Here is a 115,343-nt window from a genome sequence, read left to right as displayed (position 1 = left end):
ACCGTTCCTAAAGACCTCAGACTTAACCGTTAATCGCCTAAGCAATCATTAATCGGTCCAGGGGTCAGTTCGGGCCGCTGCTTGTCATCGCTCATTATCGTCCGAAAAAATGCCGCGCCGGAACGAGCACGACGCCCGGCGTCGACCCAGTCCCGCACGCACGTTCACCACCGTCTGCGGTTCGCGACGTGTAATAACTGACTGTATTCCCGCCCTGCTCAGTAAAGGTCAGCGGATCACGACGCGGTAGCCGGGATCGAGCGCGAGCGCTCGGCGCGCGTCGGCGCGCGCGCCGTTACCGTCACCGTTGCGCTCGCGTACCAAGCTGCGGTGATAGTAGGCGCGCGCCGACTTTGGCGAGAGCCGAACCGCCTTATTGAGATCGGCGAGCGCCCCGCGCATATCGCCACTGCGCTCGCGCGCGAGGCCACGATTAAGGTAAGCGAGAGAAGACTTACCGCTGATGTTCACCGCGCGGTCAAATGCGGCAGCCGCACCGCGCGCATCTCCTGCCCACGCCTGGATCAGCCCATCGGCGATCTGCGCGTCCGCCCTTCCCTTGTTTCCGGGCGCCGCAGGATCGACTGTCAGACGGCAGGCTGTGAGGCTGCGCGCAGGGTCTTCGATCGTACACGCATTCCAGTCGCCACGCTTTGTCCCAGCCCGCGCTTTCAGCACGGGCTCCGGGGGCGGCGGCACCCGACGGGATGCTTCCCGTGTCCGCGCGCCGGTGACGATGATCCCTTCGCTATCAGGGAGGGCGCCGATATCCTCGGCGGCGACAGCGTCCGCACTCGCTCGCGGGGCACTCTGCGCGGACTGCGCAGGCGCGGGGGGTGGCGGGGGCGGGGGGGGAGCGTAGGCCGCTGGCGGCGGCGATGGTGCAGCTGCCTCGGTCGCGCGCGGCGCGACCGGCGTGGCGGCAACCTGTGGGACGCGCTCGAGCGTCGGCTCGGCGGTCGGCGCGGTCGGTACCGCTGCGGGTTTCGCCGGGGCGAACTCGCGCAGCGCTGGAGGGGGCGTATTTACGGATGCTGTCTGCTCTGCTTCTTCTGCCTGCTGGGATGCAGGGCTGCGCGGCAAAGGTGCCTCGCGATAGTCGCCCGAGTTCAACAAGGACACGGTCACCGCCCCGACCAGCGCCGCGGTGGTGAGTGCCGTGAGCTGCGGCCAGCGCCACCCGGATGGGCCCCGCGATGCCTTCGCGCGTGCGGGCGTCGGCGCCTCGGTCCCGTCGAACCGCGCCATCGCCTTCTCGATGGCAGCCCGCCGCTGCGCCGGCCGCGGCGGGGGCGCGTCGGGCAGCGCCCGCGACAGATCGTCATGCTCGCTCACGGGCCTGCCCCTGATACGGAGCTGCCGGGCAAGCACTCAAAGAGAGGGCGTAGCGAACGATGCATCTTCCAAAACCTATAGCCGCAATCGCAGCCAGCGCGAATGCGGCAAAGCGGCAAAAGCAAGTGCGGCGGCATCGCGCCGCCGCACCCCTCACCTCGTCAGCGCCTCATGCTTGCCATCGAAGCTGCCGTCTTCGCCTGGCGGACCATCTGGACGAACTCGGCGCGATAGCCGAAGGGGTCTTGCCCGCGCGCACCAGCAGCAATCCGCAGCACGTCATCATAGCTGGCGGCGCCGCTATATTTGCCGCCCCGCAGCAGTTCGGCGAACGCCGCCACGCCCACTGCAAAGCGCGCTTCCTGCGGCGCATCCTCAAGCCGCGCGAACTCGGCCGTGCGCCCGATCGGCGTGCTGATCAGGCGGCTCTTCGCCTCCTTGGGTAGTTTGTAGCGAATCTTGACGAAGCCATATTCCTGGGCACGCGCAGGAGTCTGCGGCGCAGGCCGGGCATAGCGCAGGTCACCATTGGCGCGCGGCCCGCCGACCGGCACGATCTCGTAGAGGGCGGTCACCGTCTGCCCCGACCCGACTTCCCCGGCATCGACGCGATCATTGTCGAAATCCTCGCGTGCCAACATCCGGGTCTCATACCCGATCAGGCGATATTCGGCGACGGCGGCAGGATTGAACTCGACCTGGATCTTGACGTCCTTGGCGATCGGAAACAGCGTCGAGCTCGCCTCGTCGACCAGCGTTTTTCGAGCCTCGGCGACGGTGTCGATATAGGCGGCCGCGCCGTTGCCGTTCTGCGCCAGCGTCTGCATCAGCGCGTCGTTGTAATTGCCCATTCCGAAACCGAGTACCGACAGGAACACTCCCTTCTCCCGCTCGCGCTCGACAAAACCCTTCAGCTCGTTCGGATTTGTGATGCCGACATTGAAGTCCCCGTCGGTCGCCAGGATCACGCGGTTGACGCCGCGCGGGTCGAGGTTCTGCTGCGCGAGCGCATAGGCCTGGCGAATGCCCTCGGCGCCCGCCGTGCCGCCCCGCGCGCCAAGGCGATCGAGCGCCGCGAGGATCCGGTCCTTCTGGCTGGCAGGCGTCGGCTCCAGCGCGGTGCCGGCGCTTCCGGCATAGGTGACGATCGCGACGCGATCCTTCCCATCGAGCTGCTCGAGCAGCATCGCCAGTGACTGTTTGACCAGCGGCAGCTTGTTGGGAGCGTTCATCGATCCGGAGGTGTCGATCAGGAAGACAAGGTTCGCGCGCGGTCGCGTGGCGGGCGCGACGTCATAACCGCGGATGCCGATCCGCACGACCTTGCGACCGGCGGTCCAGGGGCTCGGCATCACCGCGACATTGGTGCTGAACGGCTGGTCTGCCGAGCGGGGGGCGGCATAGTTGTAGGGGAAATAGTTGATCATCTCCTCGACCCGCACCGCAGCAGGCTGCGGCAGCACGTTCCGGGTCAACGAGGCGCGGACGAACGAATAGGACGCGGTATCGACATCGATCGAGAAGGTCGAGACCGGCTCCTCGCGCACGACCTTGAACGGATTCTGGGCGACCGCAGTGAACGTGTCGCGCCCGAAGTCCTGATACTGCGGAACCTGCCGCGGGTCGGGCGCATAGGCGAGGCCGGGCGCACGCGTCAGCGCCTGTACGGCAAGTGCCGGTGGCGGAGTCGGCGCGGCAACGCGTGCGCCCGGAAGGGTGCCGATATCCTCAGCCACGATGCTGTCAGCGCGCTCGCGGATGCGGGTACCGGTAACGACCATCTCCGCGGCGGCTGCCGGCGCGGCGGTCGCGGCGGGCTCCTCGACCGCCGGTCCGGCGCACGATGCCAGCAGTGCCGCGCCGACCGTGGCGGTGATGATTGGACGGGTACGGGACATGAACTTTCCCCTTGGATCAGCGCGGCAGAATTGCCCGCATGTTCCTTCGACGCGGCTCGCGCGCAAATCCTTGGATAGTTCGAGAAATAATCTTCAGCTCGCCGGTTCAGCCGCCAGCATGCGCCGCACTTCATGCATCCGCCACGATATGGTTGCCTCCGCGACGCCCAGTATGTCGGCCGCCTCGGCGTGGCTGAGCTGCTGCCCCACCACCAGCACGACGGCGTCGCGATAGGCGGGCTTCAGCCGGCTGACCGCGCTGCGCACCCACATCGCATCGTGCAGGTCGCGTCCGTCGGGCGCCTTGGCCAGCCCGGCCACCACTGCGAATCGCTCGGTTAGCCCGCGAAAACTACGCCGCCGCCGGTGCAGATCACGCACGGCATTGACGACGATGCCACAGAGCCAGGTGGTGAACTTCGCCTCGCCCCGAAAGCTGCTGATCTTCTCAACCAGCGCACAGCACACGTCCTGCGCAACATCCTCGGCGTCGGTGCGCGATCCGGTGAGCTGCCAGGCAAGGCCATGGATGCGATCATAATGGCGGTGCACCAATGCGGCGAACGCGTCGCGGTCCCCGGCTACTGCGGCAACCACCAGGAGCTCGTCAGGATCGTTCGTCAACCACGCCCCCGCGCACTCCCGGCAAAGCGTCGTTGCTGTAGCAGCATTGTGCGGCAGGCGTGATGGAATTCGCAGCTGTTGCTCGATGCCCGAAGTGTCCCGCGATCTCGGGTATGCGTCTTGCGGGGGCATCGTGGAGCCGCGCCGTGGCCGATACGGTTCGCGCAGTGGCCAACGGATCTGCAAATGGGTGGCTCAGCCGGATTGCGCCCCACAGGGGGGGACACATCAGCGAGACGGACTGCCTGGTCCGGCGCATTCTGTCGGCGCTTCGTCGGCGCTCGAGCCAAGATCGAGGCTCGGCGCCGGGACTATAATGAGAGGCGGCCTCACACATCGCTTGGCTGGCTGACACCGGTCGAACATGCTGCTGCCCCGGCCACGCAGGCCGCCGAATGGCCGCCCCACCCTTCGCCCGGATGATACACCGGGGGGCCTTCACAGCCTTACGCCCCGCAACCTACGTCCTTAGAGGGAATGGCAACGGGGCTGCGTTGGCCGTGAGCGCCTCACAAAAACGCTGCGGCGTCCGTGTAGGTCACGAGCTTCCATACTTGCTTGGCTTTAGCGGCGACCCTGCCGCATCATGATCGTCCGACCTCAGCGAAAAGATCTGGCCGCCAATAGCGTGCGTTGCAACACGGTCACGATGCAAAGGATCGCGAACCCTGTCGCGATCGCCGGGAATGCCCATGGCAGGATGCACATCGCAATGAATGCTGCGATCGTTTCGCCTCCTTCGGCGATGCCCGTTGAATAGAAAAAGCTCTTCTGGCCATGCGCGCTAGTCTGTTCGCCCCGCTCCTTGGCGATAACTGCAAAGGCAAGGAAGCTAACGCCCGTCACGACGAAGGTCGCGACCAAGACCAAGGCGTAGGGCAAATTCTCGCTTGCCGCGAAACCGAATCCGACCGGGACCGAGACGTAGAAGGCGAAATCCGCGACGATGTCGAGATAGCCGCCGAAATCGGTCGGCTTCCGGGCGCGCGCGACTGCGCCGTCCAGGCCATCGAACAGGCGGTTGAGGAGGATCAGCGCCAAGCCCCATCCGAACGCCCCCATTCCGATGACGACTGCCGCCGCCAGACCGATGCATAGCCCGATCAAGGTCAGCAGATTGGCCGACACCCCCAAAGCCGCCAACTCACGCCCCGCGCGGTTCAGTGGCGGATCAATGATCGGGCGGAGACGGGCGTCGAACATCGCGTGCCTCAGCCCAACGTGACCAGGCCGATGACGGCGCCTGTCATAGCCGTCGCGCAATTGCCGGCGACCCAGCTCTTCATCCCCAGCGCGGCAACTTCGGCGCGACGCGACGGGGCAAGCGTGCCGATGGTCGAGACGAGCAGGCCGATGCTGGCCAGATTGGCAAAGCCGCATAGCGCGTAGGTGACGATCAACTGACTGCGCGGATCGAAATTGTTCGACGGCAACGCTGCAAGTTCGAGATAGGCGACATATTCGTTGAAGATCGTCTTGGTCCCCATCAGCGCGCCGGCTTGGGGCGCCTGATCCCAGGGCACGCCCAGCGTCCACATCAGCGGGGCGAACATCCAGCCGAATACGCGCCCCACGGTGACCGGAGTACCATCGATCAACGGCAGGACGACGAGCATCTGGTCGACCAGCGCCACCAATGCGAAGATGACGATGATGATGCCGAGCACCGCTAGAAATAACTGCACCCCGTCCATCGTTCCGCGCACGATCGCGTCGATGCTGCTGTCATATTTCAGCGCGGGTTCGATGTCGTCGTCATCGGTGCCTGTATCGCTGTTGCCGGGCACCATCAGACGCGCGATTAGCAGGGCTGCGGGAAGCGAGATGATCGAGGCGGAGATCAGATGCCCCGTCGCATCGGGGACGGATTGCGACAGCGTCGCGGCATAGAGCACGAGCACCGCGCCTGATACTGTCGCCATCGATAGCACCATGATCGCGAACAATTCGCTGCGGCTCATGCGTGCGAAATAGGCGCGCACCACCAGCGGGCTTTCGACCACGCCTAGAAAGATATTGGCCCCGCCGCCCAGCCCGACCACACCGCTGACACCAAGGCTGCGCTGCAACAGCCAGGACAAGCCGCGCACGATGCGCGGAAGAATGCCCCAGTGCCACAGCAGTGCCGACAGTGCGGAAAACACGATGATCAGCGGAAGGATTTGAAACGCGATGACGACCGGAGCGGCCTGTCCGGGGGCAAGCGCAAAGGGTAACGGCGCGCCGCCGACATAGCCGAACATATAGCTCGACCCGACCAACGTTGCTTTTTCGATGGCGCTGACCGCTCCATTGGCCAAGGTGATGACACTCCAGACAAACGGTACCCGCACCAGTAGCAGCGCAAGGCCGATCTGGAGCAATAACGCCGCCCCGATCCAGCGCCACGAAGGTCGCCCGGCGCGGTCCTCCGACAAGCCCCAGGCGACCAGCAACAGCAATGCGATGCCGATCAAACCTTGAAATTGCTGGATGATCGCCAATCCGACTCCTTTCGATCAGAATTTGAACGCCGCGCCGAACTGGAACTGCCGGGGCGGTCCGGCATTGCGCTGAACAAAGGGCGCGCCCCCCCCGAACTGGACCTGGTTCGAGGTCGTCGCCGCGTTGGCGAAACCCGACTCGTTATTGGTGTTGAGGACATTGAAGACATCGGCGGAAAGCTCAACCCGCCCGAAAGCGATCGGCAGACCATAGCGCACTCCCAGATCGATGCTTGTCGACCAGGGCAGTCGCCCCGAATTGCGCGACGCGCCGGGGAAGCGATCCGAATTGCCGACGAAGTTTTCGCCGAACGACTGGCCATCGCCGTTCAGATCCTGTGTGCCGAAGATACTTGCGTCAGGGACCAAATTGATCGGCTGGCCCGACTGGAACAGCCCGGCGGCGGTTACGGTGAACCCGTCGAACGGATAGAGATAGCCGACCGCCGAGATCACATGCCGCCGGTCGTTCGCCGATGGGCTGTAATCGGCTGCGAAATTATTGGCGTCTGACGCGCGAAAGTTGATGTCGTCGGTATCGTTGGTCAGCTTGCCAAGCGTATAGACCAGAGTGAAGGCATAATCGTCGGCCCCGCGCGCCTTGTCCGCACGGAAATTGAGTGCGCGGTATAGGGACCGGCCTTCGGTTTCCGAAACCGTGATCTGACGCCCGCCGCCAGGCACCAGCCCGACCGGACGGGTGGCGTCGGCAGTTGCCTGGCCGCGGACCAGCCCCAGACTTTCCGCAAGCGCAAATCGCGCCGCATTGTCGGGCTGTGCGCGGAGCAATGCCAAGTTCGCATCGGTCAGCGCGGCGGCATTGGGGGTGAACGGCGCAGGCGCGTTCAGATCGCGCAGCCGAACCAAGTTGCGCGACCGGCTATAGATCGCATCGACGCCCAGCGTGATGGAATCGCTCAGCTGATATTGATAGCCCGCGCTCAATTGCAGGCTGTACGGATTGTCATAGCCATCGGGGTTCAGGATGCGGACTTCGTTGATTGTCGCGGTGTCGCGCAGCCCTTGCACCGCCTCTGGCGACGGACAGGCGCTGGCGGTGACACAGGGTACCGATACCGCGAGATTGCCGTCAAAGGTGAGCGGCGCGAGCGGCACCCCGGCGGGGATGATCCCCAACGATTGCAACTGGCCGAGCTGGCCTAAAAGGGCGGGTGCGGTGGTACTGCGCTGCAAGGCGTCGGAAATTACCGAATAGAGCAGCTTGCCGTGGAAAATTCCCGCTCCGAAGCGGATTGAGGATCGCGCATCGGGACGGAAATTGACGGCCAGCCGCGGCGCGACATTGTCGTAGTCGCCGCCCCCGCCCCCCAGCGCGGTCAGCGAATCATAGTCCCATCGCAGGCCCAGCGTCGCCGTCAGCGTCGGCGACAGCCGCCATTCGTCCTCGACATGGAAGGCCAGCTGGTTCTGGTCTCGCCCAAAGGTGGCGGGGCGCAGTTCGACGGCATAGTCAATGACCTGCGGGTTCAGTCCCAGCACGTCGCCTGTCGTGAGATCGAGGCCATGTCCAGCTTCGTTGAGGGTGGCAAGCTGTGCCGGGGTCAGCGCGACGACGTAATTACCGTCCGGGTTGCCCCCGCCCGCCAGCGCGAATCGCGAATGGATCAGGTCGGCACCGATGCTGATCCGGTGATCGCCGAACCGGCGCTGAACGCGTTGAACCGTCTGCCAGCTTTCCTCCAGATCGTCGAAGACGAAGCCCGAATGCCCGACCACGCCAATTGTCAGGCCGCTCTGGTCGCGGATCGCTACCTGTGGTCCTGGCCCGCCGCGCGCCTCGCCATAATCCCAGCGGAACCGGCTGAACTGGACGCTGCCGTCATAGCTCCACTCGGGGCCCGCATAACTGATTGAACCGGCGACGAGCGTGGAGAAGCGATCCTGAGTCGAGCCCGCCGAGGGAAAGGTGACGTTGCCGCCGCCCAACCCGCCGCCGGGCCGATCGATCGTCACCCGGCCCACATTGGCGCGCAACGTCGCAGTCCAGTCGTCCGAAAGCCGGTGGTCGAGGCGCAGCGAGCCGAGAATGAACTGATTGTTGCCGGTCACATTCTCAATCACGCCCAGCGCGGGTGCGTCGACGATCTGGATGTTGCGGTCACGCGTATATTCGAGGTTGGCGTAGAAGAAGGTACGGTCGCGCACGATCGGTCCACCGATCGCACCACCAGCCTGATAACGCTCGAAACTCTCACCCACCGGATTGCCGCTGAAATCGCGGCGGGGAAAGGCCGATGCTGCGTCAAGCGGGCGACCTGGGCGGACCAGCGTATACGCCTCTCCCTGCCATTCGTTGGAGCCCGATGGGGTGGTATAATTGACCAAGCCGTTCGGCGTGCGCCCATACAATACCGAGTAGCTATTTGCGATTACCGTGACTTCGCGTGTGAACCCCAGCGGCACCGGAAACTTGGGGCCACCCAGGAAATTTTCGTTATTGTCGAGGCCGTCGATCAGATAATTGGTCTCCAGCCCGTTGGCCCCGTTGATCGAAATGACAGGGGATTCGGGGAAAAAGCCTGTCGATGGCACGACATTTGGCAGCCGCACCAGCGCCCCGATCACGTCGCGCCCCTCGATCGGCAGGTCGCGTAGTTCGCGCTCGGTGAGCGATCCCGAAATCTCGGCATTGACGGTGTTGATGCCGGTCACCGTCCGGCTGGCGGTCACGACGATTGCGGCGGTGTCGGCGGGGGCCAATCGCAGTGTGATCGAACGGGTGTGGTTGGAACGCAAAGCGACCGGTGCGGACTGCGCGGGGGCAAAGGCGTCCGATCCGGCAAACGCGACGATATAGCCCCCTCCGGTCGGGAGGGGTTCGAGGCGAACCTGGCCGCGCGCATCCGTGCGCGCGCGCCGCAGGATCGAGCGGTCATCATCACGGATCGTCAAATCGGCATCGGTCACCGGCGCGCCGGTATCGGCATCCACGACCGCCACTTGGAGACCCGCCTGTTGAGCGAGTGCAGGCGCGCCGATCGTGATCGCCAGCACCGACGCGGCGGCGCACATTGCCCCACGATAGATCATCATCGCATCATCCTGTTCAAAAGGCACAAGGCTCGTCGCGTGCCACGAAATGCAGATCGGCAAAGGCTCCACGCGCTGTCGATCCGGTATTGTCGGTGTCCACTGCGACCGCAATTTGGATCGGTTTGCCCGGCACCTTTGGGAATGCCTTTGCAAAATCGGCGGCGACATTCGCACGCTCCGCCACCCAGCGACCGGCCCGGTTCGAGCCGGTTTCGGCCACGATCAGATGCGCGCGATCGGTATAGGCACTGCGCGCGCGCGTGCCGACCGGATTGCGATTGTCCCAGACATAATTGATCGCCGCATCGGGCACATCCGATCCGAACAATCGACGCGCAATACCGAGTTTGAACTTCGTGGCGCCGCTCATCGCCTCATCGGGAATGTCGAACGCAATATATACGCGAGCGGCGTAATCATCGCCCTTCTTGGTGCGCAGATCGGCGGCTGCGACCGGCGTCTCGATTCGCCAGCGCCAGCACAGGATCGGGGTCGCGTCGGGATTGACGGCAAGCGGGCGGGCGAGCAGCGCCATGCTCTTCTCGGCGACGCCTTCTATCGCGGTGACACCGTCGATCCGGACGATGCGGTAACGGGTCGGCGGCACCTTGTTACCGATGCGGACGATGCGCCACGGCGCAGGCGGCGTTCCTTCGGTCTGAAACTGGCCGACCCAGGCCTGGGTGGCGATGAACAGCGCCAAGATCATGTTCGCATCCAGTCATGATAGCGTTCGATCAGGCGCAAAACGCGTTCGGGCTTGCGCGCTTTCTTCCACTCGCCCGCGGCGTATTTGTTGGCCTCCGCCATCGTCGGATACGCCTTGATCGTACCGAGTATCTTGTTGAGGCCGATGCCATGCTTCATCGCCAGCACGAACTCCGCGATCATTTCACCGGCGTTGTGCGCGACGATGGTGGCCCCAAGGATGCGGTCCTTGCCGGGTTGGACCAGCAGTTTCACGAAACCCGCATTGGTGCCTTCGGCAACCGCCCGGTCGAGATGACTCAGGTCGTAGCGGACGACTTCATAAGCGATCCCCCCCTCTAGCGCCGACTGTTCATTGTGACCGACATGCGCGACTTCCGGGTCGGTGAAGGTCACCCAGGGCAGCACCGAATAATCCGCGCGAAAGGTGCGAAACCGGCCGAACAGCGCGTTGACCGCCGCAAACCACGCTTGGTGCGCGGCGAAATGGGTGAACTGATACGGCCCCGCGACATCCCCGACCGCGAATATATTGGGAAACCGGGTGCGCAAAAAATCGTCGACCTGAAGCGTCTTGCCGGTTTCGATGCCCAGCGTTTCAAGTCCGTATCCCTCGATCCGCGCCGTGCGCCCGACGGCCACGATCAGTTCGTCAAAAGGGACGGTGGTGTCATTGCCAAGCATCAGCGCCTTGCCCTCGATACGCTGCGCTTGTTCGCCCAGCCGCAGATCGACGCCGTCGGCGCGAAGCGCGTCGGCGATAAAGGCGGAAACTTCGGCATCCTCGCGCGGCAGGATGCGGGCGCCGCCCTCAACCTGCACGACATTGCTGCCAAGCCGCGCGAATGCGTGCGCCAGTTCACAACCGATCGGTCCGCCGCCGATCACCACCAGCCGATCAGGCACCGCCTCCCGTTCGTCCAGCGCATCCCATAATGTATCACTGGTCAGATACCCGCTCTCCTTGATGCCCGGAATATCCGGCACCTGCGGTTCTCCACCCGCCGCGATAACGATTGCACGCGCGGTCAGTCGTTCGCCGCCATCGATCGCCACTGTCCACGGATCGACGAGGGTGCCATGGCCTTGGCGCACGTCGACGCCCAATTCGGTATAGCGTTCGATGCTGTCGGCGGGTTCGATGATCCGGATCGCCTTACGTACGCGCGCCATCACACTGGCAAAGCGAACCGGCGTGTCGGCCGCGGTCAAACCATATGCATCGGCGTTGCGCATTTCGTGCGCCAGCCTCGCGGAACGGATCAGCGCCTTGGACGGGACACAGCCGGTGTTCAGACAATCGCCACCCATTCTGGCCTTTTCGATCAGCGTCACCTTGGCCTTCACCGTCGCGGCGATGTAGGCGGTGACGAGTCCGCCGGCGCCTGCGCCGATCACGATCAGATTTCGGTCGAAATGTTTGGGTTTGGTCCAACCGGCATAGACGTTGCGCCGTTTCCAGGCATCGATCGCCCATTTGGCAACCAGTGGAAACATACCGAGCAGGGCGAACGATCCGATCAGTGCGGGCGACAGGATGTCACCCGTCGATTCGATCGCGGCGAGTTGGGTGCCCGCATTCACGAAGACGATGGTGCCGGCCAGCATCCCGATCTGGCTGACGACGAAATAGGGAACGAGCCGCATCGACGTCAGCCCCATTGCGAGATTGACCAGGAAAAACGGAAAGATCGGGATCAGCCGCAACGTCAGTAGATAGAAATTGCCGTCCTTCGCCACGCCCGCGTCCACCGATCGTACCGCGCTCGGAAAGCGGGCCTTTACCCAGTCGCGCAACAGGTATCGGGCCGACAGGAACGCCAGTGCGGCACCGATTGCCGAGGCGAAGGAGACGATGACGGTGCCCATCATCAACCCGAAAACCGCCCCCGACGCCAGCGTCATGATCGCCGCCCCCGGCAGCGACAGCGCCGTCACGGCGACATAAGCAACGAAGAACCCGCCGATCACCAGCACCGGTTCGCGCGCCAGCAGGCCCGCGAGCGCACCTTGCTGTTCGCGCAGATAACCGATCGTCAGGAATCGGCCCAAATCGAAGAGGAAGAAAGCGACGATAGCGGCGACAATCAGCAGCAGCAGCGCGAACTTTCCGCCCGCGCCCTTCATCGCGCGGCACCACTGCGGCCAATGCCCCGGTCGAGCGACCAGCGATCGTCTTCACGAAACGCGATCAGCACGATCGCCGCCGCTGCTACAGCGATCGATGGAAAGAACAGGATCTGGCTATCTTCTCGCGACATCAGCCAGAGACCCATCGGGTCGAGCAGATAGCGCCAGATAATGAGGGCACCCGGCACGAGGATCAACGCCTGGAGCAAATAGGTAATGCGGCGGAACAGACCCAGCACGACCAGAAGACCGAGCAGGACTTCGGCCGCACCAAAGGCGACCTGGAACGTCTGAATGTTCAAAATGCCGGAATAATATTTGTCCGCAAGTCCTGGTCCGGTTGCAGGCGCGACCAGGCGCAATGCGCCCCACAACACCAGCAATGATCCGGTCCCGCTGCGTAGCGCCAGCAAGGAGCCGGCTTTGAGCGCGCCGCTATCATTCATCTCGAAATCCCCCTTGATGCAATGGCTGGGTCAACAACCGACCACCACTCACGTCTGATCGTGTGATGTGAGAATTGGCGAGCGGAACCCCGTAACGAAGGCACGCGAGCCAATCGGAAGCAGATCGAGCGCGTCTTCTCTTCGCAACCTAGTTCGCCTCCGAGCCGTAAAAGGTTACACTACAGATACCGGGACGGCCCTCCTGATTACGCCGAGCACCATTATCGTCGGCAATCCTGTAACCTTACGGCCGGTAGCAGCGAATTGGGTTCGACAGGGCAGTCCCCCCAACCGTTGCGCAGGGCGATGACATTTCTTCCAAAGGATCCTAATTCGATGCGCACCCCGACTGTAATTCTCGCCGTGGTCGGCATTGCGGCCTGTTCTGCTGCGACCCCCGATCAGGCACCGGCCCAGACACCGCAAAATCGCCAGGCGAACATGGTGATTGCGACGGGCTGTTTCTGGTGCACCGAATCCGATTTCGACAAGGTGCCCGGCGTGCTCGCCACGACGTCGGGCTATATCGGCGGCAACACGGCGAACCCGACCTACGAACAGGTGTCGGCAGGCGGCACGGGACATATCGAGGCGGTGCGCGTCATCTATGACCCGTCGCGGGTAAGCTATGCGACGCTTGCCCGGCACGCGCTGCGCACTTCCGATCCGACCGATGGCGGTGGCCAGTTCTGCGACCGCGGCGACCAGTATCGTCCGGCGATTTTTTTCGGCGACGCGTCCGAACGCAAGACTGCAGTGGCGGCCACCGCCGAAGCCGCAAAGGCGCTAGGCAAACCTATCGCAACCGACATCCTGCCGCGCACGCGCTTTTTTTCGGCGGAAGGCTATCACCAGAATTATTACACTAAGAATCCGCTTCGTTATCGCTATTACCGCCTGTCTTGCGGTCGGGATGCCCGCATCAAAGAACTTTGGGGCTGATTCCGATCATTGAAATCGGCGGACGAATGAACGGTCCAGGTGCCGCTTCAGGCGCAACATGGCGCGTCCTTGCCAAGCCAATGGGCCCCAGGTTGCATAACCGGTGCCGTCGCCCAGATCCATGATCGCCAGCCAGCGGCGCTGCGGCCGAAAAGGCCGAAGCGGTAGTCCGACAGCGACCGCAGCCAGATTATCGATGAGCACCGGTGCCTGACGAACTCCGAACACGCCTTGCCGCTGTATGGCACGCGGCTGAAAATCGGCGCAATCGCCCGCAGCGAATATTGCCGGATCGATCGTCGATTGCAGCGTCGCGGCAACCGCGGCCCCGCGACCGGCGTGCGTTGCGAGTTTTGCTGCGTCGATCAGGGTCGGAGCGCGTAACCCCGTTGCGGCAATCATCACGTCATGACCCGGCAACGCTGTGCCAAGGCAATGCAGCCTCAATCCCCGCCGGGAAAGCCGGACCAGGAGCGTTTGCCACGCCCGCATATCGTCCGCGCTCCGCGCTACCAGCGTCACACGCGGGACCGCGCCAATCCGTTCCGCAAGCCCCAGCAGCGCCGCTGCCACCTCGATACCGCTCGGACCAGCGCCGACAATCAAGACGCGCGGAAATTCGCGTCCCGATTCGATCCTGGCGCGTAATGCTGTTAGTCCGGAGAGCGGTTTGACCGGGCAAACATCCCCTCCGGTTACAGCGGCTCCGACCACGCTGCCGATGTTGAGCGAGAGAAGGTCGAACCGATGGCGGCTACCACTCGCCAGCGTCACGACACGATCGGTACGGTCGATTGCCGTCGCCATGCCCTCGACAAAGGCCAGCCCGCGCCGACGTGCCAGACTGGCGACATCGATCCTGTTCGCATCTGACGGCAACGCCCCCGAAAGTACCCCCGTGGCCAACCCGGAATAATCAAACCATCGCGGTGCGATCAGAACCGGATCGATCCCGGCCTCGCGCAACGTCTCCAGCCGTTCGGTCAGGAGCAGATGCGCGTGACCAGCGCCGAGAAGGATCAACCGCTTGTCCGCCATTCCATACTCATGCCGTTATCGCGCGCAGCCTATAGACCCATCTCACGAACTCAGTCTCTTTTTGACGCGACGCATATTCCCTCGGGACGGCCGGCTTAGAGCGTGTTCTGTTGAAAACGGGCGCCGGCGTTGTTTGGGACACCCCGCACTGCCCCGGCGACCGCACGAGAGATGCCAAGGGTAAGGGGATAGCGCATCATTACGGGCCCCGCACTCGAGCGATCGAACGCATTCTCAAGCCCATCTACGTCGCAGGCCGCAGTCCGCGCTCGAAATGAGACATTCGGAACTCAACTGCCCGGCAGCTTCTGCGCGCACCACGGATCCGGCAGTCTCATTGATGTAACCGACAAGCGTCCCCGGGCGAATACAGAGCCATGACCACATTTCTGATCTATCTGGGTGCTGCGTTCCCCAAAAGCTGTTTTTGGATCGCTCGCCGCGATAAACCTGACATTGGCTCGAGCGAGGACTTTTCATGATTTGCCGTGTGCGTGTTCACCTGAAAAATTGGCTGTTTAGCGTGGCGGCAGTTGCCACCTTATTAGCCAGCTTCACACCGGCGGCGTGGGCCGCTCAACAGGCGTCTTCCAATTCGACCACGACCTATCACAAGGTGCAAATCGACGGCGTCGGGGTTTTCTATCGCGAGGCCGGACCGAAAGGTGCGCCGACAATCGTCCTGCTGCATGGTTTTCCGACCTCGTCTCGCCAGTACGAAGCGCTGATCCCGCTACTGGCCACGCGATACCACGTCATCGCGCCGGATTATCCGGGCTTCGGACAAAGCGACGCACCTGACCCGTCCGCCTTTCCCTACACGTTCGATCGTTTGGCTGAGGTGATGAGTGACCTGTTGGAGCGCCTCAAGATCAACCGGTACAGCCTGTACATTCATGATTACGGCGCTCCGGTGGGTTTCCGGATGATGCTGGCGCATCCGGAGCGATTGGAAGCGCTAATAGCGCAGAACGGCAATGCTTATGAAGAAGGCTTGGGCAAGAAATGGCCCGGCATTGCTGAATTCTGGGATGATCCGAAAGGTCATCCGGAGATTCTTGAAGCCTTCTTGTCTTTCGAAACCACGATGCAACGTCATACAGCGGGCACATCGCATCCAGAGCGCTACAATCCGGAGGCCTGGAGCAACGAGTTTGCGCACCTTGCAAAACCCGGCCAACGCGCGATCCAGTCGGCGTTGCTCTACGATTATCGGACCAATGTCGCGGCCTACCCGCAGTGGCAGGCTTGGCTACGCGAAAATCAGCCGCCGACGCTGGTCGTATGGGGAGCCAATGACCCTTCCTTCATCGCTGCGGGCGGCACGGCATTCAAGCAAGACGTGCCTGACGCGGAAATACACTTGCTCGACGCGGGCCACTTTGCGCTCGACGAGAAAACCGATGAAATCGCGCGCCTAATCCTCGATTTTATGGCCAGGCATTCTGATTGAGCTTCGACAAGAAGGCCATTTGCTTATGTTGGCGCATTCCACGAAAGCATTTGCGGCAGAAATAATTTCGCCCCCCATAGCCGCCAACCCGGCGTTTACTGAAACATGGTTATTTGCTCACCGCCAAGCGAGCGGCAGCTTTCAAGCTGGCCACGAGCACACGGCGGTCATTGGGGCGCATTGCTGCGTCGCAGGTTTTGGGCGGTTTGTGAGGGTCAGCTTGTGGAAAACGGTATACGCAAAGCTGACACTCACGATTCAATCGCGCGACCGCGCTCTAGCGTTTCAATCACGCGCCGCTTGGGCTAAGTGGCGCCGATGCGACATCGGCTCCGCATTCTTGCCGCTTTTTTTCTGCTTGCCAGTCTGGTCAGTGGTGCGGTCGTGCATGCGGCCGAAACGGCGGGTGGGCGCGAAGTTAGCGGAGCCACCCAATGGCTCCATAGCGATGGTGATCATGATCAGGTGCCAGCTGATCGTGACGCCGGCTATCCGCATCACCACACGATCTGCCACGGCCACGACCTGGCGGCGCCGATGCACCTTGCTGCTGCACAGATGCATTCAGACGAAGCGGGAATGCTGCGCCTAGTCGCCGCTGCCGCGCCAAATCGCGGCCCGCCCGCTTCGCTGCTACGCCCTCCCATCGCCTGACGACGACTCTCCGCGCCCACCCGGCGCATTCGGTCATCTCAGGAGTTTCAAACCATGTTCCGTTTTCCCGCGGCGCTTTGCGTCGCGTCGCTTGTCGTCGGCTGTGGTTCGCCCGCACCCGAGACAGCACCCAATTCGCAGTCCGCCGAAACCCATGCCGATGGTGATGTCGCGCTGACGGCAGAACAGATCGCCGCTGCCCAAATTGCGCTTGTCCGACCGATAGGCGGCAGGTCCACGGAAGCCATCGAAGTATCGGCGATCATCGAGAGTGATCCCGATCGAACGCGTATCGTCGCTACCCCGGTCGCGGGTCGAATCGTTTCGCTGACCCGCAATCTGGGCGATGCCGTTGCGCGGGGACAGACGCTCGCCGTGATCGAAAGCCGCGAGGCCGCGTCGCTGCATGCCGAAATCGAGCGTACGCGCAGCCGCGCCGAGCTCGCCCGTGCCACGCTGAATCGCGATGAGGCGCTATACGCGCGCGGCTTCCGTCCGTTGCGCGAGGTGGAGATATCGCGTGCGGCCGCTCGCGAAGCGGATGTGGCGGTGCGGCTCGCCCGGCAGCAGGCGAGCGCGTCAGGCGTTCGCGGCGGCAGTCTCAATCGCATCGTCATTGCCGCACCGATCGCCGGCCATGTGATCGCACGCACGGCGATATTGGGGCAAAGCTTCACCGCCGATTCGGCGGAGACCGAGTTGTTTCGGATCGCTTCGCTGGACAAGCTGAGCGTCAATCTGATGCTACCTCCGGCCGAGGCAGCGCGGGTTCGCCGCGGTGGCAAGTTGGAGGTCGCCAGTGCCGGACGCCGTCAGCAAGCGACAGTACGCTTCGTTGCGCCCGCGCTCGACCCCGAAACGCGGCTGGTGCGGGTCATCGCGGACCTCGACAACCGATCGGGCCATTGGCGCGTCGGCGAACAGGTGCAGGCGCGGATCAGCGTCGGTGGCAACAGCGTGGACGCAGCCGGCAGCGCGATCTTGATGATCCCGGCGGCTGCCGTGCAGACCGTCGAGAATCGTTCGGTCGTGTTCGTGCGAACCGCTGACGGATTTCGAACAGCACCCGTCATGCTCGGTCGCCGTGATGGACAGATGGTCGCAGTGACGAAGGGCCTGACCGGCAACGAGACGATCGCCAGCGCCAACAGCTTCACCCTCAAGGCCGAACTCGGCAAGGGCGAAGCCGAACATGGCGGGCATTGAGCCATGATCGGACGAATCGTAACGCTCTCCGTCGAGCGGCGCTGGCTGGTGCTGCTCCTGACCGTCATCGTCGTCATCATCGGCGCCTTCGCCCTGGCGCGGCTGCCGATCGACGCGGTGCCCGACATCACCAATAACCAGGTGCAGATCAATGTCCGCGCGCCCGGCCTGTCGCCCGACCTGGTCGAAAAGCAGATCGCGTTCCCGATCGAAACCGCACTGGCCGGGACGCCGGGGCTTGAGGATACACGCTCGCTCAGTCGCAATGGCTTTGTCCAGGTGACGGCGGTGTTCACCGACGCGACCGATATCTATTTCGCGCGGCAACAGGTCTCCGAACGATTGCGCGCTGTCGAGGGCGACTTGCCAGACGGCGCAACCCCCGAGCTGGGACCGATCGCGACCGGGCTTGGCGAAGTCTATATGTGGACGGTCCGCATGGCGCATCGACCGGGGGACGATCATCCCGTCGGCCAGCCGGGCCTCCAGCCCGATCGCAGCTATATCACGCCAGAGGGCGAGCATCTGGTCAGCGATGCCGACAAGGCGACCTATCTGCGTACCGTGCAGGACTGGATCGTCGTACCCCTGCTCAAGCCGGTAGCGGGACTGGCGGGGGTCGATTCGATCGGCGGCTATGCAAAGCAATATCTTGTCGTCCCCGACCTCGAGAAGATGGCGACGATGCAGCTTACGATCGACGATCTGGCGCAGGCGATCCGCGAGAATAACCGCGGCATCGGCGCGGGAACGGTCGACCGCAATGGCGAAGGGCTGAGTGTTCGCTCCGATGCGCGGCTTTCGGGCATCGCCGATCTCGCCCGCATTCCCGTCGTCACGCGCGACGGCGTGCCCGTGCTGCTCGACCAGGTCGCCAGCGTGCGTCTTGGCCAGCAATTGCGGATGGGATCGGCGTCGGAGAATGGCGAGGAAGTCGTTGTCGGCACTGCGATCATGCGGATCGGCGAGAACAGCCGCGACGTCGCCTCCTCGGTTGCCGGTCAGCTTGCGGTGGTCAACGCATCGCTCCCTACCGACATCGTCATAGAGCCGGTGCTCGACCGCACCAAGCTGGTCAATGCGACGATCAGCACGGTTACGCGCAACCTGACCGAAGGCGCATTGCTGGTGATCGTCGTGTTATTCGCGTTGCTCGGCAATTTCCGCGCGGCGCTGATCGCGGCGCTGGTGATCCCGGTGACAATGCTGCTCACCGGCTTCGGTATGCTTCAGGCGGGCGTGTCGGCCAATTTGATGAGTCTTGGCGCACTCGATTTCGGACTGATCGTCGATGGCGCCGTCATCATCGTCGAAAACGCACTGCGCCGGATCGGGGAACGCCAGCATACCCAAAGCCGGACACTGACGCGCGACGAGCGGCTGGAAACCGTGGCAAGCGCCGCGCGTGAGATGATCCGCCCATCGGTGTTCGGTCAGGCGATCATCATCCTGGTGTATGTACCGCTGCTGATGCTGTCGGGGATCGAGGGCAAGACCTTCACCCCGATGGCGCTCACGGTGATCATCGCGCTGGCCGTCGCATTTCTGCTGTCGATCAGTTTTGTGCCCGCGGCCATCGCCATCTGGCTCAGCAAACCGGTTAACGAGAAAGAAGGCCGGATCATCAGCGCGCTAAAGCGCAGATACGCGCCGCTTCTCGACCGCGCGATGGGCGCACCGCGCGTTACCATCGGCGTCGCGCTGAGCGCGATGGCAACGGGCGCGCTGCTGTTTACGACGCTGGGGCAGGAATTTCTGCCGCAGCTCGACGAAGGCGATCTGACTGTGCAGGTGCTGCGCGTGCCGGGCACATCGATCGAACAGAGCCAGAAGATGCAGTCGCAACTCGAACGCGCTTTGGCGAAACTGCCCCAAATTCGCTTTGTATTCTCCAAGACAGGCACGGCGGAAGTCGCCTCCGATCCGATGCAACCCAATATCTCCGATACCTTCCTGATCCTGAAACCGCGCGAGGAATGGCCCGATCCGGGGCTCGCCAAGGCCGTGTTGATCGCGCAGGTGGAGGCCGAACTCGAACAACTGCCGGGGCAAGCCTATGAGATCAGCCAGCCGATCCAGATGCGGTTCAACGAACTGATCGCCGGTGTGCGCGGCGACGTCGCGGTCAAGATATTTGGCGACGAGCCTGTAGCGATGGCGGAAACCGCAGAGCGTGTCGCCGATATCCTTCGCACCACCACGGGCGCGGTCGATGTGCGGGTCGAGCAGACCGAAGGACTGCCGATGCTCGACATACGGCCCCGCCGAGACGCGATTGCACAGCTCGGCCTGTCGGCGGGGGCGGTGCAGGATGTCGTCGCCGCGGCCATTGGCGGGCGCGATACCGGCCTCATTTTCGAAGGCGACCGTCGTTTCCCGGTCACGATCCGGCTCGACGACAGCACGCGCAGCGATCCCGATATGCTCGCACGTGTGCCGGTGCCCCTGCCCTCGGGCGGCTTCGTTCCCCTGGCGAGCGTCGCCGATATCGGCGTGACTGAGGGCGCCAATCAGATCAGCCGCGAGAATGGCAAGCGGCGCATCGTCGTGCAGGCGAATGTGCGCGGACGCAATGTGGCGGGCGTGGTCTCCGATGCACAGGCACAGATCGCGGCCGACGTCAGGCTACCTGCCGGCATCTATCGCGAATGGGGCGGTCAGTTCGAGAACCTGGCCTCCGCGCGGGAGCGGCTGATGCTGGTGGTGCCCTTGTGCCTCGGCATGATCCTCCTCCTGCTTTACGGCGCGCTCGGCAATGTCCGCGATGTCGGCATCGTCTTTACCGGCGTGCCGCTCGCGCTGGTCGGTGGCGTTGTGGCACTGTGGTTGCGCGGCATGCCCTTTTCGATCTCCGCAGCGGCAGGATTCATCGCGCTGTCCGGCGTGGCAGTGCTCAATGGTCTGGTGATGTTGTCCTCGATCCAGGCGCTGGTGCGCGACGGCGCCGATCGCGCCACGGCAGGGCGAGAGGGTGCGCTGCTTCGTTTTCGCCCGGTCGCCATGACCGCGCTCGTCGCTTCGCTTGGCTTTGGTCCCATGGCGCTCGGCCATGGCGCTGGGGCGGAAGTACAGCAGCCGCTGGCAACCGTAGTAATTGGCGGCCTGATCTCGGCGACGCTGCTCACACTGGTTCTGCTACCCACCCTGTATACAAGGTTCGGACATGATGCTGGGGGGACTGGTGAGCATCGCAAATCGCAACGTTCGCCATACTTTGGCGTACAGTAAAACGGCGCGGCTTGGGCCGCCTCCTGACCGGCAGCTTTGCGGTGGCTCGGACCTTGATCCAGACATTCGGGCCAGCTTGCGTCGTCCTAAAAGCGGCGGCGGTTCATGCACTTCGTGGGGCACCGATATTCCCGGAAACCGCCTGAGGGCCCTGCCGCGAACCTATGCAGTGACGTTCAAATCACTGGCCGCCCGATTAGCCACGAGTTTCTCGACCGTGGTGATATGTTCTGTGCCCCACGCACACAGCGGCACGAGCGCATCGGCCAGCGTCTTGCCGAATGGCGTCAGCGAATAATCGACCTTGGGCGGCACTTGCTGGTAGTCGCGCCGATCGACCACACCATCTGCATGCAGTTCCTTGAGCTGCTGGATCAGCATCTTGTCGCTCACGCCGCCGACCGCGCGCTTGAGCTCTCCGTAGCGCCGCGTGTCGTGCGCCAGATGGAACAGGATCAGAGGCTTCCACTTTCCGCCGATCACCGCCAGCGCGACATCAAGGCCGCAGCTGAAAACCTTCCTCTGCATCGGCAGCTCCGGGCACTTACCAAAAGGTGCATACTAGTAATAAGAAATGTGCGTGTCTAGCTCCGCATCATTCAATGCTCGGAGGAAACACATGAACAGACTTCAAGGAAAGACGGCCCTCATCACCGGCGGCACCAGTGGCATTGGCCTCGCGACCGCAAAGAAATTTGTCGCTGAGGGAGCGCACGTCTTCATCACCGGGCGCCGCCAGGCCGAACTGGACAAGGCCGTCGACGAGGTCGGCGGCGCCGTCATTGGCATTCGCAGCGACGTTGCCAGCCTCGACGATCTCGATCGTCTGTTCGACCTAGTGCGCGAGAAGCGTGGTGGATTGGATATCGTGTTCGCCAATGCCGGGGGTGGCGATTTGGCGCCGCTTGGCATGATTACGGAGGAGCAGTTCGACCGCACCTTCGACACCAACGTTCGTGGCACGCTGTTTACGGTGCAAAAGGCGCTGCCTCTGATGCAATCGGGTGGGGCTATCATTCTCACTGGCTCAACCACCGGTTCGAAAGGCACGCCGGCATTCAGTGTCTACAGCGCGAGTAAGGCCGCGGTCCGCAATTTCGCGCGAAGCTGGGCGCTCGATCTCAAGGACAGCGGCATTCGCGTCAACGTACTTTCGCCTGGAGCGACCTTGACGCCCGGCCTCCAAGGCCTCGCAAGCTCGCCCGAAGAGGAAAAGGCGCTCGTCGCCGGGCTGACTGCACAGACACCGCTAGGTCGGATTGGCCAGCCCGAAGAGACGGCGGCGGTCGCGCTCTTCCTGGCCAGCGAAGACAGCAGCTTCATGACCGGTGCCGAGGTGTTCGTCGACGGAGGTTTGGCGCAGGTCTGAGCCGGCGCACGAGGACCGCGCGTATCGCGAAAGCCCGGGACGAGGACGTAAGAACTGATCTGCTGCCCATGGAGGTGCGCGACGATGTCACGCCGCCGCCCAAGCATCAGAGCTTTTGCCAGGACGTCCCGCAAAATGTGCTTATCCGGGCTGGGATCAGCGACCAGCTGCTTGAGCTTGCGGTTCTCCTCAAGCCGCTTCACCCGCCGCAGCTCGCCAAAGCCGAGCCCGCCATAAACCTTCTTCCAACGGTAGAAGGTCTGCTCCGACACGCCCATGCGACGAATGACTTCAGCCAACGGCGTCCCCGTCTCCGCCTGGTTCAACGCGAACGCGATCTGCTTTTCCGTGTACCTCGACTTCTTCATCTCCAGCTCCTTCCTCGTAATCTTCACAAGGCCGGAAAACTCTCACTCAATCTGGAGGAAAAACAGAGGGGACATCACCATCCCAAAGCGATTGGCCGCCTTTTGAGTTTCCCTCCGAAGAATGCCTAGCGAAAGCACGGCTTCTCAAGGACGACAGACAATTTCAATCGATCGCGTCCGTCGTGCCCCTCAATGCTCGCGGATGACGCAGCGGAAGCCGATATGGCTGGTGGCGCTGTCGATCGCCTGGGGGTGACGGGCCGCTGGTCGGTAGCGCTGGCAATAGTTCACGGCGCACAAATGCGAACCTCCCTTCAGCACCTTGCGCCCGATCTTCACCTGTGGTGTGGAGGGATCGATGCTGTCGCGCAGCCTAGCGCCGCGCGGGTTGGCGGCGACGCAGCAGCTTCCCTTGGTTTTGGCCAGCGCGCCCGTCCCGTACCAGTCGCGCGTCCATTCCCAGACATTGCCGATCATGTCCGACAGGCCGTAGTCGTTGATCGGGAAGCTGCCAACCGGGGTCGTGCGAAAACTGCCGCCCCCTTTGGTTGAGGCAAAGGGAAACAGTCCCTGCCAATAATTTGCGAGCACCGCACCGTCTGGCGCGAGTTCGTCACCCCAGGCAAACTCCCGACCTTCATGCCCGCCACGGGCCGCAAACTCCCACTCCGCTTCAGTGGGGAGCGCCTTGCCTGCCCATTTGGCATAGGCTTCGGCGTCCTCGAATGCGATATGCACCACCGGGTGGTCGTCCATGCCCGCGACCGAGCTCTCCGGCCCGGTCGGATGGCGCCAGTCCGCGCCGGCAACGAAGTCCCACCAATTGCCATGATCGTCGAGCGGAACCGGGGCGGGCGGCTTGATGAACACCAGCGAGCCCGGCATCGCAAATGCCGGATCGAGGCCCGGATAGAGCTTGGGGTCGGGCGGCAGTTCGGCAAAGGTGCGATAGCCGGTCGCCTCGACGAATGCGGCGAATTGCGCGTTGGTCACCGGCGTCTCGTCGATCCAGAACGGGTCGATCTTGACCCGCTTTAGCGGTCGCTCTTCCTCGTAAAACTGCTCCGAGCCCATAGTGAAGGTGCCGCCCGGGATATGGCGCATCGCTTCGGGGGCGGTGGCGGGCAGGGCGGCGGCTTGCTTCATCATCACTCTCGAATATGGGGCCTTGCGCTTGCCGGTAAAACCCCGGTGCGATCAGGTGCGGATGGCCGCAACGAACACGGCGGCACGCTCAGCCACCTCAATTGCGGTAAGGCCGGGCTTGTAGAGCGCCGACCCGAGTCCGAAGCCGGCCGCCCCGGCATCGCGCCACGGCTGCATCGTGTCCGGCGCGATCCCGCCGACGGGGAGCACGCGCATGTCCCTTGGCAGCACTGCACGCATCGCCTTGAGCACGGTGGGCGACGCCGCTTCGGCCGGGAACAGCTTGAGCGCGGTCGCGCCTGCGTCCACCGCCGCAAAGGCTTCGGTCGGCGTGGCGATGCCGGGCAGCGAGATCAGGCCGCGCCCGGCGGCCGCCGCGATCACGGCCGGATTGGCGTTGGGTGAGATGATCAGTGTACCCCCGGCATCGGCAACGGCGGCGACATCGGCTTCGCGCAGCACCGTGCCCGCGCCGACCATCGCCCGGTCCGACAGCCGCCGTGCCAGTCGCGCGATGCTGTCGAGCGGATCGGGGGAGTTCAGCGGCACTTCGATCAGGGTGAAGCCGGCATCGACCAGCGCATCGCCGATCGTCTCCACCTCATCCGGCCGGACGCCGCGCAGGATCGCGATCAGCGGGCATTGGGCAAAGGCGGCGTCGAAGCTGGCAAGATGTGTCATGGGAGTGCGGTTCCGATTGCGATGATGCCGGCGGCAAAGGCGGCGTGGCTGTCGACGATATGGGCGGCGCGGCCATTGGCCTCGATCGCGGCGGCATAGAGCGCGCCGAGCTCGGGGCCGGCGAGAATATGGATATGGTCGTGCGTCGTGCTCTCGATCCGCGCGACCACGTCGCTGCCGATCAGCAGGCCGCTGGCGAATGCCGCAGCGTCGGCGTCCTCACGCGTGCCCAGCATCTTCGCCGCACGAATGCCGAACAGCGAGGCGGTGAGATCGCGGCGCTTCGCTTCCTCGACGCCGTCCAGATAGGCGGCGTTCGCGCTCACCGCGCCCTGAAGCTGGGCGGCGAGCAAGCCGTGCTGGCGCAGCAGCCCGAACAGCTCCCCGGTCATCGCGGTGGTGAAGCCGGCGATGCGCCCGCCCGCCATCTCGGCCCATTTGCAATGCGTGCCCGGCTGGGCCAGCAGCGAATCGCCCGGCACCAGTTCGGCCGCGACCGCGCCGAGCAGTTGCACCTCTTCCCCGCGCATCACATCGGGTCGCCCGCCTGCCAGCGTCGAGACGCCCGGAACGATCGCGGTGCGGTCGTCGACGCGGTGCAGCTTTGCGGCCAGGTCAGCCACGCCCGCAGGCGCAGCGACATAGGGTGCGACCTGCCAGCCGATATTCGATCCCACCATGCCGGCGAGCAGCATCGGCAGGTCGCCGAACCGGTCACGGATCGCCGCTGCCTCCGCAGCGAAAGCCGCGACGGCGGTGACGCCGCGGTCGTCGCGTTCGGTCGCCGCGACCGCGCCGTGTTCGATCCGATAGACCCGGCGGTTGGTGGTGCCCCAATCGACCGCCAGGAACGGTTCGCCCCGCCTCACCACCATGTGACGTAAAGCGCGATCAGGATCAGGACGATGATGACCGAAGCGATGTTGAAGCTGGTGGTCGTACCGAACGACACGCCCTGCATCGTGATGCGGTTGCTGTCCGCGCGGGCAGGTCGCGCTAGCGAGACGACCACCGCGAGCGCGAGGCTGGCGAAGAACACGATCATCATCCGGTTCATGAACGGCACTGCGTTGAGCGCGGCGACGCCGCCCCAATCGGCGGGGAACCAGAAGATGAAGCTGAGCACCACGGAAGCCACTGCACCGACCAGCGCCCCGAGCTCCGTCGCGCGCGGCCAGAACAGGCCGAGCAGGAAGATGACGGTGATGCCCGGCGTCACGAAGCCGGAGAATTCCTGAATATACTGGAAGGCCTGATCGAGGCTGCCGAGCAGCGGGCGCGCAGTCAGGATCGCGGCGATGGTCGCTACGACCGCCGCGATCCGCCCGACCAGCACCAGCTGCTTTTCATGCCCTGCGGTCAGCGTGGCGTCGCCGCCGGCGTCCAGCGCACGGCTCTCCACGCCCTTCATCTTGGCATAGAGATCGAGGGTGAAGATCGTTGCGATCGAATTGATCTTCGACGCCATCGACGCGATGATCGCCGCGACCAGCGCCGCGAAGACCAGGCCGAGCAGGCCGACCGGCAACAGGCTCATCATCGTCGGATAGGCCTGGTCGGGGCGGGCGAGATCGGGAGCCAGAAGCACCGCAGCGATGCCCGGCAGCACGATGATGACCGGCATCAGCAATTTAAGGAATGCGGCGAACACCACGCCCTTTTGCGCTTCGGACAGGTTCTTCGCCGCCAGTGCGCGCTGGATGATATATTGGTTGAACCCCCAATAGCTGAGGTTCGCGATCCACATGCCGCCGATCAGCACCGACAGGCCCGGAAGATCCTTGTAGAAGGGATTGTCCTGCGAGAGGATCATGTCGAACTTCTCGGGCAGCTCGGTGGTCAGGCGCGTAAAGCCGCCGAGCACGCCGGCGTCGCCGCCGATCTGGCTGAGCGTCAGGTAGGAGATGACGAGACCGCCAAAGATCAGCAGCGTGACCTGAACGATATCGGTCAGCGCCACCGCCTTGAGCCCGCCGCGCAGCTGATAGACGAGCGCGAAGACGCCGAGGCCGACCAGCGCGACGTCCTGGTTGACGCCCGCGACCTGCGTCACCGCGATCGAACCGAGCCAGAGGATCGAGGTCAGGTTCACGAAGATGTAGAGTGCGAGCCAGAACACCGCCATCACGGTCCGGATCGTCGGACCGAACCGCTGTTCCAGGAACTGCGGCATGGTGTAGATTTCGTTCTTGAGGAAGATCGGCAGGAACCATTTGCCGACGATCAGCAGCGTTACCGCGGCCATCCATTCATAGGATGCGATGGCAAGACCGATCGCATAGCCCGATCCGGACATGCCGACGATCTGTTCGGCGGAGATATTCGCGGCGATCAACGAGGCGCCGATCGCCCACCAGGGGAGCGCTTTCGACGCCAGGAAATAGTCGGAGCTGTCCTTGACGTGACCTGCCTTTTCACGACTAACCCATTGGGCCAGGCCGAAAATGCCGATGGCATAAACGATCACAACAATCAGATCGATTTGCGACAGACTCGTCATCGCTGTGGTCCCCTCCAAGGATGCGCGACGTGGTTCCAGCCGCGGGGCGTACATTTATCTGATTAATTGGTCTTGTCTAGCGCCTCATTCCGCTTATCAATGATTGCGCCGGCCAATAAGGGACGGGAGCGGGAGGCGGTTCAGTTGACCATGGAGTTATCAACGCTGGTTCGGGGTGAGGGGCGGCCGGAGCTTGGGCGCAACCTGACCTATGGCCTGCTGGACAATCTTGGTCGCGCGATCGTGACCGGCCGATTTGAACGCGAGGCATTCCCGACCGAGGCCGAACTGGCAAAGCAGCATGGTGTCAGCCGTTCGGTGACACGCGAGGCGGTGAAGATGCTGACCGCCAAGGGGCTGCTCAGTGCGCGCCCGCGTCAGGGAACGGTGGTTCAGCCGACCACGTCGTGGAACCTGTTCGATACCGATGTGCTGCGCTGGCTGCTCGAACGGCAATTTTCGGTCGAGCTGCTCAAGCAGTTCAACCAGTTGCGCGTCGCGATCGAGCCCGAGGCCGCCGCACTTGCCGCGCGGTTCGCCGACGCGGACGATTTCCAGCGAATCAATGACGGGCTAGACCGCATGAAGGCGGCGGAGCAGGGGCATGACGATACGCTTGAGGCGGACATCGCATTTCACATCGCGATTCTGCGCGGCTCGGGAAACCCGTTCTACGCGCAGTTCCGGGAGGTGGTGACGACTGCGCTGCGCACGTCGATCCGCTTCACCAACCGGATCAAGGGACGCAGCGCCAGCGTCGCCGATCACGCGGCAGTGCGCGATGCGATCGTCGGGCGCGATCCCGACGGCGCGCGCACCGCGATGCGTGAGCTGATCGGAGACGTGCTGGAACTGATCGATGCGGCAGAGGCAGGCGCGGCTCGCTGAGCCGCGTCACTGCATCGCAATAGGTTCGATCGCGCCGTCTGGCCCATAGGTTATCGGTTGCACGACGATGCGGCGCTGGCCCTTATAGGGGCCGTCGCCCTGCTCGCCTTCCCAGCGATGATAAGCGATGTGCCAGCGGCCAGTGCCGGGGTCGCGCAGACAGGCGTGGTGCCCGGGCCCCTTGAAGCGCCCATCGCTGGTCAGGATCGCGCCGCGATACGCCCATGGACCCGACGGCGAACGCGACGTGGCATAATGGACCGAATAGGTCGCATGCCGCCACGAGCCATGGGAGTAGGATAGATAGTAGGTGCCGTTCCGTTCATGCACGAACGCGCCCTCGGTGAACTGCGGTGGCGTCTCGACCGGCATCTCGCGGTCGAGCGACGTCAAGTCCGGGTTCAGCCGCCACATCCGCAACGTCGCACCCGCGCTGCCGCCGGCATAGAGATACCGGCTGCCATCGCGAGGATCGACGAAGACCGCCGGATCGATCGCCTCGAACCCGTTGCCTCCGGTGATCAGCGGCTTGCCGCTGTCGGAACAGGGGCCAGCCGGAGTATCGCACGTGGCGACCCCGATGCGGCTGGGCGTCGGGTTCTGCGGGCCGACCGAATAATAGAGATAATAGCGGCCATTGGCGGCGACCATGTCGGGAGCCCAGAGAAAATGGCGCGGCGCACCGTCGTCAGCGATCCAGTCGATATCGTCCAGCCGCAGCAATTCGCGGTCACGCTGCCAGGTGCGCAGATCGCGTGACGTCCATGCGTATAGCCGCGCCGCCCCGCCTTCGCCGCTGTTGGTCGGATAGATCCAGTAACGGCCGTCCGCGACCTCGATATCCGGATCGGCACCGGCGAACGCGGTCGGTGCGTCATGCGCGACCACGGCCGCTCCCAGTACTATGGGAACGGCCGCGCACAGGGCGGCGAGGCGGATCAACGATCGCTCCGCCGCCAGCATCTCAGCGCTTCCTGCGCGGCGCTGCGCCGGTGGTGAGACGATAGGTCATCACGTTGCGATAGGTCTGGCCCGGATCGAGCCGCGCGCTGGGGAATCCCTTCTGGTTCGGCGCGTCGGGGAAATTCTGCGGCTCCATCACGATCGCATCGCCCATGCGATAGATTTTCCCGGCTTTCCCGCTGCTGGTCGCGTCGAAGAAATTGCCCGAGTAGAATTGCAGTCCCGGCTGGTTCGACCACAGCTCGAACCCGCGGCCCGAAGCCGGGTCATGGACCTTCGCCATCAGCTGCTGGCCGGGGATTACCTTGCGACCGATCACCCAGTTGTGATCATAGCCGCGACCCCAAACGATCTGCTGGTCCCTGGCATCGCGAACCCGGTCGCCCACCGCGCGCGGCGTGCGGAAATCGAACACGGTGCCCGCGACCGACTTGAATTCGCCGGTCGGGATCGCACCGTCGTCGGTCGGTAGATAGGTCTGCGCCGGGATCATCACGACATGGCCCATCGCGCCATTCGCCGACCCTTCGCCCGACAGGTTCCAGTAATTGTGGTTGGTCAGGTTGACGACGGTCGCCTTGTCGGTGGTGGCGCGATATTCGATGGTGAGATGGTTCTTCTCGTCGAGCAAGTGGATCGCATCGACCGTCAGTGTGCCGGGATAGCCCATCTCGCCGTCGCGGCTCACATAGCGGAAGGTGACCGACGCGGTCGGACCGCTCTTTACCGACACCACGTCCCACAAAACCTTGTCGAACCCCTTGGTGCCGCCGTGCAGCGCGTTCTTCCCATTGTTGACGGGGGTCTGATAGGTCTTGCCGTCGAGCGTGAACTTGCCCTCGGCCAGCCGGTTGCCGAAGCGCCCGACGATCCCGCCGAAATATTGCGGCTTGGTCTCGTACAGGTCGATCTTGTCATAGCCGAGCGCGACATCGGCCTTGCGGCCATTGCGGTCGGGCATCACCACCGACTGGATCGTCGCGCCATAGGCGATCATCGTCACCGATACGCCACGACCGTTGGCGAGCGTGACCGATGCGACCGCGCGTCCATCGGACAGCTTGCCGAAGCTGCCGCGCTTGGCGGTCGCCGCCTCTGCCGCGCCGCCCAGGATACAGGCCGCCGCAGCGGCCACCAGATATGCGCTTTTCGTTGCCATCTTGAATCTCTCTCCTGCTTTATCCGCGATACATCATGGGCGCCCGGCCGCGACAACCGGGATCGACTTCGAACAGCGCACCGCCATGTTCCTCGTCCACGCCATCGGCGGCGGAGGTGACGAACATGCGGTCGAGATCCGGTCCGGCAAAGGTGCAGCTGGTAATCTGGCTGGCGGGCAGGGCGATCGAGCGTTCGCGGCGCCCCTCCGGCGTGAAGCGTGTCACGCACCCCGCTCCCCAGCAGGCGACCCACAGCCCGCCCTCGGCGTCGAAGGTCATGCCGTCGGGATTGCCCCATTCGGGCTCGAAGACGATGAACGGGCGGCGCTCCGACAGGCTGCCGTCGTCGTTGATGTCGAAGCGGAAGATGGTGCCGAGCGCGGTGTCGGTGTGGAGGAGCCAGCGTCCCGTCGGATCGATCGCCGGGCCGTTGGCGATGGTGTAGGGGGCATCGACCGCGGCGATCCGCCCGTCGGGATCGATGCGGTGGAATGCGCCGCTGGGCCGGTCGCAACTGGCGGGCATCGTTCCCGCCCAGATGCGGCCCTGTGCGTCCGCCTTGGCATCGTTGAGCCGGTTGCCCGCGATGCCGCGATCAACCGATCCGATGACCGTATGCGCGTTGGAGGGAAGGTCGAGCCGGACGATGTCGAGCCCGACCCCCGCGACGAACCCACCCGCCTCTCGCTCGATGATCCAGGCGGCATAATCGAGCTGCTGGAAACTCTCGACGCTGTTGTCGGTCAGCGACAGGCGGTTGATGCGGTGGTCGAGGATATCGACCCAGTAGAGCGCATCCTCGCGCGCCGACCAGAGCGGGCCTTCGCCCAGCCGGTCGGCACGGTCGCGGTCGATGATTGCGACGTCAGCCATCAGTGGCTGTCGCGGGGAAGCCCGCGCGTCTGCGCGATCCGCTGGTACTTGACCGCCAGCTCAATCACTGCCCCGCCCTCGAACTGGCCAGTGATGTTGCGGTGGATCTCCTGCCACGGCGTCTGCGAGGCGGGGACATAGTCTAGATCGGCGGCCAGCGCCGCGCGACGGCGCTCCAGCTCGTCGGCATCGACCAGCATGTCTGCGGTGCGCTTGCCAAGATCAATGCGCACCCGGTCGCCGGTGCGGATCAGTGCGAGCCCGCCGCCCACCGCCGCTTCGGGCGCGGCGTTCAGGATCGACGGGCTGCCGCTGGTCCCCGATTGGCGTCCGTCGCCCAGGCAGGGGAGGGCATGCACCCCCGCCTGGATCAGCGCCACCGGGGGCCGCATGTTCACCACTTCCGCGCCGCCCGGATAACCGATCGGCCCCGCGCCCCGCATGATCAGGATCGAGGAATCGTCCGCGCCCAGCGCCGGATCGTCGATCCGCGCGTGATAATCCTCCGGCCCGTCGAACACGACTGCGGTCGCCTCGAACGCTTCGGGATCATCGGGGTTGGACAAATAGCGCGCGCGGAACTCTGGCGAGATGACGCTGAGCTTCATCACTGCGCTGTCGAACAGATTGCCCGACAGTACGCTCAGGCCAGCAGCGGGTTTCAGAGGATCGGCCAGCGGGCGGATGACATCGGTGTCGCTCGCCTGCACATCGCCGATATTCTCGGCGACCGTGCGACCGTTGGCGCCCACGACACTGCCGTCGATCATCCCGGCGCGCAGCAACTGTCCCATCACCGCCGGGACGCCGCCGGCGCGATAGAAATCCTCGCCCAGATAGGTTCCGGCTGGCTGGAGATTGACGACGAGCGGCACGTCGGCCCCATGCGCTTCCCAATCCGCCAGGCTCAGTTCGACGCCGATATGACGGGCGATGGCGTTCAAGTGGATCGGCGCGTTGGTCGATCCGCCGATCGCGCTGTTGACGCGGATCGCATTGAGGAACGCCTCCCGCGTCATGATGTCGCTCGGCTTGCGGTCGGCCTGCACCATCTCGACGATCTGAAGGCCCGTGAGATACGCATTCTCCTGCCGGTCGCGATAGGGCGCAGGGATCGCCGCCGATCCGGGCAGCGACATTCCGAGCGCCTCGGCGAGCGAGTTCATCGTCGTCGCGGTGCCCATCGTGTTGCACCAGCCGGTCGAGGGCGCCGACGAGGCGACCAGCTCGATAAACCCCTTATAGTCGATCTCGCCCGCGGCGAGCATCTCGCGCGCCTTCCACACGATGGTGCCGGAGCCGGTGCGCTCGCCCTTGAACCAACCGTTGAGCATCGGCCCGACCGACAGCGCGATCGCCGGAAGGTTCACCGTGGCGGCCGCCATCAGGCAGGCCGGGGTGGTCTTGTCGCAGCCGATGGTGAGGACGACCCCGTCCATCGGATAGCCGTAGATGGATTCGACGAGGCTGAGGTAGGACAGGTTGCGGTCGAGCCCGGCGGTTGGGCGCTTGCCCGTCTCTTGAATCGGGTGCGCGGGAAATTCGATGGCGATGCCGCCCGCGTCGCGGATGCCTTCCCGGGTGCGCTTGACCAGTTCGATGTGGTGGCGGTTGCACGGCACCAGGTCGCTGCCGGTCTGGGCGATGCCGATGATCGGACGGCCGGACTGGAGCTCTTCGAGGCTGATCCCGTAATTCAGGTATCGCTCGACATAGAGCGCGGTCATGTCGGGGTTTTCGCGGTTGTCGAACCAGGCACGCGATCGCAGCCTGCGATTCGCCGGTTTCGTGCTATCGTCCGCCAAGCCCATACCCTCTCCGGTTCCCCGCCAACGCGCCGGCACCGCCGTCGCTCGCTTCATATGCGCGTTGATATAGTGCATTTTCGCGGATAGGAAGCATATATATCGTATAAAAGAGGCAGGGTGTGGATAGGATCAAGCTAGGGCTCGCCGGGATCGGCAAAATCGCACGCGACCAGCACGTGCCGGCGCTCGCCGCCTCGGATGATTTTGAACTGGTGGCGACGGCGAGCCGCCATGGGCGGGTCGAGGGCGTGACAGGCTATGTTTCGATTGCCGAAATGATCCATGCCTGTCCGCAGGTCGAGGCGGTATCGCTTTGCACCCCGCCTGAGGGGCGGTTCGAGCAAGCGATGACGGCGATTCGCGCTGGCAAGCATGTGATGCTGGAGAAGCCACCCGCAGCGACGGTGTCGGAGGCGGAGGCGCTGGCCGCTGCGGCGCGGGCGTCGGGCGTGACGTTGTTCGCCACCTGGCATTCGCGCGAGGCGGCGGAGGTCGATGCCGCGCGCACCTGGCTGGCCGACCGGCGCATCGACGCGGTGCGCATCCGTTGGATGGAGAATATCCGGCAATGGCATCCGGGACAGGACTGGATCCTGGCCGCCGGGGGCTTTGGCGTGTTCGATCCGGGCATCAACGCGTTGTCGATCGCGACCCGCATCCTGCCGCAGCCGCTGGTCGTGCTGCACGCGACGATGGACGTGCCCGCCAACCGCGCCTGTCCGCTCGCTGCTGCGATCACCTTCCGCAGCGGCGAGGCGGCGGTCGATGCGTGCTTCGACTTCCTCCAGACCGGCGGGCAGACCTGGGATATCGAGGTCGATACCGATGCAGGCATGCTGCGCCTGACGCATGGCGGCAGCCGTCTGGAATTGCCGGGTGAACCGCTCGTCAGCGGATCGAACGATGAGTATCCGCGGCTGTATCGCCGCTTTGCCGAGCTGGTGCGCAGCGGCGAATCGGACGTCGACCTTCGCCCGATCAAACTGGTCGCGGACGCATTCCTCGTCGCTGAGCGCCGCGTGACCGAACCGTTCGAATTCTGACATCGCGGTGCGGACGGGCGGTGCTATCCGCCGCCCGTCCGACGCACCCTAGTCCTCGGTCAGCGGCGCGGCGATCTCGGCTAGCGTCCCCACCGGAATCTTGATAACTGCGCGATCATAGGTCAGCAGACCGTTCAGTTCGCCCTCGACATCGGTGGTCTCGGTATAGACCGATGCGGCGAGGCCCTCCATTTGCTTCTGGCGCACTACTCCGCCCATCTTTTGCTTGTAGCGGGCAAGATAATCCTCGGGGGTCTTGGCGGCCTGATAGAGGCGATCGACGCGATCCGGGAACCACAGATGCCCCGGCACCGAATAGCTCACCCCGCCGAATTCGCCGATCACCGATGCGCGGCCCGGTCGCCATTCGGGCGATTTCGGCGTCTCGTCATAGCTGTGGATGTCGTACACGTCGGACGGCGTGTCGCCGACGTCCTGCCAGCCGCTGACTGCGTTGACCAGGCGGCTGGGGTCGGTGCCCTTGACGAAGCGGCCGAGCGTGGCGGCGTCATACTGCCCCCAGCCTTCATTGTTCACCACCCACATCACGATCGAGGGGAAGGCGCGCAGATCGCCGATCATCCGCGAAAGCTCGTCCTGAAACTGCGCCATGTCGTCCGACGACAACGTCGCCTGGCGGTCGCTCGCGCGGCCGACGCCCTGGTCGCGGAATCCGCCCGAGGGCATGTCCTGCCAGATCAGCATGCCCATCCGGTCGGCGGCGGCGTAATATTGCGCCGGTTCGACCTTGATATGCTTGCGCAGCATGTTGAACCCCGCCTTTTGGAGGAATTCCATGTCATAGATCATGGCCTCTTCCGACGGCGGGGTGAGCAGGCTTTCGGGCCACCAGCCCTGATCGAGCGTACCGTTATGGAAGAGCGGCTTGTTATTGAGATGCAGCGCGAGGCGATTGCCGACCGGGCCGCGCCCGACCGAAATCTTGCGCATCGCGAAATAGGCATCGACCGTATCGCGTGGTGCACCGACGATCTTCGCCGTCGCAAATGCATCGGCCTCGCGCTGCGTCTGGCCCTGCTGATACATCGGCGGATTAGGCCTGCCGCCGCCCAGCGGATTTCCGACCGTCACCAGTTCGGCGGTAAGATCGTAGAGAAACGGATCGTCCGGCGACCACAGCCGCGCATTCGGGATGGCGATGAAGCCGCGCCGGTTGCCGCGGATCAGCGTCGATCCCACGACCTTGCCACCAGCCCGCGCCGTAACCCGCACCGCGTCGGTCGCCATGCTGCCGCTGCTGAGCAGCACGTCCACCGCCAGCATGCCGGTGTCGATGTGCGGCGTCGCGCGCACTTCCTTGATGTGCAGCCTGGGCACCGGCTCAAGCCACACCGTCTGCCAGATGCCCGAGACCGCAGTGTACCAGATGCCGCGCGGATCGAGGGTCTGCTTGCCGCGCGGCTGGCTGCCGTCGGTGGTCGGATCGGTAACACGCACTTCCAGCGCGTTCGCCCCCGCCCTGAGGAAGGGGGTGATATCGAAGCTGAACGCATCCGATCCGCCGCGATGCGATCCGGCGAATGCGCCGTTGACGAACACCGCCGCCTCGAAATCGACCGCGCCAAAATGGATCAGCACATTCTGCCCCGCCCAGGCCGCCGGCACTGTGAAGTCGCGGCGATACCAGAGCCGGTCATTCGCGGTCAGGCGACGCTGCACGCCCGACAGGCGCGATTCCACCGCGAACGGGACCAGAATCTTGCCGTCCATCCGGCTGGGCTGCGGCGCGTCCAGCGGCGTGATCGCATAGTCCCATTTGCCGTTGAGGTTCAGCCAGTCCTTGCGCTTCATCTGGGGGCGGGGATAGCTGCGCCAGGCATTCTCCGCCGTCACTGCCTTGCCCCAGCGGGTGATGATGTCGCCGGCATAGACTTTGTCGCCGCCCTGCGGAGCCGGCGCAGGCGCAGGCGCGGTCCGGCTCCACGCCGCGGCAGGGGACAGCATCGATGCGGCGAGCGCCGTCATGCCGATGAGAGCGAAGCGCATATTTCCTGTCCCCTTTTCTCGATGGACTTGGCCCGCGTCGCGCGCGGTCAGTCGATTTCGCCCAGCAATTCGCGCGCGCAAATGCGTTCGAAGCGGCGTTGAAGCCGGGCCTCTTCGGCCATGCGGTCGCGGTACTTGCGATCGCTCAGCTCGTGCCGCGCGACGCCGCAGACCGGAGCGACGCGCGGACGGTCGGATTCATGCATATGGTCTTCCCGAATGGGCGGGCCGCCGCAGAGCCGGTCGCGACCGGCCCCGCGGCGGCGCATCGCTCAGCGGCGCGGGCCGTTGGCTTCGGTCGTCAGCCGCTTGATCATCTCGACCTCGGCCGGGCGATAGGGCTTGCCGTTGGCGCGCAACACGTCGTGGAACCAGATGGTCGGTTCCTCATGCGTGTAGGGCTTTTTCCAGCTGTCCCACGGCATGCGGGTCTGCGACTTGCCGTCGACAAAGCCCCAGTTGAACATCGCGATCTTGTACTTCTTGCCGATCGGCAGCGAGCCGTCGAAGGTCGATCCGTTGCCGCGCGCCATATATTCGGTGGCGAGCACGGGGCGGCCATAGCTCATCATCTGCTTGGCGCGCTTCTCGAAGGTCTCGGGCCAGCTATAGTCGTGGAAGCTCATCACGTCGGACTGGGCGACCTGGATCTTCTCGACCGCGTCGAGCTTGTCTTGTTGATCCCAGTTCTGGCCGATCCACAAGCCGCTGGTCAGCGGCTGGGTAGGATCGACGCTGCGCGCCCATTCGAAGACGGGACCAAGCAGGCCGGCAACCAGCGCGACCTTGTTCGGCGTCGGCTTGTACGCGCCGCCCCCGCCGCCCTGGTTGTTGGGCTCGTTCCACACGTCCCACGCCACGATCCGCTGGTCCTTTGCGAAGGATCCGACAATGTCCTTCACATAGGCTTCGAGCTTGCCGTACTGGCTCTTGTCGGCGAGCCGTGCGGCACCGGGTGCCTGCATCCATCCGCTATTGTGGACGCCGGGGATCGGCGGCCGCTGCGGCCCCGACACGGGGTCCGGATCCCAGCAGCTGTCGAACAGCACGAACATGATCTTGATTTTGTGCTTATCGGCGATCTGGAGGAAGGTTTCCATGCGTTGCTTGAGCCCGGCGGCGTCTTCTTCCCACAGCATATTGTGGAGATAGACGCGCATGGTGTTCATCCCCATGTCGGCGGCCCAGCCGAGTTCCTGGTCGATCTCCTTCGGGTTGAAACTGTCGGCCTGCCACATCTCGAACTGATTGATCGCGCTGCGGTTATTGTAATTCGCGCCGACCAGCCAGGGCTGTTTGGCATACCAGCCATTGGCCTGTTCCTTGGTCCACATATCCCGCGCGTCGGCGGGGAGCGCCGCAAGGCCGGTAAAGGCCGCGCCGGCGAGCAGCAGCAGATGTTTCATGCACGGTTGTCCTGATCCAGAGTGGAAGTGGCTTTGCGGGTGTGGTGCTTGTCGCGCGGGTGTCGACGTCGAACAATTCGCTGTGCGAAATATCATGCCCATCCCCTCGTACCGGCGCTGTCGAGCGAGCGCCTTGAGGGCCAGCCTAACCAAAAGCGCCCACGCTTGAAAGCAAATTATCAGATTTATCTCATGCAAATTGCCGGACGCCATTCAAACGGGCGAGGCATCATATTCGATGCGCAACCGCGACCGGCAAAAGTCGAAACAGCCGGTGGAAAGGCGCGGGAAGCGCACTGCGACGCGTGCCCACGAGGCGCCAGAAACGTCATTTCGCATATTATTCTATTTATATGATTGATAGCCTCTGGAGGCTCTGGTAGCCGAAACCGTCCTGGAAGAGATGCCGCAACGGCACCCCGGATTGTTTGTGACACAAAGGGGAGGAACGCATGCGAGTTGATTTACTTCTGACCGCATCGCTTGTTGCATTTGCCACCGCCATTCCCGCCACCGCTCAGGAAGCGCCTGCACCGGATGTTTCGACCCAGCCTGGAGAGGGTGAAGCGGAAGGGGTTATCGTCGTCACGGGTGTCCGTGCCTCGCTCGAGCGCGCGGCGGAGGTGAAGCGCAATGCAGTACAGGTCGTCGATTCGATTGTCGCTACCGACATTGGCAAACTGCCCGATCCGACGGTGGCGGCGGCATTGCAGCGCGTGCCGGGCATCCAGGTCCAGAACGACCGCAACAACGAATTGTCCACCGTCCGCATCCGCGGCCTGACCGATATTCTCACCACGGTGAATGGGCGGGAGGTCGTCACCACTACCGGTCGCGGTTTCGATCTGCAGGATGTCCCGGCCGAGGCGCTGGCACGGATCGACGCCTTCAAGTCACAGACCGCAAGCCAGATCGAGGGCAGTGTGGCCGGTGCGATCGACCTGCGCCTCAACCGTCCGTTCAATTTCCACGATCCCACGCTCGTGCTGTCCGCGCGTCAGAATTATGCATTGTTGGCCGATGCCAGCAATCCACAGTTTGGGATTCTCGCCACAACGCGCAAGGACACCGGGATCGGCGAGATCGGCGTGCTGGTCAACGCGACCTACTCGCGTGCCGAGAATATTCGCGCCGTCTCTAACCTGAGCGAGCGACGCTATTCGGGCGGAGCGCCGCTGAATGTGCCGGGCCTGATGATTCCGCAGGTGCTTCGCAACATGCCCGATGTCGGCGATGTCGAACGCAAACAGGTGAATGCCGCGATCCAGTGGCAGGCGACCCCATCGCTGGAGGTCTATCTCGACGGTCTCTACACGCACTTCCGCAGCACCACCGGGTTCGTCGGGTTCAATCCTCAACCCTTCACCAACAATTCGCGCATCTCGCAGGTCACCGCGAGCGATTATTGTTTCGACGCGCGAGTGAACGTCGGCGGCACCAACCCGCAGCTCGTCAATAATGCCGACGGCACGGTGTCGATCCAGCCCTTTACCGTGCAACGCGTGTGCGAACTGGAAAGCGCGCGGTTCGACAATGTCGTCATCAACCAGAATTCCAATTCCGAAGACATCACCCAGCGAAACAAGATGATCGCGGGCGGCCTCAACTTCGAGGAGGGCGGTACCAAGCTGGTGTTTGACGCGGCGTACCAGACGTCGCGCTCCTTCCTTCAGAATTTCAATGCCGAGGTGGGGCAGCGCGTGCCGTCGATCTTCGTGGTGCTGAACGACGATAACGGACCGTCCTTCACCATCGACCCCTCGATCCCTATGAACTCGGCCAATTTGTCGCTGCGCAATTCGATCAACCAGAATTACTCGCTAGGCGAGGGCGAGCTGCTGCAGGCGCGGCTGGATGGCGAGTTCGAGGTCGGCGGGCTGTTGCCGAAATTGAAGGCGGGGCTGCGTTTCGCACGTCGCGAAGCGCAGTTTCAGGAGGTCCGCCAGACCAACACCGTCGCCTCGATCGGGTTCGGCAATATCGGCACCCCCAGCGAGGCCAATGCGCGCCTGATCTCCAGCCTGCCGTTGTCCGACGATTTCTTCGCGGAAATCGGGATCGCACCCCGACTGAACGGCGGAACGCCGTTTATCGGCATCAATCCTGAATATCTCCGTTCGGAGCGAGGGCGTAACGAATTGCGATCGCTCTTCAATCTGCCGCTGCGTCAGCCGGACTACGATCCCACCAAGACGTTCACCGCGCAAGAAACGACTTATGCCGGCTATATCGAGGGCAGCTATGAAATTCCGCTGGGCGACCTGACGCTGGACGGGGTGATCGGCACGCGAGTGATCCGTACCGACCGCACCATCGGCGGCTTCACCCGTACGGGCACGACTTTAAATCCGATCACCGCCTCCACGTCGGACACCGACCTTTTGCCTGCGGCGACCGCGCGATTGAAGTTCCCCGGCTCGTTCCAGACGCGCCTGACCTATTCGCGGTCGATGCGGCGGCCCGATTTCGGCGCGCTGAATCCGAACGAGACGCTGACGCTCGTAGGCAATGTGTTCCTGCTCAACAACGGTTCACGCGGGAACCCTAATCTGAAGCCGCAAAAATCGGACAGCATCGACGTGACGGCGGAATATTATTTCCGCAGCGGCTATATTGCAGTGACCGGTTATTATCGCTCGATCAAGGATCGCGTGGTCAATTCGAACACGCAGGAGGAGATTAACGGCCTCAACTACCTGATCTCGTCACCTCGCAACATCGGCTCGGTCGATCTGAAGGGGCTGGAGGTGAGCGCCCAGTATTTCTTCGATTTCCTGCCCGGGGCGCTCTCCGGATTTGGCGTCCAGGGCGCGTTCACCCTAGCGGATTCGAAGGTCAAGGGCGATGACACGCTGGCGGGCAATCCGCTGGTCGGGGTGTCAAAATACAACTACACGACCGGACTGCTCTACGACAAAGGTGGCCTGAGCGGGCGGCTGATCTGGACCTATCGTTCCAAATATATCAACGCCGACAACACCGGGGGCGTTGCGTTGCGTCCGTTCGATCCGGCGCGGGTCAACGAGGCCTATTTGCCGGTGTTCCTGTCCTATGTACGTCCGGCTGGACGGCTTGATTTCAGCGTCGGGTACGACGTGACGGAATCGCTTCGCCTCGACATCGGTGGAACCAATCTCCTGCGCAACAAGACCTCGACCTATTGGGGCGACGAGCGCGTCGTGCTGGGTCTGCAGGGCGATGAGACGGTCTATTCCATCGGCGCGCGGATTAAGTTCTGAACGATGCACAGGAAGATCAGGAGCTACGAATGACGATGAAGCGAGCAATTTGGGCAGCCGCCATCATGGCCACCGCCGTCGGGGCAATATCCATAGCGTCGGCGCAAGAAAGCGTTTCCCGCCCCAACATCGTCGTCTTTCTGGCCGATGATATGGGCTATAAGGATTTCGGCGCCGGCCGGGATCGCGACATCCGCACCCCCAATCTCGACAAGCTGACCACTCAGGGGCTGACGTTCGACCGCGCCTTCGTCGCATCGCCCAGCTGTGCACCAAGCCGGGCGGCCATGCTCACGGGCTTCATGCCGTCACGCAACGGGGCGGAGGGCAATCACGAAATCCCGACGCAAGACGTCAGGAAGCTGCCGGCCTATCTGCAATCGCTGGGTTATCAGGTCGTCGCATTCGGCAAGGTCGCGCATTACCGGACGACGAAGATGTACGGTTTCGATTACTTCGAAAACGATACGTTCCACAATCCGGACGGCGTGCCGTCGGCGCTACGCTGGCTCAAGGCCCGCAAGGACAAGCGCCCTCTCGCGATTTTCGTCGGCAGCAACTGGCCGCATGTGCCCTGGCCCGTCGAGACCGAGGGCTATGATCCGGCGAAGATCAAGCTGCCGCCCAAGTCGGTCGACGTGCCAATCTCCTACCGTGCCCGTGCGCGCTATTATGCCGCGGTCACGCGAATGGACCAGGAACTGGGCCAGACCCTTGAGGTTGTGGACAGCACGCTGGGCAAGAACACCTTCGTGCTGTTTTCCTCCGATCATGGCGAGCAGTGGCCGTTCGGCAAGTGGAACCTCTACGACACCGGCACGCGGGTCCCGATGGTCGTGCGCTGGGCCGGGCGCGTCCAGCCCGGTACAAAGACCGACGCGATGGTGAGCTGGGTCGATATCCTGCCCACTCTGGTAGAGGTCGGCGGCGGCAAGGCGCCGCTGGAAATCGACGGGCGCTCGTTCGCGCCTGCGTTCAAATCGACCGCGTCGTTCAAGGGGCGGTCGGAAGTCTATACGATCCACAAGAGCGATCTGAAGATGAACGTCTATCCGATGCGCAGCGTGCGCACGGACCGGTGGAAATATATCGCGAATCTGCATCCCGAATGGGTCTTCACGACTCATGTCGACTTGAAGCCGGCCAAGGGCGATGGCGGCTATTTCCCCGCATGGCGTCGCGCCGCGCAGACCGACCCGAAGGCCAAGCGGATCGTGGATCAATATTATCGCCGCCCGGCCGAGGAACTCTATGATCTGAACGCCGACCCCGACGAAACCCGCAATCTGGCGGCGGACCCGCAATATGCGCCGGTGCTTGAGGAACTGCGGCTCAAGCTCTCCGGATGGCGCACCGCTCAGAATGACGATCGTCCGGTCAAGCATCCGCCCCATCTGAGCGAAGGCCAGATCGAGGGACTCCCGCCCGGCCAGCCGTGACACGAAAGGGCCCGCGACCGGCATGGTCGTGGGCCACCTTGTTTGCGGGCGCGGCCCTCTATCGGCTGACCGCGCGTCCGGGCTCGGGCAGTCGCGCGATCCAACTGGCCAGCTTGGCGGAAAGCCGCTTCGTGACCTCCCGGTTGTCCCCCGCCAGATCCTTCTGCTCGCGTGGATCCTGCTCGATATTGTAGAGTTCGGCGCCGCTGCCGTTGGCGTCCATCAGCAGTTTCCACGGTCCCGACCGGACCGAATAAAGCGGTCCGAACGCTTCGCCAGCGGGGCGGGCGATATAATAATAGAGGTCGGGGCGGGCCGCGACTGGCGTGCCGCGCCACGCCGCGCCGATGTCGATGCCATCGACGCCCGTCGGCTTTGCCGCGCCAGCGATGCGTGCCAGCGTGGGGTAGAGGTCAACGCCCTGCGCCACCGTCGCCGCGTCGTGGCTGCCTGCCGGGACGTGACCGGGCCAGCGGATGATCAGCGGCTGGCGAATGCCGCCTTCGTACAGGCTGGCCTTACGGCCCCGATACGGCCCCGCCGATCCCGGCGTCTGCGCCCCGACCGTGGGGCCATTGTCGGACGTGAACACGATCAGCGTGTCGTCCAGTTCACCCGCGCGGCGCAGTCCATCGACCAGTCGGCCCATCTCCGCATCCATGGCGACCAGCACGGCTAGGAACTTGTCCTCGCGCGGGTTGCGGCCCTTGCCCTTCACCGCGGCAAGCTGTTCGGCGCTGGGTGCCCAGGGGGTGTGGACGTCGTCCAGCCATAATTGCGCGAACCAGGGCCGATCCTTACTGCGGCGAACGAAGTCGAGCGTCTTATCGACATAGAGCCCGGTCACCTGGGCGCGGGGCAGCCAGTCGATCGGTCCCTTGCCCAACGCCGCGCTCTGCTCCGCGAGCTTGCCGCCGCCGTCCCTCGACAGCACGCGCGGGCCGAGGCCTTCGAATTGCGTATAGCTTTCGTCAAAGCCATAGGCGGTGATCATGGGAGCATCGCCCACGTCGCGCCCGCCGCCCAGATGCCATTTGCCGAAATGACCGGTGGCGTAGCCAACCTGCTTCAGCGTTCGGGACAGGTTGGGCAGCTTCGGATCGAGCCAGTCGGCCTGCCCGAACGCCTGATTGCGCTTGCGGTCGGAAACAAAGGTGACGAAGCGATTGTGCGCCGGGAACTGGCCGGTCAAGAACCCCGCGCGTGACGGCGAGCAGATCGGCGCCGCATCATAGAATTGGGTCATCACCATGCCGTCGCGCGCGAGCGCGTCGATGTGGGGCGTATCGACCAGGCGGTTACCCGTGATCGATAGGTCGCCATAACCCATGTCGTCGACCAGAACGAACAGGATGTTGGGCTGTCGCGGTGCCGCGCGCGGCGTCTGATCTGTCGCGTCCGCAGCTCCCGCGCCGACACTCGCGACGGTGCATCCGCCGCCCAGCGTTGCCAATACGGCCAGTGTCGTCAGTGTGATCGCCTTGCGGCGGCTCAATCGTGTCGGTCCCATAGCGAACTCCGCTGATGCTTTTCTCATGTCATGATGGGTCGCAACCGTGGAAGCGTCGAGGTTGCGGGCGGGGGGGGCGGGAGGGTCATTCTGGCGCAGGAATCGCTGAAGGTTTGGCCAATCGCATCGTCGGAGGAGTCGGCGCGCCGAAATCGGGTTCGCCCGCGGCGTTCCAAACGATGCGCTGCATGTGCGGTGCCCGCTTTGCAGTACATCCCATGCCGGGCCCTGAATTGGCGTGATAGACGATCCAGTCTTCGCGCCCGTCGGGTGATTTGAAAAAGCCGTTATGTCCGGTGGCATAGATGCCGTTGCCCTTGGTCAGCACCGGTTGCGGGTGCTTGGTCCAGCTCGCTGCATCGAGCAGGGAGGCACCAGGCTTTGCCTCAAGCAGGCCGAGTGCATAATCGTCCGACCAGCAGGCGCCCGCCGAATAGGTCATGAAGATACGCCCGTCCGGTCCTTTCAGGAACTGCGGCCCCTCAAGGATCCTGCGGCCGCCGCGATCCTCCCAGCGCTTGTCGGGACGGGCGATCACCGTCTCTTCGCCGGTCAGCGTCCAGGGGTTGGTCATCCGTGCCAGTGCGATCCCGCTGACCGACCCGATATAGGGCGAATAGGCGAAGTAGAGGGTGCCGCCCTGGTCGAACACGGTGCCGTCGATGCCCGCCCTTTGCGTGTTGACGCGACCGCGATCGACCCATTTGCCGGTAAAGGGGTTCGCCGCATCATTTTCCAGGACGAACACCGCGCGATGGCGGTCGTCCTTATGGCCCGCGGCGGTCGCCGAATAATAGATATACCATTTGCCGCCGATGCGGTGGAGCTCGGGTGCCCAGATCGAATGCGCGTTCGCTCCCGTCTTGGGCGGGGTCCAAACCACGCGCTTCTTGGCGCGCGCCAGCTCCGCCATGTCGCTCGTGCGCCACAGCTGGATGCGGTTTCCCAGCGTGTGGGTGTAGTAGTAAACCCCATCGTGCGAGATCACCCACGGGTCCGGCCCCGAGGGCAGCAACGGGTTCGCGAAGGTGGCTGCAGGAGCCTGTTCCTGCGCCGAGGTCTGCGGCGCAAGCGCCAGCAGCAGCGCCGTGCAGGGCATGATCTTCCACTCCATCGGGTCCATCCTCATCGCCGCGCGCGATTCCGCACTTCAAGATATGATAAATATCATATATCCCTGTCTGCTAACGAGAAACAAGGGAGAGGCCGCAAATCGTGATGACACGCCGTGGATTGCTGCTGGCGAGCGCCGCCACCCTTCTATCACCGCGGGCTAGCGCGCTGGCGGGGCCGCGCAAGCCGAACATCATCGTGATCTATGCCGACGATCTCGGCTATGGCGATGTCGGCTGCTATGGGTCGAAGACGATTCAGACGCCCAATCTCGACCGGCTGGCTGCGCGCGGCACGCGCTTCGTCAACGCCTATTCCACCTCCGCCACCTGTACTCCGTCGCGCTATTCGCTGTTGACCGGCGATTATGCATGGCGCGCGTCGGGCACGCAGATCCTGCCGGGCGATGCGCCGGCGATCATCCGGCCGGGCCGGTTCACGCTGCCATCGATGCTGAAACAGGCGGGCTATGCCACCGGCGTGGTTGGCAAATGGCATCTGGGCCTTGGCGACGGCAAGGTCGACTGGAATGGCGAGATCGCGCCGGGGCCGCTCGATATCGGCTTTGACTATGGGTTTTACATGCCCGCGACGCTCGATCGCGTGCCGACCGTGCTGATCGAGAATCGCCGCGTGGTGAACCTCGATCCCGCCGATCCGATCCGCGTCGATTACAAGGCAAAGGTGGGTGACGAGCCGACCGGCTTCGACAATCCCGACCTGCTCAAGTTTCGCGGCGACCCAGAGCATTCCAATACGATCCATAACGGCATCAGCCGCATCGGCTATATGACCGGGGGCAAGGCGGCGCGGTGGACGGACGAGGATCTGACCGATGTGCTGCTGGGCAAGGCGGTGGAGTTCGTCACGGCGCGCAAGGGCGCGCCCTTCTTCCTCTATTTCGCGATGAACGAGCCGCATGTGCCCCGCGCGCCGCACCCGCGTTTCGTCGGCAAGTCGGGCATGGGGCCGCGCGGTGACACGATCGTACAGCTCGACTGGACGGTGGGCGAATTGGTCCGCAAGCTGGAGGAACTGGGTGTCGCCGACGATACGATGATCGTGTTCAGCAGCGACAATGGCCCGATCCTGTTCGACGGCTATGAGGACCAGGCGGTCGAGAAGGCAGGCGATCATCGCATGGCCGGGCCGTATCGTAGCGGCAAATACGCCATCTATGAAGGCGGCACCCGTGTCCCGATGATCGTGACCTGGCCGGGCAATGCGCGCGCCGGGCATGTCTCGCAGGCGATGCTCAGCCATGTCGACCTGCTTGCGTCGCTCGCCGGCCTGGTCGGGCAACCGCTTCCCGCCGATCAGGCGGTCGACAGCTTCGACCTGCGCGCCGCCTTTCTGGGCCAGAGCGAGAAAGGCAGGGACCATGTGGTGCAGGACACCAAGCTGATGGTCACGACAGGAACGACTGTCGCGAGCAGCGGCGCGCGCATCCTCGCACTGCGGGCTGGCGACTGGAAGTTCATTCGCGGCAGCGTCGAGCCGCATGAATTTCACGGAAACCAGATCGGTACGCTGCCGCGTCATCAGCTCTATAACCTCGCGCGCGATCCCGGCGAGCGCGACGATGTGGCGGCGAAGGTGCCGGATCGCACCCGGCAGATGGCGGCCTGGCTCGACAAGATCGAGCGAGACGGCCGCAGTCGTCGCTAGACTGGCCTGGCCGGGCTCGCAGAATGATGGCTTGCCATCCCATGAGATAATTATAAGATTTATAGGAAAAGAAAATGAGAGGGGTTGTTGACGTGCGTTTATCCGGGATCGCGAAGCGGGCACTGGCCCTGATGGCCGCCACGGCGTTGGCGGGGTGCGCGCAGACTGGCGCCGTCAGCGGTCCGTCACAGGCTAGCGCACCGGGGACCGCACCTGCACCCGCTGCGCAACGCCCCAACGTCCTGCTGATTCTGGTCGACGACCTCAAGCCGAGCTTGAGGTCGTTCGGCGACCGCACCGCGATTAGCCCAAATATCGACCGGCTTGCAGCGCGCGGGACGCGGTTCGAGCGCGCCTATGCCAACCAGGCCGTCTGCGCACCCAGCCGCATCAACCTGATGACCAGCCGCCGTTCGACCTCGACTGGCATCTACAATTTCGGGCAAAACCTGCGCGATTATATGCCCGACGCGGTGACACTGCCCCAGGCGTTCATGCGCGCGGGCTATCGCGCCGAAAGCTATGGCAAGGTCTTCCATGTCGGCCATGGCTCTTATGACGATAGGGCAAGCTGGTCAGTACCGCCGGTCAAGGACCATGTGATCGAATATGTCGATCCTGCCAACGCGGGCAAATCGACGCGTGAAGAGGCGCTGTTCAACGAATTCCCGGTTCCTGCCGATCAGGAAATCTTCAAATACGCATCGACGCTGGCCCGCGGCGCGGCCTGGGAAAGCCCCGATGTGGCCGACGATGCCTATGCCGACGGGCGCACGGCGAAGCGCGCGGTTCAGCGGCTGAAGGAGCTGAAGGGCTCGGCGTCGCCTTTCTTCCTCGCGGTCGGCTTCGCGCGCCCGCATCTGCCCTTCTCGGTGCCCAAGCGCTACTGGGACATGTATGATCCGGCGGCGCTGCCGATGCCCGATTTCGAGCGGATGCCCGACGGTGCGCCTGCGTTCGCCAACAAACTGGGCGGCGAGATCGCTGCCTACACGCCGGTTCCCGAAGGTCAGGTTCCGGGCAAGGCGTTTCCGGAGTCGCTCAAGCGCAAGCTGATCCACGGCTATTATGCCGGGGTGAGCTATGTCGATGCACAGATCGGCAAGGTGCTCGACGCGCTGGAGCGCGAAGGATTGGCGGACAACACCATCGTCGTGCTGTGGGGCGATCACGGATTTCATCTGGGCGACCATGGCATTTGGACCAAGCACACCAATTACGAACAGGCGGTTCATCTTCCGCTGATCTTCGCAGGGCCGGGGACGGGAACGCCGGGTCGCGCACCGGGGCAGTTGGCCGAGACGGTGGATGTCTATCCGACGCTCGCCAGGCTGGCCGGGGTCGCATTGCCGACTGAGATGCAGCCAATCGATGGCGCGGACCTCACGCCGGTGCTGCGTGATCCGTCAAAGCGGGTGCGGTCCTATGCCTATCACGCCTTCAACCGCCCCGGTCGCATCGGCCAGGCGATCCGCACCGACCGCTATCGCCTGATCCGCTGGACGCAGGAGGCGACCGGCCAGCGCGCCTATGAACTGTACGATATGCAGGGCGATCCGGGCGAGACGAAGAACATCGCCGACGCCCGGCCCAAGGTTCGCGCGCGGCTCGAAGCGATGCTCGATGCCCAGCCCGAGCCGGTGTCGGTGAACCTCAAGGCGCAGCGCGAAGCGCGCGCGCGCAACTAGACAAAGATGAAAGGGGAGAGACTCATGCGATTGTTTCTCGCGGCGGCCGCTGCGCTGATCGGCCTGTCGGGCCCGGCACTGGCGCAGGGGGCGCTCGGCGCCAACTATAACGAGCATTATGAGGATGTGGACTATCGCGAGCTTGAAAAAGCGGGCGCGAAATGGGTCCGCATCTTCCTGCCCATGCCCCAGCTCGACCGTCAGCCCGCTGCGGAGCATGGTGCGGTCAAGACGATCCTGGAGGCCAAGGCCCGCGGCTACAAGACGATCCTGACGCTAAAATATCCCTATAATCGCGTGCCGTTTCCAAAGGCCGGGGGCGAGGAATATCAGCGCCAGCTCGCGCGCACCGATGCCGTGTTGCCGCTGGTCATGGGCAAGGTCGACATATTGGTGATCGGTAACGAGCCCTTCATCGAAAGCCGCCAGCAGGACTGGAATCCCAATTTCAACGCCTTTTACGAAGGGCTGGCGAAGCGGGTCATCGCCTATCGGAACCAGCATTGCGGCGCCCAATGTGCAACGGCGCTGTACATGGGCGCGATGAACAAGCTCAACAATCCGAAGTGGCGCACCGCGACGACTGAGCGCTGGATGGCCTTCGTCAAGGAAACGCCGGAACTCGCCGGAGTCACCATTCACCCGCACCTTGGCGCGATCGAGCAATCGAAAGCGTTTCTCGACTATGTCCTGCCGCGCATGCGCCCGGAACAGAAATTCATCGTCACCGAATTCTCGCTGATCTGGTGGTGGCAGCAGAATATGAAGAAGCCGGTCGCGCCGGCCTTTGCCGACAAATATCAGGCACCGCGCACCGCGCAGAACTGGCAGATCATCAAGGCCGCGCTGGAGACTCCATTCCCCAAGGCGCAGTGGGACGAATATCTCAAGATGAGCCCGTGGTTCGAGAACCGGAAATTCTATCTCGCGAACCAGATGAAGATCTTCCGCGAAACCGGTCGCCTCGCGGTCGCGACCTATGGGTTCAAGCAGGGCAGCTCGATGTCCGCGAAATGGGGGCCGGACAAGACGCCCTGGCTGCTCAACAGCGTGTTCGCCGGCCGTACCATTCGCCCGGAAGCCGATGGGACCGCCGCGCCCAATTATATGTGGTTCGACCAGTTCAAGAGATTGCAGAACAAATGATGTGTATGACGAAACCGGCTCTGCTGTCCGGCCTCGCCCTCGCTGCGTTCGCCGCGATTCCGGTCGCTGCGCAGGTCCAGCCACTCAAAAAGGCGGTGGCCGACGATATTTTCGCCGACCATCCATCGATGGACCAGAATGCGACGGTGATGCCGGCCGCAGATGCGAAGCCCGTCGCCGCGATCTTCGCAGAACGCCCGATCGGCGACGCGTCGGTCGCGCGGTTGCCGGGGGGCGGGTGGATCCTCACCGGTACCAGCCTGCGCACTGGCGCGCGCCATGGCGTCGAACTTTGGCGTTCCGCCGATGCAAAGACCTGGACACGGGTCGGTCCGGCCAAGATTTCGGGTAACGGCATCAAGGTGGGCGATGTGTCCGAACGCTATCTCGCGCCGTCGGTGACGGTGGCGGGCGACGCGCTTTATCTGGCATTCTCCGACAAGACCGGCTGCGCGCGAATCGCCATTGGCAGTGCCGCGACGCCGGGCGGCGCCTTTGCGGCCTCGCCATGTCTTGTGGAGGACGCAAGCGACGTGTCGCTGTTCATCGACAATGACGGCAAGGGTTATCTGGTGTGGGGCGGGGGCATGATCGCGCGGCTTGTGCCGGGCTTCCAGAAGATCGCCGAAGCGCCCCGCTTCCTCAAGCCCGACCAGACACTGTTCGCCAAGCATCCGCCGGTGGGCAAGGACTGGCCGGTGCGCACCCGTATCGGCACGCGCGGCGCGACGATGACGCGCGACGGCGACAAATACATCCTCGTCGCCAGCGAAACCACCGGCCGAATGCGCACCGCGACCGAGGATCTGTTCGTCGCCGAAGCACCGACCCCCTATGGCCCATTCACGATGCGCGCGCTTGCGGTGCCGCATGCCGGGCGCGGATCGCTGGTGCGGATGGACGATGGCAAACTTGCCGCAGTCTATAACCCCAAATGCGATGATGGCTTCGCGCTGTTCTGTGAGCAGGTCGGTCTCGCCCCGCTCGAACGCGCGCCGGACGGGCGACTGCGTCAGGCGGCATCGGTCATTACTGAAGACAGCGCCGTTGCGGCTCGCAAGCCGCTGGTGACGACCGAGTCGATGCGCGACCCGTCGGTGACGCTGGGCGGCGATGGCTATTACTATCTGGTCGGCACGCTCGACGGCTATGGCTATCACCGGCCGGAGGGCGGGGTGAAACTGTGGCGTTCGGCCGATCTCAAGACATGGGACGACGCCGGCTTCATCTGGAAATGGGAAGGTTTGGGCTATGATTTCGGCGACAATATCGCCGAACTCTGGGCACCCGAGATCAAATGGGTTGAGCGCGACAAGACCTATTACCTCGCCTTCTCGGTCATGGAGCGCGGGGTGGGGGGCAAGACCTGGCTCTACCGCTCGACCAGCGGCAAGCCCGACGGGCCGTATGAGAATGTCACGAAAAGCTATTTCGTGAAGGGCATCGACGGCTTCCCGTTCGAGGATGACGACGGCCTCTATTTCCTGTGGGGCGGCGGCAGCATCGGCAAGTTGAATGCCAAGCGCGACGGGTTCGACGGACCAGTGCGGACATTGGTCGATGCCGATGGCGATCATGTCGGCTATGAGGGCAACGGCTTGATCAAGGTCAACGGCGTGTACTTTTTGACCGGCGCGGAGTGGCATGGTCCACTCCGTACACACGGCACATACGACATGATGTATGGCACGTCGAAGACGTTGTTCGGGCCTTATAGCCAGCGACGCATGGGTGCCCCGCATGGCGGCCATGGCACGGCGTTCAAGGACAAACAGGGCAACTACTGGTACACGATGTTCGGCAATGATCCGACCGCGCCGTGGCGGATGCAGTTCGGGCTGGTGCCGATCGACATCGGCGATCCCGCGTCGATCGGTGTGCCGCGGATCGACGCGGTACGCGACTGAATCCGCGGCCCGCGGCCGTCTCGATCGTGTAAAAAAGGGCGTTGCCGACGCGGTCGGCAACGCCCTTTTTGATCCCGGTTTCAGTTCCGGCGGCGTCGGCGCGGCCTGCGCGGACGGTCCTCGGCCTGAGCGCCTCCACCGATCGGCGCGCCCCAGTCGGTGCGCCGCGGCTCGTCGGTCCATGGATCGACATAGGTGCGCTCGGCCCACTGGTCCCAAGTGCTCGACATCGCCGCCAGCCGTGCGGGCTGCTCCTTGGCCAGATCGTTCCGCTCGGTGCGATCCGCGCTCATGTCGAACAGCTGCCATGAATAGCCCAGCCGTTTGACTGCCTTCCACTGGCCGTCGCGGACCGCGTTATTGCCTTCATGCGCCCAGAAGATCGGCTTGTCGCGCTTTGCCGGGTTGCCGCGCAGCAGGGGGGCGAGCGTCGTGCCTTCATAGGGCAGGATCGCATGGCCCGCGAACGTCTCGGGATAGCGGGTGCCGGTGAGTTCCAGCAGCGTCGGCATGATGTCGATCACATGCGCCGGGGTCCGCTCCAGCCGCCCGCGAAGGTTCGCCGCGATCCCCGCCGGCCAATGTGCGATGAGCGGCGTGGCGATGCCGCCCTCATGGGTAAAATGCTTGAACGACCGGAAGGGGGTGTTCTGAAGCACCGCCCAGTTCATGCCCGCCCAGGTATCGCTCGACGGGCCACCCCATGGCGCGGCACCGGTGCGGCCGCGCGGGCCGGATTCGGCATTCCCGCCATTGTCCGACATGATCAGGATCAGCGTGTTGTCGAACTGACCCGTTGCCTTGAGGTGCGCCGTCAGGCGACCGACCGACTGGTCGACGCGGCTGATCGTCGCGGCATAGACCGCCATCATCCGGTCGAACCGGGTCTTGTCCGCCTCGGAAAGCGCGTCCCAATCGTCTGCGGCCTCGGGTACTTCGCCAAGGCCGGTGTTCGGGCCGATCAGCCCCATTTCCTGTTGGCGCTTGAAGCGCGCGGCGCGCAGCTTGGTCCAGCCTTCGCGATAGTTGCCGACGAAGCGCTCGATGTCCGCCTGGGGCGCCATCAGCGGGAAGTGCGGGGCGACATGGGCGAGGTAGAGGAAGAACGGCTTCTTCTCCTCCCGCGCTTCGTCGATGTAGCGGATGCCTTCATCGGTCCACAAATCGGTGCCGTACCAGTCCTTGCCCAGGGAAGGATCGTTGAGCTCGATGCGCTCGCCATCGCGCAGTAAAAAGCGCCTGCCGCCGCGTGTTCCGAATGTCTGGTCGGGGAAATAGATGCCACCCGCGACTGCCGAAAGCGACCGGTCGAAGCCACGGGTTGCCGCGGTCGTGCCGGGCCGGTTGCCCAGATGCCATTTGCCGGTCATCGCGGTCATATAGCCCGAGCCGCGCAGCAGCTGCGCGATCGTGACGCTGCGTTCGTGCAGCCGTCCGAATGTGCCGCGTGACTCCGGCTCGACCTTGCCCGACAGATAGCCCATCCCGGCTTGATGCGGGTTTAGCCCGGTCAGCAATGCTGCACGCGTCGGGCTGCATCGCGCATTGTTGTAGAATTGGGTGAACCGCAGCCCATTGTCCGCGAGCGCGTCGATGTTCGGGGTGGGAATTTCGCCGCCATAGCTGCTGAAGTCGGAAAAGCCCATGTCATCGACCAGGATGACGACGATGTTAGGCCGGTCCTTGCCCGGCGCCTGTGGCATCGGCGCGGCGCCGGCCATGCTCGACAGCATCGAGCCCGCCAGAGCGACCGCGATGGTTCTCATAAAGTTGCGACGTGCGACCATCAATGCTCTCCAAACTGCAATATGATCATATAAATAAGTTCAGAATTGGCGCGCAAGCGGACATGTGTCGCAAAATGTCGCGACGTCCGATGGTCTTCGCTGCCTGACACCGTACCGCAACGAAAAGCCCGCCAACGTCGTCGGACGATGGCGGGCTTGTCTGTCAGGTGGGGCCTGGCGAAGGTCAGAAGCGGAAGCGGACACCTACGCGATAGACCGTCTCCAGGAATCGGGTCTGCCAGGGATAGATCTGCCCTTCGGTATTGAACTGGCGTTGGTTCGTTGCTGCGGCGCCCAGCACATTGGCGACGCTGAACGCCAGCGTGACATTCCGGGTCGGCTCGAGCGTGGCATTGATATCCAGCGTGCCACGCCCGTCCTCGATGATCGGCAGCGTCGGGCCGAGCACGGCATTGCCAAGCGCGGGATCGTTCACGCGATTATATTCGACCACATAGTCCGACCGGTAATTGTACGATGCGCGCGCCGAAAAGAAGCGGCTGTCGTAAAAAATGCCGGCATTGGCGATGTGGTTGGACACGCCGGCAAGCCGCTGCTTGCCGGGCAGCGTCTCCGCCAATGCCTGTGGCAGTTCCGATTCATGATCGATATAGGTGTAGTTGGCGAGAACGCCGAAATTACGGGCCCAGTCGGGCACGCCCGGGAACCGCAGGAACGAGCGGAACGCTGCCTCCAAGCCCCGCAATCGACCCTCACCGCCGTTGAACGGACGGGTGACGCGCAAGCGGCCGAATTCGGCATCCTCGACGTCCGTGGTGAAGTCCGAGATAAAACCGGTGACATCACGGTTGAACACGCCGAACGTCAGCGATCCACTGCGCGTGAAATACCATTCCAGCGACGCATCATAATTGTGCGACCGGATCGGGTCGAGATCGGAGTTGCCGCCGTTCGACACGCGAACGCAATCCGGATCGTTCGGATCGGTGTTACACGTGGTGGAAGGCGCACCGATCGTCAGCGACGGGTTGAGATCGCCAAAACCGGGACGTGTCCGAGTCTCCGTATAGGCAAGGCGAAGCTGCAGCTTGGGCGTGATGCGCAACCGTGCGCTGATATTGGGCAGGAAATCGGTATAGCTGTTGCTGTTCGATACCGGGACCACCGTGGTCACGCCGCCAGTTGTGACCCGATCGAACCCGTTGATCTCGTTTTCGGTCCGCACGGCGCGCAGCCCGACCAGACCGTCGAGGGTCATGCTGCCCAGATCAAAGGCGTAGCGGCCTTGCAGATAGCCGGCATAGGTCTTTTCTTTACCGAAATAGACTTCCTCAAGTGGCGCCCGCTCTGCGGACATGCCCGCGATGGCACGAAGCGCCGCCAAATTGGCGCGCAGGCTTTCGGGCGTCGGCGTCACGAACGTGCGCGTGATCTCCACCGCGTCACCGCGGAATCCGGGCGAAGTGCTGGTATAGTCCAGCGGCAGCAGGGGGAAGAACTGCCCCGCCGGCGCAACGCCGCTTTCGCTGTAGTTCGACTGATCGAAATCACGGGTGTTGAAGCGAACGCCCGCCTGCACATTGGTGAGGCCGCGGGGGCCGAAACGATAGTCGAGATCCAGGCGTCCCTGCCAGTCGCGGCCATGAGCGCGCGAACCATTCTGACCCAAACCCGTCATGCGATAGCGGGAAGGGTCGCTCAGATTGACGTCGGTCACGACGGTGGTGCCGCCGCCGACACCCTGGTCCGTATCAAAGTCGAACGTACGGGTCGCTTGCGGAACGATGCCGCTAAAATTGAAATTCAGCGCGTCCTGGGTGAACGTCGAATCGGTGAATGCGACATCCCCGGTGATGCGCAGCCCGTCACGCCTCCAAATGAAGCCGACACCTGCCTGATAGGTATCCGTCCATGCATCGATCGCGCGCTGAACGCCGGTCGGGAATGCGCCGGCTGCCGCCGTCATGCTTTTGACCTGGTTCGTGCCGGGAATCAAAACGATGTCGGTCAGGTTCGCCTGTTGCCCGGAATTAACCTGGAAGTTGCTGCCAAAGCCGGTGTTCCGATAACCCTGAAACAGGAAATCGGCATAGAATTCCAGCTCGGTGCTGGGACGCCATTGCAGCGCCGTTGCGACCGAGGGGCGGTAACGATCGGCCGAATTATAGTTGATGTTGACGAACGAGGGATAACGGATCGTGCCCAGCCCGGCGACGTTGCGGCTCAGGATCTGCTGGCTGACGTTGCGTGAGGAATCGAGGAACTTTATATCGGTGTAGGACCCCTCGATCAGGAAACCGATGTCGCCGATCCCGGTGTCCCAGCGCTTGCTGATGAGCAGGTTTGCATCGACGCCCAGCTTCTGCGACTGGCGCCAGTGCACGCCGCTGATGCCGCCCGCAATGCGATCGCCCTTGAAGTCGAGCGGCTTGCGCGCGCGGACGTCGATCAGGCCGGCAATGCCGGGCTCGAGCAAGTTTGCGCTTCCTGACTTGTACACGTCGAGCCGCGCGATGCTGCTCGACGGGAAATCCTGAAGCGCGACTGCGCGTCCCTGACCGGTGAACAATTCGCGGCCGTTATAGGTGGTCGTGATATCGGGGAGGCCGCGTACGCGGGTGCCGGCCGCCGTACCATTCGCGAAGTCAACCTGCACGCCGGTGATACGCGCGAGCGATTCCGTCGCGGTCACGTCGGGCAGCTTGCCGATATCCTCCGCAACGATCGAATCGACGATCTGGTCGGAATCCTGTTTGATCGCCTGCGACGTTTCAAGGCTGCGCTGGATCGCGGTGATGACGATCTCTTCCTGTTCGGAAGGGTCTTCGGGCGCGCTGTCGACGGTGACGGTTTCGTCCTGCGCCATCGCGCCGGTCGGAATCGCAACAAGCGCGAGCGCCGACGTCGTGCACGCAAGAATAATAGAAATTCTCATTTATATCCTCCCCAGGAAATTTATTCGGATGCATATATCCGAATTATCATACTAATCAAGAAGTTCGGCTCGCACGATGAACTTTGGTTTGTGCCGCCCGGGTTCAGCGCCTGGGCCGCGGCGTGGCCGGTGGCGGAAGGGTGGCGATCCAGCTTGCCAGCCTGCGCGACAAGTCCTTGAACACAGAGGGTGAATCGGCCTTGCGGTCGCGCTGCTCGCCCGGATCCTGCTCGATATTGTAGAGCTCGGCCGCGCTGCCATCGACATTCATCAGCAGTTTCCACGGGCCGGAGCGGATTGCATAAAGCGGTCCGAACGCCTCACCCCCCGCGCGCGCGATATGACTGTAAAGGTCGGGTCGCGACGTGATCGGCTTGCCGCGCCAGGCGGCGGAGACGTCGATCCCGTCGATTCCGCTTGGGTTGCGCGCGCCGGTTATCGCGGCCATCGTCGGCAGCAGGTCGACCGCTTGCACCACGCTATCGGCATCGCGGCGTCCCGCAGGCACCTGACCCGGCCAGCGTATGATCAGTGGCTGGCGCACCCCGCCTTCGTACAGGCTCGCCTTGCGCCCGCGATACGGACCGGCCGAACCGGGAGCATTGGCGCCGATCGTCGGGCCGTTGTCCGATGTGAAGACGATCAACGTGTCGTCCAGTTCGCCCGCCGCGCGAAGCCCCTCGACCAGCCGACCGATCTCGGCATCCATCGCGACCAGTACCGCAAGGAAATTGTCCTCGCGCGGGTTGCGCCCCTTGCCCTTGGTCGCCGCAAGCTGCTCGGCGCTGGGCACCCAGGGCGAGTGCATGTCGGTCAGCCAAAGCTGCGCAAACCAGGACTTGTCCTTGCTGCGGCGAACGAAATCGAGCGTCTTGTCAATGAACCGCGCGGTAAGCTGGGCGCGGGGCAGCCAGTCGATCGGCCCCTTGCCCAGAGCCGCGCTCTGCTCGCCAAGCTTGTTGGTCAGATCGGTGGGCAGCACGCGGGGGCCAAGGCCCTCCCACTGCACATAGCTTTCATCGAACCCATAGGCGGTCGGCAGTGGCGCATCGCCTATGTCGCGCCCCCCACCCAAATGCCATTTGCCGAACTGCCCAGTCGCGTACCCCACCTGTTGCAGCGTGCGCGGCAGGGTCGGCAATTTGGGATCGAGCCAGTCGGCCTGGTTGAACGCGGCATTGCGACGTCGACCGTCGACAAAGGTGACGAACCGGTCGCGGGCCGGGAAGCGCCCGGTCATGAAGCCGGCGCGCGATGGGGAGCAGATCGGCGAGGCGTCGTAGAACTGGGTCATCATCAGCCCGTCGCGCGCGAGCGCATCGATATGCGGCGTCGCGACGAGGCGGTTACCCGTGATCGACAGGTCGCCATATCCCATGTCGTCGACCAGCACGAAGAGGATATTGGGCTTTGTCGGGGGGCGCTGCGGCGCGGTTTGGGCGGGGCGAGCGGTCGTCTCCTGGGGGCCAGCTAGCGCGGTTCCCGAGCCGAGGGCCGTCGCAAGCAGCGCGGCCGCCAGCCCGATTGCCTTGCGTCGCGAAACCCGTTGCGCCGTCATAGCCGCTCCCTGTGCCGCAGTTAAACGCTGGCCATGCACTAATTATCGTATTATTGTGATATGTGTCAAACATTAGTCGGGGCGCTCGTGCAGACGGGCCATCGCCTGGGGAGAGTAACGATATGCGGATGCTTCTGGCGGCGGGTGCCGCAATCACTGCTATGAGCACGCCGGCGCTGGCGCAGGGCGCATTGGGCGCCAATTTCAACGAGCATTATGAGGACGTCGACTATCGCGAACTCGACGCAGCGGGAGCGAAATGGATTCGCCTGTTCCTGCCGATGCCGCAGGTCGATCGTGCGCCTCCCGCCGAACATGGCGCGGTGAAGACAACGCTCGCGGCCGGCGCGCGCGGCTACAAGACGATCTTCACGCTCAAATGGCCGTACACCCGCAGCGACTTTCCCAAGCCGGACAGCGCAGCCTTCAACCGCGAAGTGGCACGGCTGGACGCGGTGTTGCCGCTGGTGATGGGCAAGGTCGACATCCTCGTGATCGGCAACGAACCCTATTTCGAAACCCGCGAACAGGACCGCGACCTCGACCTCAACGTCTTCTACGAGGCGCTGGCAAAGCGGATCGTCGCCTATCGCAATGCCAATTGCGGCGGCGACTGCAAGACGCGCCTCTATATGGGCGCGCTCAATCGTATGGACCTCAAGAAGAACCGCACGCCATCGACCGAACGCTGGATGGCGTTCGTCAAGGCGACGCCCGAGATCGACGGGGTCAACATCCACCCGCACGTGCCGAGCATCGAGCTGTCCAGGCCGTTCCTCGACTATATCTTCGCGCGCATGCGGCCTGAGCAAAAGTTCATCGCCACCGAATTCTCGCTGGTCGGCTGGTGGCAGCAGAATCTCGACAAGCCGGTCGCGACCGCCTTTGCCGACAAATATCAGGCGCCGCGCACCGCGCAGAACTGGCAGATCATCAAGGCCGCCCTGGAGACCCCGTTCCCGAAAGCGCAATGGGACGATTTCCTGAAGATGAGCCCGTGGTTTGAGAACAGGAAGCATTATTTGGCGAACCAGATGAAGATTTTCCGCGATACCGGTCGCCTTGCCGTCGCGACCTACGGCTTCAAGCAGGGGCGCTCGATGACGACGAATTTCGGGCCGAAATCCACGCCATGGCTGATCAACAGCGTCTATGCGGGGCGAACAGTGCGGCCCAATCCTGACGGCACCACCGCGTTCAACTACGCCTGGATCGACGATTTTCGCCGAATGGCGCGCGACTAGATCGCCGCCAGCGGCTCAATCGGCCGCTGGTGGAGCAGATGGCGCATCCGGGATTTGCCACTGCTTCACCGGCGGGAGAGGCGTGGCATTGATCCGGTTCCGAGGAACCTGCCGCATCGCGGAAAAGCGCTCGACCTAGGCGGTCAGCCGCTTGACAATCTCCGGATTGGCGGCGGCGAGGTCGGTCTATTCAGAGGGATCAACATCAAGATCAAGCAACTGGTCGCCGACCAGTTTCCAATGTCCACAAATGACCGATCCGCCACGCCCGAGCGACGCCTCAGGCGTGCGCGGGCAGGGGCTTGCGGTTCCTGAGCGCAGCCGACACATCCTGTCCATAACCGGGCCGCGCAGCCTGGCCCCGGTGATCGCCGCCAGCGTCGGCATAACATCAACATGGGCGATGGAACCGACCCCGCTTCCGGCATGGACGCATCCCTGCGGGCCGGGTCATCCTGGCAGCGCGACCCGTGCAAGCCATCTCAAACACGATGGACCCATTCGCGAGGCGGAATGGAGATTGACCCGCAAGCTCAAGGCCAAAAGCGGGTTCGTCGCGGCGATTGTCGCGCTTTGCAGAAAAGGGGCCGGTGGGAAACCACGCATGGCCCGCCACGGTGCCGGGGCGGCGCAGATAATCGGGAAGCGAATATTGGGTGATCTGGTCGGTGAAGGGCAGTGCGCCGATGCCCTTGAAACAGCCCCAGGCTCCTTCTGCATAGTTGCGCACGACGGTGATTTCGCAATCGCTCATTCCGTCGCCGATCTGCAGGATGGCGTTGTGCACCTTGGCCTTGGCGGCGAGTTTGGGATATGTTCTACGCATGGCCCTCGACCCGGCGCGCACCGGGGGGCTCGCGAATGTCGCCGCGCGCGCCACGCGCCAAATCGGGCGCAGCGTCCTGCGCCAGCGCGCTCGGCGCCGTGAGGTCCAGCAAGGCGGCAAACGGGAATTCCAGGTCAGCGGTTGACGGGTTCAGTAGTCGCGTCGTCGCATCCTTGCGGTCGGCGCACCGGATTGCAAAGCGCGACGGCGCCGTCGGGCAGTCGCACGCGATAGCCGCCGGTAAAGCGGCGGTCAGACCACAGATAATCGGTCGAGATGTAATGCGCGCCGCTGCGCAGCGCGGCGTCGCGCAGGCGGGTATCGTTGGTGCGCGCTTCGCGGGTGGCGACATCGGCGCGGGTGCGGACGATGAAATTCGCCTTCACCGCGCGGGCAATGCGATCGGCCTGCCCCACGGGATCGTTGAGCGTCAGATAGGCAGCAGCGGGCGAGTCCTCATCCGTATTGACGAAGAAGACCCGACCTTCAAGCGAGCGGCGCTGGCCGCGATACAGCGCGACCTTGGCCGGCCCTTGGTCGAGCGCGAACAGGAATTTGCCCCGCGATGCCGCCAGTGTCGGCCAGTTGTTCGCGAGTACCGCGTCGCGCAACGTGGGGTAACCCCCCTGGACATCGTCGGGCACGATCAGCTTGGCGGGTGAAAGGACTGAGCGGACCTCGGCGTCGAGCGCGTCATAGGCGGCTTCGGTATAGGGTTCGCCTTTGAGGAAGCGCTCATTGTCGTTGGTGTTGAACATCAGCAGGATCGGGACATGCCCGGGATGTGCGTTCGACCAGTCGCGAATGATCGTCAGGCATGCGACCAATGTCAGGCAGGTCGAGCGGTTGTCGAACCCGGCCATATGCTGGACCTTGAATCCCGGGCGCTGCATCGCCGGGTCGTCCGACCCGTCGGCATAGAGTCCGCCGCGCGGATCGTACCAGATGTCGAGCTCGAGCTGGCGTGCACCGGCGTCGAGCTGTTCGACGATCGGGCGATGGGCATAGTCGAGCGCATCGGCGCTGGCCGGATCGACGGCGCGCAGCTGCGCCATCCGCGTGTCGGGCATTGCCAGCTTGTAGCTGTTATGCGTGCCGATCATCGTCAGGTCGTTGATGCGCAACGGCGCTTCGGACGCAACGATCGCTGGCAAAGCAAGCAGCAAGAACATGGCGCACTCCGGTAAGTGGGGCGGACCGGCGGGCCGAAATGCCCAGCGTGGATTATCACGGGTATGTGACACAATCGTGCCAGCCGGCCGCGCTAACAGCACAGCCGTCGATGTTACACCGCTTCGGCACCGGGCCGCCCCGGATGCGTCAGGAATGCTGCCAGCGTGCTCAGGTTGCCATTGGGTCGATCAACTTGGTCGATCACCTTGATCTCCGTCTGCCAACGATCTGGCGATATCGTGAACAGGTGATAGCCGCGCTGATTGTTGAGGAGCTTCATATGGGGGTTGTGAAAAAGCCCGTCCTGCTCGTCGGGAAGACGCAAGCCACCCGTACCGCCCGAACTGATCGAGGTGGCGAGAAATTCCGTTGCAATCGCCGGACCTTCTAGATCCTCGATTTCTAACGGCACCACGCCGACATAGTTCTGGTGCGCATCGCCGCTGCCGATCACGACGTTCGTCAGCCCCTTCCGGCGAATGGAATCCACCAGCCGCTGGCGGGCGTAGGAATAGCCGTTCCAATTGTCGGCACTGGCGACAGGAGATGTCGCGCCATCTCGGCGCGAATCATGTGGCATCACCATCACTTGCTGCGCCAGGAAGTTCCAGCGCGCTTGGTTAGACAACCCTTCGTCCAGCCAGCGCTCCTGCGCGGCGCCCAATATGGTCCGATCTGGTCGATCGACAGGGTAGCAGCGCTCGATCTCCGCGCGACTGAGGCCCGGCCGCTCACATGCCTGATCGCTCCGATAGGATCGAGTGTCGAGGACGTGCACGCGGACGAGCGATCCATAATCGAGGCGACGGTACATTCGTACGCCGTTCGAACCGGGCATCAACGCCCGACGGACAGGCATATGCTCGTACCAGGCTTGGAGCGCGGCGGCCTTGCGGATGGCGAACACTTCGGCCGGGCTGCCATCCTTGTCGAACTTGGCTGCCCAATTGTCGTCGATCTCGTGATCGTCGAACGACAAGATGAATGCCGCGGCCGCATGCGCCGCCTGGAGATCGGGGTCCGCCTTGTACTGGGCGTAGCGCCGACGATAATCGTCCAGCGTGTACAATTCGCCGGTCAGGTGTTTCCGCGGACTGGCGGCCTTTTGGATCCCCATCTCGTACAGATAGTCGCCATAGTGATAGACGGCATCGACATTTGGCTCCTGCGCGAGACGCGCGAAGGCGGTGTAGTAGCCCATCTCGAAGTTCTGGCAGCCCGCCATGACCAGCCGAACCTGGTCCACCGGCATGCCCCGTCCCGGCGCGGTGCGTGCCATGCCAATGGGGCTCGTGCCCGCGCCGTGCACCAGGAACCGGTACCAATAAGGACGGCGCGGCAGAAGCCCCTCAACCTCAACGTGCACAGAGTGCGCCAGGCGTGCTTCGGCAAGCGCAGTACCGGCCCGCGCCACTTTCCGGAAGTCCGGATCCTCCGACACTTCCCACCGTATGGCCACATCCGCTGGAGGCATGCCGCCACCGGGGGTCTGAGGATCAGGCGCCAGCCGCGTCCAGATGACGAACCCATCCTGCGCCGGATCGCCCGCAGCAATGCCGAGCGTGAAGGGATACCGCGTGAAAACTGGACGCGCGAGACCTTGTGGAACTCCACCGCCCAGCAACGTCATCGCGAGAGCGGATTTCACGAGGTTGCGACGATTTTGCTGCAGCATCACTTCTCCGGCCCATCAGGATTCAGGAGTAAGACGGCACAATGGCGTCACACCCGACAATCGGGCATTACGGCCTTGTCGATTCCGTTGGTTCGGACGAGATGCGGATCTGCTCGCCGCGAGATTGCACCTTAACGCCATAGGCCTGACGAATTGCCGTCAGCACCCGCGCGGGGTCCGAAACCTGGAAGCGCCCGCTGATTGGCCGTGCTGCGAGTTCGTCATTGCCGAACACGATTGGCCGGCTGGAATAGCGCTGGACCTTGGTGATGAGCACTTCCAGCGGCACATTGTCCGCTTCAAACCATCCGGATTTCCAATCGGGAGCCTGGCGTGTGCTGTGCGACCGCAGAATGACGCTGCCTTCGGCGACGCGAGTCTGCTCGCCCTTGCGCAGCACCATCTGGCGGGTGCCGCCGATATCCACCTCGACCGCGCCGCGATACACCTCGACCGTTGTTCGGGTGGCGCTTTGACGATCGACGTTGAACGCGGTTCCGAGCACCCGCACCGACGTGTTTCCGCTGTGCACGCGGAACGCGCGCGATGGTTCATGCTGGATGTTGAAAAATGCCTCTCCCCGCTCGAGCGTGGCGGTGCGTTGCCACGGCAGGATCTGCACGCGCAGTTTGCTGCCCCCACTCAGGTCGACACGCGATCCATCCGCCAGGACTATCGCGCGATCTTCGCCCACGCCAGCCTGATAGGTTGCAAAGGACAGGTCGGAAATGAGGACCGTCGCGACGACTAAAACCGCGCAGGCAGCGGCGGCGATCGCCGAAGCCCGGAATCTGAACCGCGAGAGGTCGCCGCGCGGTGCTGCAACTACGGTGCTCGTGGTCGCTTCGGAGGACTCTCGCAGCGCCTGTTTGAGCGTGTCGGATTCCCATAGCGCCTGTACGTCGGCGAACGTGTCGGCATTGCCGTCCGAAGCGGCCAGCCATCGGTCGAACTTTGGCCCCAAAGACGCATCGATCGCAGGTTGATCGAGCCGGTGGACCCAGGACGCGGCCTCCTCTCGAGGATCGGGTTCGCGCTTCATGGGTTCGCGGCTTCGGCGTCGCGGCTCAGCGCGATCGCCTTGTGCAGATCGGCCAGGCCACGGGTAATATGCTTCTCCACAGCCTTGAGGCTCAAATCCAGGTCCTTTGCAATGGCAGCGCAACTCTGCCCGTCGAGCCGGCGTCTGACAACGACCTCACGCCGCAGCGGCGGCATGGCGGCGAGCGCTTCGGACAGCACGACCAGTTCCTGCCGGGCAGAGATGACGCGGTCGGGAAGGGGTGCCTGACTGACTAGTTCCTGTTCCGGCTCCCCGGTCAATCGCTTCTCCTGCCGATGCTGATCGACCAGCAGATTGCCGGCAATGCGGAATCCCAGGGCAAAGATGCTGACCGGCTTTTGAACCTGCAGTTGCTGGATCAGCCGGGTGAGCGTCTCCTGCACCACGTCCTCCACAATGACCGGATTTCTGGTGCGGGCGCGAACGTACCGCGTCAGCACGCTGGAAACCTTGTCCCACTCCTGCTCCGGAAGTTCGCCTGGCGACTGATCAATCTGGGGCAGCAAAACGGGCATGCGATATCCGCCGGGTCGTCTAGGCGCGCTAAAGGGACTTTGTGACGTTCTCGTTTCAACATCGGGCGATCGAGCGGTTTCAGTGCGGCTTGCCACAAGAAATGATCGGATCATCGTCACGAATAAGACCAATAAAAGTCACGTAAAAGAAATGTTTTTTTTTGATGTCGGGTTCGATCATTTCCCCCGTCATTTCCCCAGAGTCCACTCAAGGGGGAAACCATGATTGTTCCGCGTCACTTTACGCATCTGCTGCTCTGTTCGGTCGCTTTCTGCAACGTCGCCTGGGATCCAGCGCTTGCTCAGGCCACCACTTTGGCAAGTGCGCGCCAGTTCGATTTCGATCTGCCCGCACAGCCCCTTGGCAGTGCGCTACTTCAATTCTCGCGCGTGACCGGGCTCCAGGTGGCCACGTCTCCGGACTTGCTGAACGGGATGCGCAGCACGCCCCTGCGAGGCCGTATGACCGCGGCGCAGGCGCTGCGCCGGCTGATGTCAGGAAGCAGTATTGACGGACGGATCGTCGGCGATACCGTGACCGTCACACGGCGGCGCGTGGCAGGTAAGCCGGTGTCGCGCGCAACGCAGGCGGCGAGCAGCAGGACTGCAGACCCGACCGCTGCGGGTGCCTTGCAGAATGACGACCTCACGCCCGCAGCGACCGAGATCGTCGTCACAGGCTTTCGCGAGAGTCTTGCAAAGGCGCAAGAGTTGAAGAAGGCCGCCACGGGCACTTCCGATGTGATCGTCGCTCAGGACATCGCCGCATTTCCCGATCAGAACCTGGCGGAGGCGCTGCAGCGCATCGCCGGCGTCGCGATCACGCGCGACAGCGGCGAGGGGCGCCAGATTTCACTGCGCGGGCTGGGACCCGAGTTCACCCGCACCCAACTCAACGGGATGGAGGTGCTGACCAACACAGCGTCCGGCCTGGACAGCCGCGGCGCGATCAGCCGCAGCCGCTCTTTCGATTACAGCGTGTTCGCTTCCGAACTGTTCAATCAGGTCACGGTCCAAAAGTCCTTCGCCGCCGAGCAGGATGAGGGCGGGATCGGCGGCACCATTGGGCTGCGCACGGCCAAGCCGTTCGACTATGCCGGTCTGACCGCCGTCGTATCCGCCAAGGGCCAGGTCAATGAGCATACCAAGACGCTGACGCCCCGCGCGGTTGGCTTGATCTCGAACCGCTGGGGCGATTTCGGCGCGCTGCTGTCGGTCGCGTATAGTTCCGCCGACACGATCGAATATGGCTTTCGCAACATAAACTGGTCGCAGATCAATTTCGGCGCGGCTAATGTCGGACCCAACATCTCGGCCGAGATCCGCGATAAACTGGTCAACGCGAGTGGAGCCGATCGGGTCTGGAGCAGCCGGCAGCAGACCTATGCGACCTGGTTCGCCAAGCGCGAACGCCTGGGGATCACCGGCGCGCTGCAATATCACCCCGATGACCGGACCGACGTGACGCTGGACATTCTCTACGGCAAGCTGACGAACGACCGCCACAATACTGCGATTGGTTCTGGCGGCACCAACGGCGTCGCCGCCAACGATATTCGTGGTACCCAGGTCATCACCGACGTAACGCTGGACCGCTACAATTCTATTGTCGCCGCCTCGTTCGATAATGTCGATTTCCGCAGCGAGTCGCGACTAAGCGAGGACGCGACCGAATTCTGGCAAGTCGTGCTCAACGGTCGCACTGACCTGACGGACAATGTGCAGTTGTCGGGCCTAGCCGGCTGGTCAAAGTCGAACTTCAACGGTTCGTATGATCAGACCTGGCTAGAAACGGTTGGCAAAAGCTTTTCGTTCGACGTCAATATCGACAAGCCGCGGACGATGTATGGCTTCGACATCACCGATCCAGCCACCGGCTGGGACGTCCAGCGGATGGAAACCCGCGCCGACCGGATTCAGAGCGAATTCTACAATGCCGAAGGCCAGCTTGCATGGCGGGTGGGCGAAGGCGCCACCCTTAAGCTGGGCGGCTCGTTCAAGCAGTTCGAGAACTCGGCATGGCAGCGGCGCCTCACCTTTGTATACGAGGATCTTCCCGGCGTGCCGCAGGTCCCGACCATGCTGGTGCCGCGCAGTTCGATCGTACCGTATCTAATCGCCGACGTGCGCGGCGCCTATGCCACGCTTAATCCGGACACGCGCCTCGATGCCGGAGACACCATCGCCGGCTCAGACTTCTCGATCCGCGAGCGGACCTATAGCGGCTTCGGCCAGTTCGACATGGCGGGTGAGATTGCAGGCATCGGTGTGCGCGCCAATGTGGGCCTGCGCTATTTCCGGACGACGCTGACGTCGAAAGGTACCGCGATCACCGGCGGAACGCTGACGCCCGTGACGGTAGAGAATAGCTATGATGATTTTCTGCCTGCGTTGAACGTGGCGTTCGACCTCGATCGCTCGCTCGTGTTTCGGGTCGGTGCGGCCCGCAACATCAGCCGCGCCGGGCTTGGCGACATGCGTGCCGCCGCCACGCTAAACCTCGCCGCGTTCGGCGGCACCATCAGCGCCGGCAACCCGTTTCTCACGCCATTCCGCGCGGACTCGATCGATGCATCGCTTGAATATTATGACGGCGAGCGCGGCTTCCTGGCAATCGGCGCCTTCTACAAGAATATGGATTCGTTTATCACTACGGAAACCACCCCGGTGCCGTACAACAGCACCGGCTATCCGCTGTCGCTGCTGACCGACGGGCAGGCACCGGACGTGCTGATCAACTTCACCCGGCCAGTGAATGGCCCGGGCGCGTCGATCAAGGGTATAGAGATCGCCGGCAAGCGCGATTTCGATTTCCTTCCCGGCCCGCTCAGGCACCTCGGCGCGCTCGGCAACCTGACGATCGCCGACGGATCGAGCGATGTGCTCTATTCGGGACGACCGGTCGATCTGCCGTTGCCCAACCTCTCCAAATTCTCCGCCAATGCGACGCTCTACTTCGAAACCGAGCGCTGGGGCGTTCGCGGATCGGCCGCGATCCGGGGCAAGTATCGCGTTGGCACTGGTGGCAACGGTAACATCGGCGAATTCTTTCCCAGCACCCAGAACTATGACGCCTCGGCCTATTTCAATCTGACGCCGCGATTGAAGCTGACGGTAGAGGCGATCAACATCACCGACCAGCAGATCGTCCAATATGCCGATCGCGATGCCCAGCGCCTGATGACGAATACGGTCAGCGGCCGCACCATCCTCTTTGGTGCAACCATGCGCTTTTGAAGAACTCTGACTGCCTCGTGATCGGTGCCATCACGAGGCAGTCAGAATAACTCCATTCTGTGTTCGAGCGGCAAGGGTGAGGTTCCCATTTGCAAACTCGTGCGATGAAAGATCATGTCAGGCGTGATGCACCGTTCGGGGCCGCCTTTTGGAATGCAGACCGTCAGTAGTTATCGCTTCAGACGACCCTTCGCGCTTCAATGGCCGCACCGGGTTTGCCGCTGGCTCGAACTCCTGAGAATGTGGAGCCGCCAGCTTCGATCCGATGCGAAGCGACCAAGCGATCCGTTCGGATGTACTATTTTTGATCGGGAGACGCCTGGATGCCCGCGTTCTTCATTCACGGCGTGCCTGAAACGCACGATATTTGGACGCCCGTGATTGAACGCTTGTCTCGAGATGACATCATCGCCGAAAATTTGCCGGGCTTTTGCGCACCATCGCCCGACGGCTTCGCAGCGACGAAGGAGGCATATGTTGATCGGCTGATCGATCGAATTGAGGCGGTCGGCACGCCAGTTGACCTGGTCATGCATGATTGGGGCTGCATCCTGGGTGTACGCGTCGCGTCGCTGCGGCCTGCATTGATTCGTAGTTGGACAGGCGGGGGCGGATCGGTCGATCCCGCGCAACAAAGGCATCCGCTGGCGAAGGTCTGGCAGACTCCTGGATTGGGCGAAGCCTTCTTCGCAGAACTCGATCGCGACGTGCTGATCGAGCGGTTGCGCGCCGATGGCGTACCATATGATCTGTCGCCAAAGGTTATCGGGCGGATCGACGCCACGATGGCCGACAGCATCCTTCGGCTCTATCGATCGGCCCTGACCGTCGGCAAGGAATGGCAGCCCGATCTGGCGCGGATCACCGCACCGGGTCTCGTGCACGGCCGGCGGGACAAAGCTTGCCTACAATCCAGCGCCGAAAGGCTGGCCGCGGATACCAAGTCGCCGCTGCTGCTGTTTGACGCCGGCCATTGGTTTCCGCTCGAGAGTCCAGCTGAAGTGGCCGCCGCGCTTGAAGCGCATTGGGCTAAACAATGATGACGCGATCTTTCTGCGATGGTGCGCCGACCATCATAATCAGGAGTGCGCGCAGTCGCTATGCGCCGGTACTAACCTCGCCGGGCCCGTAACCGTTCGCGCCCTGCGTGCGAATACCGACAGGAGCACACCTGCTTCCCGTTCGCCTCGAGGTATCGCTATGCATAGACTGTTGCCCTTTGCCGCCCCCGTGATCGTTGTCGCCGCTGCCGTGGCACCGGCACAGGCGGCAACCCTGAAGCCGTTTGACCAAAAGGCGTTTGCGGCCGCGCAAGCCGCAGGCAAGCCGATCCTTGTAGAGGTTCACGCGCCTTGGTGCCCGATATGCCGCGCTCAGGGCAAAGCGATCGCCAAGTTGACCGCCAACGGCGCGCATAAGGACCTCGTCATCTTCCGGATCGATTACGATACCCAGAAACCGCTTTGGCAACGGTTCGGTGCGCAAAAACAGTCCACGCTGATCGCCTTTCGCGGCAAGCGAGAAACCGATCGCGTCTCGTATCAGTCGGACGAACGCCGGATCGCCGTATTGCTCGCGGCGACGCGAGGCTGACAAGGTGGACAGCCTGCTCAATCCCGTGCTCGGCTTTGCCGCCGGAGCGCTGACGATCCTGTCGCCCTGTGTCCTGCCTCTGATCCCGATTGTACTTGGCAGTGCCGCGCAAACACACCGTCTCGGGCCATTCGCGCTCGCGGGCGGGTTGGTCGTCAGCTTCACGGTGGTCGGATTTGGCCTCGCCACGGTGGGAAGCGCGATCGGCATCGACGCGGAGGTGCTGCGCTATTTCGGCGCGGCGCTTCTTGGGCTGTTTGGGCTTGCGCTGCTGGTCCCGCAGCTGCGGATGGCGCTCGAAATCGCCGCCGCACCTGCCGCCAGCTGGGCCGGGGCCCGGCAGGACGGGCTGGAGAGACATGGCTTGGCCGGCCAGGCGGCGATCGGTGCCCTGCTCGGGATCGTGTGGAGCCCATGCGTCGGACCGACGCTCGGGGCAGCGACCGTCCTTGCCGCTGACGGCCAGAGTCTTGGCGCGGCCGCCGTGGTGATGTTCGCATTTGGACTTGGCATTGCCAGCGTCATGCTAGCCATTGCGCTTGCCGGTCGGTCAGTGATGACAAAATTGCGTTCGCGTCTGCTGCACGCGGGTGATACCGGCCGGCGTCTCTTGGGTGCGCTGCTTCTTGTTGTTGCCGTGGCGATCGGGACCGGGCTTGACCGGGCGATCGAAGCCGTCATCCTCGACCATTCGCCGGACTGGCTGATCACCGTCAGTACCGCGTTTTGAAGACGCGTTTCAAAGTCATCTGGAACCTGCACTGCTTGGGATTTTGCCAAGCAGCCACGCCGTCGTCATGAGGCGGGCGTCGGAAATCCGCTAGCCCGGCTCTTCAAAGCGTTGCTGACGGACGCCGCGCCACACCGGATTTACGGCGATGTGGCGCGCGCTCCACCAGTCCAAAAACAAGCGGAGTTCTTATGACCGGCAGACCCCCAGCAAGTCCGCGCCATTGCTTGGCGGTTGTCACTGGCGCATCGAGCGGCATTGGCGCCGCGACAGCCCGCGAACTGGCGATGGCAGGTTACCACGTATTGGCTGGCGTTCGCCGCAGCGAGGATGCGGACGCGCTCCAAGCCACGAATCTGGAGCCGATCATGCTCGACATAACGGACGAGGCTGCGATCGCAGCATTGGTACAACGTATCGATGCCGATCCCGAGCGTCGTCCGCTTGGAGCGCTCGTGAATAACGCGGGAGTAGCGATCAACGCCCCTTTAGAAGCCTACAAGTTGGACGCGTTGCGCCGCTTGTTCGAAGTCAACCTCTTTGGCCATGTCGCGATGATTCAGGCATTGCTGCCAGCCTTGATCGAAAGTCGCGGCACGATCGTCAACATTTCATCGGTTGGTGGCAAGGTGGCGATGCCGACTTACGGTCCGTACGCAGGCACCAAGTTTGCTCTGGAGGCGATCAGCGACTCCTTGCGCCGCGAGGTCGCTCCGCTTGGTGTCAGGGTCGTTGTGGTCGAGCCAGGTGCGATCACGACTGGCATGCTCAAACAGGTAGGAGGCAGGGGAGCTAAGGTTGTGGACGCAATGACGCCCATACACCGCGACCGCTCTGCAGCGCTCATGCACGCGGTCGTTGCGCAAGCCGAGGCGTCCGTGGCAAGCGGAGCACCGCCTGAGGAGGCCGCCCGTATCATCGCACACGCGATTATCAGCCCGCGCCCCAGGACCAGGTACACGGTTGGTCGTGGCACCGGGATGATCGTCAAGCTTACCAGGCTCGTGTCGGATCGTGTGCTCGACCGCATTCTCGCAGCAAACCTCAAGCCGTATTTCCGATGAACAAGGATCGAGCGTCGTCCAAAGCTGCCGCACTGATGACTCGCAGGGATCCAGCCGCTACCCGGTGAAGCGGCTGGCCGAGACCGGATTCAGCAAAAAAAGCGATGGCAGCATCGGGCCTTGGGCGATGATTCGCCGGAGTGAATCGCCGCGAACGCCCCCCGGGGCAGCGGGCGCAACCCATTCGACCAGGTCGGCGCATCCGCGCATCATGGCGGCGACATTTTCCGCCAGTGCGAGTGATCGTCCCTGGCGCAACAGACCGCAGCTGCGGCACCGGCCGCGACCCAGACCTCACCGACACCTAGAGGAAAGCCATCTTCCAGCAACCGGTGTGGGATCGGACACTCCTTTATGTCCCAGAACCAGCGGCTGCAGATGGGGTAAAGACCTCCGCCAGAAATCGCTCCCTCAATAGCCCGCATAGCTGCCTTCTGGCGGCTGCGCCGCGCCCGGCGGGAGCCTGGGATTCTCGATTTCGGGCTCGGGCCATTCCGGTTCGCTCCCCGGTGACGAGCGGCCAGAGAGGGTCCCGCACGATGCGCAGCACCTCCCCACCTCCCACCTCTTTCCGGTAATAGGGACCAGGCTTGGAACCGATCATGGGTCATGAGCAGCCGGCCACGCTGCGCCTAAGCATTGCGCTAGCTTGCGGGGTCGTTGTCGCCGGGATTACGGCCCAATGTTACTCGACGATCCGCTCCAATCAGACCACCACCACATCGTCAGGCGACCCGTACCTTCCCCGCTCGCGTCCAGTTCTGAATTTGCCCGGATTGCTAGCAACATCCGCGAACGCGTCCGTGCCACCACCCGGCACGACGCTCGGCTGGCCGCGCTCAAGAAACCGGCGCTATCGCACCACCAGGCTGTGCGAGACGATAGGGGTCGGGCGGAAGGGATCTGGAACCGGATACGCGATCTGGATGATGGATTATCACTTCGTCCAAAGGCGGTTGCTAGTAGATGAAGATATCGGAGAAGCAGATGCTGCCGTCGAACAATGCCATGACGGCAAGATGTGCGCGCTTTTGCACCCCATAACGTTCACGTGCATGCTTGAGATGCTGGATGACCGTGTCGTGGCTTACACCAAGGATGCGCGAAATCTCCCAGTCGGTCTTGCCGCGTGCCGCCCAGAGCACACAGCCGCGCTGCCTGTCGGTCATGGGCACGGTTGGTTGCGGCGCCCGCCGGGGCTGGCCAATGCGCCGCGCTGCCTCGAACGCCATGCCACCGATAAGCTGAGCGACCATTGACGTATCCGCGGGACAGCGCTCATCGCTGCAAACCGCAAAGGAGCAGGAGCCATTATATTCTCCGGGTACATGGGCGGGAACCGTGAAGCCGTCGCCGATACCGGCCCGGCGTGCCGCGCGGAGCACGTCGTGATCGCCAATCGTCAGCTGGATCATCGCGGGCACATGCGACCAGCTGAAGCCGGTGCTTGTCACATGGCTCGCGCGATGGATCGGATCGAGCCGCCCCAAGGCGCGCTCGTCGAACCACGCTTCCCACTGCGACGGGTAGTTATGGAGCCGGATGCCGGACGTGAGGCCATGTCCGAAATCGACATGCTGGCTCAGCGCGAAATATCGAAACCCCATTTCACGGGTGCATTCCGACAACGCGTCGAATAATTCATCCAGCCCGCTCGCCTTGCATGCGATCAGTTCAAATGTCTCCGCTAGAATGAACGCTGACATACCCGCTCGCTATCGATCGCAGGGTGTCCCAACGCACCACGTGCCATGATCAATTAACGAAATCGGACACTGCTTCTCAAGGCAGTGCAGTATTTATCGAAACGATGATTTTCAGCAAACTCAAAATCTTGATAATTCGGTCAGAACCAAGGTGTCATAGATTTAAAACACGCCTTGGCCTCTAATCATGAGCTTCATAGCGCTGTGCTTGCGTGACTACCCACAATCAGCGGGCATCAATCAGCCTGACGAAAAGGCTGGGCGCCGGCGGCCGGCGCGGTTTACCACCTGCACATCGACTATATGAACTCTATATATGCGTGACGCATATAGTTCAAGGACGACTTGCATGATGCGAGCAGGTCGCAATGCCTGAAACAAGCGCTCGTTCGGCATTTTCGCGGGCAATGGCGCTGCCGCTCTGGGTGAAGAAAATGCCAGGTCATGCAACGTGGGCTATTCACTCTCCCTGATCATCAGGAAAGCTTGGAAACGGAGATGGAGAAAATCGGTTTCGGCGGAGGTTGTCACTGGTGCACGGAGGGCGTGTTCCAGGCGATCCGCGGCGTGCAGCAGGTCGATCAGGGGTTCATTCGCTCTGATGCGCCAGCCGACACCTGGGCGGAGGCGGTCGTGATTCACTTCGATGCGGCGCAGATTGATCTCGCGACGCTTCTGGAAATTCACCTGCGGACTCATTCAGCCGCGAAACCCTTCGTGCCAGGCGGCAAGTACCGCACCGCCGCCTACACCTTCAACGACGCCCAGGCGTCCATGCTGGAGGGCGCAATATCGTCGCTGGCATTGGCATTCGACAAACCGCTCTCGACAACTGTCCTGCCGTTCCGCGAGTTCAAGCCTTCGGACGCCCGGTATCAGAACTATTATGCGACAGATCCGCAGAGGCCCTTCTGCAAACGCTATATCGATCCGAAGCTCGCTTATATTAGGAAGAACTTCGCCAAGGTCACGCGGTCGGTCTAGGCCACCGCGATCCCATTGTCTCCGCCGGTATCGCGTACACTGCGCTCGCCGTGCACGGCGGCTAGCGCGAGGGAGGAGCATCAAGCTGCCCCCGACACGCTTACCGGTGCAACTGCCGCCCCGGCCTGGGCGCAGTCCTTAAGCTGCAGATCACCTATCGGGGCGATAATATGCATATTGAAGAAGCCCTAATAGCTGCGATCCGCGCTTTCATCGTCCCAAGCAGGACCTAAAGTGGAAATCGCGGATCGCCTCGGCACAAGCACTCACGGTGTCTGTGCGAGCACACGGAAGTCGTCGATCCAGGCATAGTTGAAATCGGCCTTGCCATTAGGCCTGCGTTGAACCGTGATCGGAGCATAAACGCCATTCAGAATCCAGGTTGGTTTGTCGGGTCCATAATCCACGCCCATTTCGGGCGACTGCTTGAAGGCATAGGTCGCGACAGCCAACTGCTTGGTGTCGCGGAAGATCTTCATCTGGTTGGCCAGAAAGCGTTTGCGGTTCTCGAACCAGGGGCTCATCGATAGGAACTCGTCCCACTTCGCCTTGGCGAACGGGTTGTCGACCGCAGATCGGATCACCTGCCAGTTCTGGGTTGTGCGCGGCAGGCCGTATTTGTCGGCGAAGCCTGCCGAGATCGCCTTGGTGGAATTTTCGCGCCACCAGTGGACGAGCGAGAATTCCGTCGCAATGAAGCGCTGATCGGGCCGCATGCGCGGCAGGATGTAATCGAGGAACGCCTTCGATGCCTCGATCGCCGGGACGTGCGGATGGATGTCGACGCCGTCAATCTCCGGGGTGGCCTTGACGTATTGCATCCAGCGCTCGACTGAGGGCGTGATGTTGCTGGCCAGGTCCAGCCGGTTAAGCGCACCCATGTAGAGCCGTGTGTTGCAGGTGTCGCCACACGACTGGGCGCGATAGGCGATCGCCCGGGCGGCCATTGTTTCGTAGAAGACGTTGAGGTCATCGTCCTGCTGCTGGGTCAGCGTGTCGATATAGGGTTCGTTGCCGATCACCAGGATGTCGACCTTCCCCATCACGCGCTGAAGGATCACGTCGAGGCGATCCAGCTCGCGCTGCATGTTGGCGGTGTCGGGCCTGGGGAAATCGCGGTCGAGGAAGGACCATTTGATCGACAGGACGGTCTTGAACCCGTTGCTGTTTGCCGCAAGCGTGGCGTTGAGCGCGGCGTCGCGCGTCGGCAGCGCCGGACCGACGAAGATGCGCAGCCACTTGGCATTGGCTTCACGCATTTCGTCATAATCGATGTCGTCATAATGTTCGTTGAAATTTGCGCCGATCGCGCCGCCGAAGTCGACGGCCCCGGTCGGTGTGGGTGTCGGTGACGGCGAAGGGCTCGGCGCCGGCGTGGGAGTCGGTGTCGGAGCGACGATTACACCGCCGCCCGCGTTACCGCCGCTCTGGCCACCACCTGAACAGCTGGACAACGCTCCGGCCGCACAGCCTGCAACCAGACCGAGCAGGACGCGGCGGCTCACGCGGGGCATCGCCACGCTTTGCGGTCGCGTCGAAGTTTGAAATGCCTTCATTGGCCCCTCCTGACTTACACATTAATTATCATATAAGTCGTATTCATATGCAATTCATTGATGATTGAGAAGGGGCATCCCGAATTTTTGCCTCTCATGTGCGCCCCACCTTTGTCGCGAGCTTCCGGCACCCGGTAGGCATATGATCGCGTCAGCCTCCCGTCGGACGCCGCATCGGCGCCAGCAGCCATCGTCATTCGGCCAAATGCGGCGAACGTCGTCGCCGATGTAACCAGAGCGGGCGGCGCGACGAAAAGACAAATAGTCCCCGTCTGCGCTTGAGGATATCGATGGCTGATCCCGCAAAGCCCTTCACCGGTCCCAAGACACTTTCCGACGACCACGATCAAGGTGGCGAGCTTGTCTACAAGCACCGGTTGGCGACCAGGCTGTGGCACTGGGTCAACGCGGTGACGGTCATCGTTCTGCTGATGAGCGGGCTGACGATCTCCAATGCGCATCCCCATCTCTATTGGGGTGCGTTCGGCGCGAACAACGATCACGCATGGCTGCACCTTCCGCACTTTCCAGGCTGGTCGACCATCCCGTCGGCCTACAATCTGGCGCTCGGGCGCAACTGGCACCTGTTCTTTGCGTGGATCTTTGCGTTCGGCCTGCTCGGACACATGATCGCCGGTCTGGTGAATCGGCATATCCAGCGCGACCTGACACTCACGCGCAGCGAAGTGGCGCCGCGGCATCTGTGGCAGGAAGTGAAGGACCACGCCCGGCTCCGTTTCCCCACGGGCAAGGCTGCGCTGTCCTACAACGTAATCCAGAAGATGACGTACATCGCCGTTCTTTTCGTACTTTTCCCGCTTATGATTGTCAGCGGCCTGTCAATGTCGCCAGGCTTCAACGCCGTCATGCATTGGCCGATGGACCTGGTCGGCGGGCGCGCATCGATGCGCTCGATTCATTTTGTGACCGCTGGCCTGATCGCGTTGTTCATCGTCGTGCATCTGCTGCTCGTGCTGCTGGCCGGCCCGTATAACGAGATACGATCAATGATCACCGGGTGGTTCAAGGTTCCGCACGAGAGCGATCCGCAGGAGGAAGCAGCATGAGCCGCATCATCACGCGCCGCACGGTGTTGGCGGGCATCACGGCGGGCGCCGGCGCGCTCCTGTCCGGGTGCGATCAGTTGGGCCGGGACGAGCGGTTCAAGGCACTGCTGAAGACCGGCGAACGCGGCAATGAGGCGCTGCAGCGCTTGCTCCAGAACCGTACGGCACTGGCGCAAGAATTCCGACCAGACCAGCGCTCGCCGATCTTCCGCGCCAACGGGACCTCGAACCCCGGCGGCGACTATGCCCGTCATCTCGCCAACGGGTTCGCCGACTGGCGGGTCCCGGTCGACGGACTGGTGGCGCACCCGCAAGCCTATAGCGTGGCCCAGTTGCGCGCGATGCCGGCACGATCGCAGATCACACGTCACGATTGCGTCGAGGGGTGGAGCGCCATCGGCAAATGGACCGGCGTTCCGGTCAAGCTGCTGCTCGACCGCGCGGGCGCCAGCCCGCAGGCCCGCTATGTCGTGTTCCACTGCGCCGACGCGAAATCGAATGGAGTCCGATATTATGAATCGATCGACCGGATCGATGCCATCCACCCGCAGACCATCCTTGCCTGGGCGCTAAACGACGAGGCGCTGCCCCCGCAGAACGGCGCCCCGCTGCGCCTGCGGGTGGAGCGTCAACTCGGCTACAAACACGCCAAATATGTCCAGCGTATCGAATTGGTCGAGAGCCTGACTGGCCTGTTCGGCGGCAAGGGCGGCTATTGGGAAGATATGGCCGGATACGAATGGTATGCCGGAATCTGATTCGATGGCGCCCGCCCGGTTTCAGCTGCCCGGCCAAAAGCCGCGCCGCCAAGCGGATTGCGCAGGCGCTGGCGCTGGCGCTGGCGCTGGCGCTGGTATTACCACGCTTCGCTTTGATTTCACCGCTGGGGATCGAGCGAGGGCGAGTTCGCCGACAGCGATTTCGCCGCCAATGTCGATGACCTGGCCGCTGCAGCCGACGATCTCACCAACCAAGGACATGCCCCGTCCATCCTGATCGGCCACTCGCTGGGCGGCACGGAAATAATTGCCGCCGAACAAGGGCCGAGCGCGCGCGCGGTGGTGACCATCGCCCTCCCTCTACCCGGCCCACGTCCTTTCTCACTTCGACGACAGCTCGATCAGGTCGAACAGCCGGCGAGGCGCGAGTCACGCTCAGGGGCCGCACGTTCACGGTCGGTCGCGACTTCCTTGAAGCCGCACGAGGCCAGGATCAGGCCGTGCGCCTGGCGGACGTTGGTCGCGCGCTGCTGGTTACGCACGCAGCGAGCGACGGCATCGTGAGGATCGGCAATGCGCGGCAAATCTTCGTTGCGGCGCGGCGCGGCAAGTCATTCCTCGCACTTGATGGGATGGACCACCTGCTCTTCGACTGGCGGGCGCCGAGCAGGTCGCCGCAACCATCGCGACCTGGGCCAACCGCTATCTGGAGTCCCCGCTCCAGGATCCGATTGCGGCCAGTAGGATCAGGTTTAGCTCCCGTAATCGAACGGCCAAATTGAACGAATGCTCCAAGATGACCCAGATATGTGACCGCCGATCTTTTTTGACGACCAGCGCTTTAACGTTCGCCGGCGGAGTGGCCGCAGCCTATCCCGTGCCAGCGTTAGCCGTTCGACCACAGCCGCTGCGGCTCTCCGATGCCGAATGGCGCCGACGTCTTTCCCCGCCAGCCTATGCGGTGCTTCGACAGCGCAGGACCGAGCGACCGTTCTCTAGCCCGCTTGACCACGAGCATCGTCCGGGCGCTTTCACGTACACCGGCTGCTCGCTCCCGCTGTTCTCTTCGCGCGCGAAGTTTGACAGCCGCACAGGCTGGCCGAGCTTCTGGACGCAAGCTCCCAACGCCACCGCCGAACATCGTGACGCAACGCTTGGCATGATCCGCACAGAGGTACGCTGTGCTCGTTGCAACGGGCATCTCGGGCACGTATTCAACGATGGTCCGAAGCCCACGGGTTTGCGCTATTGCATAAACGGCGTTGCCCTGCGTTTCGCACCCGCGCAGCGAACGTCATCATGATCGGTCGCGCCAAACAGCAAACCGCTGTAGCACCTCTCCAGGCGCGGCCGGCGCGCTTTGCGCGCGGGACATCGCTCGCATGGGCCAAGAGCAGCACGGGCTGACGCAAGGCCGACTCTAACGGTTCGCAGCCTATATGCTCTCGAGCGCTTTTCGTTCTGACCGTAAGCCTCTGGCGCAACCGGCTCGGTTGCTGGCCCAATCTTTGCGTCGCCGGATGGGCGGACAGCATCTGGATTGCTGTCGTCGTTCTACCCGGCTCCGTCGACCCGGTGCGCGGCTTAGTACCTCCCAGCATCTTTGTTGCCGGTGCCGTGCTGACGTTTTTCGGCCGGCAACGAGCCGACGGGACCAAGGTCATAAGGCCGAATGATCGCTAGGAGTCTGCTCCAAGTGGTCTTCCAAATCGGCGAGCGCAGCGTCGGCTGGGGGTATCAGCACGGTTAAGCACCGCCCATTTTTTCCGGCGCTCTTCGTCCGTGCGGACGACTTCCAAGTTGCCTGCTACGGTCGCGCCCACCACCGCTAGAGCGACATCCCGCAGACTTGCCGCTGCTCCTGCGCCAAGCTGGAAATCGTCATCATCGGAGTCTCGGTCGCGGTAGGATATATAGTGAGGACGCTAACTCTCTTTCCGGCGAGCTCGCGCCGCAACGCCTCGCCGAACGAGACGAATCCGGCCTTGGTTGCACGAATAGGTGGCGAAATAAGGTAACGCAATTTGTGCGATCTCGAAGCTTACATTCGCGATAAGTGCGTCGCTGCTCGCGTGCAGCATCGGCAATGCTGCGTGCGTCAACAGAATCGGCCCGCCCATTGACCACGATCATCGGGAGGATTTCGCCTTTCTTCGATCGCTTCTAAATGGCCCGCCCTTGCCCCACCGGGGTTGTTGACGAGGATATCAAGGAGGAGGGCAGCGCCACCATCTGTTTGATGCGTTGCAATTCGTCACGAAGGGCAGGAACTGCATGATCAACGAATGCCCGCAGGGAGGGGAGCTTGCCACGTTCTGGGTGAAAGACCAGATGCGCCGGCTCAGGTGGTGTCTCGAAATCGCTCAGCACCTGAACGAGGCGCCCCTCGGAAAGATACGCTGCCACCTGATAGGAACGAACTCGAACGAGACCATGGCCGCGCAGCGCAGCGTCGATGGCGGCGCTGGCGTTATTCATGCTGAGCCGGGTCTGAACGCGGATCGAGCGCACCCGCGATCCGCTGACGCTGGTGGTTCGAAACGGCCACAGCTCCCCATCTCCGGCAGCGTTCAGGCCGAGACAATCGTGTTCCGCCAGATCCCGGGGACTGGTCGGTAGCCCTACGCGGTCCAAATATTGCGGCGCTGCACAGACCAGCACGCGCAACTCACCGAGCTTGATCGCCGTCAAGGTCGAGTCGGGCAGCGGCGCAAGCCGGATCGCCAGATCGACACCCTCGCCCACCAGGTCGACAAGCCTGTTAAGCAGCAAGATTCGCGCGGAGACGAGAGGCTGCTGGTTAAGGAAGGATTCAAGCACGGGCAACACCTTCAATCGCCCGAACAGTTCCGGTGCAGTAAGGACGATTCTGCCGTTGAGCAGCCCGTTGGTGGTCGCATGCTCCATCTCGCCCAATCTGGCCAGTACATCACGCCAGACGGCGAGATGACGGTCGCCAGCGGGCGTGAGGCGCAGGCGGCGCGTCGAACGCAGCAGCAGGGTTTCGCCGGTAAGCGCTTCGAGGAGCGCTACAGCCCGTGTGACGCTGGCAGGGGAACGTCCGTGCCGCCGGCCCGCAGCGGCCAGCGAGCCTTCATCGACCGCCGTCGCCAGCAGCGCCATCGCATCCAGTTTGTCCATTGTTTCAGATTCCGCAAGCCAGCCGACCGTGTTTCCCACGTTTTCCGGTCGAATGTAACTTGTACATTCGTGGCATCGAATGAGGAATAGATGAACCACGCGCCAGTAACCGCTTCTCGCCGCAACGTCCTCACCTTGATCGCAGCGGCATCGGTGGAGACCTTGCTGCCCCGACTGTCCATCGCGGCGCAGCGCCGCTCCAGCTTGAAGGAGAACCCAATGCCCGCAACCCGCTATCGCACACAAAAGCTTGGCGATGTGGACGTGTTCTACCGTGAAGCGGGTCCCGCCAATGCGCCGGTGATCCTGCTTCTTCATGGCTTCCCGACCTCCAGCCATATGTTCCGCGACCTAATGCCCGAACTGGCCGACAGTTACCGCGTGATCGCACCCGACTTGGCCGGCTTCGGCCTCACGAAGGCGCCCCCGCGCGGGACGTTCGACTACACCTTCGATGCGCTGGCCGATGTCATCGGCGGCTTCGTCGACGCGATGGGGCTGCGGCGCTATGCAATCTACATCTTCGATTACGGCGCGCCGATCGGACTGCGCCTGGCAATGAAGCATCCCGAGCGCGTGACCGCAATCATCACGCAGAACGGCAACGCGTATGTGGAGGGGTTCAGCAAGGAATGGGGGCCGTGGCAGACCTATTGGCGCGAGCCGACACAAGCGCATCGGGAGGCGACGCGCGCCGCGCTTACTGACGATGCGCTCCGCTTCCAGCACGAACATGGCTCGCCCGTGGGCGCGGTGTCGCCGGATGCTTATCTGCTCGACACCTACTTCATGCATCGCCCGGAGGCGCAGGAGATCCAGCTCGATCTGATCCTGAGCTATCGTACCAATGTTGCGCTCTATCCTGACTTCCAGGCGTATCTGCGCAAGCATCGCCCGCCGGTGCTCGCGGTATGGGGCAGGCATGATGCCTTCTTCCTGCCGCCAGGCGCGGAAGCGTACAAGCGCGATGTGCCAGATGCGGAGGTCCATCTCCTCGATACGGGACACTTCGCGCTTGATACGCACCACCGTGAGATCGCTGCGCTGATGCGCGACTTCCTCCGCCGTCGCATCGCCGCGGCGTAGCGGCGCTGTAACCCGCTCACCGGACGACACGGAGGGCCAGCTAGGAGGAATGTACCAATGCGCTCGGAAAGTATCTCGTTCAGGAACGCCGACGGCATCGAACTAGCCGGCGCGCTCGATCTGCCACCCGGGAAACCGCGGGCGTTCGCACTGTTCGCGCATTGCTTCAGCTGCTCCTCTCAGAGCCACGCGGCCAAGCGGATTGCGCAGGCGCTGACGCTTCATGGCATTGCGACGCTGCGCTTCGATTTCACCGGGCTCGGCATCAGTGGCGGCGAGTTTGCCGACAGTCATTTCGCGGCGAATGTTGACGATCTGAAACAGGCGGCGCGATATCTGTCGGACAAATGGCGGGCGCCGACTGTCCTCATCGGTCATTCACTCGGCGGTACCGCCGTGATCGCCGCTGCGGGAGACCTGCCGAGCATCAAGGCCGTCGTGACGATCGGCGCGCCGTTCGATCCCGCGCATGTTTTGCAGCATTTCGGGTCGAGCATTGACGAGATCGAGCAGGTGGGAGAGGCGGACGTTACCATCGCCGGTCGTACCTTCACCGTTCGCAAGGACTTCCTCGATGCGGCGCGGGAGCAGGATCAGGGGCGGCGGCTGGCCGAACTGAAGTGCGCCCTGTTGGTCATGCACTCTCCGGTCGATGAAATAGTCGGGATCGACAACGCGCGGGAGATTTTTGAGGCCGCCCGTCATCCCAAGTCCTTCCTGTCGCTCGATGGTGCCGACCACCTGCTGACGGAGAAAAGGGACGGCGAGCAAGCCGCTACGTTGATCGCATCCTGGGCTGAACGCTACCTCGGCCTGGCCGATGAGGTCGCGATCGAGCTCGAAGGCAGTGTCCAGGTACGCTCAACCGACGGCAAGTTCCTTCAGGACGTGGTTGCGGGGGAGCATCGCTTCGTTGCGGATGAGCCGGTGCGATTGGGAGGATGGAATGCAGGACCCACGCCCTACGACCTGCTGCTGGCGTCGCTGGGAACATGCACCGCTATGACGATCAAGATGTTTGCCGCGCGCGAGAAGATCCCGCTGGAGGATGTCAGCATCGGGCTGCGCCACGATCGCGTTCACGGGGAAGACTGCGAGGCAAACCAAGGAAAGATCGAGCGGATCACCCGCCATGTGGAACTGACCGGTTCGCTGTCGGACGATCAGCGCAAGCAACTGATCGCGATCGCAGATCGCTGCCCCGTACATCACACGCTGACATCGGATTTGCGCATCGAGACGCTCGATGCGGTGGGTTATAAGAAGCGATGACTGACGCGATTGTCGTCGGGTTATGGGGCCTGGTAGCGGGAAGCGGGCTTCTTGTCGGCGCTGTCGCAGCCGAGATGTTCTCCAAGAAACTGAGGCACCGCACGATCGCGGCCGTCATGGGCTTCGGTGCAGGTGTCCAGCTTGCCGTGGTTGTGGGCAGCCTAGTCGGCGATGCGATCCGGCTTGATACGGGTCTGTGGGCGATCACGGCGCTGCTCGCCGGCGCCGCGATGTTCAGCGGCATCAACTGGTATCTGGCGCGTGCCGGCGCGAAGAACAGGAAGCGCTGCGGTGGGTGTGTGGCGCAGCCAACCGAAGAACAGCATCGCGGAAGTGGGACCGCGATCGCCGTGGGGTCCGTGCTGGACGGCATTCCCGAGGCGCTCGTGATAGGGCTGTCGGTGATGGCCGGGGGCGCGCTTGGCGTGGGCGTGATCGCCGGCTTCTTCCTGGCCAACGTGCCGCAGGGCTTGTCGAGCGCCGCGGGTATGAAGGCGGCGGGCCGATCGCGACGCTATATCTTCGCAATCTGGACAGGCATTCCGCTGCTGATCGGCGCGAGCGCGGCGTCCGGTAATCTGATCCTGGGCGCGGCGGCGGCGGAAGCGCCGGTGATCCTGGCATTCGCTGCGGGCGCGGTGCTCGCGATGCTGACCGAAACGGTGATCCCCGAGGCGGCGGACGATGCGCCGCCGTTCATCGGGTTCATCGCCGTGGGCGGCTTTCTTGCTTCGCTTCTACTGGTGCAGCAGTGATCGGCCGCGTTGGGACGGGGTACGCCGGGTACAGCTCGTCCATCGGTCGGGATGCACCGTCCTGGCCGACGATCCGGACGTGTAGGCGGCGCAGTCGCCGGGAATGCGGGACGCCGCAGCTGTGCGCGATGGTTTCCACGTCATGCTTCAGGTTGGCGCAGTAATTCGCCACCCGCAGCGACTTTTCGGTCGGATCCAGGCCCATCTGCAGCCGCTTGTCGTGTGTGGTGATGCCCGTCGGGCAAGTGTTCCTGTTGCACTTGAGAGACTGGATGCAACCCAATGCGAACATGAACCCGCGCGCGGAATTGACGAAGGTCGCGCCTGCGCAGAGCGCCCAGGCGACATCGGCCGGGGTGGTGAGCTTGCCCGAGGCGATTATCGGGATGCGCTCGCCCAGCCCGTGTTTGTCGATGATGTCCCGCAACAGCGGCAGGGATTCGCGGATCGGCAGGCCGACATTGTCGATCAGCGCCATCGGCGCGGCGCCTGTCCCCCCGTCGCCTGAATCGAGCGTGAAGAAATCCGGTCCGTCGCCGCAGGCGGTGATCATCGCCATCAGTTCGTCGATCCAGCCATATGCGCCGACCACCGCCTTGATCCCGACCGGCTTGCCCGACAGCGCCTTGATCCGGGCGACGAAATCCAGCAACTCGGCATTGCTGTTGATCTCGGGATGGCGGTTGGGGCTGTTCGAATCCTCGCCGGCCGGGATGCCGCGGATTTCTGCGATCTCCGGCGTCACCTTGATCGCCGGGAGGATGCCGCCCTTGCCCGGCTTGGCGCCCTGCGACAGCTTCACCTCGAACATCCTGACCTGCGGCATCGCGGCCAGTTCGCGGACTCGCTCTTCGTTCAGAGTGCCGTCGGCGTGGCGCACGCCGTATTTGGCGGTGCCGATCTGGAACACGATGTCCGCGCCGCCTTCGAGATGATGGTCGGAAAGGCCCCCTTCGCCGGTATTCAGCCAGCATCCCGCCGCATGAGCGCCTCTGGACAAGGCACGTACTGCAGGTGCCGACAACGCGCCGAAGCTCATCCCTGAAATATTGAACAGCGATTTCGCCAGATAGGGGTTTGGCGAATCGGGACCGATGAGGAACGGCGGAGGCTCCTCAATATGGTCTTCGAGCGTCGGGTACGGGCAGTTTACGAATATCGGTGTGCCCGTTTCGCGGATGTATTTGGTCGATCCGAATGCCACGGTCTGGTCGGCACTTTTGGACGCCGCCTCCACCCATGTCCGGTCGGCACGATTGAACGGCAGCTCGTCGCGATCCATCGCGAAGAAATACTGCCGAAGGAATTCCCCGAGACCAGACAGAATATACCGCAGATGGCCGATAACCGGGTAATTGCGGAGGATGGCATCGCGCCGCTGTCGCCGGTCCAGTGCGAAGACGACGACCAGCGCCAGAAAGGCGAGACCGATCGCGAACACGAACACCGTGGAAAGCGCGTCCAGCGTATGCATCACGGGGGCCGACAGGAAGTTGATGCCGTGTGCGGCCCGGATCGCAAGCGCCCGGAAAACCGTCAAGCCGCCGACCATTGACGCAGCTTGTCGACGCGAACCTGCGCGGCCTTCCTATGACCGTCCAGCCCCTCGCTGGCACTCTGGCGCGATGCGGGCGGGCCGACCTTCAACACCGCTTCGTTCTCGAGCCATTGATGCGTGGCGATCTTGACATAGCTGCCCACCCACAGACCGCCGGTGTAATGGCCGGCACCCGCCGTCGGGAGCGTATGGTTTGTACCCACGGTCTTGTCTGAATAGACCACGCTCGCATTTTCGCCGATGAACAGCGAGCCGTAGTTGCACAGCTTGGCGGCGAGGGCGTGCGGGTCGCTGGTGTGGACTTGCAAATGCTCGGCGGCGACATGATCCGAATAGGCGATCATCGCCTCCTCGTCCTCGCACAGGACGATCTCGCCATAGTCTTCCCAGCTGGCGCCAGCGATCTCTGCGGTCTCCAGCGTTTCGAGTTGGCGCGTCACTTCCGTCGCGGTTCGCTCGGCCAATGAGCGGTCGGTGGTGATCAGGCCGACACGGGTGCGAACGTCGTGTTCAGCCTGGGCCAGCAGGTCGGTGGCGATCAGGCGCGGATCACCGCTCGCATCGGCCAGCACGAATATTTCCGACGGGCCGGCCAACTGATCGATGCCGACGGGACCGAAAACCTGTCGCTTCGCCTCGTTAACGAATGCGTTGCCCGGGCCGACGATCTTATCGACCTGCGGTATGCTGTCGGTTCCGAACGCCATCGCCGCGATCGCCTGCGCGCCACCGATACGAAAGATACGGTCGGCACCAGCCAGATGGCAGCCAGCGATCATCGCGTGATGCGCGTTCGGCGGTAGGCAGGCGATCACCTCGCGGCACCCCGCAACCTTCGCCGGTACGATCGTCATGATCGGAGCGGAGAGCAGGGGAAAACGGCCGCCGGGCACATAGGCGCCGATCCGCTCGATCGCGATGACCCGGTGGCCCAGATGCAGGCCGGGCAAGGGTTCGATATCAAGCGGCAGGATCGTTGCGAGTTGTGCTTCTGCGAACCGGCGGACATTGTCGATGGCGAACTCGGTGTCGGCCCGGGTCTGGGAATCAAGCTCGGCCACCGCAACCTCGCGGTCCGCCGCTGGAACTTCGGGCTCTTTAACGTCGATCTTGTCGAATTTGACTGAATATTCGCGCACGGCGGCATCGCCGCGCTTCCGAACGTCCGCCAGGATGCGCTCGACCAGTTCCGCACGTCCTGCTGATCACCCGCCCTGTGCTGCTTCGGCGCCTTCACATAGCGGGTCGTGTGCTCGAAGCCCTTGGGTGCTGTATCAGCCATTCCGTCTTCCTCTTTCTTGCCGCGACCTGACGCTGGCGAATGCCCGTCGATCGCAAAAGACTTCTGCCGCAGCGCGTCAGCCGGTGCTCGTGGAATTGTCTATGGTGCCGTAGGCGGAGGGGGTTGGGATCCTCCGCCGAACACCGTGTCCGATCGTGGACGCGTATCCACCCGCAGTTCGAACACGTCCGGGCGGGCATAATGCCCGGAGACGTCCAGATAGGGGGTGCGCCGACGCAGTTCCGCGATGTCCAGCGACGCCCAGACGATCGGCTCGCGTTCCGCAGGTTCGCACAAGAAGGTGGCGTCCGGCGCGATGACGGTGCTCCCGCCGTTCTTCAGCAGCCGCTCACTGCTCATCGTCTCGAGCAGTGAGCGCGCCCGCCGGTCGCCGCCCGCATGGTCGAACCCGTCGAGCACGTCGTCGAGTGACAGCGCGCATCCTGCGGCGATGACCACGCACTGCCCTTCGAACGCATAGCTGCGGCTGACCAGCAGGTGGCGCCATTCGACCGATGGCCACTGCGCCACATGTATATCCTCGGCGCGCGCATGCATGGCGGCGCGAGCGAGCGGCATCCAATGTTCCCAGCAGACTAGGCTGCCGAGCCGGCCATAAGGGCGCTCCACGACGTCCAGCGTGCTGCCGTCGCCACGTCCCCACAAGAGACGCTCGCCATGGGTCGGAACCAGCTTGCGGCGCGCATAGCGACTGCCGTCCGCGCCGAGCGTCAGCGTGGTGTTGTAGAGGGTCCTTCCGGCGCGCTCGTGCATGCCCATCACGACATCGGCGCCTGCGTCGGCCGCGGCCTTCGCCAGCGCCGCGATCTCGGCGCCATCACGCTTTGCCGAGTTCGCGAAAAGATGCGCGAACAGCGCGTCGGCGCCCGGATGCTCCCAGCGCGCCACCTCGTCTGCTTCGTCCACCCAGATCGGGTAGCCCGGTAGCCACGTCTCCGGAAACACGACCAGTCCTGCGCCGTCACGCCCCGCGTCGGCGATGATTTCGACCGCTCGCGCGGTCGAAGCGGCAAGATCTAGGAACACGGGCGGGCGCTGGACGATCGCAACCGTTAGCCGATCCATCACAGGCCGCTCGCGATCGTCTGCTGGGGCGCTCGGAAGGGGCGCCGTCGTATGTGCCTCCGGTTTATCCATTTGCTGCAGCATCCTCGTGACATCATCGCGGAACGTTAGGAGCGGCGCTACGAAGCCAACTGCATGCGACGCAGGCCATTGACTGCGATGGCAAAACACCCAGCCAACAGCACAGCGTCTTTGATCAGGAACTGTCCGATCGTACCGAGAAACGGCGCTCCATAGCCTGGCTGCCAGAATGCCGGTGCGCCAAAGGAGAAAGTAAGCGTGATGCAGAAGGTGGCAACGCCCATCGCACCACCCACGAAGCTTGCTCGTGCCGAGAATGCGCCAAGAGCAATCAGGGTCCCAGTAATCAGTTCGACAGTCCCGATCGCGTTGCTCGCGCCGCGCTCTCCCCAGAGCGAATACATCCAACTGAACAAGGGATGCTTACCAGCGATCATCGCTACGCCCGTAGCCTCGTATTCTGCAAACTTCGCGGTTCCGAACAACGTAAAGATCAGAACGATCGTCCAGCGTAGACCGGCAATGACCACAGCATCGCCCGGAGGCTTGGGTAAATTCATGCTCATTCTCCCTTGCGGTTCCATTCGCCACATCGGGTCGAATGGTTACAGTCGGGACGCCAGTCTCTGTCGATGCACGTCGACGAGGGCGACCTGTTGCCCATGGGCGGGGATGCAGTCGCGGATCCGCTCACGAACCCTGTCGATGCTCCGCTTCAAGGGAAAGAATTCCAGAACAAGCGCATACGCCCTCTGGGGAGCACGGCGCCAAGCAAGGTGGCAGACGGTCGATCGTCCATGGCGCGATCGCGAAGCTGCTTCCTAATCGCTTCGCCCCATCCGCTGGGAATAGATCCCAAGATTATTGACCAGAACCTTCCCAGCTAGACGCGGGGCGATTGTTTCTCACGCCTGCATGGGCGTGAGTTTTGAGACGCCGTTCTCATTCACAATCACCCATCATTTTCGAAAAAGCGGAGCGGCTGGTATTGGCGGCATCGGCATCGGCCCGCACGATGCCGAAGGGCGATAGCAACCGCGATGGGCGCGGCGCGTGTCGCTCAGCGCATCGCGGTAGCGGCTGCGATTTCACCTGCCCGATCAGGACGACCGCGCACGTTGCCCCCCATCGTGGTGATCGTCGGTGGAGAAGCTTGGGAGGAGCCGGCGACGGTGTGGCCGACTCCTCCCACGGCATTCACTGCTTCGGCGCGTCGGCGGCCATCGCGTCGTTGCCGCCCTTCGCCATTGCGTCGTCCATCGCCATGGCATCATCGGAGGACATGGCATTGTCGCTGGCCATCGCATCGCCGGTCGTCATTGCGTTGTCACTGGTCATGGCGTCGTCAGTCGCCATGGCGTCGTTGCCGGTCGACATCATGGCATCGTTGCCAGCGGTCGACGCGCTATTGCCGCCACATGCGGCGAGGCAGAGCGCTGCGGTGAGACCAAATGCTAGGCCACCGATATTTTGCTTGAGCTTCACGGAAGGATCTCCTGTTCGTGCCTTGCAATGAATTCGTCGCCCGGCGGGAAGGCACCACCCGCCATGCGCGAGCACGGTGCTCCGCGGATTTCGTAATCGATCTGGTCGCGCTCAACCTCTGCAAGATTCACGCTTCAACGCAGACGAGGGACGCTGCTGCGGCGATATGGCTGTTCCCGGGTAGCGAAACGCGCGCCGCATAAGGAATGGCGAAGGCAACGCAAGTCGCAGGCCGCTGGCTACGCGGTGTGCCACTGCGCCAATGGCGGTCGAGCGCCAGGTCATGCGTTGCACTCCTTCGGCAAGATACCTCATGCGCCGCCGCGATCTGTCGCGGCGGCGCATGCGGATCGGCTGGCTTTGGGAGCAGAATTTGCCGGTCGATCCTCAGTTCTTTTTCGTGCGGGATCGGCGGATGGTTACAGACATCCGTCGCACGGGCGGAGTATTTTCGAAAAGAACGCAAAACCGCAGCGTCGCTAAGCCTTCACAGCGCCGATGATGGCACCGCCCTTGCCGTCCTGAACCAGAATTGCCGTGCGAAACCCGTCACGCGGCACCGGCAGCGAAAAGCTCGTCGCCGCGCCTGTCCACTGGCCCAATCGCGTCAGCTGGCGGACAATATTGCGGTGCGGCAGGGTACGCCCGCCATTCTCCCCGGCCCGGATCGGTACATTGACCGTTCGCGGATCGTAGCGCACCATCCATATTGTCGCACGACGTGCCGCGCGGCCTGCGCCGATATGCACCTTGCCACCAGAAACCGACACGGACGGCCCCTTGATGCTGGACGCGGCGATCGTCTGGTTGAGCTGCGCGCGGTTGGATCCCACCAAGTCGCGCTGGCCATTCACATAGACCTGGGGCGTCCAGACCCGCGCGCGCCCGCGGCTGCGCGCATATTCCCACTGCCGCTCGGTGAACTGTGGTGATGCGAAGCTGTCCTTCCACCCCAGCTGGTCCCAATAGGTCACGCCATAGGAAAGCGCCAGGACGTTTGGCTGGCCGGCAATCGCGTTGACATTGGCGGCGGCGGGCGGGCAACTCGAGCAACCCTGGCTTTGAAAAAGCTCGACGACGGTCAGTCGCGCGGGTTCGGGCGGCGCTCTGTTGCCAACCGGCGGTCTCACATCAGGGGAACGTTGCGCGTTGACCGTCAAGCCCACGCCACCAAGCGCGAGCGCGCCGATCGCTGCTGAAAGATAGATCGATTTCATGATTCACTCCCTGTTACCCGATACCGGCGGACGCCGGTTGCACGGCGGCCGGGTGGCGTGACGTGAGGACGCGTAGGTGTCGACCTGAACGGATGCGGTTCACGGATGCCCATTCGAACGTCACGAATGCGCGCCGCAAATGCCGATCTGAGTCGGAGAAATAGTTCGCGACCCCCATCTTCAGTCTCCACCGCGGACGATGCGAAGGCGATGTCGGCATCCTGTCCCAAGCGCTCGCGTTCCGGCGAATGCAGCGGCGCGTCCGACCGCGCGACGATCTGGGAAAAGTCCCGGCTGGACGCCGCCCAGCCGATGCGCCAGCGCGCCGCACGGTCGGCACCGTTATAGATCAGCACCGGACGATCGGTGCCGGCGCCGATCACGGGGCCAGGGCGAAGGTGCCAATTATCCCAGCTATCGGACCGCGGTGCGATCAGCAAGTCCGCCGGATCGCTCCACGGATCATCGGGCCGACCGGCGTCGACTTGGCCGACCAGCGACGCGCCATCACAGGCAAACTCGAAGAACAGCCGCCATCGGTCTCCAATCTGAACCACACTTGCTTCCTTGGGATCAGCGAAGCGTGACGGCCAGGGTTCAATCGCAACGCCAACCGTGGCCAGGCGCTTGGAATCGGGGCCACGGGCATAGAGCAAACGCCCCACCCGCTCTCGCTCGTTATAGCCGGTATGCCACAGGAGCAGCAGCCCGTCATGCTGCATGACAGTCGGATCCTCGCACCCGTCCAGATCGGCCAAGTCGGGCCCGGGGAATATCACCGGCGCCTCGTCCATAGTGAAATGCAACCCGTCGTCGGACATTCCGAACCAGACTTCGGCCATCTTGAGGCGCGGGTCGTCGTCGCGCCTCGGGACGCACCGCGCATCGGGTGAAAACGGTCGTTCGCCCGCCAGACGAATGGGCTGAATGGGTACGTGTTGGCCAGCCAATTGGGCGGGGTCAGCGTGCCCGGCGTGACCGCCTGTACGGTGAACAGGGGACGGCCGCTCATGCCTTGACTCCTTGAAATGCGTTCACGCTGATCTCCTGTTCGCCCGGCGACGCGAGGGGACAGTCTGTCTCGCATCGGGCGCCCGATCCTGCGGCCCGTTGCGTCGCATCCGAGGCCTGCCGGGGCCACTCGCGATGGTAATGCCGACGACGGATCTTGCTGTTCCATTCGTTGCGGGGGGCGTTGACGTTACATCCGTGCGGCCAGTTCGGTTTTGCCCGACGTCGCCGCCGCCTATGCGACTATTTGTTCGCCGGGCGCCGCAGGTCTCATTTTATGTGCGTCAAGCATATAAACATAGATCCTCGGCAGTTCCCGCGCGTATCGCAGTGATGCACGATTCATCCCTGAACGGCGGTCAATCTTTGGCGAATGAACTGCAGCGCGGCGAAGCGGGCCCGGCCACTGGACGCGATCGAAGTGGCTCGTCGAACTGCGACGATCGCTGGAGTATTTTGATGGCGTTGGCCCAACGGGGCGACCGCAGCGCCTATCGCACGCTGCTTCAGGAAATCTATCCGTGGCTGCACCGCTTCTTCGGGCGGCGTTTCCCACCGATGCAGGCGGAGGATGCAGTGCAGGATGTGCTCGTCGCGCTGCATCAGAAGCGGGACACTTTCGAGCCCGGTAAGCCATTCCGGCGGTGGCTCGCGGCGATCGCGCGGTACAAGCGCATCGATTATCTGCGGGCGCATTATCGCAACAACCTTGACGCCCTGCCCGACGGCATTGCCTCGGACGGCCACGAAGCGCCCGTGACGAGCGCCATCGTGGTGTCAACGATCCTCGCACAGCTGAAGCCTGCGCAGGCCGATGCGATCCGGTTGGTCAGGCTTGAAGGATATAGCGTGCGGGAGACCTCCGCAGCGACCGGTCAGTCTGAAAGCCTGGTGAAGATCAACGTTCATCGCGGCCTGGGGAAGTTCGCGACGATGATCGCTGCGTCGGAGATGGAATCGTCCGCATGACTCCCGGCTGACGCAGCGATCCTAACGCACGCAGCGCCGATATGCATCGGGCGTCACCATGAGGGTGCGTCGAAATGCCCTGGTCAGGGCGGCCTGGCTCGAAAAACCCGTCGCCGCAGCGAGCTCTGCCGTGGCCATGCCGCGCTCGATCGCCCGCCGAGCATCCTCGACCCTCAGCCGTTCGAGATATTGCCCCGGCGTCAGACCCGTCGATTGCTGAAACGCGCGATAGAAATGCGCCCGGCTCAGGCCCGAAATGTGGACCAGACTTGAGAACGATATGTCGGTGGCGCGATGCTCGGCGATGAACTCAAGCACCGCGCGCAGCCGCCACCCGGCCAGGCCGCCCTTGATACCGTTTGCAGTGGCTCCGGCCGCACGGTCGATATTGCGGGCAGAGGCGCGGCGGACGAGCGCCAGGATCAGGCTGGTCAGCAGCGTGTCGTAGTATAGCTGGCTTTCGTCTCCCGCAGCGCAGATCTGCAGCATCTCGATCATCAGGCTCGCCAACAGCGGATCGGCGAACCCTACCTGATCGGCAAACTGGACATCGAGGCGCGACAGTCCGCTTTCGGCTTGCACAATCTCCGCAAATACAGCCGCGCCGATCGTCAGATGGATGTAATCAATCGGCCCCTCTGTGCGCCAGCGCGCGGACTGGCCCCGCTGGAGCAAGGTCAGGCTGTCGCGCTCCACATCGAACGAGTCCCGCCGCCCGTCACGGACGCGATGCACCCGCTTGGCACCGCCACGATGCAGACACAGGACGTCGTCGAACAGCGCGGGCTGCACAACCTCGGCGGGGGTCTCGCCAAAGGCCGCGATGCTGGCGCGATGGGCGTCGTTCGCCATCGTCGTGTCGCCTGTCGATCGGGCACGCAGCGAGGCGTGCCAATCGGCAACCGAACAACTAGTCTGATCCATACCGCCCCCGGATCGGGTGAGCATTGCCCGCACCGTCGCCTGCCAGCTGGTCGAGCCACACAGCCTCGTGCCGATGATGCTCCGCATACGCTGCTGGCGAGACGTAAGCTATCGTCGGCGAGATTTTGGTGCGACCGAGCGCACCGCATCTCGCCACCGGCGGTCGGTGGTGCGCGGCGCCGGATTTCCAGCGCGTTGGATCCGAACGCGCACCCATCGTTCCGGTTGAGCGGGTAGCGGTCGGCATCTGTCCGATGCCCTTGACCGACCCAATCGAACCACGGAAAAACCGGTGATCTCGGTCCCGTCGAGACGGCAGAAGGTCGGCGAGGTAGAAATGTTCTACCGCGAAGCGGGTCACGCCCGCGCACGTGTCTTCCTGCTCCTTCACGGCCTTCCCTCGGACAGCCACATGTTTCGCGATCTGATCCAGCACCTCGCCGACGCTACCGGATCATCGCGCCGGACTTGCCCGGCTTTGGTCAGACGAAGTCGCTGCCGCGCGGCCAGTTCACCTACAACGGACACGGGCGATCGCACATGCGATGACCCGCGCAGCCCAGCCTCATTTGACAGGAAAAATCGCGCTGCAGATAGCTCGAGCATTGTAAATTTATATGCGCTGCGCATACACTTGTGAATAGCGGTGTTGAGGTATGGCCGACATCGCCGACGGAAGCGACGATCCCTTGTCGAGACCGGCTGCTTCGGGCGCTGCCAACGCTATCATCGCAGCGGGGCGCATCGTTGCGATGACAGGTATCCTCCTGCCGTTGTTCAGGATCGGCTATGTGAAATTCACGCAGTATGAAATTGAAGGGCTGAAGCCCCTGATCAAGGGCACGCCCTGGCAGTCATGGCTGCGCGGGTTTTCGGCTTTACCGGAGGAGCTACCGGTTCGGCGTGGTCGAACAGCTTCCGCGTTCCTTTTTGTCGCATCGGTCTGGTCGCCGCGCTTGGGCGTTGCGGCCGGTGCGCGAGGTACGCTGACGTTCGCTGCGACCACGTCGATCCTGTTCGCCGTGCCGGTTTGAGAGCCAGCTTCCCGATGAATTTCCGTTCCTGAGCCGGGGGCGCCATTCCTGATTAGCGACGTTGCGCTGCTCGGCATCAGTCTGCTCGTTCTTGGCGGGAACCTCCCGTGGGCCGGTCGACCTTCGGCCCTTGACCTGCTGGTCGATTGCAAATGCCGGATGTCGCAGGCATGACTGACTTCATCGCGATCGGGCTAAAGGGCTTGATATCGGGCAGTGGGCGGCCGATCAGCGCGCGGGCGTATCGGTCGCGCGACGGCGCTCGTCCGCCAGCAGCATGAGTGCGCATGCCGCCCAATCGCGGTCGATCGGAGCAATGCCAAGGCCGGGGTCGACGAGACGAGCCATCGACCAGAAAGAAGGGGTCGAGCCCTGACGAGCCTGCCTCAACTGCGCTGGTCGCCACGCTTCTAACGCGACCGGGTGCCGTCGGAATTATATACCATGACTTCGCCCAGGTTGAGCTTTCGCACGCCGGCCTCAATCTTGGACAAGTCACCGACCACGAACCAAGTCAGTTCGTTCGAACGATAGAGGCGCGAGGCGGCTTGGCCAATCGCCTCCGGGGTCAGCGCCTGAATGGTCGGAACATACTTGTTCCAATAGTCAGCAGCGAAATTGAAGCGATAGGCGTCATAGTACAAGGCGTAAGCCCCGGTTGGGCTCTGGAGCGATGACGACAGGCCAAGCAGCATCGCATTCTTCGCCACGGTGATCTCCTGGGGGGAAGGCGGCCGCGATGTGCCAAGTTCCCGGATCTCGCGGTCGATTTCGCGCATCGCGTCGGCAGTCTTGTCGGTCTGGACCGCAGAGCCGATACCCAGTTCCCCAATCAGCGGCGCGCTGCCGAGTTCGGCCTTTGCGCCGTACGACCAGCCCTTTTGCTCACGCAAATTGAGGTTGAGACGGGACAGGAAGCCGCCGCCCAGAACGGTATTCGCGACGTCCAATACTTCGAAATCAGGTGACGTCCTGGCCGGCTTTGCCTTAACCCTCCGACCGATATTTCCTTGTGTTTAGGGAAGCCACGTACGCTCAGACGGCCCGGACCGGGTTTTCCGACGATCCTGCTCACGTCATTTTGGAATATTGACGCCATAGCATGAGGACGTCACCGCCATTACAACTTGGCATTCAGCGGACCAGCTCTGCATTACCTCCGCAAGGCGCTTTCGCTAACAGGACCATACAGATGAACGGTGCCCATGGAAGCGTCCAGCTCGCGGGCCGCTTGCACTTCCGGTCGGCCCGCTATTGCTGCTGCCGCGCGCGCTGCCGCAATTCCGCGCTGATCGGGCATTCAATACACGCCGCCTCACAGCATAGTCGGCATATTTGATAAGCGTGCTCGAGCCCCAGCAGCCGTGCGCGAACAACCTTTTGGGACAGGGCACCCAACAGTTCGAGTTCAGCGTCGCTAAGTACCGATAGGCCGTCGGCAATCACGCGATCCCTTGCCGCCAACACTTCAACGCTCGCCGCCGCGCCGGACCTCGTGAGGTACAACGACCGCGTGCGGCCATCACTGCTATGCGCGCGCCGCTCGACCAGGCCTTCGGCGACCAGGCGATCGACCAGGCGCACCGCGCCAGCATGGGACAAGCTTACACCGGCAGCCAGCGTCCGGATTGAAAGCCCCGGCTCATGCGCCAACAGTGCCAGTGCGGAAGCGATCGGCCCGGCTTCACGCGCCTGCGACTGGGTCGAGCGGTGAATATCGTCGCTGATCATCAGCGCGAATGCGCCGAAAATGTTTCTTTCCCGCGCTGCATCCATGCAATGCTGCATATGGGAGCAAGCCCCGACCGGCAAGTTTCGCCGGCCATGTCGCTTGATCCAACCAGCGAGCCAGTGTTTAAATCCAGGAAAGGATGCGCGCGAAAGGTCGCGCCTGAGTGCCGCGTTGTGGTCCGGGGCGCTCGTTCCGAGCGCCACGGGCTTGGAAGCGCCCGGCGCCGACGCTTATCAAGCGCCAGCGCCGGGGACACATATTGGATCAGATGCGCGCGCGGATGCCGACGGTGTAAATCGTGTCGTCAAACCGGATGTCGCGCGTGAACCCCGTCGGGTCAAAATAGCTGCGATACTTATTGCCCAAGATGTTTGTGCCGCCGACGTCGACGCGCAAATTCTTGTTCAATTCATAGCCGAGGCCGAAATCGAGCCGCCCACCCGGTCGCACATAGTTGAGGTTGACCGGCGTCGCGTCGGTCGCAAGCTGCTCGTCGCTGACCGGCCGCACCAAGTTAAGACCGGTGGTCTCCTGATCGAAATAGCGCGAGCGATGGGTATAGATGACACGACCCGACAAGCCGAATTTCTCATAGATCAGGCCAGCGTTGAAGTTGTACTTGCTGACGCCCTGAAGCGGCAGCCCGGCCAGCGAATCCCCGCCGCCAACTTCAGAGTCGGCATAGGTGAAGTTGCCGGACACGCCAAATCCGGACAGCGCGCCTGGCAGGAAGTCGAAAAATGCCTGGCCGCTGACCTCAACGCCCTTGAGCGTTGCCTGGCCGACGTTGCGCGGACGGGTGATATTGTATCCGATGCCGTCGATTTCCTCCAGCGTAGGCGAGCTGATCACGCGGTCGGTAATATCGCGATAATAGCCGGCCACCGCGACAAAGCCCGTCCGCCAATAATATTCGACCGTCGCGTCGAAGCTTTCCGACTTTTGCGGACGCAGGTCGGGATTGCCTGCCGAACCCGAATTCTGAACGTTCGGATTGGTCGCGACTATGTAGTTCAGGCCCGGATTGAGCGCACCAAAACCAGGACGGCGGATGGCCTTGGAATAGGTCGCTCGCACCTGAAGCCCGCCGCCCAACTGAAGCCGTGCGCTTGCATTGGGCAGCACGTCGACATCAGAGGTCTTCGCCACGACCGGCGTAACGACGTTACTGATAACGCCGGCACCGGCGATCTGCCGATCGGTCAGCGTCGGTCGAACGCCGACGGTGCCGTCGAGCACCACCGGGCCGCCCAGTTCGAACTCGTAATTCGCCTGAATATAGCCGGCGAAGGTGCGCTCCTTCGCATCGAAACGGCGCTCCGGCTGGAAAGCCGGGTCACCCAGAGCGACGCCATAGATCGCGCGAAGCCGGTCGCGGCCCGCTGCCGATCGCAGATAATCGGGATTGGGCGACAGCCTTGGCGCGCCGCCGTTCAGCCGTGGAATGCCGGGCACTTCGACCAGAAAGTCCGCCGGCAGGTCCAGCGAGCTGAGCAACGTGACCGAATCGCCGCCTGGCGCCGCGCGGTTAACGAGTGCCTGGTTCGACACCGCGCTGCGATCGGCGAAGCGCAGGCCGAACTGCAGCTTGGGAATGAAGCCGCCGACATCGAACTCGCTGTCCATCCGCGCCTGGAACAGCGATCCTTCCTGGCGATTGAAGTTCTGGTTGAGGCCGTTGCGCAGCCGGAAATCCGTCGGATCGTTCAGCGGATTGCCGACGAACTCATATTGCGCATTGAGATCGACATTGCTCTGCACCTGCACCTGCGCGAGCCGCTTGCCGATGTCGACGATGACGACATTGTTGGTGAAGGTCGATTCCTGATAGGCGAGGTCGAACTTCACACGGCCCGGTCCCCGTTCGAAGATGAACCCGCCGCCGATCAGGTAATTGTCGGTCTGCTGGTCGCGCGCCTGCGTGCTGACGAACGACGTGGTATTGCCATAGGTCGCGCTGTCGATCTCGCACAGGTGCTGCAACTCGAACATTGGCACCGGATTGGGATTGGTTTCTGTCGGCTGCGGGTTGATTTGCTGCGGCGTCGGATTGAATCCGGCGGGATTGACCCGCGCGCGGAAGCAATTGTCGTTTGCCACAACGTTCGAAATCGTTGTTCCCGCATTGAACAACTGCGCCTCGACGAACGCCGACTGTTGCTTGGCGCGATAGCCGGCATAGAGACCATCGACATAGACTTCGAGCTCGGGCGTCGCCTGCCACTGCAGCGCCGCATTGGCCTGGGGCCGTTCGTACCAGCCATATTCGTTGAGGCCGCCCGCGACGTTCTGCGAGGCAAAGCCCGGCAGGTTGAACGGCGCGATCGCGGTCGACCGGCGGACCGGTGCATAGAGATAGGGGCGGTTGTAGTCGGTGTGGCTCCACGACACGTTCAGCAGGGCGCCGATCTCGCCGACGCCGGTATCCCAGCGATCAGTGACGAGCAATCCCAGCTGCGGATTAAGCTTGTCGACGTTGGTCGCATAGTTTCCGCGCACGGTGACGACGATCGCAGGGTCGTTGAACTTGAACGGCTTGTTCAGCTGAAGATCGGTTACGCCCGCGATCCCGCCCTCGATGATGTCCGCAGTTTGCGACTTGATGACATCGACTCGCGCCAGCGCTTCGGCTGGCAGATCCTGGAACGAGAACGACCGGTCGGTGGTCGAGAAGAACTCACGCCCGTCGAGCGTGGTCAGGATGTCGCCCAGGCCGCGGATGACCACGCCGGTGATCTCGTTGTTGGCGCCAACCGTCACCTGTACGCCGGGCACACGCTGCAGCGCGGCGGCGGTGGTCGGGTCGGGGAATTTGCCGATTTCCTCGGCAACGATCGAGTCAACGACGCGCGGTGATTCCCGCTTGATCTCGGCGGCCGCCTCCAGGCTGCGACGAATCGTGCCCGTGATCACGATTTCCTCTACCGAGTCAGCCGGCTGCGGCTCGCTCGCATCGGTTTGCGCGGCGGTCTGCTGCGCTGGCGCTGCGGCAGCTTCTGCAATCACGAACCCTGCGACCAGCGGAAGCAGTGATACCGAAACGAGCGCTCGCGTCGTCTTTCTCATGATATTTCCTCACCTGTTCGCCGCATCGATACCGATGCGTGTCCACCGCATTATTAATCGGATAAGTCATACGCGTCAAACGCACTTGCTCGCGCATTTTGGAGCGGCGGCTTTGCCCTGCTTAGTCGAGCTTCCAGGCCTGCCCGAATGCCTGGGCCGACACGGTCCGCGAATTGCGTCGGTCGAGATGTGGGATGTGGCGTAGCCTGCCGTTCAGGTCGGCAAGGTCTGGGCCGTACCGGCGACTGCTTGCGGCACGGGCGATGCGACCGCTCCCTTGACGGGCTGTCATTGGCGAGCCGCGGCCAAAGATTCTGCCACGTGTGATCCGGTCCATCATCAGCACGGGCATGTTCGGGGCGTTGGGCCGGCGGGCGTGATAGACATCCAGTGATGCCTGCGTCCTGGACAAGGGTCACATTATGCCCGGCCTGCGCCAGATGGAGTTCATTGTGAAAATCGGACCGGTATCGCCGCAGGTGTAGCGCCCCCACTGTATCCATCGCATCCTGCCGCACGAATGCTGGAGGCGATCATCTACCGCGCGAATTCTCTGAAAGCGGGTGCAATGATGCGCCACCCGTTTTCCAGGACTTTGTGGTTCCATTCGATTTCGTTCGGATAGAAAAAGCGCAGCGCTTCGGCGCGCAACCTTTCGACGCTGTTGGTTTCCGCACCGTCGGGAAGGTTGCGGAGCCAACGGTCGATCCAAAGTGATTTGGCGGCTTCGATCGGCGCAAAGGTGCCGAACTCGATCACGGCGCCGGCTAGAACACTGCCGAACGTCAACGCTGTGTCCTGCGCAGCCTGCAACAGCAGGCCAGAATAATTTGGCCGCGCCCCGCTGCGGAACGCGGCGTTCGACGCAGCCAGCGCCGCCTCGCCCCACCATGAAAGCACGATGTTGTGCGCGGTGGTGCCTGGGGGATCGAAATTCAGAATGACCGGCTCACCATATCGACCGAGGCCAGTGTGCAGGTCGATCCAACCGATCTTGTCCCTGCCGCCCAGATATTTCGACCATATCGATCGCATCGTGACGTTGGACCATTGTTCGCCAAGCCCGCCGAATCCAACACCGTCAGTCTGGAAATACTGACCGCATTGCAGTGCGTCTGCGGCTGCCTCGAGCCCGTGGATCTCGGCTAATTCACTGAACCCGGCTATGATTTTTTCCAGGTCAGGGCCCTTCACAGTAGAATACGTGCTTAAGCGCTGAATGTCGGGGGCAAGCGAATGCTCTGGAGGCTTCGCCCCGAAATCGATGAAATTGCGATTGAGATCGACCTGATTCTCGTTGGTGCGACTGAAATACGCCCAGCCATAAGGGTTTACCCCATGGACGAACAGCAAGGCAGTGTCGTCTGCTTCGCCCATAAGTTCGTCGAGCCGACGCATCGTATTCAGTTGGACCGCACTCCCGGCAAAGCCCTCACATCCATGCGTTCCGGACGACAGCACGAACAGCCGCCGGGCGTCTCGCGGTCCGAAGAAGGCAATGTCGATCGCCAATTCGGATCCATCCGGGCCCCGGCAATCGGGATGGAGATGGCCTTCAACCTGCGCACCGATGCGTGTTGCCGTCGCCAGGAATGCCTCACGGCATTGCGCGTACGTTTCGAAGAATATCGGCGCATCGGTGCCTTCATGGGAACGGGCCATGAGAATCCTTTATCGATTAAAGATTCAGGAATGCGAAGGCGATTGTTTCGCCCGCGCTACGTGGTCGACTAGCGGCCTGACACGGGTCCGCAGCAGTTCTTCAAAGAACGCTGGCTTCTCGAGCGGCCCACCATGGGCCAGGTCATCAACCTCGATGAATTCCTTTTGGGGCGCGTCCAGCGTATCGAAATAGGCACGCGCCGTCGGCGTGGGTGTAAACAGGTCATACTGGCCTCCGACCATGATGATCGGACAGTTGATCCGTGTTCCCTCGGTCCGCGCACTGAACTGCGGAAGCTCGGCGAGTGACATGCCGAAGGCTTTTGTCTGGGCGGCCATATTGACGAGAGCCGTCAAGTCGCGCCAGCGATAGTCCGGGGATCTAAACGCGCCCTGCAGCATGTCGATGAGCAGCCCGTGCCTTGCCGCGCGGTTGGCGAAACCCAGCTTGGCATACGCCTTTCGGACCGCGACGAGTTCGCCAGGCACCAATGGGGCCTGACCATAATCGGGAATGGCCGCAAGTGCTTCAACGATCTTTCTCGCGTTTCGGCGCTTCGCCTCCTTCAGGACGGTCTCATATCCGTACCGCTCCGATTTCATGAAATTCGAAACCTGGCCGATGGCGACATAGGCGGCGAAGCAATCCGGCGCACGCCGAACCATCTCGATTCCCATCACCGTCCCCCATGAGTGACCCATCAGGATGATCGGCACGCCTGGGAACCGGGCCTGGAGTTGTGCGACCAGATCGAGGCCATCCGCAACAAAACCATCGATTGTGGGCGCTTCCTCCCCGATGCCGCTTTGCGCAAGCGTCTTGCCGCCAAGCCGCTGGTCCCACTGCACAACGGTGAACATCGTTTCCCAAGCGCGCTGAAACTCATGTGCCCGCGGCATCATTGGCCAACCGGGTCCGCCATGGAGATATAGCAAGACGGGGTTGCCAGTATCAGTGCCGCGGATTTGCACCGCCTGGCGAACGCCGCGAACATTCCAGAAGGCGAGTTCATCGACGTACCGCGGACCCGACAAACGCCGCTTGCGAGCGACGGATGCCTGCAGCAAGATGCGCAATAATGTGACACATATGATGATCAGCGCAATGATCACCAGCGTGATTCCGAAAGTAACGATCATAGCGCCGGCGCTGTCTCGACCGTTTTGACGGTGATCATAATTGCGGACGAAAGTGAATTGGTAACGGTGCAGACTTTTTTCGCGTCAGCCAGCAGGCGTTGCTGGCGCTCTACACTTATCGCGCCGCAAAAATGCGCGAATATTTCCAGAGTATCCAGCCCCTTGCCGATAAGCGGACCGGCAGGCTTGTGACCTTTGACGACTAGCTCGACGGCTAAAACGGGCCAGGCGTGATATCGCATCATCGCGATACACGATTGGCCGAAGCAAGACCCGACAGCTGCGAGCAGTTGCTCGACCGGCGAAGCCGCCGCGACATCTAGGTCGCTGTCAGCGAACGCGAAGCACGCCGGACCATCCGGCTCCACTATGGTCGAAATCGACCAGGATTTTGGGTCGGTTGGTTTAGCCAATGACATCTCTCCTCATCATTCCCGCCTGCTTTCGACCAGGCAGACCAAGCGAGTGCGCAGAGGGTTGCAAGCGCACTACGGGGGGCACTCAGAAGTCGTAAGCGATGCTCGCACCGATCGTCCGCGGCCGGATCGCCTGGATATCGCTCGAATTATACGGACTGATGGCCAGCCAACCGCGAGAATCACCCACATTGTCCGCATAGACCTGCAACTTCCACCGGTCGGCTCTCAGCCCGGCGCGCAGATCGACTTTTGTGTAGGATGGCAGGGCCCGACGCACCGTAACCTGACCGTTCGGGAAGTTGTTTTGCCGACGATCAATATAGCTGGCCGACCCGCCGAAAAATACCGCCATGCCATTACCCACCTGGAACGCCTGCTCCGCAGATGCATAGCCGGAGAAATTTTGGCTAAAAGGCAAGGCGTCGCCTGCCGATCCGATCGCCAGAATATTGACAGGAATTTCCTCGGTAAGTTCGGCGCTGTTCCACGATCCCCAGGCTGTTACCGTCAGGCCGGTCCACGGCCTTGCCTCCACAGAGAATTCGACCCCCCAGCTGCGCGCTCTGTTACCGTTCACATAGACCGTCGTTTGCGCAGACGGGTTGAATGTCTGAAGCTGGATGTCGTCCCAATCGATATAGTAGACTGACAGGTCATAGGACATCGCGCCGCCAAAACCGCGGCCCTTCAATCCAATCTCGTAATTGCGTGCCTTGTCGGGCTTGAATGTCGGCAATGAGGTCGGCGTCGGGCTGGAATTAGGCCCGCCTGCGCGATAGCCCGATGCAAAGCGAGCATACAAATTGAGATCGGTCGCCAGCCTGAGCCGAGGCGTCACCAGATAAGTAAACGCATCATCCTCCGGCGTGGAACGGGGCGGGATGAAGGGTGGGCTCGGAATAAACAAACCGTTCCACACCTGACCGAAACTCTGGTCGTAGCGCGCATAGCGGCCACCGAACTGGATATCGAACACCTCCGACAACTTCACTGTGAGGTTGGAGAAGACGGCATATTCATGAAAGTTGCCGGTCGAGACCGTATTATATCCATCTGCCACGGGCCGCTGCGCGACCGGGTCGTAAAGCGAGACGAGCTCGTGATATTGCGTGTCCTCGGCCGTGTAGAAGCCACCGATCAGCCAATCGATCGCAGCGCTGACCGGTAGCGCCAGCCGCAATTCCTGTGAGAATTTATCGGTGCGAATGTCCGCAGCATAGCTAAGCGGGCCAAGAAAGGCGTTAACCCCCAGATCGACGGTCGAATCATTGCGATATCGGCTATATCCGGTCAACGACGTGATCTCTGCAGAGCCCAGTTGCAGCGTCGCAACCGCGTTTAGGCCGCTGAAATCGAGATCGGATCCTCCGGTATTGGCCTTGAGCGCCTGTTGCAGCGTTCCTAGTGTCGTGTTGACGATCGAGGCACCGTCATGCGTGCTGTGCTGTGTGAAGGCGCCGATGCGGATGCTAAGATCGTCGCTGGGGCGCCACAGCGCGCTGACTCGGCCGCCATAGGCATCGACGGCGTTTACGTCCCGCTGGCCGGTGGCGACATTGTCGATATAGCCAGGTTCGTGTCGGCCGAACCCGCTGACGCGAAACGCCAGCGTGTCTCCGGCGGGAACGTTGAGCGACGCGCGGCCGCTATAGCCGAGCTCGCGGCCACCTTCGGTATGCAGCACGCCGGCTTCAAGCCGGGCTTCATAGGCGCGGGTCGACGGTGCCTTCGTCACGTACTTTATCAGGCCGCCAAGCGAGCTTGAGCCATAAAGCGTCCCTTGCGGACCCCGCAAAATTTCGACGCGCTCCAGGTCGCCGGGATCGATATCCGGAACGAGCGCGCCGCCGCCCCAGAAACTGGACGAACCAAACGGGATATCATCGATGACGATTCCGACACTGGGATTGCTGAAGCCGGACGAAATGCCCCGAATGGACACTTGCGCCTGATCGCCCGAGCCACCTTTTGTAAGATTCAGTCCGGGTACCGACGAAAAGTAGTTCTCGAGGCGGGCCTGGCTGGACGCGGCCAACTGGTCGCCAGAAAGCGCCGTCACCGGCACTGGAACGTCAATGAGGTTTTCCGTGCGCTTGCGTGCGGTGACGACAATTTCAAGCGGCAGGCTGTCTATGGTGTCGATCGCCGGGTCGCCGACGGGGGGATCACGCTGTGTGACGGGCTGCGCGAGCTCTGGGGGCCGGGGTGATCGCGTCCTGGTCGCGGCGACGACCGTGAAGCGTTCAGGGCCGGTCGCCAGAAAATGCAAACCGGTTCCGGCGAGCAGCTGGCGCAGCGCCTGTTCAGCCGACATCGCGCCCTCGATCCTGGACACTTTCCGGCCCCGCACGATGGCGGGATCGAAGACAATCTGCGTTCGTGTCTGCCGGGCGAGCGCCAACAGGGCCGAACTGAGGTTCTGCGCCTTGATATTTACCGACTTTGTTGCCGCCGGGAGGGGTTGCGCATGCAGGGCCGATGCGCCGGCAACGAGCGAAAGTGCGGCGACGCCCGCAGCCAGACCGATGGTCACTCTTGGCTTAGTCCAACTCATATGTCCCCCCCCATTCGTTTCGATGGCGCTGGATAGGACGCCAGATCCTTCGAAACCCGCAGGTCAACGGACAAGAAAATGTCAGCCTGCAAGTCGGCGCGGTCGGGGCGCAGACCGCCTCGTCAGCCCACGTCACCGGTTTCGCTGGGGAAGGTGCGGCTCGCCAGCATGAAGATGATGGCAGCGGCACAACTCATGACGCTGCCAACCAGGGCTAGCGCGCTGCCAAGTGCGGCCGGCCCACCGAGCACGCCCGACAGCGTGCTGATGATCATCGGGGCGAGACCGACGGCCGTGAGCGAGCCCACCGTAACGGTGAGCGCGACGAACGTACCTCGAACCTCCCCGGGCACCGCCACGAGCGTCAGCGCCATCGCCAATGTTCCGCACATGAAGCCAAGCGTCAAAAAGACACCAAGGCCGATTCCGACCAGCATCGGCGACGGAAAAACGGCAAAAAACGCCGGCGGGATGCTCAGCAGCGAGATCATCCCCATCGCAACCATGGCACGGCGGGATCCGCCGTGTTTCTGGCAATAGTCGGCCAGCGCGCCGCCGATCAAAGGGCCCGCAACGCCGCTGAACAACAGAGCGGCGGCGATCATTCCGCCAATCTGGTCCGGGGGAAGGTCAAATTTACGCGAAAGGACAGGCGCCGTCCAGATGACGGCCGCGCCATCCGCAAGAAAGATCATGATGCGTGCGAACAACAATGGAAACACGATCGCGCGACAGCGCCAAAGCGTCGGCCATGCTTCGGCAAGGCCAGGGCGCACCGTTTCCGTCCCGACCCTTGGCGGCTCACGAAGCAGAAAGGCGGCGGTGCTGAAGCACGCCAACGGTATGGCCATCCACAGCACCGCCTCACGCCAGGACTCAGATGCCGGCCCCGTCATCGCCAGCAGCGCACCGCCCAGTGCGAACGCAGCAGGCGCGCCTGCCACTTCCCCGACTGACAGCACCGTTGTCGCCCTTCCCCGTTCGGTGGGTGAGAACAGGTCGCTGATCATCGAAAAGGCCGCGACGAACAGCCCCGCGATGCCAAGCCCGGCCATGCCGCGCGCAACGATAAGAGTCATGAAATCAGTGGCAGCCGCTGTCAGCAAGGTCGCCGCAAGGTTGAGGAGTGTAGCGAGCAGGACAAGCCGCCTGCGGGAATAGCGGTCGGCGATCAGGCCCAGCGGAATTGCCCCGATCGCGAGCGGGATTGCGAGCGCAGGCCCCTGCAGCACTGCGATCTGGCCGTCGCTCAGGATAAGGTCGAGTTGCAGGCTTTCCTGCAACGGGCTGAGCGTGTGCCGAACAAACGCACCCGAACAAAGGCCCAGCGCGAGCAGCGATAGCAACACCATACGATTGCTATCGCTACGCGCCGGAAACTTTCGACACGCTGGGATGCCTGTTCCCGTCATAGCGCGTACCTGTCTGGATGTCTCAAGGCCGGTTGCTCCCACCAATGTGCTGCCTTCTGCAAGCACAGGACGCCATGGCACTGAGTTTCCGCAGGTCGCGTGGCTATTCGCGCGCGACCGCCGTCTCGATCTCGCGGTAGTGAAGAACCAGATCGCCGGACCCCATCCGTTCAATGGTGATGGGGTAGGCCGGCTCCAGCGCGGCGGCAAAACCACTGGGATCGTTGGCGCGGAAAACGCCCGACACCCGAAGGCCGGCGAGGCGCGGATCGGCTAGGCGGATGCTATGCGCCGCATTGTGATTGAACTGTGTCACGATGTCGCCCAGCCGCTGTGCGTCGAACTGGAGCAATCCGGTTCGCCATGAAGTCGTCGCATCCGCGTCCACGCTATTAATCAACAGTGACCCCGGTGAGCTCTTGAACTGTTGTCCAGGCTTCAACCTGATCGGCTTCGATCGCCCACGCCCGGCGACCACCACGCTGCCGCGCATCAGCGTTACTGTCGTCGCGTCGTTATGCGCCCGCACATCGAATGCTGTTCCGACTGCGGTCACGGTGTCGCCGTTGGCGGTTACCGTCAGCTTTCGGCGAGGATCATGCGCCACCTCTATGAAAAGCTGCCCATGCTCCAGCATGAGGTTGCGCTCCCCGGCGGTGAAACGCATCTTGAGTTGTGAGTCAGACCCCAGGACAAGCCGCGAACCGTCGCTAAGGACAATGTGGCGTCGCGCTCCGGAAGCCACCTTCCAAGCCTCGGTTTCGGCTGGGTCGTGAAAGAGGTGGGTATCGACGGCCGCAAATGTAAGAATTCCCATGAGCGCCACCGCGAGCGCCACAGCAGCAGGGCGGCGCGTGATTCGCATTGGCGCCAGTAAGCGATGCGACGCTGTACGAAAGCGACGCGTCTCGAGAACAATTTCGGCCAGCCGGGGCGTATCGGCGATCGCGTCCAAGCGCGTCGCCAGACCGCAGACCTCGTCATAAGCGCGAACATGATCGGGCGAAGCGGCAAGCCAGCGATCAAAGGCAGCATCGTCCTCGACCGACTTTACGTCTGACGTCAATCGAGCGTACCAGAAGGATGCGTCCTCGTGCACGTCTCCAGTCAGTTGAGACAGGAATCTAGTCATTGCGCGCTGTCATTGAGCCGCTTCCTGAGATGCTGCATGGCAGTGGCAATATGCTTTTCAACCATCGACACGGTAATCCCCATTCGGCGGGCTATCTCCCTGTGCGGTACTTCGTCAAAGCGATGCATCACGAAGGCAATCTTGCACTTCGGCGGCAGCGCTTGAACGGCATCCAGCAACGTATCGATCTCGCCTTGATGCATCGCCTGCTGTGAGGGATCCTTGTCGGGACTAGGAAGTTCGATGTCATCAATGGATTGCGCCTGGCCCCGCCGCGACAATGCGCGATAATAGTCCTTCAGAAGGTTTGCAGCAGAGACATACAGGAAGACCTCGATATTATCGATGTCGTCCAAATTTCTGCGGCGGAGCAGGCGGACAAAGAGATCCTGGGTAAGCTCTTCCGCATCCTCTGCAAGCCGCAAGCGACGGCGGAAATATTGAAGCATCGGTGCACGAAAGCGCGTGGTCAGCGCTGCGATGAGCTCTATCCGAGCGGCGTCTGCCACTGGCTCGGGATTCGGTCGAACCGTCGGACTGCCCCGATAGGCAGAAGCGCTCGAAAGCGCGCTGCGGGCGTCGGCGCCGTCGGACGCCACCAGTTTCACTCGGCATATTCCAATGGAAGCGACGTGGTCTCTTTGACGATTTCCATTGAAAAGCCGGCGCTTACATCGGTAATCCGCGCGAGGCGGATCAACTGCTTGTAAATGCGATCATATCCGGCAATGTCGGGGGCGACGATCTTGAGCAAATAGTCGATATCACCGGCCATCCGATGCACTTCGATGATCTCGGGAATTGATCGCACTGCGGCACCGAATTCTTCAAGCCACTCTGCGCTGTGATCGTTCGTTCGAACCTGCACGAACCCCGTCAACTTCAGACCCAATCTGGCAGGATCCAGCAGCGCTACCCGGCCACGGATGACGCCGGCTTCCTCGAGCCGCCTCATGCGCTTCCAAACTGGCGTGGTCGATATGCCAGCCTTTTCTGCCAGCTGCGCAACGGTCAACGCACCGTCCAACTGAACCAACGCGAGAAGCTTTCGGTCTATTTTATCCATCATCTAAGCGTAACAGCATATTATTGTTCTACGCAATTAGATAAACGATAGTAAAAAAAGTAACATTTTCTCCTCGAGGTGCGGTAAATTCCTCCCAATGATAAGCGAACGAAGACCGTTCGCTGGCACTCGGATGATCAATCAGGCGAAAGAATGGCATGCACGCTGTAACGATGATCGACAGCGCAACCCGTCGGGCATGGGTAGCGCGCGCGTGCGCGTTTCTCACCGCAGAACGTATGCGCGCCGCCCAGACCCCATTGCTACAATTTACGGTGGCCGCATTTCCAAATGTGCGCTTCTACCTCAAGGACGAACGTGCGCACCCGTCGGGCAGCCTAAAGCATCGCTTGGCCCATGCGCTGTTTGCCCATGCGATCTGTAGCGGCAACGTGGGGTCAGATACGCTTGTCGTCGAGGCGTCTTCGGGCTCGACCGCCATTTCGGAAGCCTGGTTCGCCCGCGCGCTTGGCCTGCACTTTGTCGCAGTGGTGCCGGATCGGACCGCCCCCGCAAAGCTTGCCGCCATCCGGGCAGTAGGCGGAGAGATCCTGCTCGTGCCGGATGGCGGCGACGTTTGCGCCGAGGCCGATGCGCTTGCGAAGTGCCGTGGCGGGTGGTTTATGAACCAGTTCGACCATGCGCTCGAAGCAACCGACTGGCGCGGAGCGAACAATATTGCCGAAAGCCTTTTCGGCCAACTGATCGATATAGGCGATCCGGTGCCACGGTGGGTCGTCACCGGCGCGGGGACCGGCGGTACCTCGGCAACGATCGGCCGCTATATCCGCCATCGCCCTGAACTTGCCGAAGTCCGGATGTGCGTCGTCGATCCGGCGGGTTCCGCGTTCTACAAGGCCTATGTTTCCGGGGATCGATCAGTGCGCGGATGCACAAGCCCCGTTGTCGAGGGGATCGGTCGCGGCCGAGTGGAGCGCGGTTTCCTGCCGGCACTCGTCGACCGGATGATCGCAGTTCCCGATGCATCTTCGATTGCCGCTGCGTATTGGTTGCGTGCGCAAAGTGGTGCCGCCTTCGGCCCATCGACGGGCACAAATATGGTCGGTGCGATTTTGCTTGCGCAGGAACTAGAAGACCAGGGGGAAAGCGGCGCAATTGCGGTAATCGGCTGCGATGGCGGAGAGCGTTATCGCGAGACGATCTACGATTCAGCGTGGCTCCAACGCCATGGATATGACATTTCCGGCTGGGACAGACTGCCCGATCTGATAGCGCGCCATGCAAACCTTATGCACAGTTGTAGGACCGCTTAGGTCCCCACCCGCTCTCTCGGAGCGAACGGCTCTGAGAGAGCGGTCGGACCAACTCAAGGCTGCTTTTGCGACATGCAAGGGCGGTTGCGGAGTTGCTGGCTCGCCACTGAGATTTCCTGTGGCATGAGAAACGCGCAGCGCTGGCGGCGTTTGGCGACCGAGCGGATCTATCGGCCGCGTTAAGAATGTGCGGATCAGGATCGAGATGCACTCCATTGGGCGGCCTCTGTGCTGCGGCCGCTGAATCGCTGGCCTTGAACCGGACGCAGTGGTGTCAGGATCGAGCACCCGCCGAGACCCTGTAGAGACCGCGCGTGACCTATCGATCCGTTGGCCCCTACAGGTCGCCCGGTGGCGTGCTGATCGACAACAGCGAAGACGATCATGTCTTTGCCATCGGCCCGCATGGCGATCGGCGGCTTATGGCATCTAGCCGGAGATAGCGCCCCCACCGGGCAGAAAGCCGAGCGTCCAAATAGTGAAGAAGTCTCACTTCGCGCGGCGAATCGTGCGCCGTCGGAAGGCAGCGGTGAACTTGACGCCCCCCCGGCGCCTTTTAGGGCACCGGTGCTGCAACCGCGCCAGTTGACGGGCTGTCGTTGGCGATTCGCGGCCAACCATTTTGCCACGTGATCCGGTCCATCATCAGCACGCGCTTGTTCGGGGCGTTCGGTCGGCGGGCGTGATAGACCATCCAGTGATGCCCCGCCCCGTCGACAAAGACGGCGTTATGCCCAGGGGCCTGCCAAGTGACGTTCCGCCGCAGGATCGCGCCGTTCTGCCCGCCCGTGTAACGAACCCACGGGCCGCTCAGGTTCGACAAGGATTTTCGTGCAACTGTCACCGCATAATCATCATCTCCCATGCAGCAGTGCTTGCCGGACATGAAGAGATAGCGATAGGCACCCCGATCCAACAGCCAGGCCGCCTCGACCAGCGAGGAATATGGATCCCCGGGAATTGCGCTGATCACATTCGCGGTGGTCGATCCCGCAGCGAAGGTCAGCAGGTTCGCAGAGAGCGCGCGGCGGCTCATGGGCACGGTCGAGGAAGAACCCCAGAACAGAAACCACTTGCTTTCATTGTTGTCGTAAAACGCCATCGGATCGATCTCGCGCCCGCCCGATCCGCAGAGCAACGGCGCGGGCTGCGCCGTGAAGGGCCCGTCTGGCGAACTCGCGACGGCAACGCCGATACACTTGTCGGCATTGTCCGGCACGTTGGCATGTGCCTGGTTCCCCTTCGCGGAAAAATACATCACGTAGCGATTAGCGACCGAGGGATCCTTGATCACATCCGGCGCCCAGGTGTCGCCCGTCGCCCAGCTCGGCAGGATTAAGACTGTCGTCGTTGGCGTCCAGTTGATCAGGTCGGTCGACTTGGTCATCTGGATGTATTTTGCGGGATTGCTCGATCCGGTCTTCGCCCCAGTTGCATAGACGTACAGCGTGCCGCCCACCCGGAGCGTAGCCGGGTCGGGGACGTTTTCGTCAAGAATGGGATTTGTATAGGTCTGCGCCTTTGCCGGCGCGCCGAGGGTCAGCAATGTCGCCGACGCCGCGATGCTGCCGATCGCAGCACAACAAGAAAGAAAAGCCTTCATCCCAGTCTCTCCTATGGCCCCCGGCTAACCGCGAGTGGCGATTGTATAATAGCATATCTTTAGTATTGATCACATAATAAAGTTGGAGGTGATATGCTGGTGCAAGACAGTCAGCGTGACTTGCTGGTTGCAGCCGCAGCGGCGGTTGGCGTCATGTGCGCCCTCGCCTTTGCATTGCACGAAGGGACTGATGACGCGCCCGAGGGCATAGTCGTCGTGATCCCCCATCCTGCCCGGGCCACGGCATCAGCGGTATGGCCTGGCGGCCATGCACCTATAATGGCGGCCAGCGACATGCCCGCGCGCGGCGTTGAGCAGATGGATGCCGATGTCGCGCTGCTGGACGCCCGCTTTGCCGGCGCACTTGCGGAGCCGGAGGCTGCCCTCCGCGCGGAACGACTGAATTCGCGGCTGGGACGGGTCATGACCGGCGGCGCGCGGTTCGGCGCGCTCGAAGTGGAATGCCGCAGCAACTTGTGCCGCCTGTCGGGTACCGTGGTCGACGGCGCAGCGGCGGCAGATCGCGCCGCCGCATTTGCCCTGTTGCATCAGGCGGAACTGGTCGCGATCGGTGCCGCGGAGGGGCTTGAACCGGGACCGCTCACAGCCGCGACTATGGCTACGGGGGAGACGCAGTTCGTCGCCTATCTGGTCACACCGTAAGGAACACCGCGAACCCGTATACCATCAGGGCATACGCGCAGGCGGTCCGGCGACTGCTGGCATGACCCAGAAATAGCCCTTTGCATGATCTGGGCGCCCATAAGCCTGGTCTGCCTGCGAATAGAAGAGCAGCAGGATTTGCTCACCGGTGTCCACCGCGATGGCGCGTCGCGGTATGTGGGGACCATGAGGCACGCCGCAGCCGATATCGCCGCGTCCGGACTGCCATTCGGCACATCTCACGTCACCTCCGTGCTCGCGATATGTCAATGACAGGCGCGTACGCTTCGAATCATAATATCTACTTAGCGGCGAGAATTCGCGCCCGGTGCTGCGTTTGATATACACGGAATATGTTCGTAGATTACGTCGCCCATAGGCTGTGACGATGTCCGGCTTCCCATCCTGGTCAAGATCCGCCTGCAACGTGACGATTTGGGGATCCGGCAACTGGGCGTGTGCGGTAGCCGCGAGCGCGGTGGCACTCGCGGCTAGGCATCCAAACATCGCCATGCGCTTCAGACACAAGGTCGGACCTGGCCCTGCGCACTCACGGATTGCGCGCAAGCTGACGGAAGTCGTCGATCCAAGCATAGTTGAAGGGGGCGCTGCCGTCCGGATTCGCCTGGACGGTGACCGGTGCGTAAACGCCGTTCAGGATCCAGGGCGTCTTGTCGGGCCCGTAATTCTCCCCCGATTGCTGCGACTGCCTGAACGCATAGGTGGCGACCGCGAGCTTGCCGCTGTTGCGGAAGATACGCATCTGGTTCGACAGATAGCGCTTGCGGTTCTCGAACCACGGGCTGAGCGAGAGGAAGTCGTCCCACTTCTTCTTCGTGAACGGCGTTTCGACCGCCGACTTGATCACTTCCCAGTTATAGGTCGTGTGGGGCAGGCCATAGGCGTCCGCAAAGGCGGTCGATACCGTCTGGCGCTGGTTCTCACCCCACCACCAGATCAGCGAGAATTCCGTGACGATGAAGCGCTGGTCGTCACGCATGCGCGGCAGGATATAATCGAGGAACGGACGCGACGCTTCGATCCGCGGGATATGCGGATGGATGTCGACGCCGTCGATCTGCGGCGTATCCTTCACATACTGCATCCAGCGTTCAACCGAGGGCGTGATCCGTTCGGGCAGGTCGAGGCGATTGAGCGCGCCCATATAAAGGCGCGTCTTACAGTCGGTGACGCAATTCTGTGTGCGATAGGCGATGACGCGATCGGCCATCAATTCGTAGAAGGCGTTGAGATCGGCATCGGCATATTGCTGGGCGGTGTCGATATAGGGTTCGTTGCCGATCACCAGAATGTCGACCTTGCCCATCACCTGCGCGAGCAGCGAGTCGATGCGGTTGATCTCCGTCTGCATCGCGGGCGTGCCGGGCTGCGGGAAATCACGCTGTTCGAACACCCATTTCAGCGACAGGATCGTCTTGTACCCCTGATCGCCCGTGTCGAGCAGCTTGGCGATCGCGGCGTCGCGATCACCCTGCGCAAGGCGCACGAACGTCCGGATCCACTGGGCGTTGGCCTTCTGCAAATCGACAATGTCGATATCCTGATAGTGTTCATTGTAGTTGCCGCCCAGCACACCGCCAAAATCGGGCGTCCCCGTCGGAGTCGGAGTGGGAGTAGGCGTCGGTTCCGGTGTGGGGCTCGTGGTGGGCGTCGGCGTCGGCGTCGGCGTCGGCGTTATGACCACGCCACCGCCGCCAGATCCCTGCCCGGGATACCCCGCGATGATGCCGACTAAGACGGTCACCAATGCGAGCAAACCGATTTTAACGGTCGCGCTCAGCGCCCCAAACGCATCGAACAAACCACGTAAGAACATGCGCAATCCCCTCTTCGACTTCGACCGAGCGACCGCACATACGCCTGATCGACATACATATTTATCTTATCTGTATTATCGATAAGCTGAAATACGTGGCAGTCAATGTTTATGGTCGAATAGGGGATCACGTCAGCGCGCTGTCTCATCACGCGAGCAGTTCAGACCGTCCGAACGCCGCTGAGGGTCCGATCAAGCGACCAGTTGCCGCCGCCACGCGCCACTAACAGTAACGCCAGGGCTACCCACGTCGCATGGGTCGGCCAAGCGTCGGGATAAACGAAGACCTGAATGACCAGCGTCATAACTAAAAGAGCGAATGCCGAGAGTCGCGTGGCAAGACCGAGCACCAGCAGGATCGGAAAGATGTGCTCTGACCATGTCGCGGCAACGGCGGCGATGTTTGGTGACACCAGCGGCAGCGCATATTCGCTTGCAAACAGTTCATAAGTGCCATCGGTGATGGCGATTACACCCTCGACCTTGGTGCGGCCCGACATGAAGAACACTGCAGCGATGGCGAACCTCGCGCTAAGCAGTAGGAAATCGTCCGGAATAGTTGCGGAGATCATCCGAGCGAAGCGATGTCCACCGGCCACGGCAATGTTCATGAATATACCTCTCATATGAAAGCGACCGGGCGCATTGGCCCGGCCGGTTCGATTTCATGCCTTGGGCTTAAGCGAGCCGTTGCCCTTGGGGGTCTTGATGGTGGTGCAGGTGCCGGCTTTCACCAGCTTCCAGGCATTGCCCTGATAGTCGGTCTTCGACGTGCCGGCGCAGCTGGTGCCCGGGCCTGCGGCGCAATCGTTCTTGCCGGCGAGCGAAATGCCATAACACTTCTCCATTTTCGGCTTGGTCTGCGCTTCGGCCGGCATGGCCAGAGCGGCAGCGGATGCCATGGCGAGCGTCGCGGCGAGCGTTGCATTGGTAATGCGCATGAAGTGGGTCCTTCAATTCCGATGCCTCAAAAGCGCGCGGCCCGGTTTGTGCCGGACCGCGCGGTGACCGGAGGAGGAGGCGGGGAGCCCAGGTCACGAAAGGTAGTTCGGCTGGCCCATGACATGGGTTACACGGGCGATGCGGAAATAAATCGATTGGCGATGTAACCTTGGGCCGGCCTATGCCGAACTCTAGCCGAGGAGCTTGAATGCGGGTGAACGAGCAGACCTTGCGCGAATTGATGAGCGATGGGCTGGACGGCGATGCCGCCGCCCATGCGACATTGCTGCGCGTGCTCGTTCCGTTGCTGCGGGGATTCTATCGTCGGCGCGCAAGCGGCGGCGATGATGATATCGAGGATCTTGTGCAGGAAACGTTGATTGCGGTTCATACGCGCCGCGCCACCTACGACCGCGGGCGGTCCTTCACCGCCTGGCTGTTCGCCATCGCGCGCTATAAAATGATCGACCAGTTCCGACGAACCAGCCGCTTACGACCGATCGAGGGCTTGGAAGACACGTTGCTCGCTGACGATTTCGAGGACGAGGCGGTCGCCCGGATCGACATCGAGCAGTTGCTCGGCGAGCTGCCCGCCAAGCAGGCGATGGCGATCCGCGCCACGCGGATCGACGGCCTCAGCGTCGCCGAAGCCGCGCAACGGGGCGGTGTCGGCGAATCCGACGTGAAGGTTTCAGTGCATCGCGGCCTCAAGGCGCTGATGAGGCGCGTACAAGGGAACGCGCCATGAACACCGACGATCTCATCACGCAGCTCGCGCGCGATACCCAGCCGGTTCGGGCCGGCACCGTAGGGCGTCGGATCGCGATCGGTCTGATGCTGGGGGCCCTTGGTTCGACGCTCGTCCTGTGGAGCTGGCTTGGCCCGCGGCCCGACCTGGGCAGCGCGATGCTTGGCTTCTCCTTTTGGATGAAATGGGGCTACACGATCTCCCTGGCCATTGCCGCGCTTGGCGTAACCGCACAGTTGGCTCGGCCCGACAGTGCCCACTTGCGCTGGTTGTGGCTGTTGGCTGTTCCCGTCGCACTGCTGACGTTCATCGGCCTTGGCGAACTCATCCGGACACCGTCGGGCGAGTGGCTGGCGATGTGGCTCGGACATAGCTGGCGGACGTGCCCGTGGCGCGTTCTGGCCCTCGCCGGCCCAATCTTTGTCGGGCTGCTCTGGTCGTTCCGTCAGTTGGCGCCAACGCGCCTGCGCGCCGCCGGTGCGGCTGCGGGACTGACGGCCGGCGCCTTTGCCGCGACCGTCTATTGCCTGCACTGTCCCGAAGTGTCTGCGATCTTCGTGCTCACCTGGTATTCGCTTGGCATTTTGCTGGCGACGTCGGTCGGCGCGTTGCTCGGGCCGCGCCTGCTGCGCTGGTAATCGCGAAAATCTGTAACCGACTTCGTCACTGCCGCGAAATGTACACGCCACTTCGGCAGAACAGTTTCGGAGATACAAATGAACTTCGCATCCACCAGCC

The 115,343-nt window shown here is 62.8% G+C and carries 94 protein-coding genes and 3 pseudogenes (1 of these 97 cut by a window edge); 35 read left to right on the top strand and 62 right to left on the bottom strand.

Features of this window, described 5'->3' with window-relative positions; all coding sequences use genetic code 11:
- Positions 1 to 228 precede the first annotated feature (228 nt).
- The 3 genes from FPZ54_RS13845 to FPZ54_RS13835 form a co-directional block, all read right to left on the bottom strand.
- A complete protein-coding gene (locus FPZ54_RS13845; protein WP_145848114.1) occupies positions 229 to 1,335 on the bottom strand; it encodes a tetratricopeptide repeat protein in 1,107 nt (368 codons plus the stop codon).
- Positions 1,336 to 1,496: 161 nt separating this feature from the next.
- Complete coding sequence (locus FPZ54_RS13840) at positions 1,497 to 3,233, bottom strand: vWA domain-containing protein (RefSeq protein ID WP_145848112.1); 1,737 nt, start codon at positions 3,231 to 3,233, stop codon at positions 1,497 to 1,499.
- A gap of 93 nt (positions 3,234 to 3,326) precedes the next feature.
- Positions 3,327 to 3,857, bottom strand: a complete 531-nt coding sequence (locus tag FPZ54_RS13835; protein ID WP_239019587.1) for an RNA polymerase sigma factor — start codon at positions 3,855 to 3,857, stop codon at positions 3,327 to 3,329.
- Between the two features lie 279 nt (positions 3,858 to 4,136).
- Between FPZ54_RS13835 and FPZ54_RS20230 the strand changes: the two are divergent.
- A pseudogene (locus tag FPZ54_RS20230) lies at positions 4,137 to 4,280 on the top strand (integrase core domain-containing protein); the annotation flags it as partial.
- 177 nt (positions 4,281 to 4,457) lie between these two features.
- On the opposite strand, the gene FPZ54_RS13825 reads toward FPZ54_RS20230, so the two are convergent.
- From FPZ54_RS13825 to FPZ54_RS13800, 6 genes are read right to left on the bottom strand one after another with little or no spacing between them, the layout of a single operon-like run.
- Positions 4,458 to 5,060 carry a CDP-alcohol phosphatidyltransferase family protein gene (locus FPZ54_RS13825; protein ID WP_145848107.1) on the bottom strand — a complete coding sequence of 201 codons (603 nt, stop codon included), beginning with the start codon at positions 5,058 to 5,060 and terminating at the stop codon, positions 4,458 to 4,460.
- Between the two features lie 8 nt (positions 5,061 to 5,068).
- Complete coding sequence (locus FPZ54_RS13820) at positions 5,069 to 6,340, bottom strand: NupC/NupG family nucleoside CNT transporter (RefSeq protein WP_186456775.1); 1,272 nt, start codon at positions 6,338 to 6,340, stop codon at positions 5,069 to 5,071.
- Positions 6,341 to 6,355: 15 nt separating this feature from the next.
- On the bottom strand, positions 6,356 to 9,394 hold the full coding sequence (locus tag FPZ54_RS13815; RefSeq protein ID WP_239019586.1) for a TonB-dependent receptor: 3,039 nt from the start codon (positions 9,392 to 9,394) through the stop codon (positions 6,356 to 6,358).
- A 13-nt stretch (positions 9,395 to 9,407) separates the two neighbouring features.
- Positions 9,408 to 10,103 carry a DUF3047 domain-containing protein gene (locus tag FPZ54_RS13810; RefSeq protein WP_145848105.1) on the bottom strand — a complete coding sequence of 232 codons (696 nt, stop codon included), beginning with the start codon at positions 10,101 to 10,103 and terminating at the stop codon, positions 9,408 to 9,410.
- On the bottom strand, positions 10,100 to 12,229 hold the full coding sequence (locus FPZ54_RS13805) for an FAD-dependent oxidoreductase (protein ID WP_145848102.1): 2,130 nt from the start codon (positions 12,227 to 12,229) through the stop codon (positions 10,100 to 10,102). Before FPZ54_RS13805 ends, FPZ54_RS13810 begins: the two co-directional genes overlap by 4 nt.
- The gene (locus tag FPZ54_RS13800) at positions 12,226 to 12,678 is read right to left on the bottom strand and encodes a hypothetical protein (RefSeq protein ID WP_145848101.1); all 453 of its coding nucleotides are present in this window, start codon (positions 12,676 to 12,678) and stop codon (positions 12,226 to 12,228) included. The genes FPZ54_RS13805 and FPZ54_RS13800 overlap by 4 nt, the downstream gene beginning before the upstream one ends.
- Before the next feature lie 336 nt (positions 12,679 to 13,014).
- Here FPZ54_RS13800 and msrA point away from each other — a divergent pair, with 336 nt between their 5' ends.
- Positions 13,015 to 13,620: a peptide-methionine (S)-S-oxide reductase MsrA gene (msrA, locus tag FPZ54_RS13795; RefSeq protein WP_222428313.1), complete on the top strand. Its 606-nt coding sequence runs from the start codon at positions 13,015 to 13,017 to the stop codon at positions 13,618 to 13,620.
- A 6-nt stretch (positions 13,621 to 13,626) separates the two neighbouring features.
- Here the strand turns inward: msrA and FPZ54_RS13790 are convergent, their stop codons facing one another.
- Positions 13,627 to 14,658 carry an NAD(P)/FAD-dependent oxidoreductase gene (locus FPZ54_RS13790; protein ID WP_145848097.1) on the bottom strand — a complete coding sequence of 344 codons (1,032 nt, stop codon included), beginning with the start codon at positions 14,656 to 14,658 and terminating at the stop codon, positions 13,627 to 13,629.
- Positions 14,659 to 15,136: 478 nt separating this feature from the next.
- On the opposite strand from FPZ54_RS13790, the gene FPZ54_RS13785 reads away from it, so the two are divergent.
- The gene (locus FPZ54_RS13785) at positions 15,137 to 16,111 is read left to right on the top strand and encodes an alpha/beta fold hydrolase (protein WP_145848095.1); all 975 of its coding nucleotides are present in this window, start codon (positions 15,137 to 15,139) and stop codon (positions 16,109 to 16,111) included.
- A 285-nt stretch (positions 16,112 to 16,396) separates the two neighbouring features.
- Here FPZ54_RS13785 and FPZ54_RS13780 read toward each other — a convergent pair whose 3' ends face one another.
- Positions 16,397 to 16,654, bottom strand: coding sequence for a hypothetical protein (locus tag FPZ54_RS13780; protein ID WP_186456774.1), 258 nt, complete (start codon positions 16,652 to 16,654; stop codon positions 16,397 to 16,399).
- Positions 16,655 to 16,819: 165 nt separating this feature from the next.
- On the opposite strand from FPZ54_RS13780, the gene FPZ54_RS13775 reads away from it, so the two are divergent.
- Together FPZ54_RS13775 and FPZ54_RS13770 are read left to right on the top strand one after the other, a co-directional pair.
- On the top strand, positions 16,820 to 17,971 hold the full coding sequence (locus FPZ54_RS13775; RefSeq protein WP_145848091.1) for an efflux RND transporter periplasmic adaptor subunit: 1,152 nt from the start codon (positions 16,820 to 16,822) through the stop codon (positions 17,969 to 17,971).
- Positions 17,972 to 17,974: 3 nt separating this feature from the next.
- On the top strand, positions 17,975 to 21,199 hold the full coding sequence (locus FPZ54_RS13770; RefSeq protein ID WP_145848089.1) for an efflux RND transporter permease subunit: 3,225 nt from the start codon (positions 17,975 to 17,977) through the stop codon (positions 21,197 to 21,199).
- Between the two features lie 162 nt (positions 21,200 to 21,361).
- Here FPZ54_RS13770 and FPZ54_RS13765 read toward each other — a convergent pair whose 3' ends face one another.
- Complete coding sequence (locus tag FPZ54_RS13765; protein WP_145848087.1) at positions 21,362 to 21,727, bottom strand: winged helix-turn-helix transcriptional regulator; 366 nt, start codon at positions 21,725 to 21,727, stop codon at positions 21,362 to 21,364.
- A gap of 91 nt (positions 21,728 to 21,818) precedes the next feature.
- Here FPZ54_RS13765 and FPZ54_RS13760 point away from each other — a divergent pair, with 91 nt between their 5' ends.
- Complete coding sequence (locus FPZ54_RS13760; RefSeq protein WP_145848085.1) at positions 21,819 to 22,568, top strand: SDR family NAD(P)-dependent oxidoreductase; 750 nt, start codon at positions 21,819 to 21,821, stop codon at positions 22,566 to 22,568.
- Positions 22,569 to 22,648: 80 nt separating this feature from the next.
- Here FPZ54_RS13760 and FPZ54_RS13755 read toward each other — a convergent pair.
- From FPZ54_RS13755 to FPZ54_RS13735, 5 genes and pseudogenes are all read right to left on the bottom strand, one after another.
- Positions 22,649 to 22,936: pseudogene (locus tag FPZ54_RS13755) on the bottom strand (transposase); the annotation flags it as partial.
- 189 nt (positions 22,937 to 23,125) lie between these two features.
- Positions 23,126 to 24,040 (bottom strand): formylglycine-generating enzyme family protein, encoded by a 915-nt coding sequence (locus tag FPZ54_RS13750; RefSeq protein WP_145849860.1) that lies wholly within the window; start codon positions 24,038 to 24,040, stop codon positions 23,126 to 23,128.
- A gap of 93 nt (positions 24,041 to 24,133) precedes the next feature.
- On the bottom strand, positions 24,134 to 24,763 hold the full coding sequence (locus tag FPZ54_RS13745; protein WP_145848084.1) for a 2-dehydro-3-deoxy-6-phosphogalactonate aldolase: 630 nt from the start codon (positions 24,761 to 24,763) through the stop codon (positions 24,134 to 24,136).
- Positions 24,760 to 25,638, bottom strand: coding sequence for a 2-dehydro-3-deoxygalactonokinase (locus FPZ54_RS13740; RefSeq protein WP_145848082.1), 879 nt, complete (start codon positions 25,636 to 25,638; stop codon positions 24,760 to 24,762). The genes FPZ54_RS13745 and FPZ54_RS13740 overlap by 4 nt, the downstream gene beginning before the upstream one ends.
- Positions 25,629 to 27,263 carry a sodium/sugar symporter gene (locus tag FPZ54_RS13735; RefSeq protein WP_145848081.1) on the bottom strand — a complete coding sequence of 545 codons (1,635 nt, stop codon included), beginning with the start codon at positions 27,261 to 27,263 and terminating at the stop codon, positions 25,629 to 25,631. The genes FPZ54_RS13740 and FPZ54_RS13735 overlap by 10 nt, the downstream gene beginning before the upstream one ends.
- A gap of 150 nt (positions 27,264 to 27,413) precedes the next feature.
- Between FPZ54_RS13735 and FPZ54_RS13730 the strand changes: the two genes are divergently transcribed.
- Positions 27,414 to 28,151 carry a FadR/GntR family transcriptional regulator gene (locus tag FPZ54_RS13730; protein ID WP_145848079.1) on the top strand — a complete coding sequence of 246 codons (738 nt, stop codon included), beginning with the start codon at positions 27,414 to 27,416 and terminating at the stop codon, positions 28,149 to 28,151.
- 6 nt (positions 28,152 to 28,157) lie between these two features.
- Here FPZ54_RS13730 and FPZ54_RS13725 read toward each other — a convergent pair whose 3' ends face one another.
- From FPZ54_RS13725 to FPZ54_RS13710, 4 genes are read right to left on the bottom strand one after another with little or no spacing between them, the layout of a single operon-like run.
- The gene (locus FPZ54_RS13725) at positions 28,158 to 29,114 is read right to left on the bottom strand and encodes a family 43 glycosylhydrolase (protein ID WP_145848077.1); all 957 of its coding nucleotides are present in this window, start codon (positions 29,112 to 29,114) and stop codon (positions 28,158 to 28,160) included.
- A gap of 1 nt (position 29,115) precedes the next feature.
- Complete coding sequence (locus tag FPZ54_RS13720; RefSeq protein ID WP_145848075.1) at positions 29,116 to 30,273, bottom strand: aldose epimerase family protein; 1,158 nt, start codon at positions 30,271 to 30,273, stop codon at positions 29,116 to 29,118.
- 19 nt (positions 30,274 to 30,292) lie between these two features.
- Positions 30,293 to 31,147 carry an SMP-30/gluconolactonase/LRE family protein gene (locus FPZ54_RS13715; protein WP_145848073.1) on the bottom strand — a complete coding sequence of 285 codons (855 nt, stop codon included), beginning with the start codon at positions 31,145 to 31,147 and terminating at the stop codon, positions 30,293 to 30,295.
- Positions 31,147 to 32,958, bottom strand: a complete 1,812-nt coding sequence (locus tag FPZ54_RS13710; protein WP_145849858.1) for an IlvD/Edd family dehydratase — start codon at positions 32,956 to 32,958, stop codon at positions 31,147 to 31,149. Before FPZ54_RS13710 ends, FPZ54_RS13715 begins: the two co-directional genes overlap by 1 nt.
- A 116-nt stretch (positions 32,959 to 33,074) precedes the next feature.
- Here FPZ54_RS13710 and FPZ54_RS13705 point away from each other — a divergent pair, with 116 nt between their 5' ends.
- Positions 33,075 to 33,998 carry a Gfo/Idh/MocA family protein gene (locus FPZ54_RS13705; protein WP_145848071.1) on the top strand — a complete coding sequence of 308 codons (924 nt, stop codon included), beginning with the start codon at positions 33,075 to 33,077 and terminating at the stop codon, positions 33,996 to 33,998.
- Positions 33,999 to 34,046: 48 nt separating this feature from the next.
- Here the strand turns inward: FPZ54_RS13705 and FPZ54_RS13700 are convergent, their stop codons facing one another.
- From FPZ54_RS13700 to FPZ54_RS13695, 3 genes are all read right to left on the bottom strand, one after another.
- Complete coding sequence (locus FPZ54_RS13700; protein WP_186456773.1) at positions 34,047 to 36,005, bottom strand: glycoside hydrolase family 2 protein; 1,959 nt, start codon at positions 36,003 to 36,005, stop codon at positions 34,047 to 34,049.
- Positions 36,006 to 36,052: 47 nt separating this feature from the next.
- Positions 36,053 to 36,211, bottom strand: a complete 159-nt coding sequence (locus FPZ54_RS19915) for a hypothetical protein (RefSeq protein ID WP_186456772.1) — start codon at positions 36,209 to 36,211, stop codon at positions 36,053 to 36,055.
- Between the two features lie 66 nt (positions 36,212 to 36,277).
- Positions 36,278 to 37,411 carry an endo-1,4-beta-xylanase gene (locus tag FPZ54_RS13695; protein ID WP_145848069.1) on the bottom strand — a complete coding sequence of 378 codons (1,134 nt, stop codon included), beginning with the start codon at positions 37,409 to 37,411 and terminating at the stop codon, positions 36,278 to 36,280.
- A gap of 452 nt (positions 37,412 to 37,863) precedes the next feature.
- Here FPZ54_RS13695 and FPZ54_RS13690 point away from each other — a divergent pair, with 452 nt between their 5' ends.
- Both FPZ54_RS13690 and FPZ54_RS13685 read left to right on the top strand, forming a co-directional pair.
- A complete protein-coding gene (locus FPZ54_RS13690) occupies positions 37,864 to 40,650 on the top strand; it encodes a TonB-dependent receptor (protein WP_145848067.1) in 2,787 nt (928 codons plus the stop codon).
- Between the two features lie 65 nt (positions 40,651 to 40,715).
- Positions 40,716 to 42,089 carry a sulfatase-like hydrolase/transferase gene (locus FPZ54_RS13685; protein WP_222428312.1) on the top strand — a complete coding sequence of 458 codons (1,374 nt, stop codon included), beginning with the start codon at positions 40,716 to 40,718 and terminating at the stop codon, positions 42,087 to 42,089.
- Positions 42,090 to 42,147: 58 nt separating this feature from the next.
- Here the strand turns inward: FPZ54_RS13685 and FPZ54_RS13680 are convergent, their stop codons facing one another.
- Entirely contained in the window at positions 42,148 to 43,599 is a 1,452-nt protein-coding gene (locus tag FPZ54_RS13680; protein ID WP_145848063.1) for a sulfatase-like hydrolase/transferase, read from the bottom strand.
- 85 nt (positions 43,600 to 43,684) lie between these two features.
- Complete coding sequence (locus FPZ54_RS13675; RefSeq protein ID WP_239019584.1) at positions 43,685 to 44,713, bottom strand: glycoside hydrolase family 43 protein; 1,029 nt, start codon at positions 44,711 to 44,713, stop codon at positions 43,685 to 43,687.
- Positions 44,714 to 44,817: 104 nt separating this feature from the next.
- Here FPZ54_RS13675 and FPZ54_RS13670 point away from each other — a divergent pair, with 104 nt between their 5' ends.
- From FPZ54_RS13670 to FPZ54_RS13655, 4 genes are all read left to right on the top strand, one after another.
- On the top strand, positions 44,818 to 46,380 hold the full coding sequence (locus tag FPZ54_RS13670) for a sulfatase family protein (protein ID WP_186457010.1): 1,563 nt from the start codon (positions 44,818 to 44,820) through the stop codon (positions 46,378 to 46,380).
- A gap of 92 nt (positions 46,381 to 46,472) precedes the next feature.
- Positions 46,473 to 48,068 carry a sulfatase gene (locus FPZ54_RS13665; protein WP_222428311.1) on the top strand — a complete coding sequence of 532 codons (1,596 nt, stop codon included), beginning with the start codon at positions 46,473 to 46,475 and terminating at the stop codon, positions 48,066 to 48,068.
- Between the two features lie 24 nt (positions 48,069 to 48,092).
- Positions 48,093 to 49,214 (top strand): hypothetical protein, encoded by a 1,122-nt coding sequence (locus FPZ54_RS13660; protein WP_222428310.1) that lies wholly within the window; start codon positions 48,093 to 48,095, stop codon positions 49,212 to 49,214.
- Positions 49,215 to 49,219: 5 nt separating this feature from the next.
- On the top strand, positions 49,220 to 51,121 hold the full coding sequence (locus tag FPZ54_RS13655) for a family 43 glycosylhydrolase (protein ID WP_239019583.1): 1,902 nt from the start codon (positions 49,220 to 49,222) through the stop codon (positions 51,119 to 51,121).
- Between the two features lie 80 nt (positions 51,122 to 51,201).
- Here the strand turns inward: FPZ54_RS13655 and FPZ54_RS13650 are convergent, their stop codons facing one another.
- From FPZ54_RS13650 to FPZ54_RS13640, 3 genes are all read right to left on the bottom strand, one after another.
- Complete coding sequence (locus FPZ54_RS13650; protein WP_145848055.1) at positions 51,202 to 52,908, bottom strand: arylsulfatase; 1,707 nt, start codon at positions 52,906 to 52,908, stop codon at positions 51,202 to 51,204.
- A gap of 184 nt (positions 52,909 to 53,092) precedes the next feature.
- Entirely contained in the window at positions 53,093 to 55,804 is a 2,712-nt protein-coding gene (locus FPZ54_RS13645; protein WP_145848053.1) for a TonB-dependent receptor, read from the bottom strand.
- 103 nt (positions 55,805 to 55,907) lie between these two features.
- Positions 55,908 to 57,362, bottom strand: coding sequence for a sulfatase family protein (locus tag FPZ54_RS13640; protein ID WP_145848051.1), 1,455 nt, complete (start codon positions 57,360 to 57,362; stop codon positions 55,908 to 55,910).
- A 122-nt stretch (positions 57,363 to 57,484) separates the two neighbouring features.
- Between FPZ54_RS13640 and FPZ54_RS13635 the strand changes: the two genes are divergently transcribed.
- Positions 57,485 to 58,606 carry a hypothetical protein gene (locus tag FPZ54_RS13635; RefSeq protein WP_145848049.1) on the top strand — a complete coding sequence of 374 codons (1,122 nt, stop codon included), beginning with the start codon at positions 57,485 to 57,487 and terminating at the stop codon, positions 58,604 to 58,606.
- 391 nt (positions 58,607 to 58,997) lie between these two features.
- Here the strand turns inward: FPZ54_RS13635 and FPZ54_RS13630 are convergent, their stop codons facing one another.
- The 5 genes from FPZ54_RS13630 to FPZ54_RS13610 form a co-directional block, all read right to left on the bottom strand.
- Positions 58,998 to 59,486, bottom strand: a complete 489-nt coding sequence (locus tag FPZ54_RS13630; RefSeq protein WP_186457019.1) for a hypothetical protein — start codon at positions 59,484 to 59,486, stop codon at positions 58,998 to 59,000.
- A gap of 80 nt (positions 59,487 to 59,566) precedes the next feature.
- Positions 59,567 to 60,604, bottom strand: a complete 1,038-nt coding sequence (locus tag FPZ54_RS13625; RefSeq protein WP_145848045.1) for a phosphatidylinositol-specific phospholipase C1-like protein — start codon at positions 60,602 to 60,604, stop codon at positions 59,567 to 59,569.
- Positions 60,605 to 60,717: 113 nt separating this feature from the next.
- Positions 60,718 to 62,280: an alkaline phosphatase D family protein gene (locus tag FPZ54_RS13620; RefSeq protein ID WP_145848043.1), complete on the bottom strand. Its 1,563-nt coding sequence runs from the start codon at positions 62,278 to 62,280 to the stop codon at positions 60,718 to 60,720.
- A 67-nt stretch (positions 62,281 to 62,347) separates the two neighbouring features.
- Positions 62,348 to 63,322, bottom strand: a complete 975-nt coding sequence (locus FPZ54_RS13615; protein WP_145848041.1) for a FecR family protein — start codon at positions 63,320 to 63,322, stop codon at positions 62,348 to 62,350.
- Entirely contained in the window at positions 63,319 to 63,858 is a 540-nt protein-coding gene (locus FPZ54_RS13610) for an RNA polymerase sigma factor (RefSeq protein ID WP_186456771.1), read from the bottom strand. Before FPZ54_RS13610 ends, FPZ54_RS13615 begins: the two co-directional genes overlap by 4 nt.
- Before the next feature lie 222 nt (positions 63,859 to 64,080).
- On the opposite strand from FPZ54_RS13610, the gene FPZ54_RS13605 reads away from it, so the two are divergent.
- The 5 genes from FPZ54_RS13605 (at position 64,081) to FPZ54_RS13585 (ending at position 70,482) form a co-directional block, all read left to right on the top strand.
- Complete coding sequence (locus FPZ54_RS13605) at positions 64,081 to 67,095, top strand: TonB-dependent receptor (protein WP_145848037.1); 3,015 nt, start codon at positions 64,081 to 64,083, stop codon at positions 67,093 to 67,095.
- Between the two features lie 323 nt (positions 67,096 to 67,418).
- Positions 67,419 to 68,135, top strand: coding sequence for an alpha/beta fold hydrolase (locus tag FPZ54_RS13600; RefSeq protein ID WP_145848035.1), 717 nt, complete (start codon positions 67,419 to 67,421; stop codon positions 68,133 to 68,135).
- 172 nt (positions 68,136 to 68,307) lie between these two features.
- Complete coding sequence (locus FPZ54_RS13595) at positions 68,308 to 68,688, top strand: thioredoxin family protein (protein ID WP_239019582.1); 381 nt, start codon at positions 68,308 to 68,310, stop codon at positions 68,686 to 68,688.
- Between the two features lie 4 nt (positions 68,689 to 68,692).
- Positions 68,693 to 69,418 carry a cytochrome c biogenesis CcdA family protein gene (locus FPZ54_RS13590; RefSeq protein ID WP_145848033.1) on the top strand — a complete coding sequence of 242 codons (726 nt, stop codon included), beginning with the start codon at positions 68,693 to 68,695 and terminating at the stop codon, positions 69,416 to 69,418.
- 191 nt (positions 69,419 to 69,609) lie between these two features.
- The gene (locus FPZ54_RS13585; protein ID WP_145848031.1) at positions 69,610 to 70,482 is read left to right on the top strand and encodes an SDR family oxidoreductase; all 873 of its coding nucleotides are present in this window, start codon (positions 69,610 to 69,612) and stop codon (positions 70,480 to 70,482) included.
- A gap of 959 nt (positions 70,483 to 71,441) precedes the next feature.
- On the opposite strand, the gene FPZ54_RS13580 is transcribed toward FPZ54_RS13585, so the two are convergent.
- A complete protein-coding gene (locus FPZ54_RS13580) occupies positions 71,442 to 72,188 on the bottom strand; it encodes a LuxR family transcriptional regulator (RefSeq protein ID WP_145848029.1) in 747 nt (248 codons plus the stop codon).
- A 498-nt stretch (positions 72,189 to 72,686) separates the two neighbouring features.
- Here FPZ54_RS13580 and FPZ54_RS13575 point away from each other — a divergent pair, with 498 nt between their 5' ends.
- Complete coding sequence (locus FPZ54_RS13575; protein ID WP_145848028.1) at positions 72,687 to 73,172, top strand: peptide-methionine (S)-S-oxide reductase; 486 nt, start codon at positions 72,687 to 72,689, stop codon at positions 73,170 to 73,172.
- Positions 73,173 to 73,438: 266 nt separating this feature from the next.
- Here the strand turns inward: FPZ54_RS13575 and FPZ54_RS20355 are convergent, their stop codons facing one another.
- Positions 73,439 to 74,728: a hypothetical protein gene (locus FPZ54_RS20355; RefSeq protein ID WP_222428309.1), complete on the bottom strand. Its 1,290-nt coding sequence runs from the start codon at positions 74,726 to 74,728 to the stop codon at positions 73,439 to 73,441.
- A gap of 290 nt (positions 74,729 to 75,018) precedes the next feature.
- On the opposite strand from FPZ54_RS20355, the gene FPZ54_RS13565 reads away from it, so the two are divergent.
- From FPZ54_RS13565 to FPZ54_RS20485, 3 genes and pseudogenes are all read left to right on the top strand, one after another.
- Entirely contained in the window at positions 75,019 to 75,795 is a 777-nt protein-coding gene (locus FPZ54_RS13565; protein WP_145848026.1) for a cytochrome b/b6 domain-containing protein, read from the top strand.
- Positions 75,792 to 76,553 carry a molybdopterin-binding protein gene (locus tag FPZ54_RS13560; RefSeq protein ID WP_145848024.1) on the top strand — a complete coding sequence of 254 codons (762 nt, stop codon included), beginning with the start codon at positions 75,792 to 75,794 and terminating at the stop codon, positions 76,551 to 76,553. Before FPZ54_RS13565 ends, FPZ54_RS13560 begins: the two co-directional genes overlap by 4 nt.
- Positions 76,554 to 76,736: 183 nt before the next feature.
- Positions 76,737 to 76,904, top strand: a pseudogene (locus FPZ54_RS20485) (hypothetical protein); the annotation flags it as partial.
- A gap of 11 nt (positions 76,905 to 76,915) precedes the next feature.
- Here FPZ54_RS20485 and FPZ54_RS20220 read toward each other — a convergent pair.
- On the bottom strand, positions 76,916 to 77,056 hold the full coding sequence (locus FPZ54_RS20220) for a hypothetical protein (protein WP_239019581.1): 141 nt from the start codon (positions 77,054 to 77,056) through the stop codon (positions 76,916 to 76,918).
- Positions 77,057 to 77,310: 254 nt separating this feature from the next.
- On the opposite strand from FPZ54_RS20220, the gene msrB reads away from it, so the two are divergent.
- Positions 77,311 to 77,817 carry a peptide-methionine (R)-S-oxide reductase MsrB gene (gene msrB, locus FPZ54_RS13550; RefSeq protein ID WP_145848022.1) on the top strand — a complete coding sequence of 169 codons (507 nt, stop codon included), beginning with the start codon at positions 77,311 to 77,313 and terminating at the stop codon, positions 77,815 to 77,817.
- Between the two features lie 525 nt (positions 77,818 to 78,342).
- On the opposite strand, the gene FPZ54_RS20480 is transcribed toward msrB, so the two are convergent.
- Together FPZ54_RS20480 and FPZ54_RS13535 are read right to left on the bottom strand one after the other, a co-directional pair.
- Complete coding sequence (locus FPZ54_RS20480; protein ID WP_145848020.1) at positions 78,343 to 78,537, bottom strand: SDR family NAD(P)-dependent oxidoreductase; 195 nt, start codon at positions 78,535 to 78,537, stop codon at positions 78,343 to 78,345.
- Positions 78,538 to 78,677: 140 nt separating this feature from the next.
- The gene (locus FPZ54_RS13535; protein WP_145848018.1) at positions 78,678 to 79,655 is read right to left on the bottom strand and encodes a LysR family transcriptional regulator; all 978 of its coding nucleotides are present in this window, start codon (positions 79,653 to 79,655) and stop codon (positions 78,678 to 78,680) included.
- Between the two features lie 219 nt (positions 79,656 to 79,874).
- Between FPZ54_RS13535 and FPZ54_RS13530 the strand changes: the two genes are divergently transcribed.
- From FPZ54_RS13530 to FPZ54_RS13520, 3 genes are read left to right on the top strand one after another with little or no spacing between them, the layout of a single operon-like run.
- A complete protein-coding gene (locus tag FPZ54_RS13530) occupies positions 79,875 to 80,741 on the top strand; it encodes an alpha/beta fold hydrolase (RefSeq protein ID WP_222428308.1) in 867 nt (288 codons plus the stop codon).
- A gap of 57 nt (positions 80,742 to 80,798) precedes the next feature.
- Entirely contained in the window at positions 80,799 to 82,013 is a 1,215-nt protein-coding gene (locus FPZ54_RS13525) for a bifunctional alpha/beta hydrolase/OsmC family protein (RefSeq protein WP_145848014.1), read from the top strand.
- Positions 82,010 to 82,768 carry a ZIP family metal transporter gene (locus tag FPZ54_RS13520; protein WP_145848012.1) on the top strand — a complete coding sequence of 253 codons (759 nt, stop codon included), beginning with the start codon at positions 82,010 to 82,012 and terminating at the stop codon, positions 82,766 to 82,768. The genes FPZ54_RS13525 and FPZ54_RS13520 overlap by 4 nt, the downstream gene beginning before the upstream one ends.
- Here the strand turns inward: FPZ54_RS13520 and FPZ54_RS13515 are convergent.
- The 7 genes from FPZ54_RS13515 to FPZ54_RS13485 form a co-directional block, all read right to left on the bottom strand.
- Positions 82,719 to 84,308: an FMN-binding glutamate synthase family protein gene (locus tag FPZ54_RS13515; protein ID WP_222428307.1), complete on the bottom strand. Its 1,590-nt coding sequence runs from the start codon at positions 84,306 to 84,308 to the stop codon at positions 82,719 to 82,721. The two genes, FPZ54_RS13520 and FPZ54_RS13515, sit on opposite strands and share 50 nt — an antisense overlap.
- On the bottom strand, positions 84,305 to 85,465 hold the full coding sequence (gene hisD / locus FPZ54_RS13510) for a histidinol dehydrogenase (RefSeq protein ID WP_239019580.1): 1,161 nt from the start codon (positions 85,463 to 85,465) through the stop codon (positions 84,305 to 84,307). Before hisD ends, FPZ54_RS13515 begins: the two co-directional genes overlap by 4 nt.
- Positions 85,466 to 85,707: 242 nt before the next feature.
- Positions 85,708 to 86,694, bottom strand: coding sequence for a carbon-nitrogen hydrolase family protein (locus FPZ54_RS13505; protein WP_145848006.1), 987 nt, complete (start codon positions 86,692 to 86,694; stop codon positions 85,708 to 85,710).
- Positions 86,695 to 86,813: 119 nt separating this feature from the next.
- Positions 86,814 to 87,275 carry a DUF417 family protein gene (locus FPZ54_RS13500; protein WP_186456770.1) on the bottom strand — a complete coding sequence of 154 codons (462 nt, stop codon included), beginning with the start codon at positions 87,273 to 87,275 and terminating at the stop codon, positions 86,814 to 86,816.
- Between the two features lie 637 nt (positions 87,276 to 87,912).
- Entirely contained in the window at positions 87,913 to 88,200 is a 288-nt protein-coding gene (locus tag FPZ54_RS13495; RefSeq protein WP_145848002.1) for a hypothetical protein, read from the bottom strand.
- A 479-nt stretch (positions 88,201 to 88,679) separates the two neighbouring features.
- Positions 88,680 to 89,417 carry a DUF1223 domain-containing protein gene (locus FPZ54_RS13490; RefSeq protein WP_145848001.1) on the bottom strand — a complete coding sequence of 246 codons (738 nt, stop codon included), beginning with the start codon at positions 89,415 to 89,417 and terminating at the stop codon, positions 88,680 to 88,682.
- On the bottom strand, positions 89,414 to 90,259 hold the full coding sequence (locus tag FPZ54_RS13485) for a glycoside hydrolase family protein (RefSeq protein ID WP_145847999.1): 846 nt from the start codon (positions 90,257 to 90,259) through the stop codon (positions 89,414 to 89,416). The genes FPZ54_RS13490 and FPZ54_RS13485 overlap by 4 nt, the downstream gene beginning before the upstream one ends.
- Positions 90,260 to 90,761: 502 nt before the next feature.
- On the opposite strand from FPZ54_RS13485, the gene FPZ54_RS13480 reads away from it, so the two are divergent.
- Positions 90,762 to 91,397, top strand: a complete 636-nt coding sequence (locus FPZ54_RS13480) for a sigma-70 family RNA polymerase sigma factor (protein ID WP_222428385.1) — start codon at positions 90,762 to 90,764, stop codon at positions 91,395 to 91,397.
- Between the two features lie 21 nt (positions 91,398 to 91,418).
- Here FPZ54_RS13480 and FPZ54_RS13475 read toward each other — a convergent pair whose 3' ends face one another.
- Positions 91,419 to 92,408 (bottom strand): helix-turn-helix domain-containing protein, encoded by a 990-nt coding sequence (locus FPZ54_RS13475; RefSeq protein ID WP_145847997.1) that lies wholly within the window; start codon positions 92,406 to 92,408, stop codon positions 91,419 to 91,421.
- A 569-nt stretch (positions 92,409 to 92,977) separates the two neighbouring features.
- Here FPZ54_RS13475 and FPZ54_RS13465 point away from each other — a divergent pair.
- Positions 92,978 to 93,355: a DUF417 family protein gene (locus FPZ54_RS13465; RefSeq protein WP_145847995.1), complete on the top strand. Its 378-nt coding sequence runs from the start codon at positions 92,978 to 92,980 to the stop codon at positions 93,353 to 93,355.
- Positions 93,356 to 93,765: 410 nt separating this feature from the next.
- Here FPZ54_RS13465 and FPZ54_RS13460 read toward each other — a convergent pair whose 3' ends face one another.
- From FPZ54_RS13460 to FPZ54_RS13410, 11 genes are all read right to left on the bottom strand, one after another.
- Positions 93,766 to 94,359: a M16 family metallopeptidase gene (locus FPZ54_RS13460; protein ID WP_145847993.1), complete on the bottom strand. Its 594-nt coding sequence runs from the start codon at positions 94,357 to 94,359 to the stop codon at positions 93,766 to 93,768.
- A gap of 247 nt (positions 94,360 to 94,606) precedes the next feature.
- Entirely contained in the window at positions 94,607 to 95,131 is a 525-nt protein-coding gene (locus FPZ54_RS13455) for a MarR family winged helix-turn-helix transcriptional regulator (protein ID WP_239019579.1), read from the bottom strand.
- A gap of 220 nt (positions 95,132 to 95,351) precedes the next feature.
- Positions 95,352 to 98,153 carry a TonB-dependent receptor gene (locus tag FPZ54_RS13450; RefSeq protein ID WP_145847991.1) on the bottom strand — a complete coding sequence of 934 codons (2,802 nt, stop codon included), beginning with the start codon at positions 98,151 to 98,153 and terminating at the stop codon, positions 95,352 to 95,354.
- Positions 98,154 to 98,690: 537 nt separating this feature from the next.
- A complete protein-coding gene (locus FPZ54_RS13445; RefSeq protein WP_145847989.1) occupies positions 98,691 to 99,815 on the bottom strand; it encodes a DUF2817 domain-containing protein in 1,125 nt (374 codons plus the stop codon).
- 24 nt (positions 99,816 to 99,839) lie between these two features.
- Positions 99,840 to 100,955: an alpha/beta fold hydrolase gene (locus tag FPZ54_RS13440; RefSeq protein WP_145847988.1), complete on the bottom strand. Its 1,116-nt coding sequence runs from the start codon at positions 100,953 to 100,955 to the stop codon at positions 99,840 to 99,842.
- The gene (locus FPZ54_RS13435) at positions 100,952 to 101,368 is read right to left on the bottom strand and encodes an OsmC family protein (protein WP_186456768.1); all 417 of its coding nucleotides are present in this window, start codon (positions 101,366 to 101,368) and stop codon (positions 100,952 to 100,954) included. Before FPZ54_RS13435 ends, FPZ54_RS13440 begins: the two co-directional genes overlap by 4 nt.
- An 88-nt stretch (positions 101,369 to 101,456) precedes the next feature.
- Positions 101,457 to 103,928, bottom strand: a complete 2,472-nt coding sequence (locus FPZ54_RS13430; protein ID WP_145847984.1) for a TonB-dependent receptor — start codon at positions 103,926 to 103,928, stop codon at positions 101,457 to 101,459.
- Between the two features lie 122 nt (positions 103,929 to 104,050).
- Positions 104,051 to 105,280 (bottom strand): MFS transporter, encoded by a 1,230-nt coding sequence (locus FPZ54_RS13425; RefSeq protein ID WP_186456767.1) that lies wholly within the window; start codon positions 105,278 to 105,280, stop codon positions 104,051 to 104,053.
- Between the two features lie 163 nt (positions 105,281 to 105,443).
- Entirely contained in the window at positions 105,444 to 106,472 is a 1,029-nt protein-coding gene (locus tag FPZ54_RS13420; protein WP_145847980.1) for a FecR family protein, read from the bottom strand.
- Positions 106,469 to 107,080, bottom strand: coding sequence for an RNA polymerase sigma factor (locus FPZ54_RS13415; RefSeq protein WP_145847977.1), 612 nt, complete (start codon positions 107,078 to 107,080; stop codon positions 106,469 to 106,471). The genes FPZ54_RS13420 and FPZ54_RS13415 overlap by 4 nt, the downstream gene beginning before the upstream one ends.
- Entirely contained in the window at positions 107,077 to 107,541 is a 465-nt protein-coding gene (locus FPZ54_RS13410; RefSeq protein WP_222428306.1) for an Lrp/AsnC family transcriptional regulator, read from the bottom strand. The genes FPZ54_RS13415 and FPZ54_RS13410 overlap by 4 nt, the downstream gene beginning before the upstream one ends.
- Positions 107,542 to 107,711: 170 nt before the next feature.
- Between FPZ54_RS13410 and FPZ54_RS13405 the strand changes: the two genes are divergently transcribed.
- Positions 107,712 to 108,812: a PLP-dependent cysteine synthase family protein gene (locus tag FPZ54_RS13405; RefSeq protein ID WP_145849838.1), complete on the top strand. Its 1,101-nt coding sequence runs from the start codon at positions 107,712 to 107,714 to the stop codon at positions 108,810 to 108,812.
- A 556-nt stretch (positions 108,813 to 109,368) separates the two neighbouring features.
- Here the strand turns inward: FPZ54_RS13405 and FPZ54_RS13400 are convergent.
- On the bottom strand, positions 109,369 to 110,415 hold the full coding sequence (locus FPZ54_RS13400; protein WP_145847975.1) for a glycoside hydrolase family 43 protein: 1,047 nt from the start codon (positions 110,413 to 110,415) through the stop codon (positions 109,369 to 109,371).
- Between the two features lie 279 nt (positions 110,416 to 110,694).
- Between FPZ54_RS13400 and FPZ54_RS13395 the strand changes: the two genes are divergently transcribed.
- Complete coding sequence (locus tag FPZ54_RS13395; RefSeq protein ID WP_145847973.1) at positions 110,695 to 111,078, top strand: hypothetical protein; 384 nt, start codon at positions 110,695 to 110,697, stop codon at positions 111,076 to 111,078.
- Positions 111,079 to 111,628: 550 nt separating this feature from the next.
- Here the strand turns inward: FPZ54_RS13395 and FPZ54_RS19910 are convergent.
- The 3 genes from FPZ54_RS19910 to FPZ54_RS13375 all read right to left on the bottom strand — a co-directional run bounded on the left by FPZ54_RS19910 (position 111,629) and on the right by FPZ54_RS13375 (position 113,856).
- A complete protein-coding gene (locus tag FPZ54_RS19910) occupies positions 111,629 to 112,915 on the bottom strand; it encodes a hypothetical protein (protein ID WP_186456766.1) in 1,287 nt (428 codons plus the stop codon).
- 161 nt (positions 112,916 to 113,076) lie between these two features.
- On the bottom strand, positions 113,077 to 113,526 hold the full coding sequence (locus FPZ54_RS13380; RefSeq protein WP_145847969.1) for a DoxX family protein: 450 nt from the start codon (positions 113,524 to 113,526) through the stop codon (positions 113,077 to 113,079).
- A gap of 54 nt (positions 113,527 to 113,580) precedes the next feature.
- On the bottom strand, positions 113,581 to 113,856 hold the full coding sequence (locus tag FPZ54_RS13375) for a BufA1 family periplasmic bufferin-type metallophore (RefSeq protein WP_145847967.1): 276 nt from the start codon (positions 113,854 to 113,856) through the stop codon (positions 113,581 to 113,583).
- 209 nt (positions 113,857 to 114,065) lie between these two features.
- Here FPZ54_RS13375 and FPZ54_RS13370 point away from each other — a divergent pair, with 209 nt between their 5' ends.
- From FPZ54_RS13370 to bufA2, 3 genes are all read left to right on the top strand, one after another.
- Positions 114,066 to 114,605 carry a sigma-70 family RNA polymerase sigma factor gene (locus tag FPZ54_RS13370; RefSeq protein ID WP_145847965.1) on the top strand — a complete coding sequence of 180 codons (540 nt, stop codon included), beginning with the start codon at positions 114,066 to 114,068 and terminating at the stop codon, positions 114,603 to 114,605.
- Positions 114,602 to 115,243 carry a DUF1109 domain-containing protein gene (locus tag FPZ54_RS13365; protein WP_145847963.1) on the top strand — a complete coding sequence of 214 codons (642 nt, stop codon included), beginning with the start codon at positions 114,602 to 114,604 and terminating at the stop codon, positions 115,241 to 115,243. The genes FPZ54_RS13370 and FPZ54_RS13365 overlap by 4 nt, the downstream gene beginning before the upstream one ends.
- Positions 115,244 to 115,321: 78 nt before the next feature.
- Positions 115,322 to 115,343: the 5' portion of a BufA2 family periplasmic bufferin-type metallophore gene (gene bufA2 / locus FPZ54_RS13360; protein WP_145847961.1), read on the top strand. The gene runs 251 nt beyond the window's last position; the window shows 22 of its 273 coding nt (coding positions 1-22); its start codon is at positions 115,322 to 115,324; its stop codon lies off the right edge, out of view.

Origin of the sequence: Sphingomonas suaedae (assembly GCF_007833215.1) — a bacterium.
In the GTDB taxonomy this organism is placed as follows: Bacteria; Pseudomonadota; Alphaproteobacteria; order Sphingomonadales; family Sphingomonadaceae; genus Sphingomonas; species Sphingomonas suaedae.
Note: the sequence above shows the minus strand (reverse complement) of the source record. Positions and strands in the feature narration are given on the sequence as shown.

Excerpts from the sequence above, each read along its gene's own strand:
- FPZ54_RS13375 (WP_145847967.1), bottom strand. The coding sequence starts at position 113,856 with ATGCGCATTACCAATGCAACGCTCGCCGCGACGCTCGCCATGGCATCC.
- msrA (WP_222428313.1), top strand. The coding sequence starts at position 13,015 with ATGCGCACCCCGACTGTAATTCTCGCCGTGGTCGGCATTGCGGCCTGT.
- FPZ54_RS13745 (WP_145848084.1), bottom strand. The coding sequence starts at position 24,763 with ATGACACATCTTGCCAGCTTCGACGCCGCCTTTGCCCAATGCCCGCTG.
- FPZ54_RS13680 (WP_145848063.1), bottom strand. The coding sequence starts at position 43,599 with ATGGGACCGACACGATTGAGCCGCCGCAAGGCGATCACACTGACGACA.
- FPZ54_RS13400 (WP_145847975.1), bottom strand. The coding sequence starts at position 110,415 with ATGAAGGCTTTTCTTTCTTGTTGTGCTGCGATCGGCAGCATCGCGGCG.
- FPZ54_RS13395 (WP_145847973.1), top strand. The coding sequence starts at position 110,695 with ATGGCGGCCAGCGACATGCCCGCGCGCGGCGTTGAGCAGATGGATGCC.
- msrB (WP_145848022.1), top strand. The coding sequence starts at position 77,311 with ATGACCCAGATATGTGACCGCCGATCTTTTTTGACGACCAGCGCTTTA.
- FPZ54_RS13760 (WP_145848085.1), top strand. The coding sequence starts at position 21,819 with ATGAACAGACTTCAAGGAAAGACGGCCCTCATCACCGGCGGCACCAGT.
- FPZ54_RS13720 (WP_145848075.1), bottom strand. The coding sequence starts at position 30,273 with ATGGCAACGAAAAGCGCATATCTGGTGGCCGCTGCGGCGGCCTGTATC.
- FPZ54_RS13520 (WP_145848012.1), top strand. The coding sequence starts at position 82,010 with ATGACTGACGCGATTGTCGTCGGGTTATGGGGCCTGGTAGCGGGAAGC.
- FPZ54_RS13805 (WP_145848102.1), bottom strand. The coding sequence starts at position 12,229 with ATGAAGGGCGCGGGCGGAAAGTTCGCGCTGCTGCTGCTGATTGTCGCC.
- FPZ54_RS13565 (WP_145848026.1), top strand. The coding sequence starts at position 75,019 with ATGGCTGATCCCGCAAAGCCCTTCACCGGTCCCAAGACACTTTCCGAC.
- FPZ54_RS13710 (WP_145849858.1), bottom strand. The coding sequence starts at position 32,958 with ATGGGCTTGGCGGACGATAGCACGAAACCGGCGAATCGCAGGCTGCGA.
- FPZ54_RS13425 (WP_186456767.1), bottom strand. The coding sequence starts at position 105,280 with ATGGTGTTGCTATCGCTGCTCGCGCTGGGCCTTTGTTCGGGTGCGTTT.
- FPZ54_RS13500 (WP_186456770.1), bottom strand. The coding sequence starts at position 87,275 with ATGAATTTACCCAAGCCTCCGGGCGATGCTGTGGTCATTGCCGGTCTA.
- FPZ54_RS13465 (WP_145847995.1), top strand. The coding sequence starts at position 92,978 with ATGGCCGACATCGCCGACGGAAGCGACGATCCCTTGTCGAGACCGGCT.
- FPZ54_RS13455 (WP_239019579.1), bottom strand. The coding sequence starts at position 95,131 with ATGGATGCAGCGCGGGAAAGAAACATTTTCGGCGCATTCGCGCTGATG.
- FPZ54_RS13635 (WP_145848049.1), top strand. The coding sequence starts at position 57,485 with ATGCGGATGCTTCTGGCGGCGGGTGCCGCAATCACTGCTATGAGCACG.
- FPZ54_RS20355 (WP_222428309.1), bottom strand. The coding sequence starts at position 74,728 with ATGAAGGCATTTCAAACTTCGACGCGACCGCAAAGCGTGGCGATGCCC.
- FPZ54_RS13640 (WP_145848051.1), bottom strand. The coding sequence starts at position 57,362 with ATGACGGCGCAACGGGTTTCGCGACGCAAGGCAATCGGGCTGGCGGCC.
- FPZ54_RS13620 (WP_145848043.1), bottom strand. The coding sequence starts at position 62,280 with ATGCTGCAGCAAAATCGTCGCAACCTCGTGAAATCCGCTCTCGCGATG.
- FPZ54_RS13660 (WP_222428310.1), top strand. The coding sequence starts at position 48,093 with ATGCGATTGTTTCTCGCGGCGGCCGCTGCGCTGATCGGCCTGTCGGGC.
- FPZ54_RS13740 (WP_145848082.1), bottom strand. The coding sequence starts at position 25,638 with ATGGTGGTGAGGCGGGGCGAACCGTTCCTGGCGGTCGATTGGGGCACC.
- FPZ54_RS13585 (WP_145848031.1), top strand. The coding sequence starts at position 69,610 with ATGACCGGCAGACCCCCAGCAAGTCCGCGCCATTGCTTGGCGGTTGTC.
- FPZ54_RS13770 (WP_145848089.1), top strand. The coding sequence starts at position 17,975 with ATGATCGGACGAATCGTAACGCTCTCCGTCGAGCGGCGCTGGCTGGTG.
- FPZ54_RS13430 (WP_145847984.1), bottom strand. The coding sequence starts at position 103,928 with ATGAGTTGGACTAAGCCAAGAGTGACCATCGGTCTGGCTGCGGGCGTC.
- FPZ54_RS13575 (WP_145848028.1), top strand. The coding sequence starts at position 72,687 with ATGGAGAAAATCGGTTTCGGCGGAGGTTGTCACTGGTGCACGGAGGGC.
- FPZ54_RS13815 (WP_239019586.1), bottom strand. The coding sequence starts at position 9,394 with ATGATGATCTATCGTGGGGCAATGTGCGCCGCCGCGTCGGTGCTGGCG.
- FPZ54_RS13605 (WP_145848037.1), top strand. The coding sequence starts at position 64,081 with ATGATTGTTCCGCGTCACTTTACGCATCTGCTGCTCTGTTCGGTCGCT.
- FPZ54_RS13800 (WP_145848101.1), bottom strand. The coding sequence starts at position 12,678 with ATGAATGATAGCGGCGCGCTCAAAGCCGGCTCCTTGCTGGCGCTACGC.
- FPZ54_RS13730 (WP_145848079.1), top strand. The coding sequence starts at position 27,414 with ATGGAGTTATCAACGCTGGTTCGGGGTGAGGGGCGGCCGGAGCTTGGG.
- FPZ54_RS13380 (WP_145847969.1), bottom strand. The coding sequence starts at position 113,526 with ATGAACATTGCCGTGGCCGGTGGACATCGCTTCGCTCGGATGATCTCC.
- FPZ54_RS13485 (WP_145847999.1), bottom strand. The coding sequence starts at position 90,259 with ATGGCCGAAGTCTGGTTCGGAATGTCCGACGACGGGTTGCATTTCACT.
- FPZ54_RS13725 (WP_145848077.1), bottom strand. The coding sequence starts at position 29,114 with ATGCTGGCGGCGGAGCGATCGTTGATCCGCCTCGCCGCCCTGTGCGCG.
- FPZ54_RS19910 (WP_186456766.1), bottom strand. The coding sequence starts at position 112,915 with ATGTTCTTACGTGGTTTGTTCGATGCGTTTGGGGCGCTGAGCGCGACC.
- FPZ54_RS13610 (WP_186456771.1), bottom strand. The coding sequence starts at position 63,858 with ATGCCCGTTTTGCTGCCCCAGATTGATCAGTCGCCAGGCGAACTTCCG.
- FPZ54_RS13440 (WP_145847988.1), bottom strand. The coding sequence starts at position 100,955 with ATGATCGTTACTTTCGGAATCACGCTGGTGATCATTGCGCTGATCATC.
- FPZ54_RS13650 (WP_145848055.1), bottom strand. The coding sequence starts at position 52,908 with ATGGTCGCACGTCGCAACTTTATGAGAACCATCGCGGTCGCTCTGGCG.
- FPZ54_RS13670 (WP_186457010.1), top strand. The coding sequence starts at position 44,818 with ATGACACGCCGTGGATTGCTGCTGGCGAGCGCCGCCACCCTTCTATCA.
- FPZ54_RS13530 (WP_222428308.1), top strand. The coding sequence starts at position 79,875 with ATGCCCGCAACCCGCTATCGCACACAAAAGCTTGGCGATGTGGACGTG.
- FPZ54_RS13785 (WP_145848095.1), top strand. The coding sequence starts at position 15,137 with ATGATTTGCCGTGTGCGTGTTCACCTGAAAAATTGGCTGTTTAGCGTG.
- FPZ54_RS13615 (WP_145848041.1), bottom strand. The coding sequence starts at position 63,322 with ATGAAGCGCGAACCCGATCCTCGAGAGGAGGCCGCGTCCTGGGTCCAC.
- FPZ54_RS13450 (WP_145847991.1), bottom strand. The coding sequence starts at position 98,153 with ATGAGAAAGACGACGCGAGCGCTCGTTTCGGTATCACTGCTTCCGCTG.
- FPZ54_RS13645 (WP_145848053.1), bottom strand. The coding sequence starts at position 55,804 with ATGAGAATTTCTATTATTCTTGCGTGCACGACGTCGGCGCTCGCGCTT.
- FPZ54_RS13765 (WP_145848087.1), bottom strand. The coding sequence starts at position 21,727 with ATGCAGAGGAAGGTTTTCAGCTGCGGCCTTGATGTCGCGCTGGCGGTG.
- FPZ54_RS13655 (WP_239019583.1), top strand. The coding sequence starts at position 49,220 with ATGACGAAACCGGCTCTGCTGTCCGGCCTCGCCCTCGCTGCGTTCGCC.
- FPZ54_RS13525 (WP_145848014.1), top strand. The coding sequence starts at position 80,799 with ATGCGCTCGGAAAGTATCTCGTTCAGGAACGCCGACGGCATCGAACTA.
- FPZ54_RS13715 (WP_145848073.1), bottom strand. The coding sequence starts at position 31,147 with ATGGCTGACGTCGCAATCATCGACCGCGACCGTGCCGACCGGCTGGGC.
- FPZ54_RS13810 (WP_145848105.1), bottom strand. The coding sequence starts at position 10,103 with ATGATCTTGGCGCTGTTCATCGCCACCCAGGCCTGGGTCGGCCAGTTT.
- FPZ54_RS13490 (WP_145848001.1), bottom strand. The coding sequence starts at position 89,417 with ATGAAATCGATCTATCTTTCAGCAGCGATCGGCGCGCTCGCGCTTGGT.
- FPZ54_RS13735 (WP_145848081.1), bottom strand. The coding sequence starts at position 27,263 with ATGACGAGTCTGTCGCAAATCGATCTGATTGTTGTGATCGTTTATGCC.
- FPZ54_RS13405 (WP_145849838.1), top strand. The coding sequence starts at position 107,712 with ATGATCGACAGCGCAACCCGTCGGGCATGGGTAGCGCGCGCGTGCGCG.
- FPZ54_RS13420 (WP_145847980.1), bottom strand. The coding sequence starts at position 106,472 with ATGACTAGATTCCTGTCTCAACTGACTGGAGACGTGCACGAGGACGCA.
- FPZ54_RS13625 (WP_145848045.1), bottom strand. The coding sequence starts at position 60,604 with ATGTTCTTGCTGCTTGCTTTGCCAGCGATCGTTGCGTCCGAAGCGCCG.
- FPZ54_RS13600 (WP_145848035.1), top strand. The coding sequence starts at position 67,419 with ATGCCCGCGTTCTTCATTCACGGCGTGCCTGAAACGCACGATATTTGG.
- FPZ54_RS13775 (WP_145848091.1), top strand. The coding sequence starts at position 16,820 with ATGTTCCGTTTTCCCGCGGCGCTTTGCGTCGCGTCGCTTGTCGTCGGC.
- FPZ54_RS13535 (WP_145848018.1), bottom strand. The coding sequence starts at position 79,655 with ATGGACAAACTGGATGCGATGGCGCTGCTGGCGACGGCGGTCGATGAA.
- FPZ54_RS13445 (WP_145847989.1), bottom strand. The coding sequence starts at position 99,815 with ATGGCCCGTTCCCATGAAGGCACCGATGCGCCGATATTCTTCGAAACG.
- FPZ54_RS13825 (WP_145848107.1), bottom strand. The coding sequence starts at position 5,060 with ATGTTCGACGCCCGTCTCCGCCCGATCATTGATCCGCCACTGAACCGC.
- FPZ54_RS13685 (WP_222428312.1), top strand. The coding sequence starts at position 40,716 with ATGGCCACCGCCGTCGGGGCAATATCCATAGCGTCGGCGCAAGAAAGC.
- FPZ54_RS13750 (WP_145849860.1), bottom strand. The coding sequence starts at position 24,040 with ATGCGCCATATCCCGGGCGGCACCTTCACTATGGGCTCGGAGCAGTTT.
- FPZ54_RS19915 (WP_186456772.1), bottom strand. The coding sequence starts at position 36,211 with ATGCATGAATCCGACCGTCCGCGCGTCGCTCCGGTCTGCGGCGTCGCG.
- FPZ54_RS13370 (WP_145847965.1), top strand. The coding sequence starts at position 114,066 with ATGCGGGTGAACGAGCAGACCTTGCGCGAATTGATGAGCGATGGGCTG.
- FPZ54_RS13675 (WP_239019584.1), bottom strand. The coding sequence starts at position 44,713 with ATGGAGTGGAAGATCATGCCCTGCACGGCGCTGCTGCTGGCGCTTGCG.
- FPZ54_RS13695 (WP_145848069.1), bottom strand. The coding sequence starts at position 37,411 with ATGAAACATCTGCTGCTGCTCGCCGGCGCGGCCTTTACCGGCCTTGCG.
- FPZ54_RS13790 (WP_145848097.1), bottom strand. The coding sequence starts at position 14,658 with ATGGCGGACAAGCGGTTGATCCTTCTCGGCGCTGGTCACGCGCATCTG.
- FPZ54_RS13560 (WP_145848024.1), top strand. The coding sequence starts at position 75,792 with ATGAGCCGCATCATCACGCGCCGCACGGTGTTGGCGGGCATCACGGCG.
- FPZ54_RS13690 (WP_145848067.1), top strand. The coding sequence starts at position 37,864 with ATGCGAGTTGATTTACTTCTGACCGCATCGCTTGTTGCATTTGCCACC.
- FPZ54_RS13475 (WP_145847997.1), bottom strand. The coding sequence starts at position 92,408 with ATGCGGAGCATCATCGGCACGAGGCTGTGTGGCTCGACCAGCTGGCAG.
- FPZ54_RS13580 (WP_145848029.1), bottom strand. The coding sequence starts at position 72,188 with ATGTCAGCGTTCATTCTAGCGGAGACATTTGAACTGATCGCATGCAAG.
- FPZ54_RS13410 (WP_222428306.1), bottom strand. The coding sequence starts at position 107,541 with ATGATGGATAAAATAGACCGAAAGCTTCTCGCGTTGGTTCAGTTGGAC.
- FPZ54_RS13505 (WP_145848006.1), bottom strand. The coding sequence starts at position 86,694 with ATGGATCGGCTAACGGTTGCGATCGTCCAGCGCCCGCCCGTGTTCCTA.
- FPZ54_RS13840 (WP_145848112.1), bottom strand. The coding sequence starts at position 3,233 with ATGTCCCGTACCCGTCCAATCATCACCGCCACGGTCGGCGCGGCACTG.
- FPZ54_RS13365 (WP_145847963.1), top strand. The coding sequence starts at position 114,602 with ATGAACACCGACGATCTCATCACGCAGCTCGCGCGCGATACCCAGCCG.
- FPZ54_RS13480 (WP_222428385.1), top strand. The coding sequence starts at position 90,762 with ATGCACGATTCATCCCTGAACGGCGGTCAATCTTTGGCGAATGAACTG.
- FPZ54_RS13700 (WP_186456773.1), bottom strand. The coding sequence starts at position 36,005 with ATGCGCTTCGCTCTCATCGGCATGACGGCGCTCGCCGCATCGATGCTG.